This window comes from Streptomyces sp. NPDC101227, from assembly GCF_044767545.1.
Classification (GTDB): Bacteria; Actinomycetota; Actinomycetes; order Streptomycetales; family Streptomycetaceae; genus Streptomyces.
In genome coordinates this window covers 67,105-182,447 of sequence record NZ_JBIWOD010000003.1, presented here as the reverse complement: position 1 = coordinate 182,447, position 115,343 = coordinate 67,105, and the positions used below count along the sequence as shown (strand labels likewise).

The window sequence follows — 115,343 nt, the reverse complement described above, 5'->3', positions numbered from 1 at the left end:
CCGCGCTGGACGAGAAACCGGAGCTGCTCGGCAAGCGGGGCGGGGCGTACTACTCGGAGGCGGCGGTGGCACTGACCTCCTCGCTGCTGCGCGACACCGGCGACGTCCAGATCGTCAACGCCCGCAACGACGGCACCCTCCCCTTCCTCCCCGACGACGCGGTGATCGAGGCGCCGGCGGCCGTGGGCGGGGCGGGCGCGGCACTGCTTCCCGTACGCCCCCTGGAACCGCTGTACGCCGGGCTGATCGCCCACGTCACCGCCTACGAACACCTCGCCCTGGAAGCGGCGCTGAAGGGCGGCCGGGACCGGGTATTCGCCGCGCTCCTCGCCCACCCGCTCATCGGCCAGACCGACTACGCCGACCGGCTCACCGACGAACTGATCGCGCACAACCGGGAGCACCTCACGTGGGCCTGACGAGTACCGCGCTCGCCATCGACGCGGGCAACAGCAAGACGGACGTGGCCCTGGTGGCCGCGGACGGCAGGGTGCTGGGGACCGCCCGGGGCGAGGGGTTCCAGCCGCCGGCGGTGGGCGTCGGGCGCGCGGTGGACGTCTTCGCGCCGCTGATCGCGGCCACCCTGGCACAGGCGGGGATGACGGGCCCGGTCGATCACCTCTCGGCGTACCTCGCCAATGCCGACCTCCCCGTCGAGGAGGCCGGACTGACCGCGGAGATCGCCGGCCGCGGCTGGGCCCGCACGGTGACCGTCGGCAATGACACCTTCGCGCTGCTGCGGGCCGGACTGCCGGACGCCGGGGAGCGGGTGGGGGTCGCCGTGGTGTGCGGGGCGGGCATCAATGGCGTAGGGGTCGGCCGCAACGGGGCCGTCGCCCGCTTCCCCTCCGTCGGACGGATCTCCGGCGACTGGGGCGGCGGTTCGCATCTCGCCGACGAGGCGCTGTGGTTCGCGGCCCGCGCCGAGGACGGACGCGGCGAACCGAGCGACCTGGCGCGGGCACTCCCCGCCCACTTCGGCCTGGCCACCATGCAGGAACTGATCGAAGCCCTCCATCTGCGGGGCATCCCCGACCGGCGGCGCCACGAGCTCACACCGGTGCTGTTCGGCGTCGCCGCGGCCGGCGACGCCGTCGCCCGCGCCATCGTGGCCCGCCAGGCGGAGGAGGTCGTCCTCCTGGCAACGGTCGCCCTGCACCGCCTGGACCTGCTCACCGAGCCCACCCCGGTCATCCTGGGCGGCGGCGTCCTGGCGGCCCGCCACCCGCTGCTCCACGACCGCATCACCCAACTCCTGACGGAGCGCGCCCCGAAGGCCGCGCCCCGTGTGGTGAGCGCACCCCCGGTCCTGGGCGCGGCCCTGCACGCGCTGGACCACGCGGCGGCGAGGGCGGAGGCGTACGAGCGGCTCCGGGCGGCCTGGGGATAGGCCGTGGGTCGCCGGATCACCGGTCCTGCTGGTCCTGCTGGTCCTGCTGGTCCTGCTGGTCCTGCTGGTCTGACTGATCCGGCTGATCGGGCTGATCGGGCTGGTGCAGTTAGTGCGGCTGGTCCTGCGGGGACGACGGGTGCTGCCTCCGGGGCGGCGCCGATGCGCCGTGCGGCACCGGCGCCCGGTTGCCCCGCCGCGCACCCGGTCTCCCGGGGCGCGCGGCGGGGCGTGGGTCGTCAGCGAAAGCTGGTGGAGCCGAGGACGCCGTTGCCGGCGCCGCTGCCGAGGTCGCTGCCGGAGCCGTTGAAGCCACTGCCGGCACCGCCGAGGTCGCTGCCGGAGTTGTTGGAGCCGCTGCCGGCGCTGCCGAGCATGTCGCCGGGCATACCGCCGCCGTTGGCACTGCCCCACATGTTGTCCGACATGGGGCTGCCCCCCGATCCGGGCGTCGAGCCACGGCTTCCTTCGTCGTCCGCTGCGGCCATGCCCGCGGCGCCGAGTACGGCGCTGGAGGCCAGGAGGGCGGTCGCGAGCAGGGTTCGGATTCGCATGCTTTGCTCCGTTCATTGGGGACACGTGGGTTCACGTTCAGCAAAGACATGCACGAGGGCCCTTTCCGCTACGCCCTCTCGCACCGAAATGCACCCGATGGACGGGTAGCCGGTGCCTGGGGCACGTGGTGCGGGCTTGCCGCTTGCCGCGGTGCCGGCCGCCCCGAAAGAGGCACCTCCGGGGCCCCACCCCACCCACCGGCCGCACCGGCGCTCACTCGTCCCTCACCCGCCCATCACCCGCGCCCATCCCACCTGAACGCTGTGTCCGCGCTGCGTCTCCGTCCGGCTGCCCGGGGCGAGCACGATGTCGGCGACGTGGGTGGGGTCGTGGGTGGGGTCGTGGCCGCGACCGGGGCTGCGGTCGCGTTCCGTGACGACCGTGACGTAGTGGTCGGTGTCGTTGATGACGAGGGCGGGGGCGCCGTCCGGCGGATGGTCGATCGGATAGTGGCCGTTGGGGTCGATGTAGGTGGTGGCGCCGATGGTGAGGAAGCCGCTGGCCGGCGGGGTGTGGCCGGGGGCGGCGGAGCCGGTTGTCGTCGCGGCGGCGAGGGGTCTGAGGAGTTGCGTTATGCGGCGCATGAGGGGCCTCCGGTAACGCCGGGCGCGGGGCAGGCCGCGCCGGTCACTGACTCGATGAAGCAACTTCGTTACTTAGAGTAGTCAGCATGAGTCGTGTCGGATAGCGGCGCGCGGGAGCGAAACGGGGGGCGTGCGAGAAGTCGTACGCGCCGCGGCCGGTCAGTCGTCGAGCGGCAGGGCGAGATCCCGTACGTGCCCCGCGAGCAGGAGGACCGCGGCGTCCACGGCCGCTTGCGGGTCCTGGGCTCGGATGGCCTCGGCGAGGCGGGCGTGCGGGTCGGTCGGGGCCGCGGTGGCGGTGTCGAGACAGGCGGCGCGGCGCAGTTCCGCGCGGAGGGCGGCGCTGAGGGAGCGGTAGATGTCGGCGAGTACGGGGTTGGCGCCGGCCTCGGCGACCAGGACGTGGAACTCGGCGTCGGCGGCCGTGAAGGCGTCGCTGTCCTGGGCGGCGAGCGCCGCGCGGCGGCGGGCCAGGGCGGCCTCGATTCCGGCGAGTTGCTCGTCCGTACGGTGTTTGGCGGCCTGGCGTGCGGCGACGACGTCGAGGCCTTGGCGGACCTGGGTGACGTGGGTGAGTTCGGCGCGTTCCAGGCGGCGGCGGAGGGCGACGGCACTGTCGTCGTCGGAGATCACGAAGGTGCCGTCGCCCTGCCGGGGTTCGAGGAGTCCGGAGTGGACGAGGGAGCGGACGGCCTCGCGTACCGAGGCGCGGCTGACGCCCAGGGTCTCGGAGAGCGCGCTTTCGGGCGGGATGCGGCTGCCCACCGGCCACACGCCCGTCACGATCTGGCCGCGGATCTCGTCGGTCGCGGTCTCCACCAGCGACACCCTGCCCTTGCGCACCGCTTCCACTCGATCACTCTCCATGAGGCAGGTCCGAGGTGACGGACCAGCGGTGGCAGGTCCCGGTCATCGGCCGTGGGTCATGGGCCGCAGGGGCGGTGCCCGAGGCCGGTGGCCCGGTGCCGGGTTTCCCGATGCCGGTGTCCCGATGCCGGTGTCCTGATGTCTGGCGTCTGGCCGCGTCGGGAGCAACTCTAGTGCCGGTCGGGAGGGGCGCGGGGGTCGGGAGGAGGGGTGGGAACCGGCCGCATCGCACCGGCGTCCGCCAGGGTGGGGCGGGTGAGGCCGGTCACCGGGGGTAGCCGGGTAGCGGGCAGGCCAAGGCTCCGGGGCCGAAGGGTCAGGGGTCGAAGGGTCAGGGCCCGGCAGTCACGAGCCGAGGCGGTGTGCGGCGCGATCCGTACAAGATCGGGTCAATCGCGGTGTGGTTGTCGGCGGGTGCCGACATACTGCTGCCCGTGCACCAGTTCTCGTGAGCGCTCCCACCGGCGCTTCGCGCGAGGGCCGGGCCCGGCGACGACCGAGGGGGAGGTTCTGTGTCGTCAGTGTCGTCAGAGGAGTCCGTCGAAGCGGGCGCGGGGATCGCTGCGGGCGCGGTGACCGCGCCGGCCGGCGGGCGTGCCGAGCCCGGTGCCGGGCGCCGTACGGCATGGGCCGACGGTCTGGACGAGCTGCGTGCCGCGGCGGTGACCGAGCCGGGCCGGCTACGGGTGATCGGTGCCGCACTCGCCCTGCTGGTGCTGGTGTTCGGCGGGATCACGGCCTGGCAGGTGTCCGACCGGGCGGCCGCCGCGGACGACGTGGTCGAGCGCAGCCAGCCGCTGAGTGCGGATGCGGCGAACATCTACCGATCGCTGGCGGATGCGGACACGACGGCCGCCGGGGGGTTTCTGGCCGGTGGGCAGGAGAGCCGGGCGACCCGTGACCGCTACGCCGCCGATCTTGCGACGGCGGGGCGGCTGCTGGTCAGGGCGTCGGCTAACACCCGGGGTTCGGACGGGGCCGATGCGCAGATAGCCAAGCTGAACAGCGCGCTGCCGCGGTATGCGGGACTGGTCGAGACGGCGCGGACGAACAACCGGCTGGGGCTGCCGCTCGGCGGTGCCTATCTGCGGTACGCCAACGAACAGATGCGGAAGGAACTCCTGCCCGCCGCCCGCGCGTTGTACGACGCGGAGAACGACCGGCTGGCGGCGGACTACGACGCGGCGAAGGCCCGGCCGTGGTTCGCGCTGGCGGCCGGGGTGTCGGCCATCGGGGCGCTGGGGTGGGCGCAGCGGCGGAATTACCGGCGGACGAACCGGGTCTTCAACAGGGGGCTGGTGGCGGCGACGGCGGCGTCGGTGGCCGTACTGGTGTGGCTGGTGGCGGGGCATGTGATGGCGCGGTCGGGCCTGAGCGATTCGTATGAGCGTGGGGCGCGCTCGCTGCGGGTGCTCAATGAGGCACGGATCGATTCGCTGCAGGCGCGCGGGGACGAGAATCTGACGCTGGTGGCGCGGGGGGCGGTGCTGACCGGGGACCAGAAGGATTTCTACGAGGCCGGCTTCCGTACGGGGATGAAGGACCTGGTGGGCGCGGACGCCCGCGGAGACGCGTCGGGTGGCGGCAGGCTGGGGGCGGCGCGGGCGCTGGCGGACGACGAGGCGGGGCGGCGGCCGGTGCGGGATGCGCTGACGCACGTCCGGCAGTGGCAGGCGCGGCATGCCGAGGCCCGGTCGGCGGACGTCAGGGGTGATTACGACCGGGCGCTGGCCAAGGTGATCGGCGGGGACGGCACCACCGGGGAGTCCTTCGACCGGGTGGATGCCTCGTTGCGGCGGGCGCTGGCGCATGAGCAGACGGAGTTCCGGTCGGCGGCGGACGGCGGGCGGGCGGCGCTCGGCGGGCTGGCGGTCGGGGCCGCGGTGCTGGCGGTGCTCGGCGCGGTGGGTGCGGTACTGGGCATCGGGCGCCGGCTGTCGGAGTACCGATGAGGAGCCGGGTGAACAGCCTGGCGAGGAGGCCTGGTGATGGGGACATGAGGCCGGGTGACGAGGGCCGGCGGCGGCGCGCGCGGGCCCTGGTGAATCTGCGTGCCGCGCTGGCGCCGGTCGCGGCGGGGGTGGGGGTGATGGCGGTGGCCGCGGCGGTGCTGGTGCCCGCGCTGGGCAGCAAGGGGCTCGAGGGTGCACCGGCGGGCCCGGAGCGGGCCGTGCATCGTGCGGCCGGTCCCGGCAGGTGGCACGCGGCGCCCGCCGGGGCGGGGTGTACGGCGCAGACCGCGGCGCAGAGCCTGCGGCCGTCGCCGGACGGCGGGCCGGCGGTGGCGCGGATCCAGAAGAAGGGCCAGCTGGTCGTGGGGGTGGACCAGAACACCTACCGCTGGGGATACCGCGATCCCGGCACCGGCAAGCTGGAGGGCTTTGACATCGATCTGGCGCGGGCGATCGCCAAGGACATCCTGGGGCCGGATGCCAAGGTCGTCTTCCAGGCGGTGCCGACCAATCAGCGGATCCCGGCGCTGCAGAAGCGCGCGGTGGACATGGTGGTGCGGACGATGACGATCAACTGCGCGCGCAAGGAGCAGGTGGCGTTCTCGACGGCGTACTTCCAGGGTGGGCAGCAGGTGCTGGCGCCCAAGAGGTCGGCGGTGGCGGCGTTCGACGATTCGCTGCGGGGCAAGCGGGTGTGTACGGCGGCGGGTTCGACGGGTGAGTCGGAGCTGATGAAGCAGCGGCACGGCGCGAAGGTGCTGATCGTGGCCAATCAGCTCGACTGTCTGGTGCGGCTGCAGCTCGGCCAGGCGGACGCGGTGGTGACGGACAATGCGCTGGCCGCGGCGCAGGCGGCGCAGGACCCGACGGTGGAGCTGAAGGGCAGGCCGTTCACCGACGAGCCGTACGGCGTGGCGATGAACAAGGACGACTCGGACCTGGTGCGGCGGGTCAACAAGGTGCTGGACGACTACCGGGGCGGCGGCGCCGACAGCCCCTGGATGCGGTCGTACCGGACGTGGCTGCGGGCCGATCTGCCGGGGATACCGGGGCCGCCCTCGCCGGAATACAGCGACTGAGGCGCGCGTACGGCGGCCCGGACGCGCGTACGGCACGAAGCGCCGCGGCGGAGCCGGCGGGCGGCGGGCCGCGGGCGATCGCCCCAAGAAGCGGTGGTTGCCGTCACTATGGGGGGAAGGGAGGGGAGGGAGCAGTCCACCGAGCGATCCAGGCGCGCCAACCACCGTGCGCCGCACGCGTATTGGAGAGGTGATCGATGGGGGTCCCTGGGCCCTGCCCCGGTTCCACGGGGAGGCATCCTGCCCCGGTGCTGGACCGGGAGGAGGTGGACCGCGCCCTGGCCCGGCTCGGCGCCGAGTACGAGGCGATAGAGACGTCGCTGCTGGCGTTGCAGGATCATGCCGGGCGCCGGCTGCTGGAGGGCGCCGATCTGTCCGGCACCACCAAGGAGCGCTGGGCCGTCACCGAGCGGTCCATCACGGTCCTGTGGTCGCATTTCGATACCTACACCGCGGCGTTGGAGTCGGCGCGTGAGCTGCGGGCGCGGCGCCGCTGGCCCTCCCCCGAGGATCTGGTGGAGCTTTCGGAGCTGTTGCACGGCGGGGTGACCATGACCGGGGAAGCCGGTGAGGCCGCGGAAGTCGCGGAGGACGCGGAGGACGGCGGCCCGGAGGGCGGGCCGGCCGGACCGGGCGAGCGACTGACCCTGGAGGAGCTCGTCGCCCGGATCAACGGCCTGTACGCGCGGTCGCTCGATGTGATCGTCGCCGCCGATGCGGTGTGGTCGGCGCTGCCGGCCCGGATAGATCTGCTGTCGGCCGAGCTGCGGCGGACGCGTTCGCTGGCGCATTCGGTGGGGGTGCGTCCCGGTGAGCATCCGGCGGGCGACGACCTGGAGCGGATCACGGACGAACTGGCGCGGCTGCGCGGCCAGGTGATCGCCGATCCGCTGGCGTTCTGGGTGTCGTCGTCGACGGGGAGTTCCGCGCCCGGTGGCGGCCGTCCGGACACCGTGCGCTACGACCGTGCGGCGCGCGCCCTGGAGGGGGTGCGGCGGGAGATCGAGGCGGTGCTGGACGTCCGGCAGGACGCGGAGCGGCGGCTGATGCAGCTGCGCGATGTGCTCTCCCGGGCCGATCGCACGCTGACCGAGGCGCGGCAGGCCCGCGGCGAGGTGCTGGCGAAGATCGCCGCGTCGGAGGTGCCGGCGGTCAGCGGCCCGTCGACGGCGCTGTACGAGCGGTTGGCGGCGGCCGCGGACTACCGCAGGCGGGCGCAGTGGCACCGGCTGTCGCCGCTGCTGGAGAGCCTGGAGGAGCAGGCGGAGGACGAACTGCACCGTGCCCGCGAGTCGTTGACGGCGGTGACCGCCCCGCTGGCGGTGCGGGCCGAGCTGCGCGGGCGGCTGGACGCGTACAAGGCGAAGGTCGCCCGGCACGGCATGGCCGGGGATCCGCTGCTGCTGGAGCGGTACGACGCGGCCCGCCGGATGCTGTGGAGCGCGCCGTGTGATCTGCGGGCGGCCGAGCAGGCGGTGTGGCGTTATCAGCAGGCGGCGGCGGAGGCGCTGGTGCCGGAGCAGAGGGACCGGCAGCAGCCGGATCGTAGGGGGGACGCGTGACGGAGGGGGCCAACGACCGCTGCCAGCGGCCGGTCTGCGCGGGGCGGTACGAGGACGTCGGCGGCGGCGAGCTGTACTGCGATGTCTGCGGGCTGGCCCCGGTGGTCTCGGCGGACGGGCTGCTGTCGTCGCCGCCCACGGCGCTGACGGGCCGGGCGCCGGCGGGCGGGGGCGGCTCGCTGCCCACGTCCCGTGGGTCCGGCTCGGTCCGTTCCGGCTCCGGCCGGCTGCCGCGGCCGCCCGCCCGCGGTGAGGGTGACGTCGGTCCAGGCGGCGACGACGGCGAGGCGACGCGGGGCATGCCGGCGCCGGCCGCCTCGGTGTCGGTGCGCGGCTCGGGCAGCGGCCCGGGATCCGGGTCATCGGGGCCGCCGGGGTCATCGGGGTCGGCGCGCGGTCGGCTGGGCGCGGGCCTGGTGGCGATGCCGCAGGTGCCGCGGCCCGATCCGGGCGCCGCCGTACTGGAGCGCCCGGAGGTCCCGGAGCGGAAGCGGTTCTGCAGTCGCGGCGACTGCGGGGCGCCGGTGGGGCGGGCGCGCGACGGGGACCCGGGCGGTACGGAAGGGTTCTGCACCAAGTGCGGCCATCCGTACAGCTTTGCGCCCAAGTTGCGCCCCGGTGACATGGTGCACGGCCAGTACGAGATCGTGGGATGTCTGGCGCACGGCGGGCTCGGCTGGATCTATCTCGCCATCGACCGCGCCGTCGCCGACCGGTGGGTGGTGCTCAAGGGCCTGCTGGACACCGGCGACGAGGAGGCGCTGGCGGTCGCGGTGTCCGAGCGGCGGTTCCTCGCCGAGATCGAGCACGCCAACATCGTGCGGATCTACAACTTCGTGGAGCATCTCGACCGGGCGACGGGCAGCCTGGACGGCTATATCGTCATGGAGTACGTCGGCGGGAAATCGCTCAAGGAACTCGCCAACGAGCGGCGCACCCCACAGGGGCGGCGCGATCCGCTGCCGGTCGAGCAGGCCTGCGCGTACGGCATCGAGGCGCTGGCGGCGCTCGGCGATCTGCACCGCCGGGGCCTCCTGTACTGCGATTTCAAGGTCGACAACGCCATCCAGCAGCACGACCAGCTCAAGCTGATCGACATGGGCGCGGTGCGCCGGATGGACGACGACCGCAGCCCGATCTACGGCACGATCGGCTATCAGGCGCCGGAGATAGCCGAGCTGGGCCCGTCGGTGGCCTCCGATCTGTACACCGTCGCCCGCACGCTGGCCGTTCTCACCTTCGACTTCCAGGGCTATACGAACGTCTTCGCGGACTGTCTCCCGGACCCGGAGCACATCGAGGTGTTCCGCAGCTACGAGTCCTTCTACCGGCTGCTGGTGCGGGCCACCGACCCGGACCGGGCGCGCCGCTTCGCGTCCGCGGAGGAGATGGCCGAGCAGCTGACGGGCGTGCTGCGGGAGGTGGTGGCGCTTCAGTCGGGCGAGCAGCGGCCGGCGCCCTCCCAGCTGTTCGGGCCGGAACTACGCGTGGTGGACACGGAGTTGGTGGCGGCTGAAGGCGAGGGTCCGCTGCTGGGTGCGCGGGGAGCGGCGGCGGACGGCCGGGCCGTGGCGCCCGGCGGGCCCGCGCTGCGCCCCCTGGACACGGCCCGTGCCGCCCTCGCGCTGCCGGTGCCGCGGGTGGACCCGGACGACCCCAACGCCGGTTTCCTGGCCGGCCTGATGACCCTCGCCCCGGCCGAGCTGCTGCCCGCGCTGCGCTCCGCGCCCGGCGATTCGCCGGAGCTGCGGCTGCGCGAGCTGCGCGCCCGCCTGGAGACGGGCGACGGCCCGGCCGCGCAGGGAGTGCTGGACGCCCTGGCGTCGGAGCGGGGTGCGCGGCGGGGCGTCGACTGGCGGGTGGTGTGGCACCGGGGGCTGGTGTCGCTGGCCACCGGGGACCGCGAGGGCGCCGCGCTGTCCTTCGACGCGGTCTACGACGCCTTTCCCGGCGAGCCGGCGCCGAAGCTGGCGCTCGCCGTCAGCGCGGAGCTGCTGGGGCAGTGGGATACCGCCGCGGAGTGCTACCGCCTGGTGTGGTCGGCCGACCGCGGCTATGTCAGCGCGGCGTTCGGGCTCGCCCGGGTGCGGCTGGCGGCGGGCGATCGCGGCGGCGCGGTCGAGGCGCTGGAGGCCGTACCGGAGTCGTCCATTCACTGGACCGCGGCGCGGATCGCGGCGGTCCGTGCGCGGCTGCGGCAGCGCCCGCCGACGGACGCGCTGCTCGGTGATCTTCGGGCGGCCGCCCAACAGGTCACGGGGTTGGCGGAATTCGGACTGGACGCCGGGCGCCGCGAACAACTGGCCACCGAGGTACTGGGCAGCGCCCTGGACTGGGTACTCTCCGGTAGCCACGGTGACCCGCCCGACGGTGAACGGCGGCCGCCGCTGCTCGGCTGCGCGCTGGACGAGCGCGGCCTGCGGTTCGGGCTGGAGAGGTCGTACCGCCTGCTGGCGCGGCTGGCGCAGCGTGGCGAGGAAAGGATCGAGCTGGTGGAACGGGCCAACCGTTTCCGCCCCAGGACGTGGGTGTGACATGGGTGTGAGTGGGCCGTCCCGCTGCCGGAGCTGCGCGGAGCCGCTGGATGCGGGGGACAAATTCTGCGGACGGTGTGGCGCGGACCAAGTGGTGCCCGCAGCTTCGGGGTACGGGGCGGTGCCGCCGCCGCCCTCGTACGCGCCGACGGTCGGGGTGCCGCATGGGGAGCCGGCCGGGCCGCCGCCGCCGGATCCGACGACGCGGATTCCGTTCGAGGAGATCGCGGGGGCGGGCGATCCGGGTGCGGAGGGGGCGCTTTCGGGCGACCCTGGCGCCCGGCCCGTCGATCCCCGTGTCGCCGGGTACGAGGTGGTGGCCGACGCCGCGGCGGGGGCCGCCGGAGCGGCTCGGGCGCCCGGTGCGGCGGCCGAAGCGGCGGGAGAGGCGGACGACGACGCCGAGGGAGCCCCGCAAGCCCCCACGTCCCCCTTCGACGAAGCCCCGCAAGCCCCCTCGTCCCCCTTCGACGAAGCCCCACGAGCCCCCGCGACCCCGTTCGACGAAGCCCCCGCGCCGACGCCCGACGCCCCCGCCGACACGCTCTCGCTCTGCGCGGCCTGCCACGCGGGTGCCTTGGACGCCGACGGCTTCTGCGACCACTGCGGTCGCGCCCAGCCGCGCGACCGCGACCACATGGAGCGGGAGCTGGCGGGCTTCGCGGCCGTCAGCGACCGCGGGCACCGCCATCACCGCAACGAGGACTTCTTCGCCCTGCGCTCGCTGGCCCTGCCGGACGGTTCGCCCGCCGCGGTCGCGCTGGTCTGCGACGGCGTCTCCTCGGCGACCCGGCCGGACGAGGCGTCGCAGGCGGCGTCCGAGGCCGCGGGCGAGGCGCTGCTGGCGTCGCTGCCGCGCGGTACGCACCCCCAGCAGGCGATGCACGACGCCATCATGGCGGCCTCGGCGGCGGCCGACGCACTGGCCGACGACCCCTCCCTCGCCCATGACGAGCACCGTCAGCAGAACGCCCCGGCCTGCACGTTCGTCGGCTCGGTGATCGGCGGCGGGCTGCTGACCGTCGGCTGGGTCGGCGACAGCCGCGCGTACTGGATCCCCAACGACCGTACGGCGCCCCCGGCCCGGCTCACCGAGGACGACTCCTGGGCCGCGCAGATGGTCGCCAACAACCTGATGTCCGAGGCGGAGGCGAACGCCGACGAGCGGGCACACGCCATCACGGGCTGGCTCGGCGCGGACGCGTACGAGGTCGAGCCGCACACGGTGACGTTCAAACCGGACGGACCCGGCGTGGTGGTGGTGTGCACGGACGGCCTGTGGAACTACGCCGAGTCCGCCGCGCAGATGGCCGCGGTGCTGCCCGTCGACGCGCCCACCCGGCCGCTGCACGCCGCTCGGAAGCTGGTCGGGTACGCCCTCGACGGCGGGGGCCACGACAACGTAACGGTGGCGGTCGTGCCGTTCCCCGCGCCGTCGGGCAGTTAGGCGCCCCGGGACCGGTCGGCGGGTTCCCGCTTGTACAGTACGCGTCAGCAGTAACGGGGAAGTGGTCAGGGATCGCGGACGATTCCGGCCAATGGCGTGCCGGCGGCACTCGAACGCGGCACCCGAGCGTGTGCCGACGACTGCCGGCCTCAACTCCCGTGCGGCGCCGGCCCGGCCGGGACGCCGTGCGGGAGGTGTCTCCAAGTCTGCCCGCGTGCGCAGCAGTTCGGCGCCGCGCCATCACTCCGTGCCCGAAAGGAAGCAGATGTCGTACCCTCCGCAGCCCGGAGGGCCGGGAGGCAATCCCGCGTACGGGCAGACGCCCCCGCCTCCCCCCTCCCCAGGCCCTGCCCCTGCCCCGCCCTACGCAGCCCCCGGCCAGGGCCAGGTGCCTCAGGGCGGCCCCCTTCCGGCGCAGCCCTGGCCGCCGCAGGGCTCGGGTCCGCGGATGCCGCCCCCGCCTCCCCCGCCGTCCGGCGATGACAACAGGGGGCTGAAGCGGGCGATCATCGGCGTGATCGTCCTTGCCGTGCTGGCTCTCGTCGGCGTCGGCGGAGTGGCCATCGTCAAGGGCATGGGCGGCGACGAGCTGCCCACGGCCGCCGGCGGAGACGGCTCCGAGGGGCAACTGCTCAGCGAGACCGACATTTCCCGCCTGCTGGACGGGCGGACGAAAGCGCTGATCAACCGTGACGAGGACGCCTTCCTCGAGCCATTCTCGGGCGCCGCGCGCACACAGCAGAAGAAGATCTTCAAGAATCTGGTCAAGGTGCCGTTCGCCGAGGTCGGATACCGCGTCAAGAAGCAGACCGGAACGGGCGACAACGATTACGGCGACGGCGCCACGGTCGCACTCGATGTGGGTTTCGTCCACAAGATCAAGAATGTGGACGTCCAGCCGGTGGCCGAATGGTACCGGTGGGTCGTCAAGCGGAAGTCGAAGAGCGAGAAGCCGACCATCACCAAGGTGGGCGGATCGCCGTCCGCCTACGGGGCGAAGGGATACGTCTATTACCCCGCGCCCTGGGACGTCTACGACGACATGTTCGTCAAGGCGCAGGCGCATTCGGTCGTTCTCGCCGACGCCAGGAACACCGCGCTGGCGAGCCGGGTCGCCCCGGTCATCGAGAAGTCGGCCGGGGACGATCTGGCCTACTGGGGCGCGAACCCGCCGACCGCCGCGCCGACGCCCAAGTCGTTCGCCGTGATCGTCGAGCCCCGGCGCAGCACGTACAAAACGCTGTACACCAGCGACCAGAAGGACATCGGCTGGGACGCGGGAATGAGCGTGGCCATGCCGGCGTACGCCGAGGCGTACACGGATCTGAGCGGCAAGGCGCAGTTCGGCGGCGCCCGGATCAAAATCGACGCAGGCTCCGGCTACTTCAAGGGCGGTGACTGGCGCAACGGGGTGGGGGAGCTGGCCCACCACGAGATCGCGCACGCCCTCGTGCAGCCGATCGACAAGGGCGACCACAGCTTCCTCACGGGGGCCAAGGGCGGCCCGCGCAACTGGGCGGTCGAGGGATTCGCCGAGTACGTCGCCTTCCACTTCGACGCACGGGCGGGCGCGGGCAAGATGCGCGCGGCGTTCCACGGCCACACGTTCGACGGCAAACTGCCGGACGCCGAATCCGATTTCGGCAGGTATCCGCACAGCGTCGGCATGGACTACTCCCTGAGCTATCTCGTCATGAAGTACATCGAGAAGAAGGGCGGCCCTGACGCGGTCCTGAAGTTCGTCGCGGACCACTACCAGAACCCGAAGAAGCTGGACCAGCAGTTGCAGCAGGCAACGGGCCAGAGCGGCGCCGCGTTCGAGAGCGGCTGGGCCAAGTACGTAAGGAGCGTGGTCCGATGACGGGCAACGGCGTCCCCGGCCCGTTCCCTCCCGCCGGCGGGCCGCAGCAGCAGCCGCAGCAGGGATTCGGCTACCAGCAGCAGTACGGCGGCGGCCAGCAGCCCCCGCCGCCCGCCGCACACGCCCCGTACCCCGGACAGGCACCACACCCCGGCCAGGCGCCGTACGGCGGACAGGCACCGCACCCCGGACAGGCGCCGTACGCGGCTCCGGCTCCCGCTCCGGCGAAGAAGGGCAAGGCCGGCCTGGTCATCCTGCTGGTCGTCGCGCTCCTGGTGCTGGGCGGGGCCGGTGTCGGCGGCTGGTTCCTGCTGAACGGGTCGTCCGCCGACGAGGCGGTGCTGTGGTCGCAGCCCGGCTACAAGGGCAAGATGCCGCCCGGTGAGAGCGTCAAGCAGGTGGAGGGCACCTGGACCACCGACAAGGCCGTCATCCAGACCATGCCCGACGGAGTGAAGGCTTACGACCTCGCCACGGGCAACCGTCTGTGGGCGACGCGGATCCCGGGTGACAGCAACACCACCTGCTCCGCCCCGCGTCAGTCGGAGGGCGGGGTCGGCATCGTCGCGTACGGCGACAACAAGGCATGCAACCACCTCGTCGCGTATGACCTGGACACCGGCAAGCAGCTGTGGACCAAGGAGATCAAGAACAAGCCGAACTCCAAGCCCAAGCCGGGCGACAGCTTCACACCCGGTGACACCAACCCCGACGACATCAAGGACAACTATCTCGCCCGCTCCGGTGGTGTCGTGGTCACACAGGGCACCGCGGGCGCGCAGGCGTTCAAGGTCTCCGACGGCTCCCCGGCGTGGACGCCGGAGAGGTCCGCCAAGTGCGACGGCGCCTCCTATACCGGCGGCAAGGCTCTGATCCGGGTGCGCGCCTGCCACACCAAGCCCGTGCTCGGAAAGCCGTACGACGAGGTCTCCCTGATCGATCCGGACACCGGCAAGGCCAAGTGGACCCACACCTTCCGGCCCGAGGGCGAGGACGGACTCGACGCGGGGATGGCCATCGGCGGCCGGGTCATCAGCACGGACCCGGTTGTGCTGTACCCAGAGCGCGAGGACATGGGGATCATCGCCCTGGACAGTGAGACGGGCAAGATCCGCAGCCGCTTCGCCCCCAGGACACCCGCCAAGTACGTGCAGACCTGGGGCCCGGAGGGGACGCCGTGGATGGAGGCCGCGGCCTTCGGCAAGACCTTCGTCATGAGCGTGTCGGAAGCCCAGGAGGCGAACCTGCTCGTGGCCTACGACCTCGACAGCGGCAAGCTGCTGTGGAAGACCAAGCCGGACAAGTCCAAGGACTTCCATCCGCTGGTGGACACCGACGGCGGGAAGGTGCTCGTCTACGAGCGCCTCAACAGCTCGGACAAGGGACCCGAACTCGCCGAGTACAACGCGGCGACCGGCGCCCGGAAGACCCTCGCCGAGTATCCGACGACGGTCGCCCACGGCCTCGACCTCTTCGCCCGGCCCACCGTGCGCAAGAACACACTGTTCCTGTCGGCCATCGCCGACCGGACGTTCAACCCGAATGAGGCGTACGGCCTCATCGCCCTGAAGATGTCGGCGCCCGAATAGTCCCGATTGACGCAGCACGCCGCCGCGCCCACCGCCTGTTTCCGTGGTGGGCGCGGCGGCGTCGCTGCATGAGGTATCGGATATCGGGGGTTCTATGGCCACAACAAGGGGAATGCGGACACTGCGAAACTCCTTGCGAAGGTTGGTGGACGTCGCGGATGCGGCGACGGGTACTGTGCGACAGACGGCGAAGGTGGCCGACGCGGACGGGATACCTCTCGGAAACGCGTTCGGCGACAAGCGTTCGCGTGAAGAATGAGCCGAGAAACCGCCGCGCCAAGTACCGACGCGCGCACTGAGAAGCACCACCGGAAGAAAAGGTACGGAGGGGGAAGAACCGACATGCCGACCTGCCCGAACGGACACCAATCGGTGGCCGAAGACTGGTGCGAGGTGTGCGGCCACAGGATGGCGGGCGCTGTCCCTCCGCCGCCCTCCCTGCCTGCGGGGTTCCTGAACACGCCGCCGCCCAGCCAGCCCGGCCCGCCGCCGCCTCAGCAGCAGGGCCCGCCGCCGGGGCAGCCCGGCCCGCCGCCCGGTATGCCCGGCCCCGATATGCCCGGCCCCGGCACCCAGGGCGGCTATGGTTTCCCGCCGCCGGCACCCGGCCCCGGCCCCGCCCAGGGCCCCGGCGGCCAGGGCGGCTACGGCTTCCCGCCCCCCGGCATGCCCGGCCCCGGCCCCGGCCCTGATCAGTCCGCGCCGCCCGAGCTGTGCCCGCAGTGCGGTAGGCCGCGGGAGGCGAATGCGCCGTTCTGTGAGGGCTGCCGCTACAACTTCCTGACCAATTCCTCGACGTCCCCGGCGTCCTTCGCCCCGCCGCCCGGTATGCCCGGCCCCGATATGCCCGGCCCCGGCACCCAGGGCGGTTACGGCTTCCCGCCGCCGGCACCCGGCCCCGGCCCCGCCCAGGGCCCCGGCGGCCAGGGCGGCTACGGCTTCCCGCCCCCCGCACCGCAGCCGCCGCAGCCCTCGTACGAGCAGCAGCCCGGCCCGTACGACCCGCAGCCGCCGCAGCAGCCGCAGGGCCTGCCGCCCGAGCAGCAGTGGAACGGCGGCCCCGGCCCCGGCGGCTTCCCCGGCCAGCCCGGCCCGCCGCCCGGCATGCCCGGCCCCGGCATGCCCGGCCCCGGCCCGGCCGGTCAGCCCGGTCCGCCGCCGCAGCAGGGCGACGACTGGACGCTGAACCCACCGGGCGCCCAGCAGGCCGCTCCCCCGCCGATGGCACCGCCGGCGCCCGGCCCCCAGGCCCCGTTCGAGCAGCAGCAGCCGCCCGCGCCGTTCCCGCCGCAGCAGCCGGGTCCCTACGACCCGCAGCAGCCGCCGCCGTACGAGCAGCAGCCGCCGCCGTACGAGCAGCAGCCCGGCCCCTACGACCCGCAGCCGCTGCAGCAGCAGGGCCCGCCGCCCGAGCAGCAGTGGAACGGCGGCCCGGGTCCCGCGGCGCCGCCGCAGGGTCCGCCCCCGGTCGTCGGCGACGGCTGGGTGGTGGCCATCGCGCCGGACCGCGAGTACTTCATGGCGATGATGGGCCGCAGCGGCCCGGAGGCGGCCGGGCTCAACCTGCCCGCGTACTCCCCCGAGCAGGTGCTCCCGCTCGCCAACGGCCAGATCGCGATCGGCCGCCGCCGCAACAGCACCGGCGAGGCCCCGGACGTCGATCTGGGCCGTCCGCCGGAGGACCCGGGCGTCTCGCACCAGCACGCGCTGCTGGTGCAGCAGCAGGACGGCAGCTGGGCCGTGGTGGACCAGAACTCCACCAACGGCACGACGGTCAACCTCGCCGAGGACCCGATCCAGCCGTATGTGCCGGTCCCGCTGCATGACGGCGACCGGGTGCATGTCGGCGCCTGGACGACGCTGACCATCCGCCGGGGCTGACCCGCGGACAGCCGGTTGCGGGGGCGTGGCCAACAGGTCACGCCCCCGCTTTTCGTCCGCCGTCCTCCGTCCCGAGTCCTAGGTCGTGGCGTCTGACACCATGGACGGGTGAACAAGATTCCGCGCGGCACGCTTCAGGAGCAGACCTTCTACGAACTGGTCGGTGGCGAGCAGACCTTCCGTCGGCTGGTGCACCGCTTCTACCAGGGCGTCGCCGAGGACCCGCTGCTGCGGCCGATGTACCCGGAGGAGGATCTGGGTCCGGCCGAGGAGCGGCTCGCGCTGTTCCTGATGCAGTACTGGGGCGGCCCCCGCACGTACAGCGACGGCCGCGGCCATCCCCGGCTGCGGATGCGGCACGCCCCGTTCACCGTCGACCGCGCCGCGCACGACGCCTGGCTGCGGCACATGCGCGATGCCGTCGACTCCCTCGGCCTCACCGAGGAACACGAGACGACGCTGTGGAACTACCTCACCTACGCGGCCGCCTCGATGGTCAACACCGCGGACTGACGCCGGAGGGACCGGCGAGCCGACGGCCCGGGGCAGGGCGGGCTGCGCGGAGGGTGAGTCGGGCCCTCAGACCGGAGTGACCGTGATCCCCGACAGTCCCGTCAGCCCGGCCGGGCCGCCGGTCCGTACGGCGATCGATCCGTAAGGGGTGCTCAGCCGCAGCCAGCCGGCCGCCGCGAGCAGGGACGGCTGCTGGTGCTCGGGCTGCGGGGTGTGGGAGCCGTGCGCGGCCCCGCCGGCGAACGCGGCCGAGCGCGCCGGGCGGAGGAAGCCCAGCGACTGGGCGGCGTGCGCGGCGCGCAGCGGCAGGTGGGTGTCCCCCAGGGTCCGCGACCAGATCTCCCGGCCGATACGGTCCCGTTCGGTGCGGGTGCGGTGCTGCGGGGGCAGTTCCGCGTCGCGGGTGCGGAATTCGGCGACCGCGCCGGCCACCGCGCGCAGCAGGGCCTCGGGCGCCGGCAGTCCCGGTACCCGCTGCCAGCCGCTGCGGGGCGGGAGCAGTCCGGCCCAGGGCGGGCCGGTGACGGCGGCGGGCACACTCAGCACGCCCTCCGCCGACGCCTCGACGCCCTCGAGGAGTTCACCGGCCGAGACGGTGACGTCCAGGGTGATCGCCTCGTCGGCGAGCCGTGCCGTTCGGATGGCCAGCACCTCGAAGGACGGCGGGCGGCCGAAGACGGCGAGCGCCCCGCCGCGGGCCTGGAGCCGTACCGCGGCGGCGCGGTCGTAGTGGATCAGCCGGCCCAGGAAGGCGGCGAGATCCGCCGCCTCCCCGGCATCGGCCAGACGCAGCGCCGTCATCGTGCGACGGCCCCCTGCTGATGCGCGGCGTCGTCCAGGAACTCCTTGAGGATCGCCTTCTCCTCCGCGGTGATGCGGCGGGGGCGCTCCTGGGCGAAGTCGAACGGCACGACGACGGTCGAGGCCCTCAGGTAGAGCGTCTCTTCGTCCTTGACCTCGTACGCGATCGTCATCGACGCGGCACTGATCTTCGTCACCCACAGCTCGATGGACACCGGGGAGTGCCGGTGCACCAGCTGCCGTACGTAGTCGATCTCGTGCCGCGCGACGACCGATCCGCCCGTGAACGACGGGCTGCCGTCCCCCGGCGCCAGCCGGCGCATGAAGTCGATCCGCGCCTCTTCGAGGTAGCGGACGAACACCGCGTTGTTGACATGGCCGAACGCGTCCATGTCCGACCAGCGCAGGGGGCAGGAGTAGAGGTGTCGCACGGCGGTCAGCCCCGGGTCAGCTTCTTGTACGTCGCGCGGTGCGGGCGGGCCGCGTCCGCACCGAGGCGCTCGATCTTGTTCTTCTCGTACGACTCGAAGTTGCCCTCGAACCAGAACCACTTGGACTCGCCCTCGTACGCCAGGATGTGCGTGGCGACGCGGTCGAGGAACCAGCGGTCGTGGGAGACGACCACGGCGCAGCCCGGGAACTCCAGCAGCGCGTTCTCCAGCGACGACAGGGTCTCGACGTCGAGGTCGTTGGTCGGCTCGTCGAGGAGGAGGAGGTTGCCGCCCTGCTTGAGGGTGAGCGCCAGGTTGAGGCGGTTGCGCTCACCACCGGAGAGCACGCCGGCCGGCTTCTGCTGGTCGGGGCCCTTGAAGCCGAAGGCGCTCACGTACGCGCGCGAGGGCATCTCGACCTGGCCGACGTTGATGTAGTCCAGCTCGTCGGAGACCACGGCCCACAGGGTCTTCTTGGGGTCGATGTTCTCGCGGCTCTGGTCGACGTAGGAGATCTTGACGGTCTCGCCGACCTTGATGTCGCCGGAGTCCGGGGTCTCCAGGCCCTGGAGCATCTTGAACAGCGTGGTCTTGCCGGCGCCGTTCGGGCCGATGATGCCGACGATGCCGTTGCGGGGCAGGGTGAAGCTCAGGTCCTCGATGAGGACCTTCTCGCCGAAGGCCTTGTTGAGCTTGTCGACCTCGACGACGATGCTGCCCAGACGCGGGCCCGGCGGGATCTGGATCTCCTCGAAGTCCAGCTTCCGCATCTTGTCGGCCTCGGCGGCCATCTCCTCGTAACGCGCAAGGCGCGACTTGGACTTGGCCTGCCGCCCCTTGGCGTTGGAGCGGACCCACTCCAGCTCTTCCTTGAGCCGCTTGGCGCGCTTGGCGTCCTTCTGGCCCTCGACCTTGAGACGGGTCTGCTTGGTCTCGAGGTAGGTGGAGTAGTTGCCCGGGTAGGGGTGGGCGCGACCGCGGTCGAGCTCGAGGATCCACTCGGCGACGTTGTCGAGGAAGTACCGGTCGTGGGTGACGGCGACGACGGTGCCGGGGTACTTGGCGAGGTGCTGCTCCAGCCACTGCACGGACTCGGCGTCCAGGTGGTTGGTGGGCTCGTCGAGGAGCAGCAGGTCGGGGGCCTCCAGCAGCAGCTTGCACAGCGCGACGCGGCGGCGCTCACCACCGGAGAGAGTGGTGACCGGCCAGTCACCGGGCGGGCAGCCCAGCGCGTCCATGGCCTGCTCGAGCTGGGTGTCCAGGTCCCACGCGTTGGCGTGGTCGAGGTCCTCCTGGAGCTTGCCCATCTCCTCCATCAGCGCGTCGCTGTAGTCGGTCGCCATCAGCTCGGCGACCTCGTTGAAGCGGTGGAGCTTGCCCATGATCTCGGCGGCGCCGTCCTGCACGTTCTGCAGCACGGTCTTGGACTCGTCCAGCGGCGGCTCCTGGAGGAGCATGCCGACGGTGTAGCCCGGGGAGAGGAACGCGTCGCCGTTCGACGGGTGCTCGAGACCGGCCATGATCTTCAGCACCGTGGACTTACCGGCGCCGTTGGGACCCACGACACCGATCTTCGCGCCCGGCAGGAAGCTCAGCGTCACGTCATCAAGGATGACCTTGTCGCCGTGCGCCTTGCGCGTCTTGCGCATCGTGTAGATGTACTCAGCCAAGAGAAACCGTCCGGCAGTTTGGATCTATCAGGGATCTGTCAGGTCTGTATGCGCTCCGCCGCCCGGTCCGTGATGCGGCGTGGCCGTGCGAGGGCAGATACACCCATCTTGCCGTACAGCCGTGCCCGGATGGAAACGAGTACGCCCGCGGCCCCGGAGCGTGACTGCGCTCCGGGGCCGCGGGGTGCCTGGGTGGCTACCGCCCGCTCACGGTGTGAGGGAACGGCGGTCGCCGGGCGTCAGTGCTCGGTGACGTTCTGCGTCACTGGGCGCCGGCCTTCTTCTTGCGGAGGAAGAACACCGCGCCGCCGCCGACCAGGACCAGGGCGACAGCGATGCCCGCGATCACGGGGGTGGCGTTGCTGGAACCGGTCTCGGCGAGGTCGGTGCCGTGGCCGCCGGTGGTGCCGCCCGAGGCCGGGGTGGGCTTGGGGGCGGGCGAGGCGCCGCCGCTGCCGGCGGTCTTGCAGTCCAGGACGCCGGAGAAGGTCTTCTTGAAGCCGCCCGCGCCCGTGATGGTGATCTCGTACGGCTGGTCCTCGGCCACGGGGACGGTCACGGTCTGCGACTTGCCCGGCGCGACCTCGTAGTCCTTGCCCGAGAGCTGGAAGCGGAAGGCCTCATCGCCCTTGTTGCTCGCCGTGACGTCGACGCCACCCTTGGCGCAGTTCTTCTCGGCGGTGATCGCCGGGATGGCGCCCTGCTTCTTCCAGGAGACCGTGGCGGCCGCGGAGACCGTGGACTCGCTGGAGCCCGCCAGGATCTGCGTCTGGCTCTTGGCGTGCTCGCCGATGCCGGTGAAGGCGCGGCCGACCGGGACCTTGGTGGCGGCCTGGGCGGTCAGCGAGGTGCTGCCGTCGGCGGCACCCTTGGGCACGTCGAAGAACAGCTGGGTGCCGTCGGCGGCGCTGGTGACGGGCTTGCCGTCCTTGCCGACGACCTTCACACCGGCCGGGAGGTCGGCGGCCGGGGAGACCGTGACGCTGTCGGCGTTGGTGTGCACGGTGACCGGGCCGAGCTTGTTGCCGGACTTGCCGGAGACGGCGGGCGGGTCCAGGGTCAGCGAGGCCTTGGGCTCGGTGAGGTTCTGCGCGCTCTTCTCGAGGTAGTCGGCGAGCTTCTCGGCCGCCGGGTCGACCGCGTCGACCTTGACGTGGTCGGAGAAGCGCCAGATCGCGACCTGGGTGCCGGCCGCGGCGGTGTTCTCGGTGAGGTTGCCCGCGTGCGCCTTGGAGGCGAGTGCGGCCAGGTCGTTCACCTGGGGGTACGAGTTCTGCAGGATCCAGCGGATCTTGCCCGCGTCCGCGTTGTTGTGCAGCGACGAGGCGCTCCAGGGCACTTCCTGGTACTTCGCCTGCTGCTGGGTCGGGTTGTGGATGTCGATGCAGTACGTCTGCAGCGTGCCACCGTTGTCGACCGACATCTCGAAGAGCCCCGCACCGACGCGCTGGTTCTGCCCGTCGGCGTGCACGATCGCCTGGTCGAAGGTCTTCAGACCGCCGAGCGTCGCGGTGGCGCCTCCCTGCGCGGGTGGCGTGTCATCCGCCGCGGCCGTTCCCGCGGTGGCTATCGCACTCGCCGCGAGCAGGCCGGAGGCCACGACCGCAGCGGCAAGACGGGCTGCGCCCCGCCTTTTCATCGCAAGCATGATTTCCCCTCTGGGCGAGGCGGTCGAATGGGGGAAGGTGCCTCGCCGGAAAGATCCCAAAGGACTCAACAGCCGAACTAGTCAGCCCCCGTGAGTACTCGTCGGATCCTATGGAGCAGGCGCATCACGGTCCCCAGGAATGGCATCCCATAAGCGATCCGAATCACAATCGTTATCGACACCAGGCATCCTCGCCTTGCACTATCGATAAATCCCCGGGAGCAATCGGGGCAGGAAGGGGCAAGTGAGGGCGCGAACGGCGCTGGTGGCACTACTTGTGCGATAGCACTGACGCTTCCTCAGGCGGCCTATTCCTGGAAAGGGCCGGGCACTTCGGCAGCCGGGCCGGCGTCCGGAGGCTCTTCCGGCGCCCTGTGCTGTGGTGGCACCGGGTCCGTACGCGCCCGGGTGACCCGGCGGAATGCGGCGGTGCCGCGAGCGAGGTCATGGCCGATCGCGACGGCGTCGACCTCCGCCGAGAACCAGCGCTGCCCGCCCCGCTCGGGCGGCTGCTCCCCCTCCCTTACGCGCAACCTGCCCTGCACCACGAGAGGTTCGCCGACCGCGACGGACGCGGCGACATTGTCGGCGAGAGCGCGCCAGGACCGGACGGTATAGAAACTCGTCTCCCCGTCCGTCCAGCATTCCCGCGTCCGGTCGTAACGCCGGACCGTCGTCGCCAGTCGGAACCTCGCCACCGGCACACCGGCCGTCGTCAGCTGGTGCTCCACCGCCGTTGCGGCATTTCCCACCAGCGTCACCATCGTGTCGTTCACCGGACCCGCCCCCCGTTTCTTTTGCGCTCCACCGCGCTCTGCCGCGCGCTCACCGGCGCCTGGATCCCATGCTGCACGGAATCGACAAGCGGCGCGGGGGGCTGTGGACGACGGCCCGACTGTGCACAACTCGGCCACCCGGAAGAGCGAACCCGCCGGGGCCCGGCCGCGCTCCGCCGGACAGGCCCTATGCGCCCGACGCCACCGCGTACTGCTCACGCACCTCGCGATAGCGCAGCAGCTCGGCCGCGACCGGCTCCAGGACCCTGGCGCGGCCGCACCCGGCCGCCGCGCTCCGCAGCCGCCGCTCGGCCTCCTGCCCGTACCGCCGGGCCGGCCCACGCGCCGCCACCCGGCACAGCCAGGCCAGCGCCGGGCCGCCCACCGACCCGATGGCCGCGGGCAGCAGCGCGGAGAACCACGCCTCCGGCTCGACCACGCCGGCCGCCACGCCCAGCAGCGACAGCACCCCGACGACCTGGAGGACGAGCAGCAGCCCCTGGAGCGCGGCGGCCACCGTCCACCACCGCGGCCTCCCGGCCGGCCCGCCCCGCAGGGACTGCTCGGCGTCGGCCGTCACCTTGTCCAGCGCCTGCGGCAGGCCCGCCGCGCCCCGGCCCGCCGCCTCCCGCACCGCATGGGCCCAGGGCGCAGGCAGCCCGTGCGCCGCCTCGCCCGCCACGGTGCGCACGGCCTGCTCCACCACCGGCCGCGCCGCCGCCCGGCCGTCCGTCTGTTTCCCGGCATGCGCGCCGGCAGCGTCCGGTTGCCGCGGCCGCCCCTGACGGGCAATCGAACGAGAGGCGTCGGCCGAGGTGTCCGACCGCCCCCCGCCCCGCCGTTCCATCGGCCCCCGCCTGCGCAGCCGGGACCAGGGTGAGCCGCAGGCCCGGTCCGCGTGCCGCAGCCAGTCGCGTTCCACCGCGCGGCCGGTGGCGACCGCGCCGACCGCGTCCGCCAGCCGGTCCTCGAACTCCGCGCGGGCCCGTTCCGTCAGCGCCACCCGGCTCTGCGCCACATACGCCGACCGCAGCCGCTCGGCCGCCGCGTCCACGTCCGCCGCCAGCCGCCGGTCCGCGGCGCCCCGCTCCGCAACGAACTGACCCAGCGCATCGCGCAGTTCGCCCACGCCGCTGCCGGTCGCGGCGGACAGCGCGAGCACCGCCGCACCGGGCTCCCCGTGCTCGCCGAGCGCCAGCCCGTCCTCGTCGAGCAGCCGCCGCAGATCGTCCACCACCTGGTCCGCGGCATCCCCGGGCAGCCGGTCAACCTGGTTGAGGACGACGAACATGACCTCGGCGTAGCCCGCCAGCGGCCGCAGATACCGCTCGTGCAGTACACCGTCCGCGTACTTCTCCGGGTCCACCACCCAGATGACCGCGTCGACCAGCTTCAGCATCCGGTCGACCTGGGCGCGGTTCTCGGTGTCCGCGGAATCGTGGTCGGGCAGGTCGAGCAGGATCAGCCCGCGCAGTTCGGGGGTGCCGTCCAGCGCCAGGTTGCGCCGCCGGTCGGGCACGCCCAGGCGGTCCAGCAGGCCCTCGGAGCCCGGCGGCCCGCCCGGCCAGACGCAGGCCACCGCTTCCGACGTCGTCGGCCGCCGCGCCCCGACCTGCGAACGGCTCGCCCCCACCAGCGCGTTGAACAGCGACGACTTGCCGCTTCCGGTGGCCCCGGCGATGGCGACCACGGTGTGCTGACCGGAGAGCCGGTAGCGGTCCCGCGCCGCGTCCAGCACCCGCCCCGCCTCGTCCAGCGTCTCCCCGTCGAGCCGCGTCCGGGACAGCGCGATCAGCTCCCGCAGGGCGTCGAGCCGGGCGCGCAGCTCGGCCGTCCGGGCGCCCCGGGACCGCTCCGTCACCCGCTCGTACGCGCCGCTCCGCGCGCCACCCGGTCCGCCGCGCAGCGCCCCCTCCCCCATGTCGCCCACCCGCGCGGTGTCCACCGCGACCTCGACGGCGAGGGCGAAGTCCAGGTCCGCGTCACTGTCCGCGTCCACCTCCGCGGCCGCCACCCGGACGGCGTCCCGCGCGGGGTCCACCGCGAGCAGCGGCTCGATGCGCTGCCCGGCGGAGGATCCGCCGCGCGGCCCGAACACCCGCCGCCGCGCCCCCGGCCGGGCGCGTTCGCCGCCCTGCACCCGCCGCGCGATCAATCCGTCATCCCAAGCACCACGAGCCCCTTCGACCTCAACGGCGCCCTCCCCCACCGCGCCCTCCGCGCCTTCGGCACCCTCCGCTTTCCCGGCACCCTCCTGGGATTCCGTCACCCCGACACCACCCTCTCCGCCTCCCGCACTCTCGCCTTCTCCCTCTGCAATACGGACAGCGCGGCGATCAGTTCGGCCTGCTGGTCGGGCGGCACGGCCAGCCGCTCCAGAGGTGCCAGCCGCCGCTCGCGCTCGCCCTCCAGGGCGCGTTCCAGGTACGTCACCAGCAGCCGGCTGCCGCGGTCGCACAGCCGCAACGCGGCCTGGGCCCCGAGCAGGTCGGCGAGATTCTCACCGGCCGTACGGGCGCGCCGGCCGCCGAGCAGCGCCGTGGCCAGCAATGCGGCCGACTCCTCCGGATCCACGGATCCCGCCCGCTCGCCGCCCGGTCCGCCGCGCGCCTCGCCCCGTTCCTCCTCGGCCAGCTCCTCAAGGCAGCGCCGCCAGCGCCGCACGATCACGCCGAGCCGTTCGCCCGATCCGCCGCCATCCGCGGGATCCGGCGCCGCGAGTTCCCGCGCCGCCGGATCCCGCCGCCACGCCTCCGCCGCCCGCTCGTCCGCCTCCTCGACGGCACAGGCCAGCAGCGACGTCAGCCCCTGTGTCAGCGCGTCCAGCAGCTCGTCCGGCCGCCCGCCGGCCCCCTGGTCACGCCAGTGCGCACGCGCGTCCCCGGCCAGCACCTCACCGGCCGCGACCTCCTGCCGTACGCGCTCCGCGGCCCGCTCGTACGCCTCCTCGACCCGGCCGGTCAGCCGCAGCGCCGCGGCGTGCTGGGCGGCGGCCGCGGCGGCCAGCGCCGGCAGCCGGCTGCGCAGCGAGGCGATCACGCCGGAGGCCGTGCGGTCGGCGGCGCAGATACGGGCGAGGGGATCCTGGGCGTGCCGTTCCAGCCAGTCCCGCAGCGCGGCGACCGCCGTGGCCGGCAGCAGTCCGCTCCCGCCACCGGCCGATTCGGGCAGTTCGGGGATGGTGAACCGGGGGACGTGGCCGAGCCCGGCGTGGTGGAGGAGCTCGGCGTAGCGCGCGGAGATGTCGGTGACGATCTGATGGGGCACCCGGTCCAGCACCGTCACCAGCGTGACGTCGTACTCCTTGGCCGTGCGCAGCAGATGCCAGGGCACCGCGTCCGCATACCGCGCGGCCGTGGTGACCAGCACCCACACATCCGCCGCGCAGATCAGCTCCGCGGCCAGCTCCCGGTTCCGGGCGACCAGCGAATCGATATCCGGCGCGTCCAGCAGCGCCAGCCCACTGGGCAGCGCCGGATCCGTCTCGATCCGCACGGTCGGCATCCCCTGCTCGCCCGCGGCCCCTTCGACGCCGTACCCGCCCGCAGCGTCCTCGTAGTCGTACGCCGCCTCCCCCTGCGCCCTGCGGGGAGCCCCGCTGCCTTCTCCGCCGTCCTGGCCGGGCACCCACACCCGGGTGAGCTGCGGCAGCACCCGTTGCCCGGCGAACCAGCGGTGATCGTCGGGATGGCAGACCAGAACCGGCGTGCGCGTGGTCGGCCGCAGCACCCCCGCCTCCGAGACCCGCCGCCCGACCAGCGAATTGACCAGCGTCGACTTGCCCGCCCCGGTGGACCCGCCGATCACGGCGAGCAGCGGGGCCTGCGGCGAACGCAGTCGGGGAATCACATAATCGTCGAGCTGGGCGAGCAGTTCGGCCCGGTTGCGCCGGGCCCGGGCGGCCCCCCGTAGCGGCAGCGGAAAGCGTGCGGCGTCGACGCGGTCACGCAGTACGGACAGCGCGTCAATGAGCCGGGGTCGTACGTCCAAGGTCGCCACATGTGCAGAATGCCCAATTTCGTTGGGTTTTTGAAGCGTATAGCCCTGTGTGCGCGCCGCAAGAACCCACACAGAACGGGACGAGTAACCCATGAGACGATCGAGACAACTGAGGCGCAGGCATAACGAGTGCACAACACCCGACCCGCGAGGCAGCAAAAGCGGTGCAGGATTCGTACCTGCCTGCGATTATCGGGATCGCTTCACCGAACCTCCACAACGTGCCACGGAGGTGAAGCAACCGGTACGAGGCACCCGGACCCCTATCCTTGTCCGCGGTCCGTGATCCACGTCCACCGCCCGGCCCCCGTAGCTCAGTGGATAGAGCAGGTGCCTTCTAAGCACTTGGCCGCAGGTTCGAGTCCTGCCGGGGGCGCTCTCCAAGACCCTTCCTTCGGGAGGGTCTTTTTGCTGGTCAGGGCAGGTGTAGCTGCATACGCAAAAGCGCCGGACTCCCCCCTGATGACCGCGGGGAGGGTCCGGCAGTGTCCGGCTGTCACCGGGTTTCTGCGGGTGGCTGCGTCGAATACGCGTCGAAGTTTTCGCGGGACACCTCAGTCCGCCACCGGCAGGTCCGGCAGGTCCCCTTCCGCCTCGATGCACCTCTTGAGGCCCCTGAGCCGACCGGAGATGCGGCGCGCGCATGCGGCGAGCAGCACGACGACGCTGTTACCCGCCCACTCCGCGACTTGCGCCGGCGGCACGCCGTGATCCCTCGACCCATCCCGCGCTCGCCGTCGGGGCGGGGCGCCACCCCGGACCCGTACACCAGGGCCGTGCCCGACTCGCATGCCGTGGCGACCCGTTCACTCTCCTGGGATTCCGCGCCGAGCAAGACGGATTCCGGTGCGCGGCGGGCAGCGGTCGATCACCGGAGGTCGCTGCCCCCAGACGAGTTGGCCAACAGGGACGGGTAGTCGGGGAGGGTTATGGCGGCGGAGAGGGTGGTGCCCTGGTCGAGCATGGCCCGGACGGTGGCGGGGTCGTTCAGGGCGGCGTTGCGGGCGTCGATTGCCTCCTGGGTTGTCGGGGCCAGGAATTCGCCCGTGCCGCGGCCGCCTTCCTGGCAGGGGGTGACGTACGGGCGCAGAAGTCGTTCGTAGCGGGCGAAGGCCTTGGTGTGGTCGCCGTCCGCCAGGGCCAGTTCGCCCGCCAGGACATAGGCGCCGACCAGCGCGGAGCCGGTGCCCATGCCGCCTACCGTGGCGCCGTGGGCGGCGTCGCCGAGGAGGACCGTGCGACCGGTCGACCAGTGCGGGGCATCGACGCGGCTGAGGGCGTCGAAGTAGAGCTCGTCCGCGGTCCACAGAGTGTCGATGAGCTCCGGTGTCCGCCAGCCGGATCCAGCGTACGCCTGGGCTATCGCCTTCTTCTGGGAGTGCGGATCGCGACGGTCGTAGGGCAGTTCCAGGTCGGACGCGAAGAGGCAGAAGGCCTCACCGGTGTAGCCCGGGCCGGCCGCGCGCCGGGGAGTACGGCCGACGGCCACCAGCCGGCCGGGCTCGGAGTACCCGACCGGTCGGGCGCCGAGGTCGGAGGCGTCGGCGGGCAGGTCCCAGCCGGCCACGTAGTAGCCGAGATGGCTGACGAAGTCCTCGTCAGGGCCGAAGGCCAGCCTGCGGACCGTGGAGTGCAGGCCGTCCGCGCCGACCACGAGATCGAAGGTGCGCGGAGCGCCGTGGTCGAAGGTGACGTGCACGCCGTCGTCGCCCTCGGTCAGGGACGCGACGGAGTCGCCGAAGACGTACTCGGTGGCGGCCGCGGTCCCGCGCCCAGGAGGCCCGGAGTCGCCATCGGGGGCGTGCGGGCTGTGTTCGTGGAGACCGTGCCCGTAGGGATTGCGCGCGTATCGGCTGTGCACGTAGAGGCTGTGCTCGTACAGGATGCGGGAGAGGTCCGAGCGGAGGATCTCCAGCTCGCCGGCCGCGAACTCCGGTGGCAGTGCGGAGAGTCGGCGGCCCTGCGCATCGATGAAGGTCAGGGGGCTGCCGCCGGTGGCCCGGCGCTTGATGGCGTCCAGGACGCCCATCCGCTTCAGTACGGACGTGTGCACCGCCCCTCGGAAGTCGACCGCGAAACCGCCGCCGCGCAGGTCCGGCGCGACCTCGATCACGGTGGGCCGGTAGCCGTAGCGCGCGAGCCAGTAGGCCAGGGCCGGGCCCGCCACGCTGGCGCCGGAGATCAGGACCGTCCGCTGTCGCGCATCGGCGGCCGTCGTTCGCTGCGTCATGTGCATGCTCCCCCGCGGATTGGCCGGTCCGTCCATCGGCGGCCGACCTCGTGAATGACACCGACAGAGGAACTGTATCCGATGGATACTCATTCGTGTACCCCGGACACAGTTTTTGGGGCGGAATTAGTATGCGGGGGTGGCTGGAGACGACGAGAAGCGCAGCGTGTTCGGGGCCCAGGCGGGCAGCGTGGAGCTGCTGTGGGGCGGGCGGGAGCGGCCCAGCCGCGGCCCCAAACCGGCGCTGAGCCTGGAGCGGATCACGCGTACGGCCATGGCCATCGCCGATATCGGCGGGCTGGGGGCGGTGTCCATGCAGCGGGTCGCGGGCGAACTGGACTTCACGAAGATGTCCTTGTACCGCTACGTCCCGGGCAAGACGGCACTGGTGGCGCTCATGATCGACACGGCCATGGGTGAACCGCCGGGCCCGGCCGAGGGCGACGACGGCGACTGGCGGGCCGCGCTGCGCGAGTGGGCCGAGCAGCTGGCGGCGGCCTTCCGGCGCCACCCCTGGCTCCTGGACGCGGCCATCGGCCCGCGCGTCATGGGTCCCAACGAGCTCGGCTGGACCGAATGCGCCGTCAGCGCGCTGGCGGACACCGGCCTCAACGGCGGCGAACAGCTGGACGCCGTGCTCGTCGTCACCGGCCATGTCCGGGCCATCGCGCAGGTCTCGGCGTCGCTGGGGCTGGGCAGCGCGCGGGCCAAGGAGCCGGAGCGGGTGATGAGCGCGGCACTGAACGAACTGCTCGTCGGGCGCTCCGAACGGTTCCCGGCGCTGACCGCCGCCCTCGGCTCCGCCGAGGACACCGACTCCCGCGACCAGGCCCTGGAGTTCGGACTGGAGCGCATCCTGGACGGCTTGGAGGCGTATATCGCGCGGCGGGCCGAGGCAGCGCAACAGCGGCAGGGGTGAGGGGAGGTGGGCGTGAGCGGTGGGAACGTCCTCGCCCCTGACGCCGCGCCTCCACCGATGGTGAGAGCTCAGGCCCCCACCAGCCATAGCACCAGCCTGATCAGTACCAGCGCATTGAGCACCACCGGTCCGGCGCAGAGCAGCGGGCTGTTTTTGTGGCGCTGGAAAAGGCGGATGCCGCGCCAGACGCCGTAGGCCGCCAGCCCGGCCGAAGCGAGCAGGAGTACGACCTGAAGGGCCGGCCCAGCCCCGTCCCACCGCACTGTGAGGGAGATGACGACGTAGGTCAGGAGCGCCTGGGGAAGCCCCAGAAGCAATACCTTCCGCATCTCGGCCGGATCCGGGGCAACGGGAGCCGGCGCCGTGGCCCGCATACGGGGCGGGACCAAGGGTGGTGGGGGAACCGCGGCGGCCTTCCGGTGAGGGGCGGTGTGCGCCGGCGGGGCGGGAAGCGGAGGGAGGACTGCGAGCAGCTGATCGGCGAAGTCCGGGTCCGCCCGCACTTCGTCGGCGAGCACGGAGCCGACGATGCCCGCCGATCCCTCCCCGGGCCGCTCGTGGAGGCGGGCCAGCGCAGAGGCCCCCAGGGTGGTCCTTCCCAGTCGGCCCCAGACCAGTTCGCGTACTGCCGAGGCCTGTTCGGCCGGAACCGGCGTGTCCCCGGTCAGCACCCGCATCACCCTTGTGGCTAACTCCGCAGCGTGCATGCCCGCCCTCCCCCGTACGTCGGCAGTGCCGAGATGGTACGAGGAGGTAGGTATCGAGGGAACAGGGCGGGGAACGGGGAGTGCGGTCGGTCGGTGCGGTGGCCGATGGCCACGGATTCCGCGCTTCGGCCATAAACAAGCCGGGCAGGCCGGGCAAGCCGGTGACGCCGTAGCGCCAGACCCCCGGAACGCCGTGACGCGGTGAACGCCGTGACCCGGCCCTCTCCTACAACCGCACCGTCCTGCGCGGCCGTTCCTTTGCGCCCGTCAGCAGGCCGTGCAGCGAGGCGAATTCGTCGACGCACTTGGCGGTGCCGTTGACGACGCAGTCCAGTGGCTGGTCGGCGACCGTCACCGGGACGCCCATTTCCTCCTGAAGTCGCAGGTCCAGGCCGCGCAGCAGGGCGCCGCCGCCGGTCAGGGCGATGCCGCGCTCGATGATGTCGCCGGAGAGTTCCGGCGGGCAGGCGTCGAGGGTGTGGTGGACGGCGCGGATGATGGCGTCGACGGGTTCGGTGAGGGCGTCGCGGATTTCCTCCTCGGTGATCTCCTGGATCCGGGGCAGGCCGCTGACGTGGTCGCGACCGCGGACGGTGAAGGAGACGCGGCGCTGCGGTTCGCCGTCCTCGTCGGTGACGACCGGGGTCACGGCCGCCGAGCCGATGGCGATCTTGATGTCCTCGGCGGTGCGTTCACCGATGGCCAGGGTGTGCTTCTTCTTGATGTACGCGGCGATGGCGGCGTCCAGGGCGTCGCCGGCGATCCTTACGGACCGGGCGGTGACCAGGCCGCCCATGGAGACGACGGCGACCTCGGTGGTGCCGCCGCCGATGTCCACCACCATGCAGCCGACGGGTTCGTCGACGGGAAGGCCGGCGCCGATCGCGGCGGCCATCGGCTCCTCGATGAGGTGGACTTCGCGGGCGCCGGCGCCGCGGGCGGAGTCGATGACGGCGCGGCGCTCGACGCCGGTGATGCCGGAGGGCACGCAGATGACGACCCGCGGGCGGGCGAACCGGCGGCTGGGCAGGGCCTTTTTCATCAGGGCGCGGAGCATCTGCTCGGCGGCGTCGAAGTCGGCGATGACGCCTTCCCGCAGGGGGCGCATCGCGGTGATACCGGACGGGGTGCGGCCGATGGTGCGTTTGGCCTCCGCGCCGACGGCGATGACCTCGCCGATGCCGTTGACGGCGACTACGGACGGCTCGTTCAGCACCACGCCCTTGCCGCGGGCGTACACCAGGGTGTTGGCGGTGCCGAGGTCGATACCGATGTCGTAGGTGCCGGAGGAAGCGGCGGACCTTTCGGCGGTCTTGCGGGACGACGTTCTCGTGGAAGTGCTGGACGCCATGGGGAGATCGGGTGCTCTCTCTCGACTGGATGACGATCGGCTGGATGACGATCGCCGCGGTCACGATCGACGTATGACGATCTTCGGGCATTGTGGCGCAGAAGTAACCATTGTCTCACCTGAGGCAAAGACGTCCATCGCCGTGCATTGCGGGCACTCAACAAGACTACTGGGCGGGCGGAATGGTTCCCCGCGCGCCCCGGCGGGCCGCGCGGTTGCGGCCGCCGCGCCCTCTGGAGAGCGCCTCGGCGAATTCGTCGAGCGCATCCAGCAGCAGGTCCGCGGCGCGCAGCGCGACGCCCTGGCTTGCGGATTCGGCGTCCCACCGCTCCCACACCGCGCGCAGCGCGCGCCACTCCAGCCGGTCGCGCTGCCGTACGGCGCGGACGGCGCGCTCCAGGGAGGGGCGCAGTTCGGCGGCGAAGGCGGCGGCGCCCGGGGACGGTTCGGCGTCCTTGTCGGGGAGGTGGGCCTCCATGATCATCGTGACCCGGCCCATGGTGGCGAGGGCGGCGCCGGCGGCGGTGGCCGAGGTACGGGAGAGGCCGCGGTGGCGTACGGGTTCCTTTTCGGCGCGGGCCTCGCTCTCCTCCCAGGCGGCGCGGGCGGCGCGGGCGTCCAGGAGGGCCTCGCGCACCTGCCGGGGGCGGCGTTCGGCGGGCCGGGCGTAGCGGTCCAGGACGGCCAGCGCATAACGCCCGTTGGCCTCCAGCCATTCGGCGAGGCGGTCGCGCAGCTTGGGTGTTTCCCAGGCGGGGAACAGCGCGTACGAGAGCATGGCGAGCACTCCGCCCAGAAGGGTGAGCACCACGCGCTCCTCCACGGTCTGCGTCCAGCCCTCACCGGCGATGCCCAGCAGGAAGATGACATAGCCGGCCACGCAGGCCGAGGTGACCGAGACGCCGGTGCGCATCAGCAGGTACATGAGGAAGACGAAGAGGACGGCGAGCGCGGCGCAGACGGAGCGGCCGGGGTGGGCGAGCGCCATCACGGCGCCGCTGACGGCGACGCCGACGAGCGTGCCGCTGAAGCGGGCCACACCGCGGGCGTAGGTCTGGCCGAAGTCGGGGCGCATCACCATGACGGAGGTGAGCGGCGCCCAGTAGCCGTGGCCGAACGGGAGGGCGGTGCCCAGGAGATAGCCGAGGCAGGCGACGACGCTGACGCGCAGGGCGTGCCGGAAGAAGCGGGAGGACCAGCGGGCCTCGCGGTGCAGGGCGCGCAGGGCCACGGGGACGAGCCGGGGGACGCTGGGGCGCAGCAGATGGCCGCGTTCGGCCGGGGTGGTGGGGCGGGTGGCCCGGACGGGCTCGTCGGTGAGTTCGACGGCGTCGGCGAGCAGGGAGATCAGACGGTAGGCGGAGCGGCGGGCGGCGCCCTTGAGCATCGGGCCGGAGACGGGGACCTCCAGGGTGGCCATCGCCTCGGGCGGCAGGCGGACGGGTCCTGCGTGCCGTACGGCGTGCGCGACGGCGTCCAGGACCGCGCCCGCGGCCTGGAGGAGGTCGCGGGCGCGGTCGCGTTCGGGGCCCTCGAGCGGGGCGCCGACGACGGGGTCGGCGAGTGAGGCGAGGACGGGTCTGACGCGTTCGGCCAGCCCCCGGGGGCCGTGCAGCTGGACGGGGCGGCGCCTGGCCTGACGTGGCGTCACCTCGGAGGCGAGGCGGGCGTCCATGAGGGGCGCCGGGTCGAAGGGCGCCACCGGGTCGTGGCGGAGGCGGCGGGCGTAGTCGGCCTCGGCGGCCAGCGCGTCGGCGAGGGCGTCACGCTGCACTCCCCAGGGGCGTACGGGGAAGGCGATGATCAAGGCGGCCTGGACGAGGCCGCCGCAGAAGATCAGGGCGGCGTGTTCCAGGGCGCTGACGACCGAGGTCGGCAGGGTGACGGTGACCAGCATGATCGCCACGGTCTGGGTGCCGGCCAGACCGGAGACCGGGCCGATCGCCCAGGCCATGCCGGCGAGCAGGGTCCAGCCGGCGAGGAGCAGGACGAAGGCCACGAGATGGGCGGCGGCGAGGTAGCCGAGGAAGGTGGAGACGGCCAGCGCGGCGGCGACGCCGAGCGCCAGGACGGGACGGGGCCGCATGCTGCGCTGGAAGGTGACGAGGCCGGAGGCGAACGCGCCGAATGCGGAGGCGACCGCGAGGGCGGGGTCGCCGCGCCACAGGCAGAGGCCGATGACGAGGGCGACACCGACCGCGCCGCGCACCGCGATCACCGGAGTGAGCTTGGCCCGCTCGATGGTCAGCCCCGAGCGGGCGGTCTGCTTCAGGGCGCGCGGCCAGGTCATATCGAGAGAATACGGTCAAAGGGGCGGGGTTCCGGAATGGTTGATGCCGGTTGATTTCGGGGCTCGGGCGGTCGCCGACGAGCCGGTGGCGTGCGTCCCCGAGCGCGGTCCCGCGCCCGTACGCGCCGCCCCCCGTACCGGGAAAATGACGGTAAAACCGGCTTCCGCTGTACGTAAACATCCCAGGTCAGGGCGGTGTGCCCGGATTCCGGATGTCCGGTGCGACGAATCCGACACGTCGCAAAGGAAACCTTCTCGTGGCGCCGTCCCCTCTTGGCGGACAGGCCGGGGCCTTCCCGGCCTGTCCGGCAAGGAGAAGGCGTCGTGCGCAAAGCCCTGTTCACCCCGGTGATCACCCTGGTCACCCTGACCTCGCTCGCCCTTACGGCCGGCTGCGGCACGAGCGCGGCGACCAAGGCGGGGCCCGTACGGTTCGCCGACCCCGGGCCGGGCACCGCCTCGCACGCCTCGGCACCGGAGAAGGGGAAGCGGTCGCTGGTGCGCTTCCCCACGCATCCGATCAGCTTCGCGGAGGAGAGCCGGGTCGGCGGGGCCGGGGAGAACACCCCGATAGGCGTGACGACCCTGCGCGGCGCGAAGTCGGGCTTCACCGGCAAGGTGTGGGTGTGGGCGCCGCCGGAGTACTACGACAAGCGCAATGCGAACAAGGGCTTCCCCGTGATGGAGGCGCTGCCCGGCTCCTACGGCTACCCGGTCAACTACTGGATCGGCTCGGACCTGAAGCTGGAGGAGAACCTCGCCCAGTGGTCCAAGAACGGCACCAGCCTGCCGTTCATCCTGGTCATGCCGGTGCTCAACCCCAATGACAAGCAGTACTACGACGGCAGCGACATCCCCGGCCAGCCGAAGATCGGCACCTGGCTGAGCAAGGACGTCCCCGATCTCGTACGGCAGAACTTCCGCACCCTCGACACCCGTAACGCCTGGGCGATCATGGGTTCTTCGTCGGGCGGGTTCGCGGCGCTGAAGAATGTGCTGCAGAACCCGGGGGCGTTCAAGGTGGCCATCCCCAACGGGCCGGACATCGTGCCCGACTCGCCGCTGTGGAACGGCCACGCCCGCGAAGAGGCGGCGAACAACCCCGAGGTGCTGGCCCGGCGGCTGATGGTGCGCGGCGGACCGGAGGTCTGCCTGGCCTTCCAGGACGGCTCGAAGGAGAACACCGTGCTGCCGAAGGTGCGCAGGTTCATCGCGCAGTACGGGCACGGGCCGATAAAGACGCGCCTGCAGATCGTGCCGGACGGTACGCACAGCGCCGCCACCTATGTGCAGGGACTGGGCGAGGGCACGATGAAGTGGGTCAGCGCACGGATGCAGGGGCCGACCGCCTGAGAGCCGGCCCCGGGCCCTGATCCGCGGGGCCCGGCCCTACGGTGCGCAGTCGACGTCCTGGAGCTCGATGGGCTTCGAGTCGAGGCCTACGTAGGCGGTGAAGCTGCCGCGGTCCCCGCCGTCCCAGATGGTGGTGACGGTCGCCCAGCCGACACCGGCGGACTGGGCAGTGGTCACCTTGCCGATGGAGATCTCGCGGGGGGTGTTCTGGGCGCACAGCAGCAGGTCGTAGCCCTCGGTCTGGGCGGCGCGGTCCCTGAGGTAGTCCGAGACCTGGTGTTCGCGCGCCCAGTCGGAGGGGCCGTGGTAGCCGTAGAAGGCGGTCAGGAAGCGGCGGATGTCGGTGGCGTCGTGGCGGCCGTTGGGGTCGGTGCGGACGGCGCCCGCGGCGGGACCGGACGACCGGTGGGCGGCGACGGGAGCGGCACCGGCCGGGACGGCGGCGAGGGTCAGGGGCAGGGCCACCCCGAGGGCCGCGACGGCGGCACCACGCGAAACGGTACGGAGCATGTGATGTCCTCAACTTCCGGAATTACCGCTGTATGAACGCTGTGCACGTCTAGACACCGGTGTCCGCCGAAAGGTTGCAACGCCTCGCCGCAGGGCGGACGTTCGCCGCTTCGTACGCCCCTTACGACACACCTCTACGGCACGTTCCTACGACACCACGTCCTTGCGCGCGAACCCCCGGAACGCCGCCGCCACCAGTACCAGCGCATACGCCACCGAGACGGACGCCCCCTGCACCATCCCCGACCACTCCATCTGCGGCTGCAGGGCATCGGCCCAGGAGTACTGCCAGTGGGCGGGCAGCACCTCGCGCCAGGCACCCAGCGCGGTGACCTGGTCGAGGACATTGCCGACGATGGTCAGTCCGACGGCGCCGCCGACCGCGCCCAGCGGCGCATCGGTCACCGTCGACAGCCAGAAGGCGAGGGCCGCGGTGACCAGCTGGCTGACGAAGACATAGCCGACCACGACCGCCAGCCGCGGCACCGCATCCGCCGCCGGCAGGGCCCCGCCGGTGGGCAGTTGGAACGGACCCCAGCCGTACGCGGCGGTGCCCACCCCGAGCGCGACCAGCGGCAGCAGCACCATCGCGGCGGCGCTGAACACCAGCCCGATGGTGAGCTTGCTCAGCAGCAGCCGGGCACGCGGGACCGGCGCGGCGAGCAGATAGCGCAGCGAGGACCAGCTCGCCTCGGAGGCGACGGTGTCGCCGCAGAACAGCGCCACCGGGACGACGAGGAGGAAGCCCGCCGAGACGAACAGGACGGTGGCGGCGAAGTTTCCGCCGGAGGCGGTGGCGGCGTCCATCGGGGAGATCCGGCCGTTGCCGCGGCTTTCCGGGTCGCCGCCGATCGCGAAGGCCGCGACCAGCACGAACGGCAGGAGCGTCAGGATCGCGGCGATCACCAGCGTACGGCGGCGGCGCAGCTGACGACGGGCCTCGACCCGTAGCGGGAGGGTGTGGCGCGCACGGTAGCCGGGCGCCGCAGCCGTGGGCGTCGCGGTCATGGGGCGTCGTCTCCGATCAGGGTGAGGAAGGCGTCCTCCAGGCGGCGGTGCGGGCCGATGCGGTTCACCGGGATCTCCAGCTCGAGGAGGCCGGCGAGGAGCGCGGGGGTGCCGTCCGGGTCGGTGAGACGGATCAGCAGGCCCTCGTCGGCGTGGACGGCGGAGGCTACGCCGGGCAGCGCCGCGGCCTTCTCCACCAGGGCGTCGGCGAGCGGCAGGGGCCCCGCGACGCCGACCAGCAGGGTGTCCCCGGAGCCGATGATCTCGGCGACCGGCCCGGCCTGGACGAGCCGCCCGCGGTCCATGACGACCAGATGCGTACAGCTCTGCTCGACCTCGGACAGCAAGTGGCTGGAGACGATGACGGTGCGGCCGGCCGCGGCGTAACGGATCATCACGTCGCGCATCTCGCGGATCTGCGGCGGGTCCAGGCCGTTGGTGGGCTCGTCGAGGATCAGCAGATCCGGCAGGCCCAGCATGGCCTGGGCGATGGCCAGGCGCTGCCGCATGCCCTGGGAGTAGGTGCGCACCGCGCGTTGCAGGGCGTCGCCGAGGCCGGCGATCTCCAGCGCCTCGTCGAGGCGGGCGTCGGCGGCGGGGCGGCCGGTGGCCTGCCAGTACAGCTCGAGGTTGGCGCGGCCGGAGAGATGCGGCAGGAAGCCGGCGCCCTCGACGAACGCGCCGACCCGGGAGAGCACCGGCGCACCGGGCCGGATGGCCTGCCCGAAGACCCTTATCTCGCCGGCGTCGGGGCGGATCAGGCCCATCAGCATCCGCAGCGTGGTGGTCTTGCCCGCGCCGTTGGGCCCCAGCAGGCCCAGGACCTGGCCCTTCTCGACGCGGAGGGACAGGTCCCGTACGGCATATCGGTCGGTGGACCCGGCGTAGCGCTTGCTCAGGCCGCCGATCTCCAGCGGGACATCGGCGAGCGCCGGGTCGGGGGCGGGCGCGGCGGTCCGGCGGCGGGCGGTGAGCAGCAGCAGCGCGGCGAGGACGGCGGCCGCGGCGGGCAGCGCCCAGGTCCAGGCGGGCAGGGGCGCGGCGGCGCTGCGTACCTGGGGTGCGGTGGGCACGCGGAGCGCACTCTCGAGGGAGACGGTGTAGGTGGCGGGCCGGGTGGGTGAGGCGTAGCCGAGGTCGGTGGCGGCCAGCACCAGCCGCATCCGGTGCCCGGCCGCGAACTCGTGGTCCACGGCGGGCAGCTGGAGGCGCACGGCCCTGCCGTCCCGGGCGTCCCGGACGCGGTACGGGGTGACGAGCTGGGACGGCAGCACCTGGCGGCGGCCGTCGGGGGCCACGTCGTAGACCTTGGCGAAGAACACCGCGTCCGGTGCGGTGGACCGCACCCGGACGGTGGCGCTGGGGCTGCCGGTGAGGTGGACGGGGGCCGGCAGCGGCTTCGAGTCGAAGCGGGCGTACTGGCCGGGGAAGTCGAGGGAGAATCCGGCGCCCGCGGCGGACAGGCCGCCGAGCGAGCCGATGCCGGGCACGGTGGAGATGGCGGGCGGCCCGGCGCCGGCCGGGTTGGCGAAGCGCTGGGTGCGGGTGGCCAGCCGGACGCGCTCGGGGTCGTTGTCCAGGCCGGGGTAGCGGTCGCCGCTCGCGCCGCGCAGCCGCAGGGTCCCGTTGGTGGAGTCCACGCCTCCGCTGCGGCTGATGCGGAACGCGGGCCCGGTGTCGGCGCTCTTGTCGCCCTTCAGATAGCGGTCGAACCAGGCCTTCGTACGGGCCGCGATCCGCGCGGCCTCGCGGTCGCCGCCGTCGTGCCCGCCGGCGATCCAGTCGACGTCCACCGGCGCGCCGTTCTTGCGGATCGCCTTCGCCATCGCGTCGGCCTGGCCGAGCGGGAAGAGGGAGTCCTGGCGGCCCTGGGTGATCAGGGTCGGCACCTTGATGCGGCCGGCCACGGCGGAGGGGCTGCGGTCGGCGAGGAGTTGGCGGGCGGCGGCATCCGGCTTGCCCGCGACGGCGACCCGCTCGTACATCGCGCACAGTTCCGCTTCGAACTTCCCGCAGCCGCCGGACGCTCCGGCTGCCGCGCCGGGTGCGGCCGGCGTGCCGGTGGAGGCGCCGGCCGCGCCCGTGGTGAAGAAGATCCCGGCCCACAGCTTCTTGAACACACCGTTGGGGAAGAGGGCGTCGGCGAGGTTCCAGTAGGTGATCGCCGGGGCGATCGCGTCCACCCGCCGGTCGTATCCGGCCGCGAGCAGGGAGATCGCGCCGCCGTACGAGGCCCCGGCGACGCCGACCCGGGGATCGCCTGCCTTGTCGAGCCGGACCTCGGGCCGCTTCGCCAGCCAGTCGATCAGCCGGCTGACGTCGTCGACCTCGTGATCCGGGGCGTTCAGCCCGATCTTCCCGGTGGACTTGCCGAAGCCGCGGGCCGACCAGGTCATCACCGCATAGCCGTCCCGGGCCAGTTGCTCGGCCTGCGCGCGGACATCGGCCTTGCTGCCGCCGAAGCCGTGGCCCAGCAGGACCGCGGGGCGACGGCCGGACGAGGAGCCCGCCGTGAAAAAGGAGGTGTCGATCCGCACCTCCTTCGACCCGCCGCCCGGCCGGCCGTGCACCGTCAGGAAGCGGTCCTCGCGGTGCACCGCGGGCGCGGCGCCGGGGGACGCGGCCGCCCAGGTGCCGCCTCCTATGAGGACGGCCAGGGCGCCCGCGGCCGCGTACAGACGCCGCCCGCGCAGTCGAAGATCCATGGTCAAATCCTAGGCACGGGCCCGTCGCGGCGCCCCGTCCCCCGGGCGGAACCCCTTGCCCTCCCAGAGAAGTAGACAGGTCGGGGCCCGTACCGCGGCTGCGGTACGGGCCCCGTGCGCCGGGCGAGGCGGTCGTCCCCGGACGGCTCAGAACTGCGGCGGGCCGAATCCTCCCTGGGGCGGCGGGCCCTGGGGCGGCGGTGGCATCTGCGGGGCCTGCTGTGGCATCGGCGGGCCGGGCGGCGGGGCCATCGGCGGGCCGGGCGGCTGCCAGCCGGCCGGGGGCGGGCCCTGGGGACCGGGCGGCATGAAGCCGGGGGCGGCGAACTGCGGGACCTGGGCGGGCGGGTACCAGGCGTGGGCGACGGGCTCGCCGCGACCCATCATGGCGAGCAGGGCCAGCGAGCCGAGCAGGTCCAGCAGGAGCTGGACGTGGTTGAGGACGTCCATCCCCGGCATCTCGTCGCTGAACTTGAACAGCCTGTCATGGCTCGCCATCGCGATGACGGACAGCAGGGCGCCGGGGAACAGCACGATGCCCAGGCCGATACCGAGGCCGCGGGCGGCGCTGCCCCGCATCAGGCTGTTGAGGGCGGCCACCGCGGTCAGCAGGAGGAAGACGATGGAGGCCCAGCCGCCGGCCAGGGCCGTCAGGGAGGTGAGCGTTCCCCGGCCGAGGTAGAGCGGGGTGAAGAAGTCGCCTTCGAACTGCACGACCACATAGATGTGCCAGATGACGTAGCACAGCGCCATCGCGCCCAGCAGCAGGCCGCCGACCGTGCCCGCCGCCTTGAGCGGGCGCTTGGGCGGGTCGCTGGGCCGTTGACGGGGCCATTCGCGCATCCCGCACAGCAGCACGAACCCCGCGATGACGGCGAACAGGAGCAGCCACAGACCGCTGATGAAGACGCCCTCGAACGTCGACGAGTTGTTGTCGGCGTTGACGAACCAGCGGTCGTCGCTGGTGTGCTGGCCGACGCTGATCAGCACCTGTACGGCGGTGGCGAAGGTGAGGGTGGTGGCGACGGCGAGCAGGCCGCCGGCCGACCGCTGCCCGGCGAAGGCCGCGAAGGCCGCCGTCAGCTGCAGGACGGCGAGGCCGAGCTGAAGGGGATTGGTGACCTGGTCCCTGCCGGGGGCGTGCTGGGCGGTCCAGGCGTCCCAGAGGCCGTCGATGCCGAATTGGCCGAGGTCGACGACGAGCCAGGTGGCGGTCCACAGGAAGAACAGCAGGCAGAAGATCCCGCCGGTGATACGGGCGCCCTTGGCGAGCGCCATGGACCGTTGCATGCGGTTCCCCCAGGTGTGTCGGTGTCCTGCCGGGCGAGCGCGGCAGCAAGGGAGCACGGTAGCAACGCGCCCGTCCGCGCCGCGACGCGGCGGACCCCCTGCCGGTGACGGGCCGGCAGGGGGGTCCGGGCGGAGCCGGGGGATCCGTCAGTGGTTGCTGGGGAAGCCGAGGTTGATGCCGCCGTCGGACGGGTCGGGCCAGCGGGTGGTGACGACCTTGCCGCGGGTGTAGAAGTGCACGCCGTCGTTGCCGTAGATGTGGTGGTCGCCGAAGAGCGAGTCCTTCCAGCCGCCGAAGGAGTGGTAGCCGACGGGGACCGGGATCGGGACGTTGACGCCGACCATGCCGGCCTCGACCTCCAGCTGGAAGCGGCGGGCCGCGCCGCCGTCCCGGGTGAAGATCGCGGTGCCGTTGCCCCACGGCGAGTTGTTCATCAGAGCGATGGCCTCGTCGTAGGTCCCGACGCGGACCACGGACAGCACCGGGCCGAAGATCTCGTCGCGGTAGGCGTCCATCTCGGGCGTGACGTTGTCCAGCAGCGAGACGCCGATCCAGTGGCCGTCCTCGTAGCCCTGGACGGTGTAGCCCGTGCCGTCGATGACGACATCCGCGCCCTGGGCCGCGGCACCGGAGACGTACGAGGCGACCTTGTCGCGGTGGACCTTGGTGATCAGCGGGCCCATCTCGGAGGCCGGGTCGTCGCCGGGGCCGATGCGCAGCTTGTCGGCGCGCTCCTTGATCTTGCCGATCAGCGGGTCGGCGGTGTCACCGACCGCGACGACGACGGAGATCGCCATGCAGCGCTCGCCCGCCGAGCCGTACGCGGCGTTGATCGCGGAGTCCGCGGCCAGATCGAGGTCGGCGTCCGGGAGGACCAGCATGTGGTTCTTGGCGCCGCCCAGCGCCTGGACGCGCTTGCCGTTGGCGGTGCCGGTGGTGTGGATGTAGCGGGCGATGGGGGTGGAGCCGACGAAGGAGACCGCGGCGATGTCCGGGTGCTCCAGGATGGCGTCGACGGCCACCTTGTCGCCGTTGACGATGTTCAGCACGCCGTCGGGCAGGCCCGCCTCGGCGGCCAGCTCGGCCAGCTTGAAGGCGGCGCTGGGCACCTTCTCGCTCGGCTTGAGGATGAAGGCGTTGCCGCAGGCGATGGCGAGCGGGAACATCCACATCGGCACCATGGCGGGGAAGTTGAACGGCGTGATGCCGGCGACGACTCCGAGGGACTGGCGGATGGCGGCCACGTCCACCCGCGTCGACACCTGGGTGGACAGCTCGCCCTTGAGCTTCTCCGGGATACCGCAGGCCAGCTCGACGATCTCCAGGCCGCGGGCGACCTCGCCGAGCGCGTCGGAGTGCACCTTGCCGTGCTCGGCGGTGATCAGGGCGGCGATCTCGTCGCGGTGCGCGTCGATCAGCTCGCGGTACTTGAAGAGCACCGAGGTGCGCTTGGCCAGGGAGCTGGTGCCCCAGGTCTTGAACGCTTCCTTGGCGGCCGCGACGGCAGCGTCGACCTCGTCCACGGAAGCGAAGGCGACCTGCTTCTCCTGGGCGCCGGTGGCCGGGTTGTAGACCGGACCGTAGTTGCCCGAGACGCCCTCGACGGGCTTGCCGCCGATCCAGTGGTTGATGGTCTTCATGTGGAGGGCCTTTCGTACGTGAAGCGGCGAGCGGATGTCAGAGGTGGCGACGGCGGCCGGCGGCGTGGCGGTCGTACGCCGCGCGGGCGGCGACCGCCGCCGGACGCGTCGCGGTCTCGGCAACGGGTACATCCCACCAGGCCTGGGCCTCGGGTGCGCCCGGCACAGTGTCGGCCGTTTCGGTCTCGACATAGACACATGTGGGCCGGTTCGCGCCACGCGCCTCGGCCAGCGCGGCGCGCAGCTCGGCGACCGTGGCGGCGCGGATGACGTGCATGCCGAGCGAGGCGGCGTTCGCGGCGAGATCCACGGGCAGCGGCGCGCCGGTGTACGTGCCGTCCTTGGCGCGGAAGCGGTACGCCGTGCCGAAGCGCTCGCCGCCCGTCTGCTCCGACAGCCCGCCGATGGACGCATAGCCGTGGTTCTGGATGAGGACGATATTGATGTTGATGCCCTCCTGGACCGCGGTGACGATCTCGGTGGGGTTCATCAGATATGTACCGTCGCCGACGAGCGCCCACACCGGGCGATCCGGCGCGGCGAGCCGGACGCCGAGGGCGGCGGGGATCTCATAGCCCATGCAGGAGTAGCCGTATTCGAGGTGATACTGCCGACGGGACCGGGCACGCCAGAGTTTGTGCAGGTCACCGGGGAGGGACCCGGCGGCGTTGATCACGATGTCGGTGTCGTCGACGAGGGCGTCCAGGGCGCCGAGGACCTGCGTCTGGGACGGCCGTACGGAGGCGTCCGCGGCGCCGTACGCGGCGTCCACGCGGCGCTCCCAGGCCTCCTTCGCCGCGCCGTAGCCCGCCTCGTACTTCTCCTCGACGCGGTGGCCGGAAAGCGCCCGGGTGAGGGCCTCGAGTCCGGCGCGGGCGTCGGCCACCAGGGAGGTGGCGCCGAGCTTGTGGGAGTCGAAGGAGGCGATGTTGAGGTTGAGGAAGCGGACCCCGGGGGCGGCGAAGAGGGTGGCGGAGGCGGTGGTGAAGTCGGTGAGGCGGGTGCCGACGCCGATGACCAGGTCGGCCTCGCGGGCCAGGGCGTCGGCGGTGGCGGTGCCGGTGTGGCCGATGCCGCCGACGTCGGCGGGGTGGTCGTGGCGCAGCGAGCCCTTGCCGGCCTGGGTGGAGGCGACGGGGATGCCGGTGGCGTCGGCGAAGTCGCGCAGCGCGTCCTCGGCCTCGCTGTGGTGGACTCCGCCGCCCGCGATCAGCAGGGGGCGCCGGGCCTCCCGGATGGCGTGCACCGCCTCGGCGAGGGCGCCGGTGTCGGGGGCGGGCCGGGTGACGCGCCAGACCCGGTCGGCGAAGAACTCCTCCGGCCAGTCGTACGCCTCGGCCTGGACGTCCTGCGGCAGGGCGAGGGTGACCGCGCCGGTCTCCACCGGGTCGGCGAGGACCCGCATGGCCTGGAGGGCGGCGGGGATCAGCGCTTCGGGGCGGGTGACCCGGTCGAAGTAGCGGGAGACCGGGCGCAGCGCGTCGTTGACGGACACATCGCCCGCGTAGGGGACTTCGAGCTGCTGGAGGACGGGGTCGGCGGGGCGGGTCGCGAAGATGTCGCCGGGCAGCAGCAGGACGGGCAGGCGGTTGACGGTGGCGAGGGCGGCGCCGGTGACGAGGTTGGTGGCGCCGGGCCCGATGGAGGTCGTCACGGCCTGCGCGGAGAGCCGGTCGCGCTGGCGGGCGTAGCCCACGGCGGCGTGCACCATGGCCTGTTCGTTGCGGCCCTGGAGGTAGGGGAGCGCGTCGCCGGATTCCAGGAGGGCCTGGCCGATGCCGGCGACGTTGCCATGGCCGAAGATGCCCCAGCAGGCGTTGATCAGCCGGTGCTGCCGGCCGTCCCGCTCGGTGTACTGGTGGGCGAGGAACTCGACCAGGGCCTGAGCGACCGTGCGGCGGCGTGTCGTCGGAGCGTTCATCGGGCGTCTCCTGCGGGTGCTTCGTAGAGGGGGAGGCGGGGGTCGACGCGCTGGTCGGGCCAGGTGTCGCGGATCCAGCCGTGGTCGGGGTGGTCGCAGATCAGCCACTCGCGCGTCTCGCCGGGCCCGGCCATGACGTTGAGGTAGTACATGGCGTGCCCGGGGGTGGCGATGGAGGGGCCGTGCCAGCCGTCGGGGATCAGGACGGCGTCGCCGCTGCGGACCTCGGCGAGGACGTCGGTGCCGCGGCCGCGGCCCGACGGTGTGACGCGCTGATAGCCGACGCCCTCCTTGCCGTGGGCGGCCGCGATCTCGTAGTAGTAGATCTCCTCGAGCTCCGACTCCTGGCCCGGGCGGCATTCGTCGTGCTTGTGCGGCGGGTAGGAGGACCAGTTGCCGCCGGGGGTGAGCACTTCCACCGCGATGAGCCGGTCGCACGCGAATGTCCCCGCGGCGCCGAAGTTGTTGACCTGGCGGGAGCAGTTGCCGGTGCCGCGCAGTTCCACGGGGACGGCGGAGGCGGGCCCGTAACGTGCCGGCAGGCGGCGTTCGCAGCGGGCGCCGGTGAGCGCGAAGCGGCCGCCCGCCCCGCTGGCGATCCGCACCTGCGTATCGCGGGGCACATACGCGAAGTCGGTGACGCCGCTGAACACGCTTTCCCGGCCAGCCAGTTCAAAGGTCCCGTCGGTGTCCGTGCCCGTGTCCGTGTCCGTGTCCGTGTCCGTGACGACCGTGCAGCCGCCGGACAGCGGCAGCACGATCCACTCGCTGTCGCCGGTGGCGAAGGAGTGGTGGCCGCCGGGCGGCAGGTCCAGGATCCGCAGCGAGGAATACCCCCAGCCGGCCCGCTGCGGATCGACGTCCAGGGCGTACGGGCCGTTGGCCGCGCGCCCCGCCTCGAGATGGAAATCCGTGAACTCGTCGCTCATGACTGCAAGTCTCCTCCTCGCCACTGACAGTTACCCGAAACCCGCCCCGACCAGCCGCTACAGCAGCCCGACGGCGGTGTCGACGGCCGCCGCCACATCCCCGTCGGCCGGGTAGAGCAGCGAGCGGCCCACGACCAGCCCCTGCACGGTCGGCAGCCGCAGCGCCTTGCGCCACTTCTCGTACGCGGCCTCCTGGTCCTGCACGGTGCGGCCGATGTCGCCGCCCAGCAGGACGGTGGGCAGCGTCGAGGTCTCGCAGACCCGGGCCATCGCTTCGGGGTCGTCGGTGACCGGGAGCTTGAGCCAGGTGTAGGCGGAGGTGCCGCCGAGGCCGGAGGCGATGGCGACGGACTTGGTGACCGCCTCGGGGCTCAGGTCGTTGCGGACCACGCCGTCGAGGCGGTGGGAGAGGAACGGCTCGACGAAGGTGGGCAGTTCCAGCGCGGCCATCGCGTCGATGGCGCGGGCGGTGGACTCCAGGGTGGTCAGCGAGCCGGGGTCGCTGTAGTCGATGCGCAGCAGCAGCTTGCCGGCGTCGAATCGCAGCCGGGCCAGATCCTCGGGACGGTGCCCCGTGAAGCGGTCGTCCATCTCGAAAGCGGCGCCCGAGATGCCGCCGCGGTTCATCGACCCCATCACGACCTTGCCCTCGAGGGCGCCGAGGAGCAGCAGGTCCTCGAGGATGTCGGCGGTGCCGAGGACGCCGTCCACGCCGGGCCGCGAGAGCGCGAGGACGAGGCGTTCGAGCAGGTCGAGGCGGTTGGCCATGGCGAGCCGCCGGTCGCCGACGGCGAGCGCGCCGCGGGCGGGGTGGTCGGCGGCGACGATCATCAGCCGGCCGCTGTCGCCGAGGAGCGGGCGGCGGGTGCGGCGGGCGGCGGCCTCCGCTACGGCTTCGGGGTGCCGGGCCCGCAGCGCCGGGAGGTCGCTGATCCGAGGAGTCAAGGCTCAACTCACCTTCTTGAGTGCACATGTGGACGGGGTGGCCGCGGGGCGGGCGCGGCCGCGGGGGTCATCTCCCGGCGAGGAACGCGTCGACCTCGTCGGCCGTCGGCATCGCGGAGGAGCAGGCGAGGCGGGAGGCGACGATGGCGCCGGCCGCGTTGGCGTAGCGCATCATCGGCTCCAGGTCCCACCCGGCCAGCAGCCCGTGACAGAGCGCGCCGCCGAAGGAGTCGCCGGCTCCCAGGCCGTTGACGACCTCGACGGGCGTGGGCGGGACCTCGGCGGTGCGCCCGTCCCGGTGGACGGCCAGCACGCCCTTGGGGCCCTGCTTGATGACGGCCAGCTCCACGCCGCCCTCCAGCAGCGCCTCGGCGCAGGCCTTGGGGTCGCGCAGCCCGGTGGCGACCTCGGCCTCGTCGAGATTGCCGACGGCCACGGTGGCGTGCCGCAGGGCGGCTTCGTAGTACGGGCGGGCGGCGGCCATCGCCGCGGCGCCGCTCGCGCCGCCGTCCCCGGAGGCGCCGCCCTCGCCGCCCCAGAACATCGGCCGCCAGTCGAGGTCGAAGACGGTGCGGCCGCCCGCCGCGGCGCGCGCCTGAAGCGCGGCGAGGGTGGTGCCGCGGCTGGGCTCCTCGCACAGCCCCGTACCGGTGATCCAGAAGATCCGGGCCGCCGCGATGGCGTCCAGGTCCAGCTCCTCGGGATGCATGACCAGGTCGGGGGCCTTGGGGCGACGGTAGAAGTAGAGCGGGAAGTCGTCCGGCGGGAAGATCTCGCAGAAGGTGACGGGTGTGGGGTAGGCCTCCACCGGGCTCACCCAGCGGTCGTCGACACCGAAGTCGCGCAGCGCCTGGTGGACGTAGTCGCCGAACGGGTCACGGCCGGTGCGGCTGATGACGGCGCTGCGGCGGCCGAGGCGGGCGGCGGCGACCGCGACGTTGGTGGCGGAGCCGCCCAAGAACTTTCCGAAGGTCTCCACCTGGGCCAGCGGCACGCCGGTCTGCAGGGGGTAAATGTCGACCCCGATGCGGCCCATCGTGATCAGGTCGTACGGCTCGGTCATGAGCGCCCCTTCGGGTCGGCCGGCGCGGCGGGTTGGGCGGTCGGGCTCTGAGGAAAGGTCTAACGGTGAGCATCAGACCCTGTCAACAATTTGTCCTTACATTCTGACGTCAAGGAGCGAGATGGCCGAGATCAGGGCACGGCGAGCGGCTTGCGGTGAACGGGAGACCCGGGAGACACGCCCGGCGCACGCCCCCGGCTCACCTCTGGGCCCACAAAGTCCTTAAGTCCTTATGTCAGGACGAAGTCTTGACACTCCTGAGGACGCCAGAGAGGCTGTGCCCCACACCACCCGACCACCCCCCGACCACCCCAGCGCCTCCCGGTCACCGCCGACCGGCGAGAGGAGAGCCGCAGCATGTCCACACCCCGTGCCGCCTCGCCCGTTCTGGACCGCATCCGCGTCGGTTCCGCCCCCGACTCCTGGGGCGTCTGGTTCCCCGACGACGAGCGGCAGGTCCCCTGGCAGCGCTTCCTGGACGAGGTCGCCGAGGCCGGCTACGAGTGGATCGAACTCGGCCCGTACGGCTATCTGCCCACCGACCCCGCCGTCCTCCGCGACGAGATCGCCCGGCGCGCCCTCAGCGTCTCGGCCGGCACGATCTTCACCTCGCTCCACCACGGCCCCGAGGTCTGGGACAAGACCTGGGCGCATGTCACCGAGGTCGCCACCCTCACCCGGGCGATGGACGCGAAGCACCTCGTCGTCATCCCCTCCTTCTGGCGCGACGACAAGACCGCCGAGGAGCTGGAGCCGCGCGAGCTGACCCCGGAGCAGTGGAAGCACCTGACCACCGGAATGCAGCGGCTCGGCAAGCGGGTACGCGACGAATTCGGCCTCGACATCGTCGTGCACCCGCATGCCGACACCCACATCGACACCGAGGAACACGTCGCGCGCTTCCTGGACGGCACCGACTCCGACCTGGTCAACCTCTGCCTGGACACCGGCCATTACGCGTACTGCGGCGGCGACAGCGTCAAGCTGATCCGCACCTACGGTGAGCGGATCGGCTACCTCCACCTCAAGCAGGTGGACCCGGACATCCTCGCCGACGTCGTCGCCAAGGGCACGCCCTTCGGGCCGGCCGTCCAGCAGGGCGTGATGTGCGAGCCGCCGCTCGGCGTGCCCGCGCTGCCGCCCGTCCTGGAGGCCGCCCAGGAACTCGACGTCGACCTCTTCGCCATCGTCGAGCAGGACATGTACCCCTGCCCGCCCGACCAGCCCTTCCCGATCGCCGAGCGCACCCGGCGCTTCCTGCGGTCCTGCGGCGCCTGAGCCGCGACGCCCCGTCCGCGCGCTCCGCATGCACGACGCGTGCGGCGGGTGCGGCGGGTGAACCCGCGAAACACCTGAAGCCCGTAAGAACTTGAGGACGACATGACGGACGACATGACTTCGTACGGAACTCTGGGAGTGGCGGTCATCGGCACCGGCCGGATGGGCGCCGACCACGTACGCCGCATCGATGAAGTGATCAGCGGCGCCCGGGTGGCGGCCGTGGCCGACCTCGACGCCGACCGGGTCAAGCATCTCGCCGACGGCATCGAGGGGTGTACCGCCTACACCGACCCCGCCGCCGCCATGGCCGACCCCGCCGTGGACGCCGTACTGATCGCCTCCCCCGGCCCGGCCCATGAGGCGGCGCTGCTCGACGCCTTCGCCCGCGATCTGCCCGTCCTGTGCGAGAAGCCGCTGACCCCGGACCCGGCCTCCGCGCTGCGTGTCGTCCAGGCCGAGCAGGCGCTGGGCCACCGCCGCGTCCAGGTCGGCTTCATGCGCCGCTACGACGCCGACTACCGGACCCTCAAGTCCCTGCTGGACAAGGGCGCATACGGCCGCCCGCTGATGCTGCACAACAAGCACCGCAACGCCGACACCCCGCCCGGCTTCACCAACGCGATGATGATCCACGACTCCGTGGTGCACGAGATCGATGTGACCCGCTGGCTGCTGGACGAGGAGATCACCGCGGTGCGCGTGCTGCGCCCGACGCCCTCCGGCAACGCCCCCGAGGGGCTCGGCGACCCACAGCTGATCCTCTTCGAGACGGCCGGCGGCCAGGTCGTCGACACCGAACTCTTCGTCAACTGCGGCTTCGGCTACCAGGTCAGCTGCGAGGCGGTCTGCGAGAGCGGCACCGCCAGGATCGGCGACGATCACGGCGTGTTCACCAACACCGCGGGCCATTGGGGCGGCACCATCACCCCCGGCTTCGTGGAGCGCTTCGAGGAGGCGTACGACCGGCAGGTGCAGCTGTGGGTCAACGCCACCCGGCGCGGCGAGGTCGAGGGCCCCAGCTGCTGGGACGGCTATGCGGCGGCCGCGGTGTGCGCGGCGGGCGTGCGCGCCCAGGAGACCGGCGAGCGCGTGGCCGTGGAACTCGTCGAGCGGCCGGCGCTGTACCGCTGACGATGACGATACCGACCCGCCAGGTGGCGTCCGCCGGGCCGCGCCCAGGCGCCCCGGCCCGCAACGCCAAGCGCTTTCTCGTCGGCATCGCTGCCATAGCCGCCCTCGGCGGCGCCCTCTTCGGCTACGACACCGGAGTCGTCTCCGGCGCCCTCCCCTTCATGGAGCGGCACTTCGGCCTCAGCTCCCTGGGCGAGGGCATCATCACCAGCGCGCTGCTGATCGGCGCCGCCTTCGGCTCGCTGGCCGGCGGCCGGATGTCCGATGCGCTCGGGCGGCGCAACTCCCTGCTGTGGGCGGGCGCGGTGTTCATCGCCGGGGCGCTGGCCGTCGCGCTCGCGCCCACCGTGCCCGTCATGGCCGTGGCCCGCTTCGTCCTCGGCCTCGCCGTCGGCAGCGCCTCCGTCATCACCCCGCTGTATCTGTCGGAGATCGCGCCGCCGGGCATCCGCGGCCGGCTGGTCTCCTTCAACTCCCTGATGATCGTCAGCGGCCAGCTGCTCGCCTACCTCGTCAACGCGGTCCTCGCGCACTGGGAGGCCTGGCGCTGGATGCTGGGCCTGGCCGCGCTGCCCGCGGTGGCCCTGTTCGCCGGCCTGTTCTTCCTGCCGGACACCCCGCGCTGGTACATCAGCAAGGGCCGGCGCGACCAGGCGGCCGGGGTGCTGCGCCGTACGCTGCCCGCCGGCGACATCGCCGACGAGCTGGCCCGGATCGACCAGGCCCGCAGCCTGGAGGCCGATGCCCGGCGGGGCGCCTGGCAGGAACTCCGCACCCCCTGGGTACGGCGGCTCCTCCTGGTCGGCGTAGGGCTGGCGGTCGTCCAGCAGATCACCGGCGTCAACGCGGTCATCTATTTCGCGCCCAAGATCCTCGCCGCCACCGGCCTGGGCACGAGCGCCGCGATCACCGCCACCATCGCCGTCGGCGCGATCTCCGTGCTCGCCACCGCGATCGGCATGTCCCTGATCGACCGGGTGGGCCGCCGCCCCATGCTGATCACCGGCCTGGCCGGCATGGCGCTGGCGCTCGCCCTGCTCGGCGCGGCCTTCCGGCTCCCCCATTCGCCCGCCGTCAGCTATCTCGTCCTCGGCCTGATGGTCCTCTACATGGCCTTTATGCAGGCCACTTTGAACACCGGCGTCTGGCTGCTGCTCGCCGAAATGTTCCCGCTCAGGGTCCGCGGACTGGCCATGGGCAGCGCGGTGTTCGTGATGTGGCTGGTCAATTTCGCGGTCGCGCTGGCGTTCCCGGTGCTGCTCGACGCGGTCGGCGCGGGCACCACGTTCTGGTGCTTCGGGGCGATGTGCGTGCTGTCCCTGCTCTTCTGCAAGCGGTACGCGCCGGAGACCAAGGGGCTGGCCCTGGAGGACCTGGAGGCGGAGCTGCGGAAAGCCGCGACGGCCCGCTGACCACTGATCCTTTTCCTCACGGGGAACCGTCGGCGCCCGCGTCTGCGTCGGAACGGGTGGAATCGCCCTCATATGGATCAAGCGGATCGGCGGGGCTGCCGAAAGGATCGGCAAGGCCGAGCGGATCCCTTGAGATGGGCTGCATTTCAGTGCGTTGCATTGCGTTGTATTGCCTTGGACTGCACCGCGCTGAAATGGACTGCGCCGCACTGCATCCAGCGGGGGCTGCACCACTTCCAACGGGGGAAACGATGGAATCAGTGAATGCCCGAACAATGCGTCGTACCACCACACGCGCGGCCGTTCTGACCGCGGCCGCGGGTCTGCTGGCCGCCGGACTTCTCACCGGTCCGGCCTCCGCAGCCGCGCCCGCCGCCGCGCCGACCGGGACCATGGCGGCCTGTGCGTACTACAGCGGCACCGCGCTCACCGTCTACGGTCAGCGCGGCGCCCGCGTGTCGCAGGTGCAGTGCCTGCTGGCGAACCGCCGTTACCTCCCCTGGGGCGACGTCACGGGGAACTTCGGCCCCAAGACCCGCGCCGCGGTGAAGAAGTTCCAGTCGCGCCACCACCTGACCGCCGACGGCAAGGTCGGCAAGAAGACGTGGCGGGCGCTCTACTCCTGATCCACATCACACCCGAGCGGCGGGCCGCCCCGGTCAGGGGCGGGGGCGGCCCGCCGCCCCTTGCGTCACACCGCCCTCGCGCCACACCACCCTTGTGTCACAGCCGTCCCGTCTCCGTCACGGCTGTCACCGTTGCGCGGGTCTTCCGTCACAGCCGTTCAACAGCCCCTCCCCGCCGCTCACTGACTGTCGTTGTCCGGGCACAGGCTGAGTGTTGTTCAAGCCGTACGCAGCCCCCCGCCGGCTTCCGGGCCGACCCTGCAGACGGCGCCAAGGAGGTGCGCAGAGATGACCGACCGAAGGCTCTGGTCGTACAAGGAGATCGCCGCACATATCCAGGTGCAGCCGGACACCGTGCGCTCGTACCGCAAGCACGGGCTGCTGCCGGAGCCGGATCTGGTGGAGGGCGGCAAACCGTACTGGTTCGCCGATACGGTCAGAGCCTGGGTGGCGCGCCGGCCCGGCCACCGGGGCCGGCGCGAACGGGCACAGTGAACCGCCCCTGCCACCATCTGCGGTGACGGCGGGTCCGACACGGATCCGCGACTCGTGGGCCCCGTCCGGCGCGGGGCCCACAGTCATGGGCGCCGCGCCTGGCGCCGAACCTCCACGCGGTGCCGTGGTACGCCTGGCGCACCACGGCGCGCAGCCGGTGAACTCCGTACCGGCAGGCCACCGTTGGCCGGGGCTCCGGCAGGATGAAGCGATCTCGCGCATGGCACAAGAACGAGACGCAGACCATCGAGGCCCGGGGCAAGGGCCTCGTCGCCGCCCTCGCGGGTGACGAGGCGACCGCCCGTCGGCACACCGACTTCTTTGTCTTCGGCCGCTGGGTCGACGAGGGGATCCCCTACTGGGACCGGGCGGCCGAGGCGGGCGACGCCTTCTCCGCATACACCCTCGCCCGCTACCGCAAGATCCGCGGTGACCGCCCGGAGGCCGAGCGGCTCTACCGCCTCGCCGCCGACCGCCACTCCGGCTGTGCGTACGGTCTGGCCGTACCGCTCCGGGAGAACGGCGACCCGGAGGCGGCCAGTTGGTTCCGAGCGGGCTGGGACATGGGCCGTCTCGACTGCAAGATCGAGCTGGGCAAGCTCCTCGCGGCCGGGGGAAAACCGGCCGAGGCGGCCGAGTTCCTGATGGCGTGGACATCGGGGACATCGCGGTCTTCGACTGGGTGCAGCTCTTCGAGCGCATACGCAAGGACTTCGACCGGACCGCGGAGGAGCTCGATGCGGCGTAGGCGACCGAGGACGGCGACGCCGCGCGGGAGGCGCTGGCGCCGCTGCGGGAGATGGACCGGACACCCCGGTCACCGAGTCCGGTCGGTGACCGAGTCCGGCTGGTCAGCGGCTCCGGGCGGTCAGCGGGTCCGGACAAGTCACGGCCGGCCAAGGTGGAATGTCCGCTCGCGGGATGCTCTCTGGTGGGATGGCTTCTGGTGGGATGCCCTCTGGCGGGATGGCTGCTAAGGGAGCGGTGCCGCGGAGCCGCGGATCTCCAGGGAGGGGACGACCAGCCGGCGGTCGGCGGGCCGGTCGGGGCGCTCCATCCGGTCCAGCAGGCACTGCGCGGCCCGGCGTCCGACGTCGTAACTCGCGTTGTTGACCGTGCTCAGCCACAGGTGCCGAATGCGGGCGAGGTAGGTGTTGTCGCAGCCGATGAGGGAGAGGTCGCGCGGCACCTCGAGGCCCAGCTCCTGCGCCGCCGACAGCACGCCGACGGCGGCGATGTCGTTGAATGCGAAGACGGCGGTGGGCCGTTCGCGGTCCCCTGCTGTCCGGCCGCCGAGCATCCGCACGGCCGCCCGGTAGCCGCCCTCCTCGGTGGCGTCGCTCGGCTCGACCGTCATCTCCGCGCCGAGCCCGTGCGCGCGCATCGCCGCCTCGAACCCGCGTTGCCGCAGCTCGCCGACGCTGCCGCGGCCGGCGATATGGGCGATCCGGCGGTGGCCGAGGCCGATGAGGTGCTCGGTGGCCAGCCGGGCGCCGCGCTCGTCGTCGTTGGCGACGGTGTCCACCCGCGGCAGCCGCGGATCGTGGCTGCCCGCGACCACGGTCGGCAGCCGCTCGGCCACCTCGGCGAGCGCGCCGGTGTCTGGCAGGGTGCCCACCGCGACCAGCCCGTCCACCCGCAGCTCCAGGAACGCGCGGGTGAAGTCCTCGCCGGTACGGCGGCCCAGCCTGCTGTCGGCCATCAGCATGCGCAGGCCATGGGCGTGCAGTACGGAGTTCAGGCCGTCGAGCAGTTCGACGAACCAGGGGTTGCGCATGTCGTTCAGCAGCACGCCCACGGTGTGGGTACGGCGCGCCACCAGGCTGCGGGCGGCGGCGTTGGGCCGGTAGCCGAGCTCATCGATCGCGTCGAGGACGGCCTGCCGCTTGGCGTCGCTGACCCGCGGTGAGCCCTGGAGGACGAGGGAGACCAGGGATTTGGAGACCCCGGCGCGCTCGGCCACGCCACGGATCGTCGGGGGCCGGTCCACGGGGGGTCTCGAATTGGACCGTTCCATGAGCGAGATCCTTCCATCGGGCCACGGCGACGTCAACGCCCGTCGTGACGTCGTCCCGTTGCCCCGTTGCCCCGTTGCCCCTTCAACCCCATTGCCTCCTTGCCGGTTGCCCTTCGCCTCGTTCCCCGCTGGCTCCGCACGCAAGGGTTGACATGCGGATGACCGGACATGCAGGGTGCCAGGGCGGTCAGATGTTGGACCGTTCCAACGCTTGATACTCGACGCGGTTGCCGGATGCCGGTGTCTGATGTCGGACGCCGGTGCCGGACGCTCGTGCCGGACGCCGGATGCCGGAAGCCGGAAGATGCCCGCCGCATTGATGGCCATCACCTCGGGCCCCGGAAACTCCCTCCCCCTCCTCCCCCTCCTCCCCCTCCTCCCTCTTCCCCCTGTCTCCCGAAAGCTCCCTGGAAAGGAACCGACGCATGAAGATCGGGCTGATCGGCACCGGGCGCATCGGCGCGTTCCACGCCGCGACCCTGCAGAACGTCCCCGGCGTCACCGACCTCGTGGTCGCGGACGTGGACACCGCGCGCGCCGCCTCGCTGGCGGCGTCGCTCGGCGTACGGGCCGCCGCGGGCATCGAGGAGATGTACGCGGACGGGCTGGACGGCGTGGTGATCACCGCCGCGACCAGCGCGCACGCCGCGCTCATCCATCAGGCGCTGGACGCGGGGGTGCCGGTGTTCTGCGAGAAGCCGGTGGCGCTGGACGTGCGCGGCACCATCGGCGTGGTGGAGCGGGCGGAGGCCGGGACCGTGCCCGTACAGATCGGTTTCCAGCGGCGCTTCGACGCGGGCTACCGCACCGCCCGCGAGGCGCTGCGCTCCGGCGAGCTGGGCTGGCTGCACACCCTGCGCGCCTGCACCAGCGATCAGACGCCGCCGCCGGCCGGCTACATCCCCACGTCCGGCGGGCTGTTCCGGGACTGCAGCATCCATGACTTCGACATCCTGCGCTGGCTGACCGGCCGCGAGGTGATCTCGGTCTACGCGCAGGGTTCCAACCGCGGCGCCTCCTTGTTCGCCGACGGCGATGACGTCGATACCTGCGCGGCGCTGCTGCGATTCGACGACGACACCCTGGCCACCGTCACCGCGACCCGCTACAACGGCGCGGGCCACGACGTCCGGCTGGAGGTCTGCGGCTCCGAGGGCGCCCGCTTCGTGGGTCTGGACGACCGCGCGCCGCTGCCGTCGGCGGAGGCGAAGCTGTCGTGGCAGCGGTCGGCCGCCCCGTACGCCACATTCATGGAGCGCTTCCACGACGCGTACGTCACCGAGCTGGGCGTCTTCGCCGAGGTCGCGGCGGGCCGGGCGGCGAACCCGTGCTCGCCGGCCGAGGCGCTGGAGGCGCTGTATGTCGCCGAGGCGTGCGACCGCTCCCGCCGGACCGGCGAGCCGGTCGCCGTCGCGGACATCCGCGCCACCGCCGGCCGGGCGGCCGGCGCGGCCGCGGGCGGCAACGGCGGTACGGCGCCGGGCGCGTGACCGATCCCGGCGTCATAGGCCTGGGCGTGCTGGTGCTCGCCGCGCTGCTGGTGGGGGTCTCCAAGACTGCCATCAGTGGCGTGGGAGCGCTCAGCGTCGCGCTGTTCGCCGCCGTACTGCCCGCCAAGGAATCCACCGGCGCGCTGCTGCCGCTGCTCCTCGTCGGCGATGTGGTGGCGGTCCGCGCCTACCGTCGGCATGCCGACTGGCCCGCTCTGCTGCGGCTGTTGCCCTCGGTCGCGGCCGGCGTCCTGATCGGCGCCGTATTCGTCGCCCGGACCGATGACGCCGTCGTCCGCCGCACCATCGGCGCGCTGCTGCTGACGATCGTGCTGCACCACCTGTGGCGGCGGACGCGGGAGCGGCGCGCGGTCACGCCGACGGAGGGCGCGAAGGCCGCGCCCGCCCGCCGCCAACGGCGTGCGCAGGCACTGTTCTTCGGTCTGGTCGCCGGTTTCGCCACCATGGTCGCCAACGCCGGCGGCCCGGCCATGTCCCTCTATCTGCTCACCTCCGGCCTGTCCATGCTCGGGTTCCTGGGCACCGGTGCCTGGTTCTTTCTGATCGTCAATCTCTTCAAGCTGCCGTTCAGCCTCGCGCTGGGACTGCTCACGCCTCCCGCCCTGGCGCTGGACGCGGCGCTCGCCCTGGCCGTACTCGTCGGCGCCTTCCTCGGGCGCGCGTGCGTGCACCGCATCGACCAGGCCCTCTTCGAAAAGCTGGTGCTGGCGTTCACCGCCCTTTCCAGTCTCAACCTGCTTCTTCAGTGAGGGAGTTGAGGGATCCATCGGCCTTCAGATCGACCCGCCAGTTGTTGGCCCGCATCCGGTGTCCTTTGGGGTACTCGATTTCGCATTCCTCCCGGAAGCCGAAGCCCGCTTTCCGGCACACGGCGTTGGACGCGTGGTGCTCCACCGAGGGGAAGGCATGCAGATACCGATGCCGCCCCGCGGCTCCGGCCGCGACTATGACCTCCCGCGCCGCGGCCGCCGCGATGCCCCGCCCCTGGTAATCCGGCAGCACGCCCCACCCCGTCTCATACGCCCGCTCGCCCCGCCAGGTCAGCTCCCAGTAGCCGACCGAACCCACCACCGTCTCCTCGGAGCGGCCCGTCCGCCCGCCGCCCTGCGTCTCGTCCCCCGCCGTCAGCAGCACCCGGAACATCCGGCCCGTCCCGTCGAGCCCGAGATACCGCCCGTGCCGGGCGGCCACTTGCGCCTCGGATTCCGGGCCGCCGAGATGCTCGGTCATCTCCGGCGTGTTGAGCCTGTGCAGTAGGTCGATGTCGTGCGCCGTCCACTCCTCGATCCGCACCCGTGGTGCGCCTGTTCCCCACGTCATGCAGTCCACCGTAGGACCTGCCACTGACAATCGGCCGCCACTAGGACAGCGGGCTGCGAGTCCGGCCACCGCGCCCTTCGGGTGGCTCGAAGTCCCTGGTCAGTGCGGTAGTTGAGGTGTGGCGACGACCGGGCCCGGCCGACCCGTTCGCACCCCCTTCGCCTTCTCCGGTGCCTTTGTGCGCCTCGCCCGGCTCCGCCGCTCCACCGCCCTGCGCCGGCATCCGCAGGGCGCGGCGGCGGGCGGCCCACTGGACGCCCGTGCCCGCCGCGGCGATCACGCACGAGACGCCGATGCCGATGCCCGCGGCGTAGAAGGGGTCGCCCGCCGCGGCGCTGCCCATGTAGCCGAGGCCGACCGAATAGGTCGCCCACAACGCCTCGGCGCAGCCCGCGCCGATCACGTATTTGCGCCGGGGGTAGCGCAGGACTCCGGACGCCAGCGCGCCGGCGATCCGTCCGCTGGGCAGGAACCGTACGCCGATCACGAAGGGCAGGCCGTAGCGCTGGATGCGGGCGGAGGTCCACTCCAGCAGCGCCCGGCGGCGCGGCCGGCGTTGCAGCCACTTCCGTACGGGGCCGCCGAACCGTCGCGCAACGAGATACATCAGGACGTCCCCCAGCAGCGCGCTGCCCGCGACGACCAGCAGGATCAGGGGCAGGAACGCATCACCCCGGGCGGCGAGTACTCCGGCCGTGACAAGCAGCGCGGAATTGGGGACCAGCGGTGGCAGGGTGGTGAGCGCCAGCAGGCCGTAGGCGAATACGTCCATCCGGCCGCCTCCTCGGATCCGCCCCGAGTCCGTACCCCAAGGCTGACGCGTGGCGGGGCGCACGGCAACGCGTGGCGCAGCAAGGTTGGATTGATACCCCCTAGGGGTATACAGTTGGAGGCATGGGGAGGCGCCGGCCGCCATCGGCGCCGCTCCCGGCATTTCGGCACCACGTGTTACACACGGAACGCACGAAACGTACGGAACGCACAGCACCTACGGCACACACCGCATACCGGCACCACGAGGAGAAACCCATGACCGCCACGTCTGCCACCTCCGACGCAGCCACCACGTCGAACGGCTCCTGCTGCACCCCCGAGGGCTCCTGCCACTCGGGCGCCGGCGCCGCCCAGGCCGGCGAGGTGACCACCACGTACAAGGTCACCGGCATGACCTGCGGGCACTGCGAGGGTGCCGTCTCGTCCGAGATCTCCGAGATCGCGGGGGTGAGCTCGGTGCAGGCGGTCGCGGCCACCGGACTGGTGACCGTCACCTCCGCCGTCCCGCTCGACGACGAGGCAGTGCGCGCGGCCGTCGACGAGGCCGGCTACGAACTCGTGGGCCTGGCCTGACCCGCACGGCCGGATCCACCGCACAGGCGCAGGTACAGCTCGCGATCAGCGGGTGACCTGCGCCTCGTGCGCTACGGGCGGCCGCGGCGCGGCCGACGGCGTCACGGAGGGCGAGCCGCTGCGGCTGACCGGGGCGCTGGAGCACACCCCGGAGCACCCGGTGGCGCGGGCCATGCCGCCGACGGCGGCCGGTCTACTGAACTCGATGATCGCGGGTGCCGCGATGGCCTTCTCGTCGGTCTCTGTGGTTGCCAACAGGCCCGCGGCTACGAACTTTCACATAGCTCTCACAACTGACACAACACCCATACGCCAGCGCATCGATCCGCAACTCATCCCTCTTGACCACATTCGCCGTTTATGGCAAGAGACCCAGATCACACTGATGGGAACGTAACCATTGAGGGGGGTCGTGAGTCTAACCGGGCAGTGCAAGCACCCCGGCGGCGCTTGCACCGCACAAGCCGTGCAGATCTTGGGGGATCGTGCCCGGCTACGCGTGGCCGGGGCGACGCGCCCGGGGAGCTTTGAGCGGCCCTCCCGAATGTGCGCGTCCCGGCGGATCGCGGTGCAACCCGAAACGCCCGGACGGATCCCGTGGGGGGAATCCGACCCGGGACATGGGAAGCGCCCCGCGCTCTGGACCCGTGGGGGGATCTGGAGGCGGGGCGCTTTTCCTTCTGCGCTCAGCGGCCGTCGGGACGCTCAGCGGCCTGCCGTCAGGGCGCGGCCGTCAGCGCTCCTCGACCGGCACGAAGTCGCGCTCGACGACTCCGGTGTAGATCTGCCGCGGGCGGCCGATACGGGAGCCGGGCTCCTTGATCATCTCGTGCCACTGGGCGATCCAGCCGGGCAGCCGGCCGAGCGCGAAGAGCACCGTGAACATCTCGGTCGGGAAGCCCATGGCCCGGTAGATCAGGCCGGTGTAGAAGTCGACGTTCGGGTAGAGCTTGCGCGAGACGAAGTAGTCGTCGGAGAGCGCGTGCTCCTCCAGCTTGAGGGCGATGTCCAGCAGCTCGTCGGACTTGCCGAGCGCCGAGAGGACGTCGTGCGCCGCCGCCTTGATGATCTTCGCCCGGGGGTCGAAGTTCTTGTAGACGCGGTGCCCGAAGCCCATGAGCTTCACGCCGTCTTCCTTGTTCTTCACCTTGCGGATGAAGGAGTCGACGTCGCCGCCGTCGCGCCGGATGCCCTCGAGCATCTCCAGCACGGACTGGTTGGCGCCGCCGTGCAGGGGGCCCCACAGGGCGTTGATGCCCGCCGAGATCGAGGCGAAGAGGTTCGCCTGCGAGGAGCCGACCAGGCGAACCGTCGAGGTCGAGCAGTTCTGCTCGTGGTCCGCGTGCAGGATCAGCAGCTTGTCCAGGGCGCTGACCACGACCGGGTCGAGCTCGTAGTCGGCGGCGGGCACCGAGAAGGTCATCCGCAGGAAGTTCTCGACATAACCGAGGTCGTTGCTCGGGTAGACGACCGGGTGGCCGACCGACTTCTTGTAGGCGTACGCCGCAATCGTCGGGAGCTTGGCCAGCAGGCGGATCGTGGAGATATGCCGCTGCCGCTCGTCGAACGGGTTGTGACTGTCCTGGTAAAAGGTCGACAGCGCGCTGACGACCGACGACAGCATCGCCATCGGGTGGGCATCCCGGGGGAAGCCGTCGTAGAAACGCTTGACGTCCTCGTGGAGCAGGGTGTGGTACGTGATGTCCTGCTTGAAGCCCGCCAGCTCGTCGACGGTGGGCAACTCGCCGTTGATCAGGAGATACGCGGTCTCGACGAACGTGCTGCGCTCTGCGAGCTGCTCGATCGGGTACCCGCGGTAACGAAGAATTCCCTGTTCACCATCGAGATAGGTGATCGCGGATTTGTATGCCGCGGTGTTGCCGTAACCGGAATCCAGGGTCACCAGACCGGTCTGGGCGCGCAGCTTCGAGATGTCGAAGCCCTTGTCGCCGACACTGCTGTCGACGACCGGGTAGCTGTATTCGCCGTCCCCGTAACGCAGTACTACAGAGTTGTCGCTCACGTCATCCCTCACCGACGTTGTGCCTCTTCTTCGAGGTGCCCTGACTGCCTATACCTTCCCCCATTTGGACCTTGGATGTGCACTCGGGGTCGGCCATAGGGCCCTGTCGCGGCACTCAGTGCCGCGCCGGTGTCCATCCTGCTCCCCTTCGCCCCGATTGGGAAAGAGGAGTGACATCACATCGCACCGACGAGGCGGTGATCGAGCGCCGTACACCGCCGACCGGCGGATACGGTGCGAACGGCCTGCCCCAGAGCCTTGCGGGAGCCGACCAGCACCACCAGGCGTTTCGCCCGGGTCACGGCGGTATACAGCAGATTGCGCTGCAGCATCATCCACGCACCGGTCGTGACCGGAATCACCACCGCTGGATACTCACTACCCTGCGAACGGTGGATCGTCACGGCATAGGCGTGTGCCAATTCGTCCAATTCATCGAAGTCGTAAGGGACCTCCTCGTCCTCGTCCGTGCGCACGGTCAGCCGCTGGTCGTCGATGCTGAGGTCCGTGACCACGCCCACCGTGCCGTTGAAGACGCCGTTGCGGCCCTTGTCGTAGTTGTTTCTGATCTGGGTGACCTTGTCGCCCACCCGGAAGACCCGGCCACCGAACCGGCGCTCGGGCAGATCGGGCCGGGCGGGCGTGACGGCCTGCTGGAGCAGGCCGTTCAGGGCGCCCGCACCGGCCGGGCCGCGGTGCATCGGGGCCAGCACCTGGACATCCCGGCGGGGGTCTAGGCCGAACTTCTCCGGGATCCGCCTGGCCGCCACCTCGACGGTCAGCCGGCCGGCCGCCTCGGTGTCCTCCTCGGCGAACAGGAAGAAGTCCTTGAGGCCGGTCGTCAGCGGCGGAACGCCGGAGTTGATGCGGTGCGCGTTGGTCACCACCCCGGACTGCTGCGCCTGACGGAAGATCCTGGTCAGGCGCACGGACGGCACCGGGCCCGACTCGGCCAGCAGATCCCGCAGCACCTCGCCCGCGCCCACCGACGGCAGCTGGTCCACGTCCCCGACCAGCAGCAGATGGGCGCCCGGCGGCACCGCCTTGATGAGCTTGTTGGCCAGCAGCAGGTCCAGCATCGACGCCTCGTCGACGACCACCAGATCGGCGTCCAGCGGGCGGTCCGCGTCGTAGGCGGCGTCCCCGCCGGGCTTGAGCTCCAGGAGGCGGTGGACCGTGGAGGCGTCCGCCCCGGTCAGCTCCGAGAGCCGCTTGGCCGCCCGGCCGGTGGGCGCCGCGAGCACCACCTTGGCCTTCTTGGCGCGGGCCAGCTCCACCACGGAGCGGACCGTGAAGGACTTGCCGCAGCCGGGCCCGCCGGTCAGCACCGCCACCTTGCGCGTCAGCGCCAGCCGCACCGCCGCCTGCTGCTCCGGCGCCAGCTCGGCCCCCGTACGCCGGGCGAGCCAGGCCAGCGCCTTGTCCCAGTCCACGTCCCCGAACGCCGGCATCCGGTCCTCGTCGGTGCGCAGCAGCCGGGTCAGCCGCCCGGCCAGTGAGATCTCCGCGCGGTGGAACGGAACCAGGTAGACGGCGGTGACCGGCTCGCCGTCCTTGTCCGGGACCCGCTCGCGCACCACCCCCTCGGGGTCGCCGGCCAGCTCCCCCAGGCAGTCGATGACCAGGCCGGTGTCCACCTGGAGCAGCTTGACCGCGTCCGCGATCAGCCGCTCCTCGGGCAGGAAGCAGTGCCCCTGGTCCGTCGACTGCGACAGCGCGTACTGGAGGCCTGCCTTGACCCGGTCCGGGCTGTCGTGCGGAATGCCCACGGACTGCGCGATGCGGTCGGCCGTCAGGAAGCCGATGCCCCAGACGTCGGCGGCCAGGCGGTAGGGCTCGTTGCGGACGACGGAGATGGAGGCGTCGCCGTACTTCTTGTAGATCCGCACCGCGATGGACGTCGAGACGCCGACGCCCTGGAGGAAGACCATCACCTCCTTGATGGCCTTCTGCTCCTCCCACGCCGCGCCGATCATCTTCGTCCGCTTCGGGCCCAGGCCCGGCACCTCGATCAGCCGCTCGGGACGCTCCTCGATGACGTCCAGGGTGTCGGTGCCGAAGTGCTCGACGATGCGGTCGGCGATCCGCGGGCCGATGCCCTTGATGAGGCCGGAGCCCAGATAGCGGCGGATGCCCTGGATCGTGGCCGGCAGGATGGTGGTGTAGTTCTCGACGGTGAACTGCTTGCCGTACTGCGGATGGGAGCCCCAGCGCCCCTCCATCCGCAGCGATTCCCCCGGCTGCGCGCCCAGCAACGCCCCGACCACCGTGAGGAGATCGCCCGCGCCGCGGCCGGTGTCGACCCGCGCGACCGTGTAGCCGTTCTCCTCATTGGCGTAAGTGATCCGCTCGAGGACCCCTTCCACCACCGATGCGTTGACCATGACCCGACCGTACCGCCGGGGTCTGACAACGCGTCCGGCCCGGCCGGTCCGCGGTGCACGATCGAGGGGCCCGCCCGGTGGCCGGGCCCCTCGATTCCCTCCCCTTCTCGCCGGCCTCCGGATCCCCCCGGTTCCGCCCCGTTGAGGCCGACGACCGCTATGACTTCCGTGAGCCGTCAACGGTTGCGCATCCGCTGGGTTATTTTCCGGCTACCCGAGGTGGCGTTCGCGGGCGTCGGCCGGTGGTGCCGTCCTCGAAGGCGGCCCGAGGTCATCCGACATGCGCGACGAAGCGGTCCACGATCTCGGCCAGCACCTGTGCCCCGCCCCGTTCCCACAGGGCCGGGCTGAAGATCTCCACCTCGATGGGCCCCTGGTAGCCGGCCGCGTCCACCCGCTCCCGGAACCACCGCAGATCCACCGATCCGTCGCCGAGCTGCCCGCGCCCCAGGAGGACTCCCTCGGGCAACGGGGTGACCCAGTCGGCCAACTGGAAGGCGGCGATCCGCGATCCGCCCCCGCCGGTCCCGCCCGCGCGGGCGATTGCCGCGCCGACCGTGTCGTCCCACCACAGGTGGTAGGTGTCGACGACGACCCCCACCTGGTCGGCGGGGAACCGCTCGGCGAGGTCGAGGGCCTGGGTGAGCGTGGAGACCACGCAGCGGTCCGCGGCGTACATCGGGTGCAGCGGTTCGATGGCCAGCCGTACGCCCCGCTCCGCGGCGTACGGCGCCAACTCCCCCAGCGCGTCCGCGATCCGCTCCCGGGCGCCGGGCAGATCGCGGCTGCCGGGCGGCAGCCCGCCGGAGACCAGGACCAGAGTGCCGGTGCCCAGCGTCGCGGCTTCCTCGATGGCCGCCCGGTTGTCCTTCAGGGCGGCCGCGCGCTCCCCGGGGTCCTCGGCGGTGAAGAAGCCGCCCCGGCACAGGCTGGTCACCTCCAGGCCGGCATCCCGTACGAGCCGGGCGGCCGCCGCCACCCCGTACTGCTGCACCGGCGCGCGCCACAGGCCCACGCCCCGTACGCCCGCCCGCGCACACCCGTCCGCCAGCTCCGGGAGGGACCACTGCCGGACGGTCTCCTGATTGAGGCTCAGCCGGGACAGCGGGCCGGCATCACCGCCGGGGTGCGGGCGGGAGGGGGCCTTCTCGTCCGTCACGCGTCCTCCGTCCCGTACACCGCGAGCAGGTTGCGCATCCGGGCGGCGGCGAGCTCCCGGTCGGGGAACAGGCCGAGCTCGTCGGCCAGTTGGTGGGCGCGTCGCAGGTGCGGCAGCGAGCGGGCCGCCTGGAGGCCGCCGACCATGCTGAAGTGCGACTGGTGCCCGGCGAGCCAGGCCAGCAGGACCACGCCGGTCTTGTAGTAGCGGGTGGGTGGCTGGAAGAGGTGCCGGGCGAGGGCGACCGTCGGGTCCAGGACGCCCCGGAAACCCGCCCGGTCCCCGGCGTCCAGGAGGCGTACGGCGTCGGCGGCCAGAGGGGCCAGCGGGTCGAAGACGCCCAGCAGGGCGTCGCTGAAGCCCTGCTCGTCGCCCGCGATCAACTCGGGGTAGTGGAAGTCATCGCCTGTGTAGCAGCGCACTCCCTGCGGCAGCCGGCGGCGCAGCCCGACCTCGCGGCCGGCGTCCAGGAGGGAGACCTTGACGCCGTCCACCTTGCCGGGATGCCCGGCGGTGATCTCCAGGAACGTCTTCGTGGCGGTGTCCAGGTCGGTGCTGCCCCAGTAGCCCTCCAGCGCCGGGTCGAACATCGGGCCCAGCCAGTGCAGGATGACCGGTCCGGTGGCCTGGCGCAGCAGGTGGCCGTAGAGGTCCAGATAGTCGTCGGGGCCCGTGGCGGCCGCGGCGAGCTGCCGGGACGCCATCAGGATGGGGCGCGCGCCGGCCGCCTCGACGAGAGCGAGCTGTTCCTCGTACGCGTTCCGGACGTCCGCCAACGAGGCGCCGTGCGGCGGAAGTTGGTCGGTGCCGACGCCGCAGGCCAGCAGGCCGCCGACGGCACGGGCCTCGGCGGCGGTGCGGCGGATCAGCTGGGCGGCGGCCGGCCAGTCCAGGCCCATTCCGCGCTGCGCGGTGTCCATCGCCTCGGCCACCCCCAGGCCGTGCGACCACAGGTGGTGGCGGAAGGCGAGGGTGGCGTCCCAGTCGAGGGCGGCCGGGCCGTCGGGGGCGGTGTCGGCGCCCGGGTCGGGGACCACATGGGCCGCGGCGAAGACCGTACGGGAGCGGGGTGGCGCGGTGGCGGTCACCTGCCCAGCTCCGGAACGTCCAGGCGGCGGCCCTCGGCGGACGATTTCAGGCCGAGTTCGGCGAGCTGGACGCCGCGGGCGCCCGCCGCCAGGTCCCAGTGCCAGGGCTCGTCGCGTACGACATGCCGCAGGAAGAGCTCCCACTGCGCCTTGAAGGCGTTGTCGAACGCGTCGTTGTCGGGGACCTCCTGCCACTGCTCGCGGAAGCGTCCGTCCGCCGCGACATCCGGATTCCAGACCGGTTTGGGGGTGCCGGCGCGGTGCTGGACGCGGCAGCCGCGCAGGCCCGCGACGGCCGAGCCCTCGGTGCCGTCCACCTGGAACTCGACCAGTTCGTCGCGGTGCACGCGCACCGCCCAGGAGGAGTTGATCTGCGCGACGATCCCGCCGGCCAGCTCGAAGATCCCGTAGGCGGCGTCGTCGGCGGTGGCGTCGTAGGGCGTGCCGGACTCGTCCCAGCGGCGCGGGATGTGCGTGGTGATATGCGCCTGCACGGTCTTGACCGGCCCGAACAGCTCGTGCAGGACGTATTCCCAGTGCGGGAACATATCGGCCGCGATGCCGCCGCCGTCCTCGGCGCGGTAGTTCCAGGAGGGGCGCTGGGCCGGCTGCCAGTCGCCCTCGAAGACCCAGTAGCCGAACTCGCCCCGTACGGACAGGATGCGGCCGAAGAAGCCGCCCTCCACCAGGCGGCGGAGCTTGCGCAGTCCGGGGAGGAAGAGCTTGTCCTGGACCACGCCGTGCTTGATGCCCGCCTCGCGGGCCATCCGGGCCAGCTCCAGGGCGCCGGACAGGTCGGTGGCGGTGGGCTTTTCGACGTAAAGATGCTTTCCGGCGGCAATCGCTTTCTTCACCGCCTCCGCGCGGGCGGCGGTGGCCTGGGCGTCGAAGTAGATGTCGATGCTGTCGTCGGCCAGTACGGCGTCGAGGTCGCAGCTGAAGTCCTGTAGGCCGTGGCGTTCGGCCAGGGCCCGCAGCTTGTGTTCGGAGCGGCCGACGAGCACCGGTTCGGGCCAGATGACCGTTCCGTCCCCGAGGTCGAGGCCGCCCTGTTCCCGCAGGGCGAGGAGGGAGCGGACCAGATGCTGGCGGTAGCCCATGCGTCCGGTCACGCCGTTCATGGCGATGCGTACGGTCGTGCGTGTCACGGTCCGGCCTCTCTCGCGCGGTGCGGGACGGGGTTCGGGGGGTGCCGGGCGCTGAGTGCTGGGTGCTGGGTGCTGGAGCGTCCGCGATGACCTGGCAAGCGCTTTCTACCGCGAGGGACGCTAGCCCGCGTGGCGGCGCACCAACAGGGGGCGGGAAGCCGCGGGATGCGGCCAGCGGGCGGGGTGGGCGGGACAAGCGGGGCGGCACGCGAAATTGATGGCGCGGATCCGTGTCCGCGCGTATCCTTGACTCAGTCAAGGGTGAGTGGGGGTTGCCGATGACGGCCAGGAGCACGATCAGGACCGGGACGACGACGGCGGCGCAGAGCGCGTCCGAGGGCACGGCCACACAGACATCACAGGCGGCGCCGGGCGATCCGGCCGTCCGCGAGCTGCGCGGATTCAACCGCTTCTACACCAATCTCGTCGGCGCGCTGGACTACGGCCGGCATCTCTACACCCCGTACACCCTCACCGAGGCCCGGGTGCTCTACGAGCTCGCGCATCAGGAGCGGGTGGATGCCGCCGATCTCCGCGTGTCGCTGTCGCTGGACGCGGGGTATCTGAGCCGGCTGCTCGGCAAGTTCGAGGACCGTGAGCTGATCACCCGCGGCAGGTCGGAGCGGGATCCGCGGCGCCAGCGGATCACCCTGACCGAGGACGGCCAGGAGGCGGCCGGGCTGCTGGAGGAGCGTTCCCAGGACGCCGCGGCGTCGCTGCTGCGGGGGCTCCCGGAGACGGACCGGGCGCGCCTGGTGGCCTCCATGCGGACGATCCGCGAGGTGTTGGGGGAGGGCACGGCGGCGTGCGACCCGGCTCCCGAGGTCACACTGCGCACCGCCGGGCCGGGCGACCTCGGCTGGATGGTGGAGCGCAACGCCGCTCTCTACGCCGCCGAGTACGGCTTCGACCTGAGCTACGAGGCCCTGGTGGCCCGGATCGTCGCGGAGTACGCCGAGGGCTTCGACCCGCGATGGGACCGCACCTGGATAGCGGAGCTGGGAGGCATGGGGGTCCCCCCTGGCGCGGAGCCTGTCGGAGCCCCTAGGGGGAGGGTGGGCGCCGTGATGTGTGTACGGGACGCGCACCCCGGGACGGCGCGGCTGCGGCTGCTGCTGGTCGAGCCCGGCGCGCGGGGGCACGGCGTGGGCCGCCGGCTCGTCGACACCTGTGTGGCGTTCGCCCGTGATGCCGGGTACGACGACATGGTGCTGTGGACCAACTCCGTGCTCGACGCGGCCCGGAGCATCTATCAGCGGGTCGGCTTCGAGCTGGTCGGCGAGTCGGAACACCACAGTTTCGGGCAGGACCTGATAGGCCAGGACTGGCGTCTGACGTTCTGATACACGGGACCGGTGGGGCGGGCAAGGCCGTGCGGCCCGCCTGCGTTCCACCGGCGCCGTGCGGCAAGACGCCGGCCGATGGGACGACACAAGGGACGGCGGACAGGCGCGATGGGTGATACGAGCACCGCGGTGCGGTTCGCGTTCTCGACGCTCGGGGTGCCGGGAATGCCGGTGGCCGAGGTGCTGCGGCTGGCCGACGAAGCCGGCTATCAGGGCGTGGAGCTGCGCGCGCATCCCGAGGAGCCGGTGCACCCGCTCCTCGGGATGCGGGAACGGGCCGCGGTGCGGCGGCAGTTCGCCGACGCCGGCGTCGCGATCCTGGCCGTCGCCGGCTATCCGAAGGTCGCCGCCGACCGGGACGGAGCGGGCGAGGGGGAGCTGGCCCAGGAGCTGACCGAACTGGTGCTGCTCGCCGCCGACCTGGGAGCGCCGTACGTCCGGGTCTTCCCCGGTGGCGGCGACCGTCCGGCCGCCGCGGCGGAGGCGGACGCCGCACGCCGGCTGGCCGCGGTGGCGCCGCTCGCCGCCGCCCGGGGCGTCCGCGTCCTGCTGGAGACCCATGACTCGCACCGTACGGGCGCGGCCGCCGCCCGCATCCTGGACCGCGTGGGGCATCCCGGGACCGGCGCGCTGTGGGACATACTGCACAGCTGGCTCGGCGGCGAGCGGCCCGCCGACTCCTGTGCCGCGCTCGCCCCGCATCTGGGCTACGTCCAGGTCAAGGACGTAGCCTCGGCCGAGGACACCACTCCCCTGCCGCTCGGCGCCGGCCGGCTGCCGCTCGCGGAGGTCCTGGCCGCGCTCGGGAACGGCGCCGGCCTCGGCCACGGCGGCTGGCTCTGCTGGGAGTACGAAAAGCGCTGGTACCCCCGGGCGGCCGAGCTGCCCGCCCTCCTGGCCCCGGGCCGCGCCCACCTCCAGGGCCTCCTCGACGCCGCCCCGGCCCACTGACCCGGATCGCCGCCCCGCCGCACGACCCCGCCCCCCGTTCACCCGCCCGGCCGTCCCGCAGCCACCCCTCACACATCCCCCGCCGCCCCGCAAACCCTGGGCGCCACCACGTTCCCAGTCATTGACCGGCAATAGTTTTCCGGCTATCCGTGTCTCCTTGGAAGTTTCCTTCACTTCGCCGAGGAAGCCCTCCGGAAGGAGCGCACATGCACTCCAGACGTACCGTCCTGACCACCGCCGCGGCCGCCGCGGCCGCCGCCTGCGCCACCGGTGCCGCCCCCGCCCAGGCCGCCGGGGCCAGAATCGGGCGCCAGCCGGTCTCTCCCGCCAACGGCGCCCCTGCTCCGGCCACCGAGGCCCGGATGCGCCGGCTCATCTCCCACATGACGCCGGAGGAAAAGGTCGGCCAGCTCTTCGTGATGCGCGTCTACGGGCACTCCGCGACCGACCCCGACCCGGCCGACGTCGCCCTCAACCAGAAGGAAATCGGGGTCGCCAACGCCGCCGAGCTGATCGCCAAGTACCACGTCGGCGGCATCATCTACTTCGGCTGGGCGCACAACACCCGCGAGCCGCACCAGATCGCCGACCTCTCCAACGGCATTCAGAAGGCCGGCGCCGCGCAGCCGCTGCCCGTACCGCTGCTGATCTCCACGGACCAGGAACACGGCATAGTGGCCCGGGTCGGCGCGCCCGCCACGCTCTTCCCCGGGGCGATGGCACTGGGCGCGGCCGGGTCCCGCGACGATGCCCGTACGGCGGCGCGGATCGCGGGCGAGGAGCTGTACGCGATGGGCATCCGGCAGGACTACGCGCCGGACGCGGACGTCAATGTCAATGCCGCCAACCCGGTCATCGGGGTGCGTTCCTTCGGCGCCGACCCGCAGGCCGTGGCGCGGATGGTCGCCGCGGAGGTGAAGGGATATCAGGGCGCCGGGATCGCGGCCTGCGCCAAGCATTTTCCCGGGCACGGCGACACGGACACCGACAGCCATATCGGGCTGCCGTACATCCACCACACCGCCGAGGAATGGGAGCGGCTGGACGCGCCGCCGTTCAAGGCCGCGATCGCCGCCGGCATCGATTCGATCATGACGGCGCACATCGTCGTCCCCGCCTTCGACGCCAGCGAGGACCCGGCCACGCTCTCCCGCCCGATCCTCACCGGCATCCTGCGCGAACGCCTCGGCTACAACGGCGTGGTGGTGACGGACTCACTCGGCATGGAGGGCGTACGGGTGAAATACGGCGACGCCCGCGCGCCGGTCCTGGCCCTCAAGGCGGGCGTCGACCAGCTCCTCAACCCGCCGGACCTCTCCGTGGCGCACGGCGCCGTCCTCAAGGCGTTGCAGGAGGGCGAGCTGTCCTGGCCCGATATCGACGCCAAGCTGCTGCGCATCCTGCTGCTGAAGGACCGGCGCGGGCTGTTCACCAACCCGTTCACCACGCACGAGGCGGTGGACCGCGTCGTCGGGATACGCCGTCACCTCGAAACCGCGGACCGTATCGCGAACCGCACCACCACCCTGCTGCGCAACGAGGGCGGCGTGCTTCCGCTGTCCCGGCTCCGCGAGAACAAGGTGCTGGTGGTGGGCGTGGATGCGGCCCCGCCCTCGGGCACCGGAGGGCCGCCGACGACGGTCCTGGCCGACACCCTCGGCGCACTCGGTTTCACGGCCACCGCGCTCTCCACCGGGCTGACGCCGACGCAGACGCTGATCGACCAGGCGGTGGCGGCGCTCCGCGACCGGGACGCGGCCGTGGTGGCCACCTACAACGTCACCGCGGACTCGCCCCAGCGGCAGCTGATCACCGCGCTGCTGGAAACCGGGAAGCCGGTGGTGCAGCTGGCGGTCCGCAATCCGTACGACATCGCGCAGCTGGACGGCATCAAGGCGGCGCTGGCGAGCTATTCCTGGACGGATGTGGAGCTACGGGCCGCGGCGCGGGCCATCGCCGGCCGGCAGAAGCCGACGGGGAAGCTTCCGGTTCCGGTGATGCGGGCGGATGTCCCGGGCACGGTGCTGTATCCCATAGGGCATGGGCTGACGTACTGATGGACCGCGGATAGCGGGTAATGGCGATACGGAAATGGCGCGCCCCCGGCGGGAGCGCGCCATTTCCGTACTGCTGATCCAGACCGCTGATCGGTACTGCTGACCGGTACCGCTGACCGGTACTGCTGATTCGTACCGATTGCGCGCCTACTCACGTACGCGGCTTCGCGGTTACGCGGTCACGCGGTCACGCGGTTACGGCTGGAGCATCGGCATCCGGCGGATTTCCTGCCGGTCCAGCTTCTTGTCGTACGGAGCCTGTGCGGTGGGCGTTCCGCCCGGGGCCCGGACGCCCGCCCAGTCGAGGAGTTCGGCGGTGGCCTTCGTCCGGTCGGCGTCCTTCAGCTTGGCGATGTTCGAGCCGTGATTGCCGCCGGGCACCGTGAACACGTAAGAATCCCGGGCGCCCTTGCCGAGCCGGAAGTGCTCCGAACTCCACGGGTCGTACTGGCCGTTGACGAACATCATCCGCGTCGCGTGATGACGCACCCAGCGGTCGACATCGGGCATCGCACGGGCGTCGAACCGCATCGGAATGTCCTTCGGCACGAACGTCCGGGAATTGTTGATCCCCGGGTACTTCAGCAGATCCTCCAGCTGCGGGTAGCCGTAGCCGGGCTCTCCCATCTGGGTGCCCGCCTGGTAGTAGTACGGGAGGTACGGCTCCATGCCCTGGTCGGTGTAGCTGCCGAAGCCGCCGACCTCGTCCATCCACTTCCACAGCTCGTCCGTGGAGACGGTCGGCTTGGGCACCTTGGCGCAGGCGGTCTCGGCCGGCTGGTACTGCCAGAATCCGAACACCAGATCCGTGACCATGACTTCATAGGACCGGTCGGCGTTGCCGACGGTCTTGAAGGTCTGCTTCTCCTTATCGGCCCACGCCTGGAACCGCTTGACCATCTCCTTCCGCCGTACCAGCGCCTCGCGCTCGATGGCGGCGAGGTCCGCGCGGCACTGCGCGGATCCGACGGTCTCGAAGAACCGGTCGTACGCCGAGTCCTCGTCGTTCTTGACGTCATTCGGCGCGACATAGGCAACGGTGCCGTTCATGTCGTGCGGGAAGAAGCGGCGGTAGTACGTAGCGGTCATGCCGCCCTTGCTGCCGCCGGTGGCTATCCAGTTTTTGCTGTATATGCGGTGCAGCGCGGTGAATATGCGGTGCTGATCGGTCGCCGCCTGCCGGATGTTCAGCTTCTTCCAGTCCGTTGGCTGCGGCCGCGACGGCGTGAAGTAGCGGTATTCCAGGGATATCTGATTGCCGTCGATGATTTTGGTGGGCTCGCTACGGGACGGCGTGGTGCTGACGTTGTAGCCGGACGTGAAGAAAACCGTCGGGCGGTCCACGGACTTGTGCAGCAGGGTCAGCCGCTGCTGGAACGTCCCCTTGGAGTGGTCCCGGTGGTCGGTCCACTGGGTGTAATTCAGGACGAAATAGCGATAGCCGTCGACCGGCTTCTCCTCGATAAGGCTCATCCCCGGAATCGCCAGGATCCGGTCCTTGATGTCCTTGTCTTCGCTGACAGTTGCGCTCTTCGGCTCGGCGGCGGTGGCCGCTCCTGCCGAGGCGCCGCCGACTCCTGCCGTGCCTATGAGCACGACGAGCGACAGCAGCCATCTGAAGGTCTTGCGCATACACCCTCCCCTTGGGATAGCAAAGGTCGGGCTGAACCTATCGGCGCAACGGGGCCGCCACCAGCCCCCTTTGTCCGCTCCTGGGAGGCCGGTGGCGGGACGCGGTCAGACGGCGACCGATTCTTCCCCGGTCTTCGACGCGGGCGCCCCCGCCTCGCCGGTGAAGGCGCGCCACAGCTCGGCGTACCGGCCGTCGCGGTCGAGGAGTTGGGCGTGCGTGCCGTCCTCGGCGACCCGGCCCTGGTCCATCACCACGACGCGGTCGGCGCGGGCCGCGGTGGTCAGACGGTGGGCGACGACGAGGGTCGTACGGCGGCCGACGAGGCGGTCGGTGGCCTGGTTGACGACGGCCTCCGTGGCGAGGTCCAGGGCGGCGGTGGCCTCGTCCAGCAACAGCACGTCGGGGTCGACGAGTTCGGCGCGGGCCAGGGCGAGCAGCTGGCGCTGTCCCGCGGAGAGGTTGCGGCCGCGCTCGGCGACCTCGTGAAGGTAGCCGCCGTCGAGGGTGGCGATCATGGCGTGCGCGCCGACGGCGCGGGCGGCGGCCTCCACCTCGGCGTCGGTGGCGTCCGGGCGGCCGTAGGCGATGGCGTCGCGGACCGTACCGGCGAAGAGGTAGGACTCCTGGGGGACGACGCCGAGCCGGCGGCGGTAGTCGGTCAGGTCCAGGTCGCGCAGATCCGTGCCGTCGACACGGACGGCGCCCGAGGACGGGTCGTAGAACCGCGCGACCAGTTTGACGAGGGTGGATTTACCCGCGCCCGTCTCGCCGACGAAAGCCACGGTCTGACCTGCGGGAATGGCCAGGTCTATGCCGGCCAGCGCCTGCTCGGCCTGCTCCTCGTGCGTGCCGTAGTGGAAGTGCACGGCGTCGAAGGTGATGTCGCCGCGCAGTTCCGGCACCTCGCGCGGCCGCTCGGCGGCCGGGGTGGTGGTCGGCTCGCGCAGCAGTTCCTGAATGCGGCCGAGGGAGACGGAGGCCTGCTGGTAGCCGTCGAAGACCTGGGAGAGCTGCTGCACCGGGGCGAAGAACAGGTCGATGTAGAGCAGGTAGGCGACCAGCGCACCGGCGGTGAGGGTGTGGGAGCCCACCCGGTCGGCGCCCACGATCAGCACCAGGGCCGCGGCGACGGACGACAGCAGCTGGACGAACGGGAAGTAGATGGATATCAGGAACTGCCCGCGTATTCGGGCCTGGCGGTAAGCGGTGCTACGGGCGGCGAACCGCGCGGCGCCGCGCCCCTCGCGCCGGAACGCCTGGACGATCCGCAGTCCGGCGACGCTCTCCTGGAGGTCGCCGTTGACGACGCTGATCCGCTCGCGGGCGAGCTCGTAGGCCTTGACGCTCTGCTTGCGGAAGAAGTACGTGCCGATGATCAGCGGCGGGAGGGTGGCGAAGACGACCAGGGCCAGCTGGACGTCGATGGCGAGCAGGGCGACGAGTATCCCGAAGAAGGTGAGCAGCGACACCACGGCGGTGACCAGGCCGGTCTGGAGGAAGGTGGACAGGGCGTCCACGTCCGTGGTCATCCGGGTCATGATCTTGCCGCTCAGCTCGCGCTCGTAGTAGTCGAGGCCGAGGCGCTGGAGCTGGGCGAAGATCTTGAGGCGGAGCGAGTAGAGGACCCGCTCGCCGGTGCGTCCGGTCATGCGGTTGGAGCCGATCTGGGCCGCCCACTGGGCGAGCACGACGATCAGGGCGAACGCCGCGGCCGTCCAGACGCCGACCAGCGCACCACGGCGGACGCCCTCGTCGATGCCCTGCCGGATGAGGATCGGGACGAGCAGACCCGCGAGGGCGTCCACCGCGACCAGCGCGAGAGCGATGAGCAGCGGCCCGCCGAAGCCGCGCAGCAGCCTGCGCAGGCCGTAGGAGCGCTCGGGGCGTACGGCCAGGTCCTCGTCGATGTCCGGTTCGTCGCCGGCCGGCGGCAGCGCCTCGACCTTGGCGAGCAGCTCGGGTGTGGCGGGCATACCGGCCAGCGCGGCCCCGAAGCTGGGCCCGCCCGCCGGGGGCGCCGCGGGGGCAACTCCGGCCGCGGGCGCCTCGGTGGCCTGCCCGCGGCGGACCCACAGCTCGGGGGTGATGGCGCCGTCCGGCACGGTCCGGGCGGGCGCGCGCTCGGCCGCGGCGCGCTCGGCCGGGTCCGCTGCGACCTCGTCGGCCTCCAGCTCGTCCACGCCCAGCGCGTCCGCTTCGAATTTCAGCAGGCCGGTGGCCGCGTACTCGCCGTTGAAGGCGCCGGCCAGCTCGCCCGCCGGATCGGCCTCGATGCCGCCCAGCTCATCCGGGTCGGTCAGCAGCCTGCGGTAGAGCGGACAGCGGAGCTCCAGCTCCTCCTGGGTGCCGATGTCGACCAGCCGCCCGCCGTCGAGAACGGCGACCCGGTCGGCGAGCGCCAGGGTGGAGGCGCGGTGCGCGATGAGCAGGGTCGTACGGCCTTCCATGACGCCGCGCAGCGCCTCGTGGATCTCGTGCTCCACGCGGGCGTCGACCGCCGAGGTGGCATCGTCCAGGACCAGGAGCCGGGGGTCGGTGAGGATGGCGCGGGCCAGGGCGACGCGCTGCCGCTGGCCGCCGGAGAGCGTCAGCCCCTGCTCGCCGACCTTGGTGTCGTACCCCTCGGGCAGCTCGGAGATGAAGCCTTCGGCCTGCGCGGCGCGGGCGGCGGCGCGCACCTGCTCGTCGGTGGCGTCCGGGTGGCCGTAGGCGATGTTGTCGCGTACGGAATCGGAGAACAGGAAGCTGCTCTCGGGAACGAGGCCGATGGCGGCCCGCAGCGATTCCATGGTCAGATCGCGCACGTCATGGCCGCCGACCAGGACCCGGCCCGCGGAAACGTCGTAGAAGCGGGGCAGCAGCAGCGAAACGGTGGACTTGCCGCTGCCGGAGGTGCCGACGACGGCGACGGTCTCACCGGCTTCGATGCGCAGCGAGAAGCCATCGAGGACGGGACGGGAGGCGGCGGGGGCGCTCGCGGCGTCCGGGGTGGTGGGGGTCGCTGTGCCGTCGGCGTTGTCGGCGTTGTGGGCGTTGTCGGCGTGGTCGGCGTTCTCTGCCTGCCCTGCCTGCCCTGCCTGCGCCGGTGCATAACCGAACGTCACCGCGTCGAATTCGACGGTTGCCGGGGCGTCGGCGGGCAGCTCGTATGCGCCCGCCCGCTCCTTGATCGAGGGCTCGGTGTCGATCAGCTCGTAGACCCGCTCCACGCCGGCGCGTGCCTGCTGGCCGATGGTCAGCATCATCGCGAGCATCCGGACCGGTCCGACGAGCTGGGCGAGGTAGGTGGAGAAGGCGACGAAGGTGCCCAGGGTGACCTGCCCCTGTGTGGCCATCCAGCCGCCCAGGGCCAGCATCGCGACCTGGCCGAGCGCCGGTACGGCCTGCAGGGCGGGGGTGTAGCGCGCGTTGAGGCGGACCGTCCGCAGCCGTCCGGCGAACAGCCGGCGGCTGGCCTCGCGCAGCTTTCCGGTCTCCTGTTCCTCCTGCCCGAAGCCCTTCACCACACGGACGCCGGTGACCGCGCCGTCCACCACGCCGGCCACCGCGGCCGCCTGGCCCTGGGCGTACCAGGTGGCGGGAAAGAGACGGGCGCGGCTGCGCTTGGCGATGTACCAGAGGGCGGGGGCGACGGCCAGCGCGACGACGGTGAGCAGCGGCGAAAGGATCGTCATCACGACGAGGGAGATCAGGAACAGCAGGACGTTCCCGATCATCATCGGGATCATGAAGAGCAGGCCCTGGATCAGCTGGAGGTCGCTGGTGGCACGGCCGACGACCTGCCCGGTGCTCAGCTCGTCCTGCCGTCGGCCGTCGAGCCGTGCGATGGCGGCGAACATCCTGGTCCGCAGATCGTGCTGGGCGTCGAGCGCGAGGCGGCCGCCGTAGAAGCGGCGGATATAGGTGAGGACGTAGACGACGACCGCGGCGACGATGAGCAGGGTGGCCCAGGGCCCGATGGACCGGTCCTGCTTGACGATCACATCGTCGATGATCAGCTTCGGTACGAGCGGGACCAGCGCCATCACGGCCATACCGGCGAGAGAGGCGCCCAGCGCGAGCAGCACATCCTTTTTGTACTGCCAGCAGTCGCGCGTCAGCCGCCGCGCCCAGCCCTGTCGTCCCTCATCCGTCCCCGCCACCCGATGCCTCCCGCACCTCGACCTGTTCCAACAGTCACCAACAGCGCGAGCAGCCGATTTCATCCCGCTGCAACAATCCGGGCCGGGAATGGGGGATATCCCTGATCCGGTGTCAGGGGAGACCCAGGGTCGGATGCGGGTCATCCCCGATGGTCCGGCCATCGCACGTCGGTCACGCTGAGTGACATGAAGCAACGGATTCGTCGCCGACTCGCGGCGGCACTCGCAGGCGGCGCCGCCGCCATGGCCCTGATCGCCGGGACGACGGCCACGCCCGCCGCGGCCGCAGCGCCGCCCGCCCCGCGCGCGTCCGCCCCATCCGACTCCGCCAACTTCTCAGACGCCTCTGGATCCCCCGAATCCTCCGAATCCCCCGAACCCTTCGACTTCCGTGACTGCCCGGTGCTGCCGCCCGGCGTCGACGCCGCGAAGTGGCGATGTGAGGTCTTCGTCATGAAGGGCAGCCTCACGGTCGGCGCGTTGCACGTCCCGGACCTCGCCCCCATGACCGCCACCAATGCCGAAGGCCCGATGCCGGACGGCAGCCGGGGCCAGGTTTTCGGCGGGATACGCTCCGCGGCGACGCGGGTGGACGGAGGGCTGCGCATCCAGCCGCAGTACGCCGGGTTCTCCGACTTCTACCCGGACGGTGTGCACCGAGGCGCACTCGACATGAAATTCCGCCTGCTGCACCCCCTGCTCGGCGAGCACTGCACGATAGGCGCGGACTCCGACCCGGCGGCACTCCGGTTCGTGCAGGACGGCAGCACGGAGTGGGTCTCCAAGGAGCCGCCGATCCTGAAGTTCTCGATCCACGACAACGCGTTCGCCGCTCCGCGTACCCACGGCTGCGGTCCGCTCGGCAAGGCGGTCGACAGGCGGCTCGGCCTGCCGGCGCCCTCCGGGAGGAGCGCGATATCCGCGACCGCGGTCTACACCTTCCGCTCGTACGCCGAGCCGTCGGTGGGCTAGGACTCTCCGACGGGTCAGCCCGGCTCCCGCCCACAGGTGGTGGCCCACGGGGGTGGTCTACGGGTGCTGGCATATGGGCAGTGGCCTACGGGTCGCCCGCGGGGGCCGTGTGGACGGTCAGCTCCGCGATGCCCGGGTGAGGCGAGGCGTTCGCGTTGCCCGATCCGGATTTCGCGGCGTGCAGCACGATCCGGACGTAGCGGGCCGGGGTCCGTCCTCCGTAGCCCGTTCCCGTCCAGTGCCTGCCGTCCCGGGAGACCTGTGCGACGTAGGACTTCGGGCGGGTTGCGGTCCAGTGCGGGGTGATCTGGCCGATGGTGGTGGTCCGGCCGAGGTCGACGGTGAGAGTCGCGGTGGAGGTGCTCGGGGTCCAGGCGGTGGCGCCGTTGCCGTCGACGGCCGCGGCCGCGTACAGGCCGGGCTCCTCGGAGGTCGCCCTGGCGGGTGCGCAGCGGGCGGCGTTGGAGGTCGCGGCCAGGTCGGGGCGGCGGGTCTTGAGGACCGCGGGCAGGCCCCGGCTCACCACCTTCTCGCCCTCGGGGGTGGCGATCCGCATCGGCGCTCCGGAGGTCAGCCGCACGGTGGTGTGGTGGGCGCCGATCGCGATCTCGTACGTCCGTCCCTGCCAGCGCAGGCCGTGCAGGGTGACGCCGTCGGACAGCTGGGGCGGCAGCATCGGGTCCAGGTGCACCCGGTCCTCGGCCATCCGCAGGCCCGTCAGTCCGTGGGTGAAGGTCTGCAGGAAGCCGCCCTTGCCGGTGAGGAAGTCCTGCGCGGGCCGGCCGGCGTGCGGGTCGTCGGCGCCCGCCTTGTTGCCGCGCGCCTCGGAGAACTGCGCGAACGGGCCGCGGACGAACGGCTTGATGGCGCGCAGCAGGTAGGTGTAGGTCGAGCAGCCGGCCTCGCCGATGCCGGCGGCGTCGATGGCGTGCACCGAGTCCGTCATGGCCGGGCCGTCCGGGTCGGTGTGCGCGGCGTAGTAGTCGAGGGTGCCGGCGGCCTGTTGCTGCGACATGGGCCAGTGCAGCGGATACATCAGAAGGACGGTGTCGGCCTGTTTGATGGTGGTGCCGCGGTAGCCGGCGTACTGCTGGAAGACCTTGTTCCGGGCGTCGTAGGGGATGCGCAGCCGGTCGGCGATGGTCTTCCAGCGGGCCGGGGCGTGTTCGCCGAGGAGGGCGGCGGCACGGGTGGCGTGGCGCAGCGCGCTGGCGGCGCCGGCGTTGGTGAAGACGCCGTCGGTGACGCCGTTGCTGTACTCGTCGGGTCCGGCGACGTTCTTGATGGAGTAGCTGCCGTCGGCGTTGCGGGTGGCCCGGGATGCCCAGAACGCGGCGATGCCCTTGAGGACCGGCCAGCCGCGCGAGCGCAGCCAGGCGGTGTCCTTGGTGGCCAGGTAGTACTGCCAGGCGGCGAGGGAGATATCGCCCATGAGGTGGTTCTGGGTCTTGCAGTGCGGCGGGTCCCAGCTGTGGCACTCGTTCCAGAGGTCGCCCTTGCTGCCGCTGGTCCAGGAATAGAAGAGGCCGTCGTAGCCGAGCTTCCGGGCGTTGGCGCGGGCGCCGGCCATGGTCCGGTAGCGGTAGTCGACGATCGACCTGGCGAGCTGGGGGTGGCCGGCGAGGAGGCCGGGGTACATCCAGGTCTCGGCGTCCCAGAAGACCTCGCCGGCGTAGTTGTCGCTGGTCAGGCCGGTGGGGCCGATGCTGTTGCGGTTGCCGGCGCGGGTGCTGGAGAGGAGTCCGTACTGCGCGGCGCGGACCCAGGACTGCAGCTGGCGGTGCCCTTTCACCTCGATGTCGGTGCGCCACAGCCGCCGCCAGGCCGCGGTGTGCCGCGCGAACAGGGCGTCCCAGCCGCGGTCCGCGGCGTGGCGGGAGGCGACGCGCGCGGCGGCGCGCGGGGAGCGGGCGGTGAGCGCGGTGTCCACGCCGACGTACTTGGTCAGTTCGTACGGGTGGCCGCTGCGCACGGGGAAGGTGAGGCCTTGGCGGTTGCTCAGCCCGGTCGGCGGGGATGTCTGCCGGGTTCCGGCGGCGTGGATGCCGGGGCCGGGGCGCAACGTGGAGGCGATCGCGCCGTCGGTCTTGGTGCCGTCGGTGCGGAAGGCGACGTCCATGGTGCCGTCGGCGGTGGTGGCGCCGCGGGTCTGGGTCATCCGGCGGGCGCCCCGGCCGTCGAGGATGTCGGTGACGGTGGCGGAGCCGGTCCAGTGGGGTGTCATCTTCAGCCGTACGGCACCGGCGTGGGGGTCGTTGCGGTCGGTGAGGACGTCGTAGACCAGGTCGGTGGAGCGGCCGTCGGCGGCCGTCCAGGTCAGCGAGGTGCGCAGAAAGCCGCAGCGCAGGGAGAGCGTCTGGCGGTAGTGGGAGATCCGGCCGGGTGCGGTGGCGGCCGAGAAGGTCTCGTGGTGGGGGCCGCCGGTGGTCACATCGAGCGTGGTCCAGGTGGGGAGCGCGGCGATGGCCTGGCGTCCGGCGACGCTTTTCGGCCCTTTCGCATACAGGCCTGAGACAAAAGATCCGTCGTAGGCGGGGGTCTTGAGCGGCCAGCCCGTTGCGCCGCCGGGGGCCGCGTATCCGGTGCCGTTGGGCGGTACCCGCTGTCCCAGGTAGCCGTTGCCGACGAAGGCGTGGTGGGTGTCCTGGGGGTCGATCCGGGTGGCGGTGGCCGTCCAGCCGGTGTCCGTGCAGGCGCCGGACGGCGCCGGGGCCCCGGCAGACGCAGACGCCGATGCCGATGCCGATGCCGATGGCGTTGCGGGCGCCGAGGCGGGAGCGAATACGGCGACCAGCGCTCCGGCGAGCAGCGGAGCGACCAGGTTGCGCGTCCGTCGGGCCGCGGCCCGGGGCCGCCGTCGCCGCACCGGTGCCTGCGATGACGCCTTCACGGGATGTGGGGAGTGATCCATGGTTCTCCGTCGTACGCACGCGGCCGCCCATACCTATGTTCCGGCACAAACGCCCTGGACACCGCTTCGGACGCCGCGAGGCCGGGCCGGGTGCCCGCGGCACGGCCGCGACACGACGCCACGCGACGCGAACCGCGACATCACCCCGGCAATCACCGCGACATGGCCGTCGGTACGCGGGCCGCCGTGGACCTCGCGAACGTCAGAGCACCCTAAAACCTGACCCCCGTTGGGGTCACGCCATCGGGCGCACGGGATCGCGCGCGCCAAAGCGCTCCGATTGGTCAATAGGGCCACACTTACGGCACACTTTTAGACTGACCAGTCAGAACAAAGGAGGGGTTGTGGACACCACCCGTCAGGGGGCGGCGGTCAACGCCAGGGGAATCGGAGTGGAGGGCCCACGGGGGTGGGCATTCAGAGGTGTCGACATCTCCGCGGACCCGGGCGCGCTGATCGCCGTCCTGGGCCCCTCGGGATCCGGCCGTACGTGTCTGCTGCTCGCGCTCAGCGGGCGGATGCGGATCACCGAGGGACAGGCGACGGTCGCCGGTTTTCCGCTGCCCAAGCGGATGGGGGCGGTGCGCGGCCGTACGGCGATCGCGCACGTACCGGGCGTCGCCGATCTCGAACCGGCCCTCACGGTCGGCGAACACCTTCGGGAACAGGCCCTGTTGGGCCGCCGCCTGAAGAACTCGCTGCCCTGGGGACGCCGCGGCAAGGAGGCCACCCGGGCCCGGATCGACGCCGCGCTGGCGGCGGCCGGGCTCGACGCCGACACCCTGCCCAAGGGCCTGCGGACGACGGTCCGCGATCTGGAGCGGCTCGAGGCGCTGCGGCTGTCCATCGCGCTCGCCGTGATGCACGACCCGCACCTGCTGGCCGTCGACGATGTCGATCTGAAGCTGTCCCCGCCCGAACGCGCCCTGGCCTGGGAGATGCTGCGGAATCTCGCGCGGGCGGGCCTCACCGTCGTCGCCGCGGGCAGCGACGCGCCCGCGGACGCGCTGATCGTCCGTACGGCACCCAAGGACACCGAGCGCACCGCCCACGCCGAGCAGACCGCCCGCACCGAGCCGGCCACCGACGCCGCCACCGACCGGCCCCAGAACTCCGGTAACCAGGACAAGGAGGAAGCACCGCATGCGTTCGCCGAAACTGGCCGCGCTTGAGCTCAGGCGTTTCGGCCGGGGAAAGCTCCCCCGGCTGGGCCTCGTCGCCCTGATGCTGATCCCCCTGCTGTACGGAGCCCTGTACCTGTGCTCCTTCTGGGACCCCTACAGCCGCCTCGACAAGATCCCGGTGGCGCTCGTCAATGACGACCAGGGGGCCACCACCGACGGCAAGAAGATCACCGCGGGCGCCGATCTGGCGAAGAACGTCAAGGACAGCGACACCTTCGACTGGGAGGAGGTCAGCGCCGCGGACGCCGCCAAGGGCGTCGAGAACGGCACGTACTACCTGTCGCTGACCGTCCCGAAGAACTTCAGCGAGCGGATCGCCTCCAGCTCCGGCGACTCCCCGCAGACCGGCGCCCTCCAGGTCCGGACGAACGACGCGAACAACTACATCGTCGGCTCCATCTCGAAGACGGTGTTCTCCGAGATACGGGCCAAGACCTCGGCGAAGTCGTCGCGGGCCTTCCTCGACAAGATCTTCGTGTCGTTCTCCGATCTGCACGACGAGACGGCCAAGGCGGCGGACGGCGCCGGGAAGGTCGACAAGGGCCTCGGCACCGCCAAGGACAAGACCGGTGAACTGGCCGACGGGCTGGGCAAGCTGGACCAGGGCTCCGGCAAGGTCAGCGAGGGCGCGGGCGATGTCAGCAAGGGCGCCGGTGACCTGAGCGACGGCGCGAACAAGCTCAACCACGGCGCCTCGCAGGCCGTCGGGAAGGCCCGGCAGCTCAGCCAGGGCGCGAGCCAGGTCGCGGACGGCACCCAGCAGCTGGCCGAGAAGGTCCAGGGCATCGCCAAGGCGGACCTGCCCTTCCTCAGGGAGCACGGCGCGGAAATCGGCCGCAAGGCGCGCATCGTCGCCGACCTCACCGAGGATCTCGACCAGGACCTGAGCAAACTGCCGGACGACTCCGCCCGGGCCGCCACCCAGGCACGGCAGAACGCCGACAACGCCGCGAAGCTGTACCGGGAGCGCTGCGGCGCCCTCAGCACCGACCCCGACTGCCCCGAGCTGAAGGGCATCGCGGCCGGCACCGCAGTGGTCGCCGATGCGGCGGAGAAGGTCCACGACACCATCGCCCGCACGGACTTCGGGCAGCTGCGCACCAAGCTGCGGGAGCTGCACCGGGGCGCCGTGATGGTCGCCGACCAGGCACCGGGCATCGCCGGCCGCGCGGACACCGCGATCGGCCAGATCAACCAGCTCAACGCCGGTGCTCACAAGGTCTCCAAGGGCGCAGGCCTGTTTGCGGACGGCATCGTCGCGCTCGCCGACGGCAGCGGTGACCTGGCCGACGGCGCCGGCAAGCTGTCGGACGGCGCCGGCAAGGTCGCCGACGGCGCCGGGAAGGTCCACAGCGGGCTCGGCGACGCCAAGGACGGCGCCGAGAAGCTCACCGGCGGGCTGTTCAAGCTCAAGGACGGCTCGAACCAGCTGGCGGACGGGCTGCACAGCGGGGTCGCCAAGATCCCGGACTACGACAAGAAGGACCGCGACGCCCGCACCGAGGTGATGGCCGACCCGGTGGAGCTGGCCGCCAAGTCGATGCACAAGGCGCCCAATTACGGCACCGGCCTGGCGCCGTACTTCATCCCGCTGTCCCTCTGGGTCGGCGCGATGGTCGCGTTCATGCTGCTCCAGCCGCTGGGCAAGCGCGCGCTGGCGGCCGGTGCACCCGGCTGGCGGATCGCGCTCGGGTCCTGGCTGCCCGCCTTCGCCATCGGCGTCGTGCAGGTGCTGGCCCTGATGGCCGTGCTCCACTGGGGTCTCGGGCTGGAGATGGCACGCTCGGCCGCCACCATCGGCTTCCTGCTGCTGGCGACGGCCGCGTTCACCGCGATCATCCAGTTCTTCGGCGCCCAGTTCGGCCCGGCGGGCCGGGTATTGACCCTGGTCGTGCTGATGCTCCAGCTGACCTCGGCCGGCGGCACCTACCCGGTGCAGACCAGCCCCGGGTTCTTCGCCGCCATCCACCCGTTCCTGCCGATGAGTTACGTCGTGGACGGTCTGCGCCGGCTGATCACCGGCGGTGACCTCGGCGTCGTCTGGCAGGGCTCGGCGGTGCTTGCCGCCTTCACCATCGGCGCGCTGGCACTCACGGCGCTGACGGCGCGCGGCCGGCAGGTCGTACGGATGAAGGACCTGCACCCGGAGCTCAGCCTGTAGCCGTACCCGGGACATCCCGCATCCCGCCGGGGAGACCCGTACGGGACGCGGGAGCCCGCAAGGGGGGCGGCGCCACACCAGGCGCCGCCCCCTTCTAGCTGCCCGTATGGGCCGGCGTGCCCGTATGGGTCGGCGCGAACATCCGCAGCCGGGCCGGGAGGACGACCACGGAGGGGCCGGGCGAGGCCAGTGCCGCCGCCAGGTCCGTCCCCAGCCGCTCGGGGCTCGTAGACACCGCCGGCACCCCGAAGGACTGCGCGAGGGCGACGAAATCCGGCCGCGCCAGCTCCGTGGCGGTGGCCTCGCCGAAGGCGTCGGTCATGTACTCGCGCAGGATGCCGTAACCGCCGTCGTCCACGATGAGCCAGGTGACCGGCAGGTCGTACTGCCGGGCGGTGGCCAGTTCGGCGAGCGAGTACATGGCGCCGCCGTCTCCGGAGACGGCGAGCACCGGCCGGTCGGGGTCGGCGACCGCAACGCCCAGCGCCGCCGGGAAGCCGTAGCCCAGGCCGCCGGCGCCCTGGGCGGAGTGCAGCGCGTTGGTCCGCCGGGGGTCGAAGGCGGACCAGGCCCAGTAGGCCAGGATCGTCATGTCCCAGCAGCTCACCGCGTCGTCGGGGAGCGCCTCCCGCACGGAGGCGAGGATCCGCTGCTCCAGGCCGAGGTCCTGGCCGTCGAGACGGTCCCGGACCCTGGCCAGGAGGCCGGCGACGGCGGTTTCGGGCGCGGTGCCCCCGGGCGTCCTGCGGGGCGGCCGCGCCGTCACCGCCGCCTCCAGCGCGCCCAGCGCGAGCCGGGCGTCCGCGTGGATGCCCAGCGCGGCATGGTTGGCCTCCAGCTTGCCGAGGTCCGCCTCGATCTGTACGACCCGGCCGCGTGGCCGGAAGGTGTGGTAGTTCGAGGAGAGTTCGCCGAGCCCGGAGCCGACGACCAGGAGGGTGTCGGCGTCCTCCAGGAAGTCGGTGGTGTGCCGGTCCTCCAGCCAGGACCGGAGGGAGAGCGGATGCTCCCAGGGGAAGGCGCCCTTGCCGCCGAAGGTGGTGGCGACCGGCGCCCGGAGGTGTTCGGCGAGCGCCAGCAGCTCCGCCTCGGCCCCGGCGCGCACGACGCCGCCGCCGGCCAGGATCACCGGCCGCTCGGCCCCGGTCAGCGCCTCCGCGGCCGCCGCGATCAGCTCCGGGCGCGGCGGCAGCTGCCGGGGCCGTACCTCCGGTCCGGTCACCGGCGGCACCTCCACGGGGGCCAGCAGCACGTCCTGCGGGATCTCCAGCCACACGGGCCCGTGCGGGGCGCTCAGCGCGGACTCCCAGGCCGCGGCCACCGCGGAGGGGATCTGCGAGGCCGTACGGGCGGTGTGGACGGACTTGACCACGCCCCGGAACGCGGCGCTCTGGTCGGTGAGTTCATGCAGATAGCCGTGCCGGCCGCCGCCGATCCCGGCCAGCGGGACCTGGCTGCCGATGGCCAGTACGGCGGCCGAGGCGGCGGCCGCCTCCTGGAGCGCGGCAAGCGTCATCAGCGCGCCGGGGCCGGTGGAGACCAGCAGCGGCGCGACACCGTGCGTGGTGCGGGCGTACGCGTCGGCGGCGAACCCCGCGTTGTTCTCCACCCGCAGCCCCACATAGCGCAGCGGGGAGCGGCGCAGCGCGTCGAAGATCCCCAGCGCGTGCTGGCCGGGGAGCCCGAAGACGGTGCGGGCGCCGAGGGCGGCCAGGGTTTCGACGACCAGGTCGCCGCCGCTGCGCCGCGTCTGCGCCGGGTCGGGGGTGGTGCTCATCGGTGGGTGACTCTCCGTCCCGTTGTGCGTGTGCGCGGCCTGGCGGCCGCCCGTTCTCGAGCGCCGCTCGGGCGCGGCGCGGTCCTGGCGGCTCAGACGCCGGTCAGGTGCGGCGTGGGGTCCGACCGCCCGGCCAGCCGGGCGCGCCAGGCCTCCAGCACCGCCGCGTCCGTGGGCTTGGTGAGCAGGCTGACGACCACGTAGGCGAGCAGCGAGGCGATCAGGCCGTAGTAGATGGGCTCGTTGGCGAGGACGCCGAGCGAGAACATCAGGGCGACCACGGTCACGCCGCCCGCCGCGACCGAGGCGAGCGCGCCCGCCCCCGTGCCGCGCTTCCACAGCAGCCCGCCGAGGATCGGCACCAGCAGCCCGCCGACCAGCAGGTTGTAGGCGACGGTGAGCGCCGAGACGACATCGTTGAGGGAGATCGCGATGGCCATGACCAGGACGCCCATCAGCAGGATGAACGCCCGGTTCCCCGCCACCTCGTCATGCCCGGTCCGCCGGCTCGCGGGGCGCAGGCGCGCCCAGATGTCGTTGTTGGCGACCGTGGCGCAGGCGATCAGCGCGCCCGACGAGGTGGACATCACCGCGGACAGCGCCGCCGCCAGCACCAGCCCGCGCACGCCCACCGGCAGGGCGTCCTTGACGATCGTCGCGAACGCGTCGTCCGGGCTGCCCAGATGGGGGTAGAGGACCTTGGCCGCGGTGCCGATGACCGCGCCGGCCAGCGCGTACACCAGGCAGTACGTACCGGCCGCGGTGCCGCCCAGGCGCGCCACCTTGTCGTTGCGCGCGGTGAACACCCGCTGCCAGATGTCCTGCCCGATCAGCATGCCGAAGGAATAGATCAGCACATAGGTGAAGACGGTCTGGCCGCCGATGCCCAGCGGCGCGAAGTAGTCGTCCGGCAGCTGCGCCTTCATCTCGGCGAAGCCGCCCGCCTTGATGACGGCGATGGGCAGCAGGAGCAGCAGCACGCCGATCGTCTTGACGACGAACTGGACCATGTCGGTGAGGGTGATCGACCACATCCCGCCGAGCGTCGAGTACGCCACCACGATCGCGCCGCCGAGGAGGATCGACAGGGTGCGGTCGAGGCCGAAGAGGACGTCGAAGATGGTCGCGTAGGCGAGGGTCGAGGTCACCGCCAGCATCAGCGTGTACGCCCACATGACCACGCCGGAGATCAGGCCGGCGGAGCCGCCGTAGCGCAGATCCAGCATCTCCGAGACGGTGTAGACCTTCAGCCGCGCGATCCGCGCCGAGAAGAAGACGCTCAGCGCCAGCAGTCCGAGGCCGATGGTGAAGACCATCCACGCACCGGAGAGCCCGTACTGGTAGCCGAGCCCGACGCCGCCGATGGTGGAGGCGCCGCCGAGCACGATCGCCGCCATGGTTCCGGAGTACATCGCGGGGCCGAGGCGGCGCCCGGCGACCAGGAAGTCGCTCTTGGACGTGGCGCGCCGCATTCCCCACCACCCCATGGCGAGCATTCCGGCCAAATAGAGCACGATCACCGCATAGTCGACAGCCATGGGCCATCCCTTCCAGCTGCGCCGAGGGGGAGAGGGGTGAGGGGAGTGAGGGGGTGTGGCGTGGGGTGACGGGCGCTCGGCGAGCGGGGGGGGGGAGCCGCCGAGCGCCCCGTCTTGAGGGTTGACCCTAGGAGGCGGAACGGCAACGCTGAAGTGTACGTTTCCGACTCTCAGCGCCCTCCGATGTGGATGGTTCGCACATGCCGCACCCGATACCCCCGCCGTCCACCCCTCCGGTCCCCCTGGCGGATCTCCTCGCCCGCACGGATCTGGGGCTGCGCCAGATCGCCGGCCCCCGCGAGGGCGTCGCGATCCACTGGGTGCACACCTCCGAGATGGCCGACCCGGTGCCGTATCTCCTGGGCGGCGAGATGCTGCTGACGGCGGGGGTGCATCTGGCCGAGGTGGCCGGGGGCGCGGGCGAGGACTCCGCCGCCGCGCTCGAGGCATACCTCGACGGCTATGCGGCCCGTACGGTGGCGGCCGGCGCCGCCGCGCTCGGCTTCGGGATCGCGCCGGTGCACGATGCGGTCCCGGACGCCCTGGTGGCGGCCTGCGACCGGCACGGACTGCCGCTCGTCGAGGTTCCGGTGGACACGCCGTTCACCGCCGTGGAGAGCGCCGTATGGCAGGCCGTTACGGAGGCCAGGCACCGCGAACTGACCCGGCTCAGCGAGGCCCAGCGCGCGCTCGCCGCGGCCGCCGCCCGGCCGGACCCGGCGCCCGCCGTGCTGCGCGCGCTGGCCCGCCATGTCCACGGCTGGACCGCGCTGCTGGCGCCGGACGGCACCGCGCACGGCACCGCCGGACCCGCCCCCACCGCCGCCGTACGGGCCGCGGCGGACCGGCTCGCACAGGTCGTCGGCGGAGAGGGGGCGGGCGCGGGCGGCGGATCCGGGGCCCGCACGGGCTCCGCCGCCGGCCCGTCCTCGGCCACCGACACCCTGCCCGGCACCCACCTGTCCGCGTACGCGCTGACCGGCCGCGCCCCGGGCCGTTCCCCGAGCTCCCGGCTCAGCTCGGACAGAGCCCCCAGTCCGCTCGCGCTGGTGGTCGCCGCGGATCCGCACGACCCGCCCGCGCACGCCATCGCCGGCGTCGCCGCCGTCCTCCTGTCCCTGATCACCGGTCCCGCCGCCGGCGCCGGCCCGGTCGCGGCCGGGCACTCTGCGGCCCTGGTCCACCTGCTCCTCGGCGCCCGCCCGGCCGAGGTCGCCCCGCTCCTCGACCACCCCCGGTGGACCGTCGTCCACGCCCGGCGCCGCCGCGAGGCGACGGAGCCGGCGGCCGCGCTGGCCGCGGCGCTGGGCACCTCCCTCGCGGCGCCGGACGTACCGGGGGCGGAAGGCGGGCAGAGCGCGGAAGGCCCGCAGGGCACGGAAGACGCGCAGGGCACGGAAGGTCCACAGGGCGCGCAAGTGCCGCAGGGCGCGGAGGCGACGGGCCCCGCCGCGCTACGGGCCCTGGTCCCCGAGGGCCGCGAGATCACCGCGCACCCCGGCTGGACGCTCGGCGTCAGCGCGCCCGTCCCCGTCGAGGAACTGCCGGCCGCCGACCGGCACGCCGCCACCGCCCTGCGCCGCGCCCTCGCCCAGCGCGCCCCCCTCGTACGCCACCGCAGCCCCGGCCCGCACAGCGTCACCTCGCTGATCGCCCCCGACGACGCCCGGCGGCACGCCGAGGCCCTGCTCGCCCCGCTGGCCGACGCCCCCTCGCTCCTCGACACGCTCCACCACTGGATTTCCCTGCACGGCAGTTGGGACCGCACCGCAAGCGCACTGGGCATCCACCGCAACACCGTCCGCCAGCGCATCGCCCGGATCGCCACCCTCCTCGACACCGACCTGGCCGACGCCGACATCCGGATGGAGCTGTGGTTCGCGCTGCGCTGCCTCGACCGGGACGAGGAGCCGGGAGACGGTCACGACGCGGCGCGCAACGGCGGGTGACGATCCGGAACCACGGGTCCCGCACCGCCGCCATATGCGTCGCCACACACGTCGCCCTACGCATGGCCCTACGCATGGCCACACGCCTCGCCCGCCGCACCGCGGGGCACGGCGCAGGGCACCCTCGGGGGGGGGCACGGCACGGGGGTCCTCGGGACCCGGCCGGATCGGCCAACGCTTCGTCGGTAACACCGTTGTGACAGACAACCACTTGAGCAAACCAGGCCCTTTAGGGCTAAACTTTGCCCAACATTTTGCTGTAGATGGCGACGTACAACGGGAGCGGGGGGACGTCGTGGCCGGAAGCGGACTACAGGCCGACATACCGTCACTGAAGGCCGGGGGCAAGGACCTCACCAGCGTCGGGGAACGCTACCAATCCGCGGTCGGGAAGCTGAAGAACGCGCTGACCGGTCTGGAAGGCCAGGACACCCCGCCGTGGGGCGATGACGACATCGGCGAGAAGTTCGGCGTGGTCTACGAGGGCCTGCGCGACGGCATGTACGAATCGATGGGGCATCTGGCCGCCAAGCTCCAGGAGATCGGCGGCGCCCTGAACGCCATGGCCGACAACCACCAGGCCGACGAGGACTTCAACGAGTCCTTGATGAAGCAGCACGTCGCCAACGCCGAGGCGAACAGCCAGCAGATCATCGCCCTCAAATCGCCCAACGTCTGAGGGGATAGCCCGCGCCCCGCCTCCCGCTTTCCTTTTCCTTTTCCCTTTCCACACCCGCCATCATCAATTCGCTGTAATCCGGGGGAATTCCGCCATGTCACTCATGCTGCCGGACTGGCTCGAATGGGTCCTCGAGATGCTCGGCTACGACTGGCCGACCGGCGACGAGGACAAGATGATGGAGTCCGCCCAGCACTGGCGGGACTTCGCGGCCACCGTGGAACAGCTTCAGGCGGACGGCGTCAGCGCCGCGGGCAACGTCCTCTCCGCCAACTCCGGCGACAGCATCGACGGCTTCCAGAAGACCTGGGACAAGTTCGCCGACGGCTCGGGCTATTTCAACGACGCCCGTACGGCCGCCGAGCTGATCGCCGTCGCGATGGATGTGGGCGCGGGAATCATCATCGGGATGAAAGTCGCGGTGATCGCCCAATTGGCGATCCTCGCGGCAGAGATCATCGCGGCCCAGGCAGCGGCTCCGTTCACCTTCGGACTCTCCGAGGTCGCCGCGGCGGGAGCCACCCAGGCCACCCGTCTGATCGTGCGCCGCATCCTGAAGGAGGCCCGCGAGGCGCTGGTCGAGGCGATCACGGAGACCCTCAAGGAGCCGGCCGTCTCCGCCCTGGAGGCGATGATCTCCGACGCCATCGCGCAGGGCATGAACATGAACTTCGGGGCTCAGCAGGGCTTCGACGTCGGCCGCAGCGCCAAGGCGGGCGCGGACGCGGGCGTGGACGCGCTCAAGAACTCCGGCCAGACGTTCGCCGAGTCGCTGCGTGACGGCGCCGGCGCCAAGGCGGGGCACCACGCCCGCAACGGGTTGGACCACGCCGCGGGGCGAGGTGGAGGCGAGGACGGCGGCGGCGACAGCGACGGCGGCGGCTCGAACGAGACCAGTGGGTCGAACGAGACCAGCGGGTCGGGGAGCGACAGCGGTTCGGGCAGCGACAGCGGGTCGGGGTCGGGCGGCGAGTCCGGGTCCGGTTCCGGGAGTGGCTCCGGGAGCGGCAGCTCCGATTCCGGGAGCGGCGATTCCGGTTCCGGTGCCGGTTCCGGAAGCGGGTCCGGGGACGGTGCCAGCGGCGGCGGTTCGGGGAGCGGTTCCGACGGCGGCGGCTCGGGTTCCGGCAGTGGTTCCGGCGGTACGGGCGCCGGGTCTGGCGGCGGCCCCTCGCATGCGCCGCGCCCCGGGAGCGACACCGGCGCGGACGGCGGCTCCGGCAGCAACTCCTCGTCCACCCCCGGCGGTTCCACGCCGGACTCCGGCTCCACCCCCGGCCCCGACGGCGACCGCAACGCCCCCACGGCGCAGCCCCTGCCGCCCCCGGACCAGCGGACCGCCTTCGACGAGGGATACACCGGCGGCAACGACCACAATCCGTACGGCGCCTCAGGCACGCCCGACTCGGGGTCCACCCCGGACTCGGGGTCCACGCCGGACTCGGGGTCCACGCCGGACTCCGGGTCCACGCCCGGCTCCGGGCCTACCCCCGACTCCGGCTCGACGCCCGACTCCGGATCTCCGGACGCGGGCGGTCCCAGCCCGGACACGGCAAGCACCCACCCCACGCCGGACACCACCCCGGCGGACAGCGGCCCGGACACGGTCGGCACGCACCCGACGCCCGACACCACCCCCGACGCGGCGCGCCCCGACTCCGACCCGGTCAGCACCCACCCCACGCCCGACACCACACCGGACGCGGCGCGCCCGGACGCCGACTCCGGCCCGGTCAGCACCCACCCGACCCCCGACACCACACCGGACGCCGCACGCCCCAACGCCGACTCCGGCAGCGCGCAGCCGTCCCCGGGCCCGTCCGCGCACCCGGACGCGGCGCCGACGCCCGACTCAGGTCCCTCCCCGGACCCGTCGTCCCCGAGCCAGCACGCCTCCCCACCGTCCGACGGTCCGTCCCACGACGCCGGCGGCCAGCCGCAGCAGTCGTCGCCCGGCCCGCTGCCCGGCAACCCGCCCAGCAACACGGACAGTTCTCCCTACGGCGACGGCAACGGCAACGGCAACGGCTCCCAGCACGGCGACAACTCCGGCGCGGGCGGCGGCCGGCCCGCCACGCCGCATATGAGCATGCCGTCGCAGGGCGCCCCCACGCCGCACACGTCCTCCGGCCCGCCCATCGGCCAGCGCGACCCCTCCCCCGGCGACCCCATGCCGCACGCGTCCGATGACGACCCCACCCTCGCCACCCAGTCCGCGGACACCATGACCGCGCCCCCGCCGACCCAGCACACGGCGGACCCCGGCAGCGGCACGCCCACCACGCCACAACAGTCGCCCCAGAACACCCCGCAGAGCACGGGCCCGGTGATGGGCATGCCCGGCGCCATGCCCCCGCAGGGCGGCCCGGCGACGCCGCACTCCGGCCCGCCGCGCGGCGGCACCCCGCCGACCGCCGGTCGTCCGGGGACCCCGCCGGGGAGCCGTCCGGACGGATCGCAGCCGGCCCGCGACGCCAGCGGATCGCGTCGCCCGGACGGCCCGCGCAACGACCCCCGAAGCGACCGGCCCGCCCCCCGGCAGCAGCGGCCCGCCGCCGCACCGACACGCCCCGGTGCCACCCGCCCGGACACGGCGCGCCCCGATGCGACACGCCCCGACACCACGCGCCCGGACCCCAGCCGGACGACCCCACCCCGGCCCGAGGCCCCTGGTCAGCAGCCTTCCGGGGACTCGTCACGCCCCGCCGACCGCTCGACCGGCTCGGACCGCCCCAACCCGACGGACCGACCCACCGACACGGACCGCCCCAACTCGTCGGACCAGCCCGGCAACACGGACCGCCCCACCGACAACCGCCCTACGGACGACCGCCCCACCGACGACCGCCCGACCGACGACCGTCCCACCAACGACCAGCCCACGGACGACCGGCCCACCGACGACCGCCCCACCGAAAGCGACACCCCCACCACCCCCGACCCCAGCGCCAAGGACGACCACCCCACAGATCACGGCGCCGAGGACAACAACTCCTCCGAGGGTCACTCCCCCGACGACCACTCCCCCGAGCACCGGCCGGACTCCGACCCCACTCCCGCCTCGGAGACCCGTAACCGCGACAACCCCGGCGGCCTCGAAGGCCCCACCGACGACCACCAGAACAACGTCGAGAACAGCGTCCCCAAGGACGAGAACGGCGAACCGCAGCGCCACCCCGACCCCGACGACGGCAACTGGGTCAACTCCATCAACGACCCCGGCCCCGACGCCCCCGGCCGCAACAACAACTGCGTCGACACCGCCCTCGCCACCACCGACACCTTCTCCGGCAACCCCACCGCCGCCGCCAACCGCACCCCCGACACCAACCCCGACGGCACCCCCTCCGACCGCGGCGAGAACAACGGCCGCGACCGCATCGAAAACACCCTCGGCGCCCGCTTCAACGACTATGGCAACGGCCGCGACGCCTTCAACCGCCTCGAAAACACCCTCCGCGACTCCGGCCACGGCTCACAGGCCGTCATCATCACCCAGGACTCCAACGGCCGCGCCCACGCCTGGAACGCCGTCAACCACAACGGCAAAATCACCTACGTCGACGCCCAAACCGGCCAACGCAGCAACAAACCCCTCCACGACGGCACCAACGGCGTCCACGCCATCCCCCTCGACCCCAACCGCCGCCCCGTCAACGACAACACCGACCACAACGGCGACAGCAACACCGAAGGTGACCGCCGCCCCGCCGCCGAACCCGCCGGGACGAAGAACAAGGCGGACGACGAGCCCGGCGGCGAGGCAAAAAAGCAGAAGACGGGCGACGACCCCGAGCATTTGACCGAGCGGGAAAAACACGTCAAGGAGAACACCAACCCGGACGGCTCCGAGGGTCCGAACCTCCAGAGTCCGCAAGGGCTCGCCCCCGACCCAGCTCAGCACGACCTGCGCTCGGACGGCCGGAACCCCGTCTTCCGCACCGACCCCGACCTCACACATCAGAACCTCCAGGCCTGGGCCGACCCTGCGCACGGAGACACCGACGATCAAGGCCGCAGCCCTCTGGCGCAGGTTCTGGACCGTACGGCGAGGCAGCACAGCCCGGATGACCGCGTCACCTTCACCCAGGCCGAACTGGACAAGGTGCTGCGCAATCCCAACTTCAGTGAGCTCGACCAGGGGCAGCGCGGTGCCGTGGTCGCCGCACTCGCCCGGATGAGCATCTCGTTCCACGAGCAGCATGCGTCCACGGTCGAGACGAAGGACGCCGACGGCAAGACGACCGGGACCGTACAGCCCGGCCCCGCCATCCGCGAGAAGTCGAATTGGCCGACCGAGCACCGGACCGGCATGATGCCGGACATCAAACAGGCCGGGCAGGGGCTCGACCTCAATCAGCTCAATCAGAACAACGCCGCGAAGGGCGTGGAAACCCACTACAAGCGCCCCGGTCTCAAGGCACTTCTGGATGCCGCCGGAGACCACCGGCCGGACTTCACCGGAAAGAATTTCGCCGTCCTCGAGGTAAAGCGCGCGGACGGCTCGGTGGAGTACATCGCCGATTCGTCCATTCCGGCGGGCAAGCACGGCTTCACCCCCGGTCACTCGGAGAAGATGCTGCTGGACGAAGTCGAGCGGCGAAACGGTTCCAAGAACCCCGCAGACCACGTCAAGGTGCAGGGCCTGTACACCGAGCGCGAACCCTGCGGTAAGGGCGAAGGACACGCGAACTGCTCCAACCGGCTCCGCACGGATCCGGCGATGAAGGGCGTTCCGGTGCACTACACCACGACCTACCGCTCCGACCCCGTGGGCGTGGAAGCTCGACAGAAGATCCGCGATCAGTGGGAGCCCAAGATTCAGGCAATCCGCGACGACACCAAGCTCAATCCCGCTCAGAAGGAAGCCGCGATCGACGCAGTGCGCAATGAGCGTGACAAGGTCACCGAAAAGATGCGCACCAAACTGGAAGTGGAAGTCGCCAACGAATTCAAGGGATACATGCGGGGGATCGGCGACGCCTGGGTCCAGGTGATCCCTCAACTTCTCTGAGCGTAGGCTGAGATCGCCTGAAGATCCCGAACGTATTGATGCACGGAGGCCGCATGCCGCACGAGGTCACCGTCGAGGAAGCCGTCACCGACGTGCTGTCCTGGTGGCAGGACGAGCTGACCTGGGAACCCTCGGTGGTCGAGATCGCCGGTCCCCCGCGTTCCGGCCGTACGGCGGCACTGCGACGGCTGGCCGACGACGTGACCGGCGCGGAGCTGCTGGACGCGACGGGGCTGACCGCCGAGGAACTGCACGCGGCGGTGTGCGAGCTCGGCGAGGTCGACTGGTCCGCGGCGAAGGAGGGCGAGTGGACGGCACTCGGCGACCGTGACGAGGAGCGGAAGCTCATCGTCATCGTCAACGGCCACCGCGCCGGCCGCACCCGCCGGTCCTCCCACCCGCGGCGGATCACCGACCTCACGCTGGACGACCTGGCGGCCACCGGTGTGCTGGGCATCGTCATCGAGCTCGACTCCGACGTCTCCGGGGAGCTCCTGCCGGGGCAGCAGCGCCGGCGCCATCTCGTCGCGGCACCGGCGTCCGGGGAGGCGGGGGCTGCCGAGCCCGACGGGGCGCCGGTCGAACTGCATGCGCTGGCGCTCGCCGAGCTGCGCGAGGTCCCGGTCCCCGTCTGGCAGCGGCTCGCCCGGTCCTGCGGCGCGCTGGACCCGACCGTCGAGGGGCTGACCGCCCTCGCCCGCGAAGACGCCCGCCTGGAGCCGCTGCCGTCCGGACTCGTGCGGTTCCGGCACGAGGCGGAGGCGGAACGGCTGCGCGCGGCCCTCGTACGGCACGAACGGGAGCTGGTCGACAGGGCCAACGGCGAGCTCCTCGACTGGCTGTCGGGCGAGCCGACGGACCCGGCCCGTCCCGGCAGCTGGAGCGCGTCCGGCGAGGTCGGCGGCTACGCCGCACGGGCACTCGCCATGCACGCCGTCAACGCGGGGGCGTTCGACCGGATCCTCGAAGGCGAGCACGCCGCGCACCTCACCCCGGACGCACTGCTCGACGCGGCGAGCTGCCTGCCCGAGCCGCCGCCCCACGACAGCGTCGCCGCCGACGCCTTCTTCGCCCACCTGAGCGGGGTGACGCCGGCCGATCAGGGCGAATGGGTGGCCTGGCTGCACCTGATGGCGACCGCCCGCGGGGACGCGGCACTCGCCCGGTCCCTGGAGGGTTCCGGCGTACGCCTTCCCTGGAAGGTGCGCTGGGCGGACTGGCGACCTCCGGGTGGCTACCAGGCCCGCTACACCGAGCCGGGTTCCGTGGTGAGCCTCGGGATCGTGCACCGGGACGGTGAGCCGGTGGTCGTGGGATTCGGGCAGTTCAACAGGGTCTTCCGGATCTGGCGGACGGCGGACGGGGTACAGGTCTGCCCCCAGGGCGTGGAGGAGTTCGCCCCGGACGTCGCGGAGTCGCTGTCCTGGCCGGACGGGCGTACCGCGCCGCTGACCGCTCAGGCACTGCGCAAGGCGTCGCTGTCCTCCGCGCTGAACGGGCTCGACGAGGACCAGTTCAGCTGCTCCGCGCGGATCGACGGCCTCGTCGTGCTGGGCGGCGCCGGCGGTGTGGTCGCGGTCGATCCGACGGACCCGGTCGCACCGTCCGCCCCCCTGCCGCTCTCTCCGCTCCGTGGCCAGGCGGAGGTCTGGGAGTACCGGCAGCCCTCCGGCCCCGCGCCCGACCCGGAAGCGCCGCTCGCCCGCGCCCTGCTGGACGACCTCTTCGGCTCCGCCTTCACCCAACGCCCGGACGCGGACCGGCTCCCCCCAGGGCTGACCGACCCCGTCGCCCGGAGGGTCCTCACCGAGATCGGCCTGCCACCGGTCGACGTGCTGGGCCTGGGGCTGCTGCCCGTGGCGGATCAGGGCGTGCAGGAGTACGCATGGCCGGCGGACGACGCCGCGTCGGGTCGACAGGGCCCCTTCTTCCGGATCGGGGACTGGTGGGGCGGGACGGTCGTCATCGACGGGCCCAGCGGCCAGGTCCTGCGCAGCCGCGCCGAAGGCGAGCCGGCGGAGTGGAGCGCCGACCCCCTGGTCGCCTCGGACCTGGAGCGCTTCCTGCTGATGGTGCACCACTTCACGGTCGGTGCCTTCATGCTGTCCCTGTGCCCCCACCGCATCGAGGGCATCCTGCTGCGGAACGCCATCGAAGGCGGCCTGGAACGACTGGACCCGCCCGGCGCCGCGTCACCGGCCTGGATGTACCAACTGCGTCCCTGACCAGGGGTGTTCATCATGACCTGAGCGTAGATCCGGCCCGCCCGGCCTCCTTCCCCGCGGCCGATGCGTCGGACATCGAGGGTCGGCCCCGCACCGCTGCCGGCCGCCCCGACCAGCCGCAGCGCCGGCCAGAGCGGCTCGTGCACCACGCCGGAGGGGGACAGCCGAGGCGGGGCTGGTCTCCTCCTGTGACGGGGCGTCACCCGCTGCGGGTCGCGCCACTGACGAGGGAGAGCAGCCATGAGCGGTAACACCCCGGCGCTGGAGACGGTTTCCGCGCAGGAGGCCACGGATCGGCTGCTGCGCTGGTGGCAGGACTCGTCGGATCCGCTGGCGCCGGGGACCGGCTGAAGGGGTATTCCGTGAACCAGCCCAGCTCCCCCGGTGACCGCCGCCTCTCTCCCGACGAGGCGATCGCGCGCGTTCTCGAGTGGTGGAACGACGGGAACCGCACCGCGCGACGCTGCGAGATCGTGGGCGGCCGCGATGCGGACGACCTGCTGCGGGAAGTGCACCGGCGCGCGCCTCGCAGCCTGCTGCTCGACGCCACCGGGCGTACGGCCGACGAGGTCATCACGGAGGTGCTGGACTTCGTCGGCGTCCCGGACTCCGCCCGGACCGGCACGCCCTGGCGCCGCCTGCGCAAGTACTTCTCGGCCGACACGCTCATCCTGCTCACGAACGTGCACCGCGCCGGCCGGACCCGCCACTCGGCGCGCCCCGCCCAGGTGCGGGGCCAACTCGCCCAGCGGCTCGGTCACCAGCGCAGGACGGGTGTGGTCGTCACGGCCCCGTCGGAATCCGGCCCGCCGACCCCCGAGTTCGTCCTCCGCCTCGACGGCCCCGACGGGGTTCTCCCGCACGCCGGCCCGGATCAGGTACCGGCCCCCATCCGGGCCCTGGCGCTGGCAGAGCCGCGCCGGGTCCCGCTTCCGGTGTGGCGGGAACTCTCGGCGGCCGGCGGCCTCGACGATGTGGACGAGGCCGCGCTGGAAGACCTCGCAGTCCGGTTCCCCGACCTCGTGACGGTGGGCTCCGGATGCGCCGCGTTCGTCGACGAGGGGCTGGCCGAGGCCCTCCGGGAGGCCACCGATCCGGAGTGGGCACGCCAGGTCAACCGGCACCTGGTCGCGTGGCTCAGCGGGCTGGCCCCCCGGCTGCGTCACCCCGAAGGCTGGGGCGCCTCAGGCGACTTGGGCCGCTACGCCGCGGAAGGGCTGGCCGCGCACGCCGTTCGTGCGGGGCTGTTCGAGGAGTTGCTGACCGACGGCGGAACCCTCGCCAACCTGACCCGGGAAGCGCTGCTGGACGCGGCGCACTGCGCTGACGACGGCTCGGTGCCGGGGAACAGTCCCGCGGCGGACGCCGTGCACCTCTGGAGCTACGGAGTGGCCCCGCGCACCCAGCCGGAGTGGGCCGCCTGGCTTCACCTGATGGCCACCGCCCGTGAGGACACCGCCGTGGCCGCGGGCATCGCGGACTCCGGCGTGCGGCTGCCGTGGACGACGTCCTGGGCCCACTGGCGGCCGCCGGGCGGCTACCACCCCCGGTACCTCAGGCCCGGTCCCGTCGACGACCTGTACGGAGTGCACTGGCAGGGCCGCCCCGCCGTGTCCGTCGAAGCGGCGGCGGCGGAGCACATCCACGTGCGGGACGTCGCCACCGGCGAAGTGCTCGGCGGCCCGTGGCACGAGGGCGATCTGCCGGAGGACGCCCGGCGAGCGCTCACCTGGACGGACCCCGACGCGCACGACACCCATGGCCCGGCCGCCGTCAGCGATTTCGAGGACGCCGACCGGGCGGACGAGGGCCCCGACGAGGAACTGCTCCACGTCGCCCTCACCGTAGGCAACCGAGTGGTCGTGGCGGGCGTGGGCGGCCTGTTCGCCGTGGAACCCGCCGAACCGGCCGCCTTCCAAGGGCTCGAGGCACCGCGCGGCCTGCCCCTCTCCGGCTGCCCGACAGTCGCCGGCCCGACCCGCCCACTGCACGCCACCGACCCCGCTCCGACGGAACTGGCGGAACTGTTCGACGAGCCGGTGATCGTCCGGACCCCGGAGGACTCGCTCCCGGCCGGACTCACCGACGACGCCGCCCGGCGAGCGCTGTCCGGGTGCGGGCTCCCCGTCATGGACGCGAGGGGACTCGCCCTCGAACCGGATCGTCCCGAATTCCTGTCGGAGGCCGACTGGGCGGACGATCTGGAATCCCCGACGACCCCGGGTCCCTTTTTCACGATCGGACGCTGGATGGGCGGACCGCTGGTCGTCGACGGGCCCACCGGCGTCGTCCTGCGCATGCCCGCCGACCCCGACGAGGACGGCCTGGAGGGCACCTTGGTGGCCAGTGGCCTGGAGCCCTTCCTCACCATGGCGGCCCACTGGATAACCGGGCGGCAGATCCTGGACGTCACGGAGAACGAAACCGAGGCGCATCTGCTGCGGCAGCACATCGAGAACGCTCTGTGGGCCATCGACTGGCGCGGCTCCACCGCAGGCGCGTGGATCTACCCCCTCCACAACGACTGAACTCCCTCGACCCCCCGGGCCGGCACGTGGGGCCTCGACGCGAAGGGCGGCCGGCCACCGCTGTGACCGACCGCCCGGTGCGGTGTCCGTGCCCGGTCCGGGTCAGGCCTGCCGGCCCGCCGCGATCTGGCGCGACATGATCGTCGTCAGCTCGTACGCGGTGTGCGAGGCGGCGACGGCGGTGATCTCCGCGTGGTCGTACGCCGGGGCGACCTCGACGACGTCGGCGGAGACCAGGTTGCAGGACGACAGCCCGCGCAGGATCTCCAGGAGTTCGCGGGAGGTCATGCCGCCCGCCTCCGGGGTGCCGGTGCCGGGCGCGTGGGCCGGGTCCAGGACGTCGATGTCGATGGAGATGTAGAGGGGGCGGTTGCCGATGCGCTGGCGGAGCTGGTCGGCGACCTCGTCGGCGCCGCGGCGGTAGACGTCCGCGGAGGTGACGATGCCGAAGCCCATCTTCTCGTCGTCGGTGAGGTCCTGCTTGCCGTAGAGCGGGCCGCGGGTGCCGACGTGGGAGAGGGCGGAGGTGTCGAGGATGCCTTCCTCGACGGCGCGGCGGAAGGGCGTGCCGTGGGTGTACTCGGCGCCGAAGTAGGTGTCCCAGGTGTCCAGGTGGGCGTCGAAGTGGAGCAGCGCCACCGGGCCGTGCTTCTTGGCAACCGAGCGCAGGAGGGGAAGGGCGATGGTGTGGTCGCCGCCGAGGGTCATCAGGCGGGCGCCGGTGCCCAGCAGGTCGTCGGCCGCGGCCTCGACCGTCTCGACGGCCTCGTTGATGTTGAAGGGGTTGGCGGCGATGTCGCCGGCGTCCGCGACCTGGGCGAGCGCGAAGGGGGACGCGTCCTGGGCCGGGTTGTACGGGCGCAGCAGGCGGGAGGCCTCGCGGATGGCGTTACCGCCGAAGCGGGCGCCGGGGCGGTAGGAGACGCCGCTGTCGAAGGGGACGCCGACGACCGCCACATCGGCCCGGGACACCTCGTCGAGGCGGGGCAGGCGGGCGAAGGTCGCCGGACCGGCGTAACGCGGGATGCGGGAGGAGTCGACGGGGCCCACGGGCTCGTTCGATGCGCTGGCTGCGGTGGTCATGAGGTGAGGCTAGGGAGATACGCGCGCACGGCCCATGGACATTTGCGGAAGAGGGCGCGGGGGCGTTCGACATTTTGGCCAGGGGTGGGGCTGTCGGGGCCCGGAGTCCGGGGTACGAAACTCCCCCGCCGCGCGCGAGCCGTACGGGCACAATGGCGCTATGCCGATAGCCGCAGAACCCTCCGCCCCCTCGCGCGCCGAGCTTGTCGATCATCTGGTGCGCACCCGGATCGCCGGTGATGTCGCCACCCCCCGCGAGAACAACCTCTCCCACTACCGCAAGCTCGCCAACGGTGACCGCCACTACTGGCTGGGGCTGGAGCTCGGCGAACGGTGGACGGACGAGCAGGACGTGCTCGCCGTGATGGCGGAGCGCTGCGGGGTGAACGACGATCCCCACCACCGGCAGGGCCAGGACACCATCGACCCCGAGCTGACGGTGGACGCGCTGGAGCGGGCGGCGGCGGTGCTGCGCAAGGCGGCGGCCGGCCGGCACCGGGTGCTGTTCGCGACCGGGCATCCGGGCGGGCTGCTGGATGTGCACCGCGCGACGGCGCAGGCGCTGCGTGCCAAGGGCTGCGAGATCATGACAGTGCCGGGCATCGTGGCCGTGGAGGACGGCCTGGTGGTGCAGTTCGCGGACGTGGCGGTGCTGGAGCGCGGCGCGAGCCTGTGGCACACCCACTCCCCCGCGCCGATGTCGGCGATCCTGGACCAGCTGGAGCGGGACGGCAGCCCGCGCCCGGACCTGGTCATGGCCGACCACGGCTGGGCGGGCTGCGCCGCCCAGCGCGGCATCGACACCATCGGCTTCGCGGACTGCAACGACCCGGCGTTGTTCCTGGGCGAGGCCGAGGGCACGCTCCAGGTGACCGTCCCGCTGGACGACCACGTCATCAGCCCGCGCTACTACGACCCGCTGACCGCCTACCTGCTGAACGCCGCCGGGCTGGCCTGAGCCGCCCGAGGCGGAGGCCCTAGGGGGCGGGCGAACAGATCCCGTAGGGGTTGCGAGGGCCCCCTGCGGGGCCACAACGCGGCGGGGCCGAGGGGGTATTCCCGGCGCCCGCCACGTGCTTGACGGGAATCAACGAGGACCGACGAGGCCCAACAGGGACCACCGATGGGGGTCGGCGGGGACCGACGAGGACCGACAGGGACCCACGGAGATCGACGGAGATCGACAGAGACCCACAGACATCGACGGGGACCCACAGGAACCACCGGTGTGCCCGACAACGACCGCCGCAAGTCGGACGGACCCCGGCACACCGCACAGGACCTAGCCGCGCGGCACCCGGATGACGCCCTCCTGGATCACCGAGACCGCCAGCTGACCGTCCGACGTGAAGATGCGGCCCTTGCCCAGGCCCCGGCCGCCCTGGGCGGTGGGGGACTCCTGGTCGTACAGCAGCCATTCGTCGGCGCGCAGCGGCCGGTGGAACCACATCGCGTGGTCCAGGCTCGCGCCGACGACATCGCCGACCGCCCAGCCGCCCCGGCCGTGCGCCAGCAGGATCGAGTCCAGCAGGGTCATGTCGGAGACGTAGGTGACCAGGCAGATGTCCAGCAGCGGACGGGGGATCGCGCCGTCGTCGTCGAGCTTGCCCTGGGTGCGGAACCAGACCTGGGAGCGCGGTTCGCGGGGCTCGCCGACGGTGCCGAACGGCGGCTCGTCCACGTACCGCAGATCGATCGCGGCCCGGGACTCCAGCAGCCGCTCGGTCACGCCCGGCTCGACGAACCGGTCGGCGTGGCGCGGCAGCATCTCGGCCGCCGTGGGCAGGGTCAGCGGGTCGGGCGCCGGCGGCATCGGCTCCTGGTGTTCCAGGCCCTCCTCGGGGACCTGGAAGGAGGCGGAGAGGTGGAATATCGGCTGGCCGTGCTGGACGGCGACGACGCGGCGGGTGGTGAAGGACCGGCCGTCGCGGATCCGGTCGACGGTGTAGACGATGGGTGCGCCGGGGTCACCGGGGCGCAGGAAGTACGCGTGCAGGGAGTGCGGCGGGCGATCGGCGGGGACCGTGCGGCCGGCCGCGACCAGGGCCTGGGCGGCGACCTGGCCGCCGAAGACCCGGGGCACGACCGAGGCGCGGCTCTGGCCGCGGAAGATGTCCTGCTCGATCCGCTCCAGGGAGAGCAGATCGAGCAGGGACAGCAGGGCGTCGTTCACGTGCGTGGGTGCCCTACGGCCTAGAGGCCCATGGACTTGGCGATGATGGACTTCATGACCTCGCTGGTGCCGCCGTAGATGCGGTTGACGCGGTTGTCGGCGTACAGGCGGGCGATGGGGTACTCGTTCATGTAGCCGTAGCCGCCGTGCAGCTGGAGGCAGCGGTCGATGACGCGGTGTGCGACCTCGGTGCAGAACAGCTTGGCGGAGGCGGCCTCGGCCGGGGTCAGCTCGCCGGCGTCCAGGGCCTCGAGCGCGCGGTCGGCGACGGCCTCGGCGGCGTCCACCTCGGCCTGGCAGGCGGCCAGTTCGAACTTGGTGTTCTGGAAGGCGGCGACCGGCTTGCCGAAGACGGTGCGCTCCTGCACGTACTCCTTGGCGAAGCGGACGGCGGCCTTGGCCTGCGCGTAGGCGCCGAAGGCGATGCCCCAGCGCTCGGAGGCGAGGTTGTGGCCCAGGTAGGCGAAGCCCTTGTTCTCCTCGCCGAGCAGGTCCTCGGCCGGGACCTTGACGTCGACGAAGGCCAGCTCGGCGGTGTCGGAGACCTTCAGGCCGAGCTTGTCCAGCTTGCGGCCGATGGAGTAGCCCTCGGCGGTGGTGTCCACGGCGAAGAGCGAGATGCCGAAGCGGCGGTCGTCCTCGCGGGGGGCGGCGGTGCGGGCGCAGACGATGACGCGGTCGGCGTGCACGCCGCCGGTGATGAAGGTCTTGGCGCCGTTGAGGACGTAGTGCGTGCCGTCGTCCGAGAGCTTCGCGGTGGTCTTCATGCCCGCGACGTCGGAGCCGGTGCCCGGCTCGGTCATGGCGAGCGCCCACATCTCCTCGCCGCTGACGAACTTCGGCAGGTAGCGCTTCTTCTGCTCGTCGGTGGCGAGCATCTGGATGTAGGGCAGGCCGAGCAGCACATGCACGCCGGAGCCGCCGAAGGTGACGCCCGCGCGGGCGGTCTCCTCGTACATCACGGCCTCGAACTTGTGCGAGTCGATGCCGGCGCCGCCGAACTCCTCGGCGACGCGGATGCCGAAGACGCCCAGTTCGGCGAGCTTGTAGTAGAAGTCGCGGGGGGCCTGGCCGGCGGCGAACCAGTCGTCGTAGACGGGGACGACCTCGCCCTCGATGAAGGCGCGTATGGTCTCGCGAAACGCCTCGTGATCCTCGTTGAACACCGTACGGCGCATTGCTACGTCGCCTCCTTGACCGCCGCCACTGGCTAAGCGCTTGCTCAGCTTCTGTACCCGGCGAAAGCTACCGGCCGGTCACCGGAGCTGTCCAGAGGTGTTCGATGAGACCTACGACGCTGTCACGGGCTCGGCCGGCTCCACCGCCGCCACCGCGCCGAAGGCGCCCAGCGCCAGCCGGTGCAGCAGCTCCGCCATCTCCGTACGGCCCGGGAGCGCGCCGGGGCGGCCGAGGTGCGGGGTGGAGTTGAGCAGGCCGAAGACGGCGTGCACCGCGGCGCGGGCCTGTGACTCGGAGGGGCCGGGGTGGACCTGGCGGACGACCGCCACCCACAGTTCGACGTACTGCCGCTGGAGCTGGCGCACCCGCTTGCGGTCGGCCTCGCGCAGCCGGTCCAGCTCGCGGTCGTGCACGGTGATCAGCGGCCGGTCGTCGAGCGCGAAGTCGATATGGCCGTCGATCAGCGCATCGAGCACCGCCTCGGGGCTCTCGCCGCCCTCCGCGACCCGCATCCGGCCGCCCTCGAGCAGCCGCTCGCTGATCCCGACCAGCAGCTCGGCCAGCATGGCGTCCTTGCCGGCGAAGTGGCGGTAGAGGCCGGGGCCGGAGATGCCCACGGCGGCCCCTATCTCGTCCACCCCGACGCCGTGGAACCCGCGCTCCGCGAAGAGCCGGGCCGCCTCCTTGAGGATCTGCTCGCGGCGGCTGGTGGGGGCGGGCGCATGCGCATTACTCATGCGGCCAATTGTAGACAGCCGGGTTAGTGCTCGTTAACCTGGGAGAAATGAAGTTAACGGTCACTAACCACGGTCATCACCGTGGGCAAGGGGGCTCGTAAAGATGGAGCAGGCACCGGTGCTGGGGGGTGTCGCGAACCCGGCGTCCGACTCCTGGCGGGCCAACGAGGCCGCGCACCGCGAACTGACCGCCCGGCTGCGCGAGAAGCTCGCGGCGGCGCGGCTGGGCGGCGGCGAGAAGGCCAGGGCGCGGCACACCGCGCGCGGCAAGCTGCTGCCCCGCGACCGGGTCGACGCCCTGCTGGATCCCGGCTCGCCGTTCCTGGAGCTGGCGCCGCTGGCCGCCGACGGGATGTACGGCGGGGCCGCACCGGCCGCCGGGGTGATCGCCGGCATCGGCCGGGTCTCCGGCCGCGAGACGGTGATCGTCGCCAATGACGCCACGGTCAAGGGCGGCACGTACTACCCGATGACGGTCAAGAAGCATCTGCGGGCCCAGGAGATCGCCCTGGAAAACCGCCTCCCGTGTCTGTACCTCGTCGACTCCGGCGGCGCCTTCCTGCCGATGCAGGACGAGGTCTTCCCCGACCGGGAGCACTTCGGGCGGATCTTCTACAACCAGGCGCGGATGTCGGGAGCGGGCATCCCGCAGATCGCCGCCGTCCTCGGATCGTGCACGGCGGGCGGCGCCTACGTCCCGGCGATGAGCGACGAGGCCGTGATCGTCCGGAATCAGGGCACGATCTTCCTGGGCGGGCCGCCGCTGGTGAAGGCCGCGACCGGCGAGGTCGTCACCGCCGAGGAGCTGGGCGGCGGCGAGGTGCACTCGCGGACCTCCGGCGTCACCGACCATCTCGCCGAGGACGACGCCCATGCGCTGCGCATCGTGCGCACCATCGTCTCCACCCTCGGCGAGCGCGCCCCGCTGCCCTGGCAGGTGCGGACCGTCGAGGAGCCCAAGCTCGATCCGGCCGACCTCTACGGCGTGGTGCCCGCGGATTCCCGTACGCCCTATGACGTACGGGAGGTGATCGCCCGGATCGTCGACGGCTCCCGCTTCGCGGAGTTCAAGGCCGAGTACGGCACGACGCTGGTCACCGGCTTCGCGCACGTCCACGGCCACCCGGTCGGCATCGTCGCCAACAACGGCATCCTCTTCTCCGAATCCGCCCAGAAGGGCGCCCACTTCATCGAGCTGTGCGACCAGCGCGGCATTCCGCTGCTGTTCCTCCAGAACATCTCCGGCTTCATGGTGGGGCGTTCGTACGAGGCGGGCGGGATCGCCAAGCACGGCGCGAAGATGGTGACGGCGGTGGCCTGCACGCGGGTCCCCAAGCTCACCGTCGTCATCGGCGGCTCCTACGGCGCGGGCAACTACTCGATGTGCGGCCGGGCGTACTCCCCCCGCTTCCTGTGGATGTGGCCCAACGCCAAGATCTCGGTGATGGGCGGCGAACAGGCCGCATCCGTCCTCGCCACCGTCAAGCGCGACCAGCTGGAGGCGCACGGCGAGGAGTGGAGCGCCGAGGACGAGGACGCCTTCAAGGCGCCGATCCGCGAGCAGTACGAGACCCAGGGCAACGCCTATTACGCCACCGCGCGGCTGTGGGACGACGGCGTCATCGACCCCATGGAGACCCGCCAGGTGCTGGGGCTCGCCCTGACCGCCTGCGCCAACGCACCGCTGCCCGCCAGGGACAGCGCGGCGCCCGGCTACGGCGTCTTCCGGATGTGAAAGGGATGGCCAAGAGAATGTTCGACACGGTTCTGGTCGCCAACCGCGGCGAGATCGCCGTCCGCGTCATCCGCACGCTGCGCGCCCTCGGCATCCGCTCGGTCGCCGTCTACAGCGATGCCGACGCCGGTGCCCGGCACGTCCGCGAGGCCGATACGGCGGTACGGATCGGCCCCGCGCCGGCCGCCGAGAGCTATCTGTCCGTCGACCGCCTCCTGGAGGCCGCCGCGCGGACCGGCGCGCAGGCCGTCCACCCCGGCTACGGCTTCCTCGCCGAGAACGCCCGCTTCGCCCGCGCCTGCACGGACGCCGGGCTGGTCTTCATCGGCCCCTCCGCCGAGGCCATCGACCTGATGGGCGACAAGATCCGGGCCAAGGAGACGGTACGGGCGGCCGGCGTGCCGGTCGTGCCCGGGTCCTCCGGCAGCGGACTGGACGATGCCCAACTGGCCGCCGCGGCGCGCGAGATCGGCATGCCGGTGCTGCTCAAGCCGTCCGCGGGCGGCGGCGGCAAGGGCATGCGGCTGGTGCGCGACGAGGCGCTGATCGGCGACGAGATCGCCGCCGCCCGGCGCGAGGCCCGCGGCTCCTTCGGCGATGACACGCTGCTGGTCGAGCGCTGGATCGACCGCCCCCGGCACATCGAGATCCAGGTGCTGGCGGACGGCCACGGCAACGTCGTCCACCTCGGCGAGCGCGAATGCTCCCTCCAGCGGCGCCACCAGAAGGTCATCGAGGAGGCCCCGTCGGTCCTGCTGGACGAGGCGACCCGCGCGGCGATGGGCGAGGCGGCCGTCCAGGCGGCCCGCTCCTGCGGCTACCGCGGCGCGGGCACGGTCGAATTCATCGTGCCCGGCAAGGACCCCGCCTCGTACTTCTTCATGGAGATGAACACCCGCCTCCAGGTCGAGCACCCGGTGACCGAACTCATCACCGGCTACGACCTGGTGGAATGGCAGCTGCGGATCGCGGCCGGCGAGCGGCTCGCCTTCGTTCAGGACGACATCGCCCTGACCGGGCACGCCGTCGAGGCCCGCATCTGCGCCGAAGACCCCTCCCGCGACTTCCTGCCGACCGGCGGCACGGTCCTGGCGCTGCGCGAACCGCAGGGCAACGGAGTCCGCACCGACTCCGGGCTCTCCCAGGGCGCGGAGGTCGGCAGCCGGTACGACCCGATGCTCTCCAAGGTCATCGCCTACGGGCCGGACCGCCCGACGGCGCTGCGCACGCTGCGCGCCGCGCTGGCGGGGACCGTCACCCTGGGCGTGACGACCAACGCCGGTTTTCTGCGCCGGCTGCTCGCCCACCCCGATGTGGTCACCGGCGAGCTGGACACCGGGCTGGTGGAGCGGGAGGCGGCCGCCCTGGTGGACGGCGCGGTGCCCGACGAGGTGTACGCGGCGGCCGCGGCGGTGCGCCAGGCGGCCCTGGAGCCGCAGCTGCCGGCGGGCGGCTGGCGCGACCCGTTCGGCGTGCCGAGCGGCTTCCGGCTGGGCGGCGAGGCCGCCCCGGTCACCCACTGGCTGCGGGTGCCGGGCCATGACCCGGTCCCGTACGACGTCCGGCCCGGGGCGCCCGCCGACGTCACACCGGACCTCGTACGGATCACCGTCGACGGGGTCCTGCACACCTTCCACCGCAGCGGCGACTGGCTCGGCCGGGACGGCGACTCCTGGCATGTCCAGGACTACGACCCGGTGGCGGCGACGCTGAGCGGGGCGGCCCGGGGACACGGCGTGGACACCCTCGCCGCCCCGATGCCCGGCACCGTCACCGTCGTCAAGGTGGCCGTCGGCGACGAGGTCACCGCGGGCCAGGGCCTGCTGGTGGTGGAGGCGATGAAGATGGAACACGTCATCGCCGCGCCGCACGCCGGGACCGTCACCGAACTCGACGTCACTGCGGGCACGACGGTCGCCATGGACCAGATCCTGGCCGTCGTCGCCCCGCACGAGCCCGCCGAGGAGCCCGCGTCATGACCACAGTCGGCACCCCCGCCCCCGGCCTTCCCGCCGGCCTGCCGATGGAGGTGCGGTCGGAGGGAATGCCCACCCGTGTGCGGATCCACGAGGTCGGCGCCCGCGACGGCCTGCAGAACGAGAAGGCGGTCGTCCCCACCGAGATCAAGGCGGAATTCATCCACCGGCTCGCCGACGCGGGCCTGCCGCTGGTCGAGGCCACCAGCTTCGTCCACCCCAAGTGGGTCCCCCAACTCGCCGACGCCGAGAACCTGTTCCCGCTCCTGGGCGATCTCGACCCGCACCGCCTCCCGGTCCTGGTGCCCAACGAGCGCGGCCTGGACCGGGCGCTCGCCCTGGGCGCCCGCCGGATCGCGGTGTTCGGCAGCGCCACCGAATCGTTCGCCAAGGCCAACCTCAACCGCACCGTCGACGAGGCGCTGGCGATGTTCGCACCGGTCGTCGCGCGCGCCCGGGACGCCAAGGTGCACGTGCGCGGCTACCTCTCGATGTGCTTCGGCGACCCTTGGGAGGGCCCGGTGCCGGTCGCGCAGACCGTACGGGTCTGCCGCGCCCTGCTCGACATGGGCTGCGACGAACTGAGCCTGGGCGACACCATCGGCGTCGCCACCCCGGGCCATGTCCAGCACCTGCTCGCCGCGCTGAACGAAGCGGGCGTGCCCACCTCCCGTCTGGGCGTCCACTTCCACGACACCTACGGGCAGGCGCTCGCCAACACCCTCGCCGCGCTCCAGCACGGCGTCACCACCGTCGACGCCTCGGCGGGCGGCCTCGGCGGCTGCCCGTACGCCAAGAGCGCCACCGGCAACCTCGCCACCGAAGACCTCGTGTGGATGCTGCACGGCCTCGGCATCGAGACCGGCGTCGACCTCGGCCGGCTGACCGCCACCAGCGTCTGGCTGGCCGAAGTCCTGGGCCGTCCCAGCCCCTCCCGCACCGTCCGCGCCCTCTCCCACAAGGAGTGACCCCATGACCCTGGATCACCGTCTGACCGCCGAGCTGGAAGAACTCCGGCGCACGGTCGAGGCGTTCGCGCACGACGTCGTCGCCCCCAAGATCGGCGACTACTACGAGCGGCACGAGTTCCCCTACGAAATCGTCCGCCAGATGGGCGAGATGGGCCTGTTCGGCCTGCCCTTCCCCGAGGAGTACGGCGGGATGGGCGGCGACTACCTCGCGCTCGGCATCGCCCTGGAGGAGCTGGCCCGGGTCGACTCCTCGGTGGCCATCACCCTGGAGGCGGGCGTCTCGCTCGGCGCCATGCCCCTCTACCTCTTCGGCACGGAGGAGCAGAAGCGCGAGTGGCTGCCCCGGCTGTGCAGCGGCGAGATGCTCGGCGCCTTCGGCCTGACCGAGCCGGACGGCGGCTCGGACGCGGGCGCGACGCGCACGACCGCGGTGCGGGACGGCGACTCGTGGGTGATCAACGGCAGCAAGTGCTTCATCACCAACTCCGGTACGGACATCACCGGCCTGGTGACGGTCACGGCCGTGACCGGCCGTAAGCCCGACGGCAGCCCGCAGATCTCCTCGATCATCGTGCCCTCCGGCACCCCCGGCTTCACCGTCGGTGCCCCGTACTCCAAGGTCGGCTGGAACGCCTCCGACACCCGCGAGCTGTCCTTCGCCGACGTCCGCGTGCCCGCCGCCAACCTGCTCGGCGAGGAGGGCCGCGGCTACGCCCAGTTCCTGCGCATCCTCGACGAGGGCCGCATCGCCATCGCGGCGCTGGCCACCGGCCTGGCGCAGGGCTGTGTGGACGAGTCGGTCGGCTACGCCAAGGAGCGCCGGGCCTTCGGCCGCCCGATCGGCGCCAACCAGGCCATCCAGTTCAAGCTCGCCGACATGGAGATGCGCGCCCACACCTCCCGGCTGGCGTGGCGCGACGCCGCCTCCCGCCTCGTCCACGGCGAACCCTTCAAGAAGGAGGCGGCGCTCGCCAAGCTGTACTCCTCCGAGATCGCGGTGGACAACGCCCGCGAGGCCACCCAGATCCACGGCGGCTACGGCTTCATGAACGAGTACCCGGTCGCCCGGATGTGGCGGGACGCGAAGATCCTGGAGATCGGCGAGGGCACGAGCGAGGTCCAGCGGATGCTGATCGCCCGGGAGCTGGGGTTCTGACAACAGCGGGTCCGGTCGGGCGTCCGAGGACGCCCGACCGCTGCGCTCACTTCGCCGGCCAGGGCACTTCCGGCGAGCGGTAGTAGTTGATCCCCAGCGCGTCCCATCGGGGCCCCTGGGCGGCCAGCCGCTCGCGGTACGAGGGCCAGTCGTGCGTGTTCGCGGGGGACCAGCCGAGCTCGGCGATGCCCGGCAGCCTCGGGAACGCCATGTACTCGATGTGCGCGGAGGTGGAGAGCGTCTCGGACCACAGGGGCGCCTCGACGCCCAGGACCGAGTCCTCGGGTGCGCCGTTCAGGTACGTCCCCGGGTCCCACTCGTACGACCGCTGCACGCTCACATAGCCGGCCCAGTGCAGGCCCAGCGGCGTGTTCTTGTCGTACTTCATGTCGAGGTAGGCGCGGTCGGCGGGCGAGAGGATGAGCCCGGTGCCGTTCTGGGCGGCGTCGGCGACCTGCTGGCGCTCGGCCGCGCCGGTGGCGTCGTAGCCCCAGTACTGGGCGACGGCGCCCTTGGCGGGGTGGGCGCCGGTCAGCTGGTGCCAGCCGATCGCGGTCTTGCCGTACTTGGCGACCACCGGCTGCACCTTGTCCATGAAGGTCACGTAGTCCTCATGGCTGGTGGAGTGCGCCTCGTCGCCGCCGATGTGGAGATAGCGGCCGGGGGTGAGCGCCGCGATCTCCCGGATGACGTCGTCGATGAAGTCGTACGTCACCTTCTTGGGCACACACAGCGAGCTGAAGCCGACGTTGGTGCCGGTGTAGAGCGGCGGCGCCTGGCCGTTGCAGTTGAGTTCGGCGTACGAGGCCAGCGCGGCGTTGGTGTGGCCGGGCATGTCGATCTCGGGGACCACGGTCAGGTAGCGGCTCGCGGCGTACCGGACGATCTCGCGGTAGTCGTCCTTGGTGTAGTAGCCGCCCTTGCCGCCGCCGACCTGGGTGGAGCCGCCGTACGTGGCCAGCTTCGGCCATGAGGCGATGGCGATCCGCCAGCCCTGGTCGTCCGAGAGGTGCAGATGCAGCTTATTGATCTTGTACATCGCCAGCTGGTCGATGTAGCGCTTGACCTGGTCGACGGTGAAGAAGTGCCGGGAGACGTCGAGCATCGCGCCGCGGTAGGGGTAGCGCGGGGAGTCGGCGATGGTGCCGCCCGGAATCCGCCACGGGCCCGGCTGCTGCCCGGCACGCTTCTCCAGGGCCCCGGGAAGCAGCTGGCGCAGCGTCTGGACGCCGTGGAAGAGGCCGGCGGGCCGTCCGGCGCTGATGGTCACCGCGCGGCCGCTGGAGGTGAGCCGGTAGCCCTCCGCGCCCAGCGACTTGGTCCCGGTGCCGCCGAGCCGCAGCACGAGGCCGTCCCGGCCGTCCTCGGTGGTGACCGGCAGGCCGTATCCGGTGGCCGGGCGCAGCATGCCCGCCAGGTAGCCGGCGATGCGCCTGGCCTCGTCCGATCCGCCGGGGACGCGGATCCGGGTGCCCGCGCCGAGCGTGTAGGAGTCCCCGCCGGGCCGTACGGAGGCGGGTGCGGGAATGATCCCGTCGAGCGGGGCCGGAGCGGCGGCGGCCGGCTGGGACGGCGCGGCGGCGGTGCCCAGGCCCGCCGCCGCGACCAGCAGCAGCGAAAAGAGGAGTCTGCGTCGTCTCATCGACGGTCCCTTCGCGAACATCGTGCACGGCAGGTGTGATCGTCGTGGTGTGCCTGGCATGTCCTGCATGGCATGGAGCGACCGAACGGTGACCATGCGTACCGTGAGCCTCGTACGCGGTCAAGGTTTAGACCAGTTTCCGGGCGCCATCTCAGGGACTTGCCCGATACCGGGCAGATTTCTTGCGAATCCCGGCGCCGCCACGCAGTATCAACGGGTGCTCGATCGTCGCCCGTCCCACGAGGACCTCGTCGACCACCTGGTGCGCAGCACGCCGCTACAGCGCGGCGAGGCAGCCCGGGTGGTCCTGGACGTGCTCGCGTACTTCGACGAGACGACCGAGGGGTTCGTCCGCCGCAGACACCGAGAGCTGCAGTCCCAGGGGCTGCGGAACGAAGCGATCTTCGAGCGGATCTCGGACGAGCTGCCACACCGCGCCGTGACCCCACCGCCGCTCTCGATACGCCAGCTGCGTCGCCTCGTCTACGGCTGAGCCGCCCGGTACGACACCGGGCACGCCCGGAGCGGATCACTCCGGAACGGATCGCACCGGAACAGATCAAGAACACAAGAACTCAAGTACGTCCGTCACCACGATTGACTCGGAGGTCGCTGTATGTGCGGGATCGTCGGATATATCGGCAAGCGCGATGTTGCTCCGCTGCTCCTTGAGGGCCTGCAGCGGCTGGAGTACCGCGGCTACGACTCGGCGGGCATCGCCATTCACGCGGGCGGCGCCGGCAAGACCGCGGGCCTGAAGACCGCCAAGGCCAAGGGCCGGGTGCGGGAGCTGGAGTCCCGGCTGCCCAAGCGGTTCGCGGGCACCACCGGCATCGCCCACACCCGCTGGGCCACCCACGGCGCGCCCACCGATGAGAACGCCCACCCGCACCGGGACGCCGAGGGCAAGGTCGCCGTCGTCCACAACGGCATCATCGACAACGCCGCCGATCTGCGCGCCCGGCTGACCGCCGACGGCGTCGACTTCGCCTCCGAGACCGACACCGAGGTCCTCGCCCACCTCATCGGCCGCTCCCAGGCCGAGACGCTGGAGGAGAAGGTCCGCGAGGCGCTGCGGCACGTCGAGGGCACGTACGGCATCGCCGTGCTGCACGCCGACTTCGCCGACCGGATCGTGGTCGCCCGCAACGGCTCCCCCGTCGTCCTCGGCATCGGCGAGCACGAGATGTTCGTCTCCTCCGACGTCGCGGCCCTGGTCTCGCACACCCGCCAGGTCGTCACCCTGGACGACGGCGAGATGGCCACCCTGAAGGCCGACGACTACCGCACGTACACCACCGAGGGCTCCCGTACGACGGCGACGCCGGAGACCGTCGAGTACGCGGCCGAGTCGTACGACATGGGTGGCCACGACACGTACATGCACAAGGAGATCTCCGAGCAGGCGGAGGCGGTGGACCGGGCGCTGCGCGGCCGGATCGACGACCGTTTCTCGACCGTCCACCTGGGCGGCCTGAACCTGGACGCCCGCGAGGCGCGCGGGGTGCGCCGGGTCAAGATCCTCGGCTGCGGCACCTCGTACCACGCCGGTCAGATCGGCGCCCAGATGATCGAGGAGCTGGCCCGTATCCCCTCGGACGCCGAGCCGGCCTCCGAGTTCCGCTACCGCAACCCGGTCGTGGACCCCGACACCCTGTACGTCGCGGTCTCCCAGTCCGGTGAGACCTACGACGTGCTGGCGGCCGTCCAGGAGCTCAAGCGCAAGGGTGCGCGGGTGCTGGGCCTGGTGAACGTGGTCGGTTCGGCGATCGCCCGGGAGACCGACGGCGGCATCTACGTGCACGCGGGCCCCGAGGTCTGCGTGGTCTCCACCAAGTGCTTCACCAACATGGTGGTCTCCTTCGCGCTGCTCGCCCTGCACCTGGGCCGCATCCGCGACCTGTCCGTCGCGGACGGCAAGCGGATCATCGAGGGCCTGCGCAAGCTGCCCGGCCAGATCGACGAGATCCTCAAGACCGAGGACGACGTCAAGAAGCTGGCGGCGCAGTACGCGGACGCCAAGTCGATGATGTTCATCGGCCGGGTGCGCGGCTACCCGGTGGCGCGCGAGGCCTCCCTGAAGCTCAAGGAGGTCTCCTACATCCACGCCGAGGCCTACCCGGCCTCCGAGCTCAAGCACGGCCCGCTGGCGCTCATCGAGCCCGCGATGCCGACGGTCGCGATCGTCCCGGACGACGACCTGCTGGAGAAGAACCGCGCCGCGCTGGAGGAGATCAAGGCCCGTCACGGCCGCATCCTGGCCGTCGCGCACCAGGAGCAGGAGAAGGCCGACCACACCATCGTCGTGCCCAAGAACGAGCCCGAGCTGGACCCGATCCTGATGGGCATCCCGCTCCAGCTCCTCGCCTACCACACGGCACTGGCCCTGGGCCGCGACATCGACAAGCCCCGCAACCTCGCCAAGTCCGTCACCGTGGAGTAATCCAGCCGACGGAACCCCCCAAAAGGCCGCCAACCGGCACCCGATGACCACCGAAGCGACAATTGAGCACCCCCCACGGCGCTCAGCCACCTCCGCGATAGCGGCGCCGGCTTAGGCGCAAGAAGGGGACGGCCGTTTCGCGCGTGCCACCCTAAGCCCGGAAACGCCCCGCCCCCGGGGCCGCGGCGCCCCAAACCCCGCCGGGTGCCCCCCCCCCCGCGGACCGCACCAACCCGGG

Annotated in this window: 83 protein-coding genes, 1 tRNA gene and 1 pseudogene (1 of these 85 running past the window's edge); 43 read left to right on the top strand and 42 right to left on the bottom strand. The window is 72.1% G+C overall.

The window, feature by feature from the left end:
• Both ACIRPT_RS07640 and ACIRPT_RS07635 read left to right on the top strand, forming a co-directional pair.
• Window positions 1–419: the final stretch of a 6-phospho-beta-glucosidase gene (locus tag ACIRPT_RS07640; protein WP_403823783.1), read on the top strand. It extends 835 nt beyond the left edge of the window; the window shows 419 of its 1,254 coding nt (coding positions 836–1,254); its start codon lies beyond the left edge, outside the window; the stop codon is at window positions 417–419.
• Window positions 410–1,390 (top strand): N-acetylglucosamine kinase, encoded by a 981-nt coding sequence (locus ACIRPT_RS07635; protein ID WP_403823780.1) that lies wholly within the window; start codon window positions 410–412, stop codon window positions 1,388–1,390. Before ACIRPT_RS07640 ends, ACIRPT_RS07635 begins: the two co-directional genes overlap by 10 nt.
• A 239-nt stretch (window positions 1,391–1,629) precedes the next feature.
• On the opposite strand, the gene ACIRPT_RS07630 is transcribed toward ACIRPT_RS07635, so the two are convergent.
• The 3 genes from ACIRPT_RS07630 to ACIRPT_RS07620 form a co-directional block, all read right to left on the bottom strand.
• Window positions 1,630–1,944, bottom strand: coding sequence for a hypothetical protein (locus ACIRPT_RS07630; protein WP_403823777.1), 315 nt, complete (start codon window positions 1,942–1,944; stop codon window positions 1,630–1,632).
• A gap of 225 nt (window positions 1,945–2,169) precedes the next feature.
• Window positions 2,170–2,529, bottom strand: a complete 360-nt coding sequence (locus tag ACIRPT_RS07625; RefSeq protein WP_403823774.1) for a hypothetical protein — start codon at window positions 2,527–2,529, stop codon at window positions 2,170–2,172.
• Window positions 2,530–2,688: 159 nt separating this feature from the next.
• A complete protein-coding gene (locus tag ACIRPT_RS07620) occupies window positions 2,689–3,396 on the bottom strand; it encodes a FadR/GntR family transcriptional regulator (RefSeq protein ID WP_403506398.1) in 708 nt (235 codons plus the stop codon).
• 572 nt (window positions 3,397–3,968) lie between these two features.
• On the opposite strand from ACIRPT_RS07620, the gene ACIRPT_RS07615 reads away from it, so the two are divergent.
• The 10 genes from ACIRPT_RS07615 to ACIRPT_RS07570 all read left to right on the top strand — a co-directional run bounded on the left by ACIRPT_RS07615 (window position 3,969) and on the right by ACIRPT_RS07570 (window position 17,814).
• On the top strand, window positions 3,969–5,348 hold the full coding sequence (locus ACIRPT_RS07615; RefSeq protein WP_403824609.1) for a hypothetical protein: 1,380 nt from the start codon (window positions 3,969–3,971) through the stop codon (window positions 5,346–5,348).
• A 44-nt stretch (window positions 5,349–5,392) separates the two neighbouring features.
• Window positions 5,393–6,427 carry a glutamate ABC transporter substrate-binding protein gene (locus tag ACIRPT_RS07610; RefSeq protein WP_403823771.1) on the top strand — a complete coding sequence of 345 codons (1,035 nt, stop codon included), beginning with the start codon at window positions 5,393–5,395 and terminating at the stop codon, window positions 6,425–6,427.
• A gap of 197 nt (window positions 6,428–6,624) precedes the next feature.
• On the top strand, window positions 6,625–7,989 hold the full coding sequence (locus tag ACIRPT_RS07605; RefSeq protein ID WP_403823768.1) for a hypothetical protein: 1,365 nt from the start codon (window positions 6,625–6,627) through the stop codon (window positions 7,987–7,989).
• Complete coding sequence (locus ACIRPT_RS07600; protein WP_403823765.1) at window positions 7,986–10,523, top strand: tetratricopeptide repeat protein; 2,538 nt, start codon at window positions 7,986–7,988, stop codon at window positions 10,521–10,523. The genes ACIRPT_RS07605 and ACIRPT_RS07600 overlap by 4 nt, the downstream gene beginning before the upstream one ends.
• 1 nt (window position 10,524) lies before the next feature.
• Window positions 10,525–11,970 (top strand): PP2C family protein-serine/threonine phosphatase, encoded by a 1,446-nt coding sequence (locus ACIRPT_RS07595; protein ID WP_403823762.1) that lies wholly within the window; start codon window positions 10,525–10,527, stop codon window positions 11,968–11,970.
• Between the two features lie 448 nt (window positions 11,971–12,418).
• Window positions 12,419–13,831 (top strand): hypothetical protein, encoded by a 1,413-nt coding sequence (locus ACIRPT_RS07590; RefSeq protein WP_403823759.1) that lies wholly within the window; start codon window positions 12,419–12,421, stop codon window positions 13,829–13,831.
• Window positions 13,828–15,420, top strand: a complete 1,593-nt coding sequence (locus tag ACIRPT_RS07585) for a PQQ-binding-like beta-propeller repeat protein (protein WP_403823756.1) — start codon at window positions 13,828–13,830, stop codon at window positions 15,418–15,420. The genes ACIRPT_RS07590 and ACIRPT_RS07585 overlap by 4 nt, the downstream gene beginning before the upstream one ends.
• A 94-nt stretch (window positions 15,421–15,514) precedes the next feature.
• On the top strand, window positions 15,515–15,679 hold the full coding sequence (locus ACIRPT_RS07580) for a hypothetical protein (RefSeq protein WP_403824606.1): 165 nt from the start codon (window positions 15,515–15,517) through the stop codon (window positions 15,677–15,679).
• Window positions 15,680–15,762: 83 nt separating this feature from the next.
• Window positions 15,763–17,301, top strand: coding sequence for an FHA domain-containing protein (locus ACIRPT_RS07575; RefSeq protein WP_403823753.1), 1,539 nt, complete (start codon window positions 15,763–15,765; stop codon window positions 17,299–17,301).
• A 108-nt stretch (window positions 17,302–17,409) separates the two neighbouring features.
• Window positions 17,410–17,814: a globin gene (locus ACIRPT_RS07570; RefSeq protein ID WP_403823750.1), complete on the top strand. Its 405-nt coding sequence runs from the start codon at window positions 17,410–17,412 to the stop codon at window positions 17,812–17,814.
• A gap of 66 nt (window positions 17,815–17,880) precedes the next feature.
• On the opposite strand, the gene ACIRPT_RS07565 is transcribed toward ACIRPT_RS07570, so the two are convergent.
• The 7 genes from ACIRPT_RS07565 to ACIRPT_RS07535 all read right to left on the bottom strand — a co-directional run bounded on the left by ACIRPT_RS07565 (window position 17,881) and on the right by ACIRPT_RS07535 (window position 27,139).
• Window positions 17,881–18,615, bottom strand: coding sequence for a hypothetical protein (locus tag ACIRPT_RS07565; protein WP_403823747.1), 735 nt, complete (start codon window positions 18,613–18,615; stop codon window positions 17,881–17,883).
• A complete protein-coding gene (locus tag ACIRPT_RS07560; protein WP_403823745.1) occupies window positions 18,612–19,046 on the bottom strand; it encodes an acyl-CoA thioesterase in 435 nt (144 codons plus the stop codon). The genes ACIRPT_RS07565 and ACIRPT_RS07560 overlap by 4 nt, the downstream gene beginning before the upstream one ends.
• A gap of 5 nt (window positions 19,047–19,051) precedes the next feature.
• Window positions 19,052–20,716, bottom strand: coding sequence for an energy-dependent translational throttle protein EttA (gene ettA / locus ACIRPT_RS07555; protein ID WP_403823742.1), 1,665 nt, complete (start codon window positions 20,714–20,716; stop codon window positions 19,052–19,054).
• A gap of 262 nt (window positions 20,717–20,978) precedes the next feature.
• On the bottom strand, window positions 20,979–22,364 hold the full coding sequence (locus tag ACIRPT_RS07550) for a Cys-Gln thioester bond-forming surface protein (RefSeq protein WP_403823740.1): 1,386 nt from the start codon (window positions 22,362–22,364) through the stop codon (window positions 20,979–20,981).
• 308 nt (window positions 22,365–22,672) lie between these two features.
• Window positions 22,673–23,140: a single-stranded DNA-binding protein gene (locus tag ACIRPT_RS07545; RefSeq protein ID WP_403823738.1), complete on the bottom strand. Its 468-nt coding sequence runs from the start codon at window positions 23,138–23,140 to the stop codon at window positions 22,673–22,675.
• A gap of 187 nt (window positions 23,141–23,327) precedes the next feature.
• Entirely contained in the window at window positions 23,328–25,409 is a 2,082-nt protein-coding gene (locus ACIRPT_RS07540) for a GTPase (protein WP_403823735.1), read from the bottom strand.
• Window positions 25,406–27,139 (bottom strand): dynamin family protein, encoded by a 1,734-nt coding sequence (locus ACIRPT_RS07535; protein WP_403823732.1) that lies wholly within the window; start codon window positions 27,137–27,139, stop codon window positions 25,406–25,408. The genes ACIRPT_RS07540 and ACIRPT_RS07535 overlap by 4 nt, the downstream gene beginning before the upstream one ends.
• Before the next feature lie 303 nt (window positions 27,140–27,442).
• Between ACIRPT_RS07535 and ACIRPT_RS07530 the strand changes: the two genes are divergently transcribed.
• Window positions 27,443–27,515, top strand: a tRNA-Arg gene (locus ACIRPT_RS07530).
• Between the two features lie 178 nt (window positions 27,516–27,693).
• Here the strand turns inward: ACIRPT_RS07530 and ACIRPT_RS07525 are convergent.
• Together ACIRPT_RS07525 and ACIRPT_RS07520 are read right to left on the bottom strand one after the other, a co-directional pair.
• Window positions 27,694–27,843, bottom strand: a complete 150-nt coding sequence (locus ACIRPT_RS07525; protein ID WP_403823729.1) for an integrase — start codon at window positions 27,841–27,843, stop codon at window positions 27,694–27,696.
• A 164-nt stretch (window positions 27,844–28,007) separates the two neighbouring features.
• The gene (locus tag ACIRPT_RS07520; protein ID WP_403823726.1) at window positions 28,008–29,369 is read right to left on the bottom strand and encodes an FAD-dependent oxidoreductase; all 1,362 of its coding nucleotides are present in this window, start codon (window positions 29,367–29,369) and stop codon (window positions 28,008–28,010) included.
• A gap of 139 nt (window positions 29,370–29,508) precedes the next feature.
• On the opposite strand from ACIRPT_RS07520, the gene ACIRPT_RS07515 reads away from it, so the two are divergent.
• Complete coding sequence (locus ACIRPT_RS07515) at window positions 29,509–30,288, top strand: TetR/AcrR family transcriptional regulator (RefSeq protein ID WP_403823723.1); 780 nt, start codon at window positions 29,509–29,511, stop codon at window positions 30,286–30,288.
• Window positions 30,289–30,356: 68 nt separating this feature from the next.
• Here the strand turns inward: ACIRPT_RS07515 and ACIRPT_RS07510 are convergent, their stop codons facing one another.
• The 3 genes from ACIRPT_RS07510 to ACIRPT_RS07500 form a co-directional block, all read right to left on the bottom strand.
• Window positions 30,357–30,995 (bottom strand): hypothetical protein, encoded by a 639-nt coding sequence (locus ACIRPT_RS07510; protein ID WP_403823720.1) that lies wholly within the window; start codon window positions 30,993–30,995, stop codon window positions 30,357–30,359.
• 226 nt (window positions 30,996–31,221) lie between these two features.
• The gene (locus ACIRPT_RS07505) at window positions 31,222–32,346 is read right to left on the bottom strand and encodes a rod shape-determining protein (protein ID WP_403506343.1); all 1,125 of its coding nucleotides are present in this window, start codon (window positions 32,344–32,346) and stop codon (window positions 31,222–31,224) included.
• 166 nt (window positions 32,347–32,512) lie between these two features.
• On the bottom strand, window positions 32,513–34,636 hold the full coding sequence (locus ACIRPT_RS07500) for an FUSC family protein (RefSeq protein WP_403823717.1): 2,124 nt from the start codon (window positions 34,634–34,636) through the stop codon (window positions 32,513–32,515).
• Window positions 34,637–34,960: 324 nt separating this feature from the next.
• Here ACIRPT_RS07500 and ACIRPT_RS07495 point away from each other — a divergent pair, with 324 nt between their 5' ends.
• Window positions 34,961–35,989: an alpha/beta hydrolase gene (locus tag ACIRPT_RS07495; RefSeq protein ID WP_403823714.1), complete on the top strand. Its 1,029-nt coding sequence runs from the start codon at window positions 34,961–34,963 to the stop codon at window positions 35,987–35,989.
• A 36-nt stretch (window positions 35,990–36,025) separates the two neighbouring features.
• Here the strand turns inward: ACIRPT_RS07495 and ACIRPT_RS07490 are convergent, their stop codons facing one another.
• From ACIRPT_RS07490 to iolC, 9 genes are all read right to left on the bottom strand, one after another.
• Complete coding sequence (locus ACIRPT_RS07490) at window positions 36,026–36,499, bottom strand: hypothetical protein (protein WP_403823711.1); 474 nt, start codon at window positions 36,497–36,499, stop codon at window positions 36,026–36,028.
• 147 nt (window positions 36,500–36,646) lie between these two features.
• The gene (locus ACIRPT_RS07485) at window positions 36,647–37,507 is read right to left on the bottom strand and encodes an ABC transporter permease (RefSeq protein WP_403823708.1); all 861 of its coding nucleotides are present in this window, start codon (window positions 37,505–37,507) and stop codon (window positions 36,647–36,649) included.
• On the bottom strand, window positions 37,504–40,212 hold the full coding sequence (locus ACIRPT_RS07480) for an alpha/beta fold hydrolase (protein WP_403823705.1): 2,709 nt from the start codon (window positions 40,210–40,212) through the stop codon (window positions 37,504–37,506). The genes ACIRPT_RS07485 and ACIRPT_RS07480 overlap by 4 nt, the downstream gene beginning before the upstream one ends.
• A 147-nt stretch (window positions 40,213–40,359) precedes the next feature.
• Window positions 40,360–41,502, bottom strand: coding sequence for a hypothetical protein (locus tag ACIRPT_RS07475; protein WP_403823703.1), 1,143 nt, complete (start codon window positions 41,500–41,502; stop codon window positions 40,360–40,362).
• 147 nt (window positions 41,503–41,649) lie between these two features.
• Window positions 41,650–43,143 carry a CoA-acylating methylmalonate-semialdehyde dehydrogenase gene (locus ACIRPT_RS07470; RefSeq protein ID WP_403823700.1) on the bottom strand — a complete coding sequence of 498 codons (1,494 nt, stop codon included), beginning with the start codon at window positions 43,141–43,143 and terminating at the stop codon, window positions 41,650–41,652.
• 37 nt (window positions 43,144–43,180) lie between these two features.
• Window positions 43,181–45,064, bottom strand: coding sequence for a 3D-(3,5/4)-trihydroxycyclohexane-1,2-dione acylhydrolase (decyclizing) (gene iolD, locus ACIRPT_RS07465; protein WP_403823697.1), 1,884 nt, complete (start codon window positions 45,062–45,064; stop codon window positions 43,181–43,183).
• A complete protein-coding gene (gene iolB, locus ACIRPT_RS07460; RefSeq protein ID WP_403823695.1) occupies window positions 45,061–45,993 on the bottom strand; it encodes a 5-deoxy-glucuronate isomerase in 933 nt (310 codons plus the stop codon). Before iolB ends, iolD begins: the two co-directional genes overlap by 4 nt.
• A gap of 57 nt (window positions 45,994–46,050) precedes the next feature.
• Complete coding sequence (locus ACIRPT_RS07455) at window positions 46,051–46,938, bottom strand: deoxyribose-phosphate aldolase (protein WP_403823692.1); 888 nt, start codon at window positions 46,936–46,938, stop codon at window positions 46,051–46,053.
• A gap of 67 nt (window positions 46,939–47,005) precedes the next feature.
• On the bottom strand, window positions 47,006–48,001 hold the full coding sequence (gene iolC / locus ACIRPT_RS07450; RefSeq protein ID WP_403823690.1) for a 5-dehydro-2-deoxygluconokinase: 996 nt from the start codon (window positions 47,999–48,001) through the stop codon (window positions 47,006–47,008).
• Window positions 48,002–48,358: 357 nt separating this feature from the next.
• Here iolC and ACIRPT_RS07445 point away from each other — a divergent pair, with 357 nt between their 5' ends.
• The 6 genes from ACIRPT_RS07445 to ACIRPT_RS07420 all read left to right on the top strand — a co-directional run bounded on the left by ACIRPT_RS07445 (window position 48,359) and on the right by ACIRPT_RS07420 (window position 53,923).
• Window positions 48,359–49,279, top strand: coding sequence for a sugar phosphate isomerase/epimerase family protein (locus tag ACIRPT_RS07445; protein ID WP_403823688.1), 921 nt, complete (start codon window positions 48,359–48,361; stop codon window positions 49,277–49,279).
• A 114-nt stretch (window positions 49,280–49,393) separates the two neighbouring features.
• Window positions 49,394–50,413: a Gfo/Idh/MocA family protein gene (locus tag ACIRPT_RS07440; protein WP_403824603.1), complete on the top strand. Its 1,020-nt coding sequence runs from the start codon at window positions 49,394–49,396 to the stop codon at window positions 50,411–50,413.
• A 2-nt stretch (window positions 50,414–50,415) separates the two neighbouring features.
• Window positions 50,416–51,825, top strand: a complete 1,410-nt coding sequence (locus ACIRPT_RS07435; RefSeq protein ID WP_403823685.1) for a sugar porter family MFS transporter — start codon at window positions 50,416–50,418, stop codon at window positions 51,823–51,825.
• A gap of 260 nt (window positions 51,826–52,085) precedes the next feature.
• On the top strand, window positions 52,086–52,451 hold the full coding sequence (locus tag ACIRPT_RS07430; RefSeq protein WP_403823682.1) for a peptidoglycan-binding protein: 366 nt from the start codon (window positions 52,086–52,088) through the stop codon (window positions 52,449–52,451).
• A 288-nt stretch (window positions 52,452–52,739) separates the two neighbouring features.
• Entirely contained in the window at window positions 52,740–52,946 is a 207-nt protein-coding gene (locus tag ACIRPT_RS07425) for a helix-turn-helix transcriptional regulator (RefSeq protein ID WP_403506298.1), read from the top strand.
• Between the two features lie 203 nt (window positions 52,947–53,149).
• Complete coding sequence (locus ACIRPT_RS07420; RefSeq protein WP_403823679.1) at window positions 53,150–53,923, top strand: hypothetical protein; 774 nt, start codon at window positions 53,150–53,152, stop codon at window positions 53,921–53,923.
• On the opposite strand, the gene ACIRPT_RS07415 is transcribed toward ACIRPT_RS07420, so the two are convergent.
• Window positions 53,920–54,963 (bottom strand): LacI family DNA-binding transcriptional regulator, encoded by a 1,044-nt coding sequence (locus tag ACIRPT_RS07415; protein WP_403823676.1) that lies wholly within the window; start codon window positions 54,961–54,963, stop codon window positions 53,920–53,922. The two genes, ACIRPT_RS07420 and ACIRPT_RS07415, sit on opposite strands and share 4 nt — an antisense overlap.
• 425 nt (window positions 54,964–55,388) lie before the next feature.
• On the opposite strand from ACIRPT_RS07415, the gene ACIRPT_RS07410 reads away from it, so the two are divergent.
• Both ACIRPT_RS07410 and ACIRPT_RS07405 read left to right on the top strand, forming a co-directional pair.
• Window positions 55,389–56,453 (top strand): Gfo/Idh/MocA family oxidoreductase, encoded by a 1,065-nt coding sequence (locus ACIRPT_RS07410; protein WP_403823673.1) that lies wholly within the window; start codon window positions 55,389–55,391, stop codon window positions 56,451–56,453.
• Window positions 56,450–57,223, top strand: a complete 774-nt coding sequence (locus ACIRPT_RS07405; RefSeq protein ID WP_403823670.1) for a sulfite exporter TauE/SafE family protein — start codon at window positions 56,450–56,452, stop codon at window positions 57,221–57,223. The genes ACIRPT_RS07410 and ACIRPT_RS07405 overlap by 4 nt, the downstream gene beginning before the upstream one ends.
• Here the strand turns inward: ACIRPT_RS07405 and ACIRPT_RS07400 are convergent.
• Window positions 57,204–57,794 carry a GNAT family N-acetyltransferase gene (locus ACIRPT_RS07400; protein ID WP_403823667.1) on the bottom strand — a complete coding sequence of 197 codons (591 nt, stop codon included), beginning with the start codon at window positions 57,792–57,794 and terminating at the stop codon, window positions 57,204–57,206. The genes ACIRPT_RS07405 and ACIRPT_RS07400 overlap by 20 nt on opposite strands.
• A 40-nt stretch (window positions 57,795–57,834) precedes the next feature.
• A complete protein-coding gene (locus ACIRPT_RS07395; RefSeq protein ID WP_403823664.1) occupies window positions 57,835–58,566 on the bottom strand; it encodes a DedA family protein in 732 nt (243 codons plus the stop codon).
• Between the two features lie 257 nt (window positions 58,567–58,823).
• Between ACIRPT_RS07395 and ACIRPT_RS07390 the strand changes: the two genes are divergently transcribed.
• Window positions 58,824–59,141 (top strand): heavy-metal-associated domain-containing protein, encoded by a 318-nt coding sequence (locus ACIRPT_RS07390; RefSeq protein ID WP_403823661.1) that lies wholly within the window; start codon window positions 58,824–58,826, stop codon window positions 59,139–59,141.
• Between the two features lie 169 nt (window positions 59,142–59,310).
• A pseudogene (locus ACIRPT_RS07385) lies at window positions 59,311–59,421 on the top strand (cation-transporting P-type ATPase); the annotation flags it as partial.
• Between the two features lie 453 nt (window positions 59,422–59,874).
• Here the strand turns inward: ACIRPT_RS07385 and ACIRPT_RS07380 are convergent.
• The 5 genes from ACIRPT_RS07380 to ACIRPT_RS07360 all read right to left on the bottom strand — a co-directional run bounded on the left by ACIRPT_RS07380 (window position 59,875) and on the right by ACIRPT_RS07360 (window position 66,943).
• Window positions 59,875–61,164 (bottom strand): citrate synthase, encoded by a 1,290-nt coding sequence (locus ACIRPT_RS07380; RefSeq protein ID WP_403823658.1) that lies wholly within the window; start codon window positions 61,162–61,164, stop codon window positions 59,875–59,877.
• A 176-nt stretch (window positions 61,165–61,340) separates the two neighbouring features.
• Window positions 61,341–63,548, bottom strand: a complete 2,208-nt coding sequence (locus ACIRPT_RS07375) for an ATP-dependent RecD-like DNA helicase (RefSeq protein ID WP_403823655.1) — start codon at window positions 63,546–63,548, stop codon at window positions 61,341–61,343.
• Between the two features lie 271 nt (window positions 63,549–63,819).
• On the bottom strand, window positions 63,820–64,707 hold the full coding sequence (locus tag ACIRPT_RS07370; RefSeq protein WP_403823652.1) for a sugar phosphate isomerase/epimerase family protein: 888 nt from the start codon (window positions 64,705–64,707) through the stop codon (window positions 63,820–63,822).
• Complete coding sequence (locus ACIRPT_RS07365; protein WP_403823649.1) at window positions 64,704–65,795, bottom strand: dihydrodipicolinate synthase family protein; 1,092 nt, start codon at window positions 65,793–65,795, stop codon at window positions 64,704–64,706. The genes ACIRPT_RS07370 and ACIRPT_RS07365 overlap by 4 nt, the downstream gene beginning before the upstream one ends.
• Window positions 65,792–66,943 (bottom strand): Gfo/Idh/MocA family protein, encoded by a 1,152-nt coding sequence (locus ACIRPT_RS07360; protein WP_403823647.1) that lies wholly within the window; start codon window positions 66,941–66,943, stop codon window positions 65,792–65,794. The genes ACIRPT_RS07365 and ACIRPT_RS07360 overlap by 4 nt, the downstream gene beginning before the upstream one ends.
• Window positions 66,944–67,221: 278 nt before the next feature.
• On the opposite strand from ACIRPT_RS07360, the gene ACIRPT_RS07355 reads away from it, so the two are divergent.
• From ACIRPT_RS07355 to ACIRPT_RS07345, 3 genes are all read left to right on the top strand, one after another.
• Window positions 67,222–68,286, top strand: a complete 1,065-nt coding sequence (locus ACIRPT_RS07355; RefSeq protein WP_403823644.1) for a GNAT family N-acetyltransferase — start codon at window positions 67,222–67,224, stop codon at window positions 68,284–68,286.
• A gap of 111 nt (window positions 68,287–68,397) precedes the next feature.
• Complete coding sequence (locus ACIRPT_RS07350; RefSeq protein ID WP_403823641.1) at window positions 68,398–69,240, top strand: sugar phosphate isomerase/epimerase family protein; 843 nt, start codon at window positions 68,398–68,400, stop codon at window positions 69,238–69,240.
• 206 nt (window positions 69,241–69,446) lie between these two features.
• Window positions 69,447–71,297: a glycoside hydrolase family 3 protein gene (locus ACIRPT_RS07345; RefSeq protein ID WP_403823639.1), complete on the top strand. Its 1,851-nt coding sequence runs from the start codon at window positions 69,447–69,449 to the stop codon at window positions 71,295–71,297.
• A gap of 195 nt (window positions 71,298–71,492) precedes the next feature.
• Here the strand turns inward: ACIRPT_RS07345 and ACIRPT_RS07340 are convergent, their stop codons facing one another.
• Both ACIRPT_RS07340 and ACIRPT_RS07335 read right to left on the bottom strand, forming a co-directional pair.
• Window positions 71,493–72,929, bottom strand: coding sequence for a S28 family serine protease (locus tag ACIRPT_RS07340; protein ID WP_403823638.1), 1,437 nt, complete (start codon window positions 72,927–72,929; stop codon window positions 71,493–71,495).
• 105 nt (window positions 72,930–73,034) lie between these two features.
• Complete coding sequence (locus ACIRPT_RS07335; protein ID WP_403823636.1) at window positions 73,035–77,072, bottom strand: ABC transporter ATP-binding protein; 4,038 nt, start codon at window positions 77,070–77,072, stop codon at window positions 73,035–73,037.
• A gap of 186 nt (window positions 77,073–77,258) precedes the next feature.
• Here ACIRPT_RS07335 and ACIRPT_RS07330 point away from each other — a divergent pair, with 186 nt between their 5' ends.
• Window positions 77,259–78,044, top strand: coding sequence for a hypothetical protein (locus ACIRPT_RS07330; RefSeq protein WP_403823634.1), 786 nt, complete (start codon window positions 77,259–77,261; stop codon window positions 78,042–78,044).
• Window positions 78,045–78,129: 85 nt separating this feature from the next.
• Here ACIRPT_RS07330 and ACIRPT_RS07325 read toward each other — a convergent pair whose 3' ends face one another.
• Complete coding sequence (locus ACIRPT_RS07325; protein WP_403823631.1) at window positions 78,130–80,955, bottom strand: discoidin domain-containing protein; 2,826 nt, start codon at window positions 80,953–80,955, stop codon at window positions 78,130–78,132.
• Between the two features lie 344 nt (window positions 80,956–81,299).
• Here ACIRPT_RS07325 and ACIRPT_RS07320 point away from each other — a divergent pair, with 344 nt between their 5' ends.
• Both ACIRPT_RS07320 and ACIRPT_RS07315 read left to right on the top strand, forming a co-directional pair.
• The gene (locus ACIRPT_RS07320; RefSeq protein ID WP_403823628.1) at window positions 81,300–82,127 is read left to right on the top strand and encodes an ATP-binding cassette domain-containing protein; all 828 of its coding nucleotides are present in this window, start codon (window positions 81,300–81,302) and stop codon (window positions 82,125–82,127) included.
• Window positions 82,099–84,300 (top strand): YhgE/Pip family protein, encoded by a 2,202-nt coding sequence (locus ACIRPT_RS07315; protein ID WP_403823625.1) that lies wholly within the window; start codon window positions 82,099–82,101, stop codon window positions 84,298–84,300. Before ACIRPT_RS07320 ends, ACIRPT_RS07315 begins: the two co-directional genes overlap by 29 nt.
• A gap of 94 nt (window positions 84,301–84,394) precedes the next feature.
• Here the strand turns inward: ACIRPT_RS07315 and ACIRPT_RS07310 are convergent, their stop codons facing one another.
• Window positions 84,395–86,077, bottom strand: a complete 1,683-nt coding sequence (locus ACIRPT_RS07310; RefSeq protein ID WP_403823623.1) for a thiamine pyrophosphate-binding protein — start codon at window positions 86,075–86,077, stop codon at window positions 84,395–84,397.
• Window positions 86,078–86,169: 92 nt separating this feature from the next.
• The gene (locus tag ACIRPT_RS07305; protein WP_403823621.1) at window positions 86,170–87,615 is read right to left on the bottom strand and encodes a sodium:solute symporter; all 1,446 of its coding nucleotides are present in this window, start codon (window positions 87,613–87,615) and stop codon (window positions 86,170–86,172) included.
• Window positions 87,616–87,815: 200 nt separating this feature from the next.
• Between ACIRPT_RS07305 and ACIRPT_RS07300 the strand changes: the two genes are divergently transcribed.
• The 5 genes from ACIRPT_RS07300 to ACIRPT_RS07280 all read left to right on the top strand — a co-directional run bounded on the left by ACIRPT_RS07300 (window position 87,816) and on the right by ACIRPT_RS07280 (window position 100,010).
• A complete protein-coding gene (locus ACIRPT_RS07300; protein WP_403823618.1) occupies window positions 87,816–89,564 on the top strand; it encodes a PucR family transcriptional regulator in 1,749 nt (582 codons plus the stop codon).
• 295 nt (window positions 89,565–89,859) lie between these two features.
• Window positions 89,860–90,243: a WXG100 family type VII secretion target gene (locus ACIRPT_RS07295; protein WP_403506221.1), complete on the top strand. Its 384-nt coding sequence runs from the start codon at window positions 89,860–89,862 to the stop codon at window positions 90,241–90,243.
• 94 nt (window positions 90,244–90,337) lie between these two features.
• Window positions 90,338–95,257: a toxin glutamine deamidase domain-containing protein gene (locus ACIRPT_RS07290; RefSeq protein WP_403823615.1), complete on the top strand. Its 4,920-nt coding sequence runs from the start codon at window positions 90,338–90,340 to the stop codon at window positions 95,255–95,257.
• Between the two features lie 53 nt (window positions 95,258–95,310).
• Entirely contained in the window at window positions 95,311–97,482 is a 2,172-nt protein-coding gene (locus ACIRPT_RS07285) for an SUKH-4 family immunity protein (RefSeq protein WP_403823612.1), read from the top strand.
• Between the two features lie 362 nt (window positions 97,483–97,844).
• A complete protein-coding gene (locus ACIRPT_RS07280) occupies window positions 97,845–100,010 on the top strand; it encodes an SUKH-4 family immunity protein (RefSeq protein ID WP_403823610.1) in 2,166 nt (721 codons plus the stop codon).
• A gap of 102 nt (window positions 100,011–100,112) precedes the next feature.
• Here ACIRPT_RS07280 and speB read toward each other — a convergent pair whose 3' ends face one another.
• The gene (gene speB / locus ACIRPT_RS07275) at window positions 100,113–101,093 is read right to left on the bottom strand and encodes an agmatinase (protein WP_403823607.1); all 981 of its coding nucleotides are present in this window, start codon (window positions 101,091–101,093) and stop codon (window positions 100,113–100,115) included.
• A gap of 160 nt (window positions 101,094–101,253) precedes the next feature.
• Between speB and ACIRPT_RS07270 the strand changes: the two genes are divergently transcribed.
• The gene (locus tag ACIRPT_RS07270) at window positions 101,254–102,051 is read left to right on the top strand and encodes a phosphatase (RefSeq protein WP_403506196.1); all 798 of its coding nucleotides are present in this window, start codon (window positions 101,254–101,256) and stop codon (window positions 102,049–102,051) included.
• Between the two features lie 324 nt (window positions 102,052–102,375).
• On the opposite strand, the gene ACIRPT_RS07265 is transcribed toward ACIRPT_RS07270, so the two are convergent.
• The 3 genes from ACIRPT_RS07265 to ACIRPT_RS07255 form a co-directional block, all read right to left on the bottom strand.
• Window positions 102,376–103,266 carry an acyl-CoA thioesterase gene (locus tag ACIRPT_RS07265; protein ID WP_403823605.1) on the bottom strand — a complete coding sequence of 297 codons (891 nt, stop codon included), beginning with the start codon at window positions 103,264–103,266 and terminating at the stop codon, window positions 102,376–102,378.
• Between the two features lie 20 nt (window positions 103,267–103,286).
• Window positions 103,287–104,444: an acyl-CoA dehydrogenase family protein gene (locus ACIRPT_RS07260; protein ID WP_403823602.1), complete on the bottom strand. Its 1,158-nt coding sequence runs from the start codon at window positions 104,442–104,444 to the stop codon at window positions 103,287–103,289.
• A gap of 111 nt (window positions 104,445–104,555) precedes the next feature.
• The gene (locus ACIRPT_RS07255; protein ID WP_403823599.1) at window positions 104,556–105,182 is read right to left on the bottom strand and encodes a TetR/AcrR family transcriptional regulator; all 627 of its coding nucleotides are present in this window, start codon (window positions 105,180–105,182) and stop codon (window positions 104,556–104,558) included.
• A gap of 103 nt (window positions 105,183–105,285) precedes the next feature.
• Between ACIRPT_RS07255 and ACIRPT_RS07250 the strand changes: the two genes are divergently transcribed.
• Genes ACIRPT_RS07250 through ACIRPT_RS07235 form a run of 4 tightly spaced genes read left to right on the top strand, consistent with a single transcriptional unit; the run spans window position 105,286 to window position 111,020 of the window.
• Window positions 105,286–106,917, top strand: a complete 1,632-nt coding sequence (locus tag ACIRPT_RS07250; protein ID WP_403823596.1) for a carboxyl transferase domain-containing protein — start codon at window positions 105,286–105,288, stop codon at window positions 106,915–106,917.
• A 5-nt stretch (window positions 106,918–106,922) separates the two neighbouring features.
• Entirely contained in the window at window positions 106,923–108,896 is a 1,974-nt protein-coding gene (locus ACIRPT_RS07245; RefSeq protein WP_403823594.1) for an acetyl/propionyl/methylcrotonyl-CoA carboxylase subunit alpha, read from the top strand.
• Window positions 108,893–109,861 carry a hydroxymethylglutaryl-CoA lyase gene (locus ACIRPT_RS07240; protein ID WP_403823591.1) on the top strand — a complete coding sequence of 323 codons (969 nt, stop codon included), beginning with the start codon at window positions 108,893–108,895 and terminating at the stop codon, window positions 109,859–109,861. Before ACIRPT_RS07245 ends, ACIRPT_RS07240 begins: the two co-directional genes overlap by 4 nt.
• A 4-nt stretch (window positions 109,862–109,865) precedes the next feature.
• On the top strand, window positions 109,866–111,020 hold the full coding sequence (locus ACIRPT_RS07235) for an acyl-CoA dehydrogenase family protein (RefSeq protein ID WP_403823589.1): 1,155 nt from the start codon (window positions 109,866–109,868) through the stop codon (window positions 111,018–111,020).
• A 46-nt stretch (window positions 111,021–111,066) separates the two neighbouring features.
• On the opposite strand, the gene ACIRPT_RS07230 is transcribed toward ACIRPT_RS07235, so the two are convergent.
• Window positions 111,067–112,662 carry a beta-N-acetylhexosaminidase gene (locus ACIRPT_RS07230; protein WP_403823586.1) on the bottom strand — a complete coding sequence of 532 codons (1,596 nt, stop codon included), beginning with the start codon at window positions 112,660–112,662 and terminating at the stop codon, window positions 111,067–111,069.
• A 217-nt stretch (window positions 112,663–112,879) separates the two neighbouring features.
• Here ACIRPT_RS07230 and ACIRPT_RS07225 point away from each other — a divergent pair, with 217 nt between their 5' ends.
• Together ACIRPT_RS07225 and glmS are read left to right on the top strand one after the other, a co-directional pair.
• Window positions 112,880–113,155, top strand: a complete 276-nt coding sequence (locus ACIRPT_RS07225) for a hypothetical protein (RefSeq protein ID WP_403506168.1) — start codon at window positions 112,880–112,882, stop codon at window positions 113,153–113,155.
• Window positions 113,156–113,278: 123 nt separating this feature from the next.
• On the top strand, window positions 113,279–115,105 hold the full coding sequence (gene glmS, locus ACIRPT_RS07220; protein ID WP_403823583.1) for a glutamine--fructose-6-phosphate transaminase (isomerizing): 1,827 nt from the start codon (window positions 113,279–113,281) through the stop codon (window positions 115,103–115,105).
• Window positions 115,106–115,343 lie beyond the last annotated feature (238 nt).

Bases quoted from the DNA above. Each gene is read 5' to 3' on its own strand.
- ACIRPT_RS07630 (WP_403823777.1), bottom strand. From the start codon at position 1,944: ATGCGAATCCGAACCCTGCTCGCGACCGCCCTCCTGGCCTCCAGCGCC.
- ACIRPT_RS07625 (WP_403823774.1), bottom strand. From the start codon at position 2,529: ATGCGCCGCATAACGCAACTCCTCAGACCCCTCGCCGCCGCGACGACA.
- ACIRPT_RS07620 (WP_403506398.1), bottom strand. From the start codon at position 3,396: ATGGAGAGTGATCGAGTGGAAGCGGTGCGCAAGGGCAGGGTGTCGCTG.
- ACIRPT_RS07610 (WP_403823771.1), top strand. From the start codon at position 5,393: ATGAGGCCGGGTGACGAGGGCCGGCGGCGGCGCGCGCGGGCCCTGGTG.
- ACIRPT_RS07605 (WP_403823768.1), top strand. From the start codon at position 6,625: ATGGGGGTCCCTGGGCCCTGCCCCGGTTCCACGGGGAGGCATCCTGCC.
- ACIRPT_RS07595 (WP_403823762.1), top strand. From the start codon at position 10,525: ATGGGTGTGAGTGGGCCGTCCCGCTGCCGGAGCTGCGCGGAGCCGCTG.
- ACIRPT_RS07590 (WP_403823759.1), top strand. From the start codon at position 12,419: ATGCCGCCCCCGCCTCCCCCGCCGTCCGGCGATGACAACAGGGGGCTG.
- ACIRPT_RS07585 (WP_403823756.1), top strand. From the start codon at position 13,828: ATGACGGGCAACGGCGTCCCCGGCCCGTTCCCTCCCGCCGGCGGGCCG.
- ACIRPT_RS07580 (WP_403824606.1), top strand. From the start codon at position 15,515: ATGGCCACAACAAGGGGAATGCGGACACTGCGAAACTCCTTGCGAAGG.
- ACIRPT_RS07575 (WP_403823753.1), top strand. From the start codon at position 15,763: ATGCCGACCTGCCCGAACGGACACCAATCGGTGGCCGAAGACTGGTGC.
- ACIRPT_RS07565 (WP_403823747.1), bottom strand. From the start codon at position 18,615: ATGACGGCGCTGCGTCTGGCCGATGCCGGGGAGGCGGCGGATCTCGCC.
- ACIRPT_RS07550 (WP_403823740.1), bottom strand. From the start codon at position 22,364: ATGCTTGCGATGAAAAGGCGGGGCGCAGCCCGTCTTGCCGCTGCGGTC.
- ACIRPT_RS07520 (WP_403823726.1), bottom strand. From the start codon at position 29,369: ATGACGCAGCGAACGACGGCCGCCGATGCGCGACAGCGGACGGTCCTG.
- ACIRPT_RS07510 (WP_403823720.1), bottom strand. From the start codon at position 30,995: ATGCACGCTGCGGAGTTAGCCACAAGGGTGATGCGGGTGCTGACCGGG.
- ACIRPT_RS07505 (WP_403506343.1), bottom strand. From the start codon at position 32,346: ATGGCGTCCAGCACTTCCACGAGAACGTCGTCCCGCAAGACCGCCGAA.
- ACIRPT_RS07500 (WP_403823717.1), bottom strand. From the start codon at position 34,636: ATGACCTGGCCGCGCGCCCTGAAGCAGACCGCCCGCTCGGGGCTGACC.
- ACIRPT_RS07490 (WP_403823711.1), bottom strand. From the start codon at position 36,499: ATGCTCCGTACCGTTTCGCGTGGTGCCGCCGTCGCGGCCCTCGGGGTG.
- ACIRPT_RS07485 (WP_403823708.1), bottom strand. From the start codon at position 37,507: ATGACCGCGACGCCCACGGCTGCGGCGCCCGGCTACCGTGCGCGCCAC.
- ACIRPT_RS07480 (WP_403823705.1), bottom strand. From the start codon at position 40,212: ATGGATCTTCGACTGCGCGGGCGGCGTCTGTACGCGGCCGCGGGCGCC.
- ACIRPT_RS07475 (WP_403823703.1), bottom strand. From the start codon at position 41,502: ATGCAACGGTCCATGGCGCTCGCCAAGGGCGCCCGTATCACCGGCGGG.
- ACIRPT_RS07470 (WP_403823700.1), bottom strand. From the start codon at position 43,143: ATGAAGACCATCAACCACTGGATCGGCGGCAAGCCCGTCGAGGGCGTC.
- iolD (WP_403823697.1), bottom strand. From the start codon at position 45,064: ATGAACGCTCCGACGACACGCCGCCGCACGGTCGCTCAGGCCCTGGTC.
- iolB (WP_403823695.1), bottom strand. From the start codon at position 45,993: ATGAGCGACGAGTTCACGGATTTCCATCTCGAGGCGGGGCGCGCGGCC.
- iolC (WP_403823690.1), bottom strand. From the start codon at position 48,001: ATGACCGAGCCGTACGACCTGATCACGATGGGCCGCATCGGGGTCGAC.
- ACIRPT_RS07445 (WP_403823688.1), top strand. From the start codon at position 48,359: ATGTCCACACCCCGTGCCGCCTCGCCCGTTCTGGACCGCATCCGCGTC.
- ACIRPT_RS07440 (WP_403824603.1), top strand. From the start codon at position 49,394: ATGACTTCGTACGGAACTCTGGGAGTGGCGGTCATCGGCACCGGCCGG.
- ACIRPT_RS07435 (WP_403823685.1), top strand. From the start codon at position 50,416: ATGACGATACCGACCCGCCAGGTGGCGTCCGCCGGGCCGCGCCCAGGC.
- ACIRPT_RS07425 (WP_403506298.1), top strand. From the start codon at position 52,740: ATGACCGACCGAAGGCTCTGGTCGTACAAGGAGATCGCCGCACATATC.
- ACIRPT_RS07420 (WP_403823679.1), top strand. From the start codon at position 53,150: ATGAAGCGATCTCGCGCATGGCACAAGAACGAGACGCAGACCATCGAG.
- ACIRPT_RS07415 (WP_403823676.1), bottom strand. From the start codon at position 54,963: ATGGAACGGTCCAATTCGAGACCCCCCGTGGACCGGCCCCCGACGATC.
- ACIRPT_RS07410 (WP_403823673.1), top strand. From the start codon at position 55,389: ATGAAGATCGGGCTGATCGGCACCGGGCGCATCGGCGCGTTCCACGCC.
- ACIRPT_RS07400 (WP_403823667.1), bottom strand. From the start codon at position 57,794: ATGACGTGGGGAACAGGCGCACCACGGGTGCGGATCGAGGAGTGGACG.
- ACIRPT_RS07395 (WP_403823664.1), bottom strand. From the start codon at position 58,566: ATGGACGTATTCGCCTACGGCCTGCTGGCGCTCACCACCCTGCCACCG.
- ACIRPT_RS07390 (WP_403823661.1), top strand. From the start codon at position 58,824: ATGACCGCCACGTCTGCCACCTCCGACGCAGCCACCACGTCGAACGGC.
- ACIRPT_RS07375 (WP_403823655.1), bottom strand. From the start codon at position 63,548: ATGGTCAACGCATCGGTGGTGGAAGGGGTCCTCGAGCGGATCACTTAC.
- ACIRPT_RS07355 (WP_403823644.1), top strand. From the start codon at position 67,222: ATGACGGCCAGGAGCACGATCAGGACCGGGACGACGACGGCGGCGCAG.
- ACIRPT_RS07350 (WP_403823641.1), top strand. From the start codon at position 68,398: ATGGGTGATACGAGCACCGCGGTGCGGTTCGCGTTCTCGACGCTCGGG.
- ACIRPT_RS07345 (WP_403823639.1), top strand. From the start codon at position 69,447: ATGCACTCCAGACGTACCGTCCTGACCACCGCCGCGGCCGCCGCGGCC.
- ACIRPT_RS07340 (WP_403823638.1), bottom strand. From the start codon at position 72,929: ATGCGCAAGACCTTCAGATGGCTGCTGTCGCTCGTCGTGCTCATAGGC.
- ACIRPT_RS07330 (WP_403823634.1), top strand. From the start codon at position 77,259: ATGAAGCAACGGATTCGTCGCCGACTCGCGGCGGCACTCGCAGGCGGC.
- ACIRPT_RS07325 (WP_403823631.1), bottom strand. From the start codon at position 80,955: ATGGATCACTCCCCACATCCCGTGAAGGCGTCATCGCAGGCACCGGTG.
- ACIRPT_RS07315 (WP_403823625.1), top strand. From the start codon at position 82,099: ATGCGTTCGCCGAAACTGGCCGCGCTTGAGCTCAGGCGTTTCGGCCGG.
- ACIRPT_RS07310 (WP_403823623.1), bottom strand. From the start codon at position 86,077: ATGAGCACCACCCCCGACCCGGCGCAGACGCGGCGCAGCGGCGGCGAC.
- ACIRPT_RS07305 (WP_403823621.1), bottom strand. From the start codon at position 87,615: ATGGCTGTCGACTATGCGGTGATCGTGCTCTATTTGGCCGGAATGCTC.
- ACIRPT_RS07300 (WP_403823618.1), top strand. From the start codon at position 87,816: ATGCCGCACCCGATACCCCCGCCGTCCACCCCTCCGGTCCCCCTGGCG.
- ACIRPT_RS07290 (WP_403823615.1), top strand. From the start codon at position 90,338: ATGTCACTCATGCTGCCGGACTGGCTCGAATGGGTCCTCGAGATGCTC.
- ACIRPT_RS07285 (WP_403823612.1), top strand. From the start codon at position 95,311: ATGCCGCACGAGGTCACCGTCGAGGAAGCCGTCACCGACGTGCTGTCC.
- speB (WP_403823607.1), bottom strand. From the start codon at position 101,093: ATGACCACCGCAGCCAGCGCATCGAACGAGCCCGTGGGCCCCGTCGAC.
- ACIRPT_RS07270 (WP_403506196.1), top strand. From the start codon at position 101,254: ATGCCGATAGCCGCAGAACCCTCCGCCCCCTCGCGCGCCGAGCTTGTC.
- ACIRPT_RS07260 (WP_403823602.1), bottom strand. From the start codon at position 104,444: ATGCGCCGTACGGTGTTCAACGAGGATCACGAGGCGTTTCGCGAGACC.
- ACIRPT_RS07255 (WP_403823599.1), bottom strand. From the start codon at position 105,182: ATGAGTAATGCGCATGCGCCCGCCCCCACCAGCCGCCGCGAGCAGATC.
- ACIRPT_RS07250 (WP_403823596.1), top strand. From the start codon at position 105,286: ATGGAGCAGGCACCGGTGCTGGGGGGTGTCGCGAACCCGGCGTCCGAC.
- ACIRPT_RS07245 (WP_403823594.1), top strand. From the start codon at position 106,923: ATGGCCAAGAGAATGTTCGACACGGTTCTGGTCGCCAACCGCGGCGAG.
- ACIRPT_RS07240 (WP_403823591.1), top strand. From the start codon at position 108,893: ATGACCACAGTCGGCACCCCCGCCCCCGGCCTTCCCGCCGGCCTGCCG.
- ACIRPT_RS07235 (WP_403823589.1), top strand. From the start codon at position 109,866: ATGACCCTGGATCACCGTCTGACCGCCGAGCTGGAAGAACTCCGGCGC.
- ACIRPT_RS07230 (WP_403823586.1), bottom strand. From the start codon at position 112,662: ATGAGACGACGCAGACTCCTCTTTTCGCTGCTGCTGGTCGCGGCGGCG.
- glmS (WP_403823583.1), top strand. From the start codon at position 113,279: ATGTGCGGGATCGTCGGATATATCGGCAAGCGCGATGTTGCTCCGCTG.